This is a genomic window from Pseudomonas sp. I8001, assembly GCF_013385345.1.
Classification (GTDB): domain Bacteria; phylum Pseudomonadota; class Gammaproteobacteria; order Pseudomonadales; family Pseudomonadaceae; genus Aquipseudomonas.
Map to the genome: position 1 here is coordinate 114,666 of NZ_JACAQC010000033.1, position 114,781 is coordinate 229,446.

The 114,781-nt window shown below is 59.4% G+C and carries 102 protein-coding genes and 1 pseudogene (2 of these 103 only partly in view); 66 read left to right on the top strand and 37 right to left on the bottom strand.

Going from position 1 to position 114,781, the window contains the following annotated elements:
• Window positions 1-301 carry the 3' portion of a plastocyanin/azurin family copper-binding protein gene (locus HX839_RS22290; RefSeq protein WP_177036327.1) on the top strand. 224 nt of this gene lie to the left of the window's left edge, so 301 of the gene's 525 nt are visible here — the last part of the coding sequence; its start codon lies beyond the left edge, outside the window; its stop codon occupies window positions 299-301.
• 57 nt (window positions 302-358) lie between these two features.
• Window positions 359-1,189, top strand: coding sequence for an NADPH-dependent 7-cyano-7-deazaguanine reductase QueF (gene queF, locus HX839_RS22295; RefSeq protein ID WP_076017252.1), 831 nt, complete (start codon window positions 359-361; stop codon window positions 1,187-1,189).
• Window positions 1,190-1,315: 126 nt separating this feature from the next.
• Here queF and HX839_RS22300 read toward each other — a convergent pair whose 3' ends face one another.
• Window positions 1,316-1,582, bottom strand: a complete 267-nt coding sequence (locus HX839_RS22300; protein ID WP_008437612.1) for a DUF4404 family protein — start codon at window positions 1,580-1,582, stop codon at window positions 1,316-1,318.
• 110 nt (window positions 1,583-1,692) lie between these two features.
• On the bottom strand, window positions 1,693-2,304 hold the full coding sequence (locus HX839_RS22305; RefSeq protein WP_177067694.1) for an HAD family phosphatase: 612 nt from the start codon (window positions 2,302-2,304) through the stop codon (window positions 1,693-1,695).
• A 195-nt stretch (window positions 2,305-2,499) separates the two neighbouring features.
• On the opposite strand from HX839_RS22305, the gene HX839_RS22310 reads away from it, so the two are divergent.
• The 3 genes from HX839_RS22310 to rssC all read left to right on the top strand — a co-directional run bounded on the left by HX839_RS22310 (window position 2,500) and on the right by rssC (window position 5,199).
• Window positions 2,500-3,189 (top strand): VacJ family lipoprotein, encoded by a 690-nt coding sequence (locus HX839_RS22310; RefSeq protein ID WP_008437615.1) that lies wholly within the window; start codon window positions 2,500-2,502, stop codon window positions 3,187-3,189.
• A gap of 346 nt (window positions 3,190-3,535) precedes the next feature.
• Window positions 3,536-4,717 (top strand): two-component system response regulator RssB, encoded by a 1,182-nt coding sequence (gene rssB, locus HX839_RS22315; protein WP_003218921.1) that lies wholly within the window; start codon window positions 3,536-3,538, stop codon window positions 4,715-4,717.
• A complete protein-coding gene (gene rssC, locus HX839_RS22320; protein WP_003218919.1) occupies window positions 4,717-5,199 on the top strand; it encodes an anti-sigma factor antagonist RssC in 483 nt (160 codons plus the stop codon). Before rssB ends, rssC begins: the two co-directional genes overlap by 1 nt.
• Before the next feature lie 199 nt (window positions 5,200-5,398).
• On the opposite strand, the gene tal is transcribed toward rssC, so the two are convergent.
• From tal to HX839_RS22335, 3 genes are all read right to left on the bottom strand, one after another.
• Window positions 5,399-6,325 carry a transaldolase gene (gene tal, locus HX839_RS22325; RefSeq protein ID WP_008437618.1) on the bottom strand — a complete coding sequence of 309 codons (927 nt, stop codon included), beginning with the start codon at window positions 6,323-6,325 and terminating at the stop codon, window positions 5,399-5,401.
• A gap of 302 nt (window positions 6,326-6,627) precedes the next feature.
• Complete coding sequence (gene dusA / locus HX839_RS22330; RefSeq protein ID WP_177067695.1) at window positions 6,628-7,623, bottom strand: tRNA dihydrouridine(20/20a) synthase DusA; 996 nt, start codon at window positions 7,621-7,623, stop codon at window positions 6,628-6,630.
• 106 nt (window positions 7,624-7,729) lie between these two features.
• Window positions 7,730-7,867 (bottom strand): hypothetical protein, encoded by a 138-nt coding sequence (locus tag HX839_RS22335; protein ID WP_166742147.1) that lies wholly within the window; start codon window positions 7,865-7,867, stop codon window positions 7,730-7,732.
• 227 nt (window positions 7,868-8,094) lie between these two features.
• On the opposite strand from HX839_RS22335, the gene HX839_RS22340 reads away from it, so the two are divergent.
• Window positions 8,095-8,328 carry a hypothetical protein gene (locus tag HX839_RS22340; protein ID WP_134325966.1) on the top strand — a complete coding sequence of 78 codons (234 nt, stop codon included), beginning with the start codon at window positions 8,095-8,097 and terminating at the stop codon, window positions 8,326-8,328.
• Between the two features lie 87 nt (window positions 8,329-8,415).
• On the opposite strand, the gene HX839_RS22345 is transcribed toward HX839_RS22340, so the two are convergent.
• Complete coding sequence (locus HX839_RS22345; protein WP_102368406.1) at window positions 8,416-9,603, bottom strand: MFS transporter; 1,188 nt, start codon at window positions 9,601-9,603, stop codon at window positions 8,416-8,418.
• Between the two features lie 170 nt (window positions 9,604-9,773).
• Here HX839_RS22345 and HX839_RS22350 point away from each other — a divergent pair, with 170 nt between their 5' ends.
• The 4 genes from HX839_RS22350 (at window position 9,774) to HX839_RS22365 (ending at window position 17,475) form a co-directional block, all read left to right on the top strand.
• Entirely contained in the window at window positions 9,774-12,581 is a 2,808-nt protein-coding gene (locus HX839_RS22350; RefSeq protein ID WP_008437634.1) for an ATP-binding protein, read from the top strand.
• On the top strand, window positions 12,578-13,777 hold the full coding sequence (locus HX839_RS22355) for an EAL domain-containing protein (protein ID WP_102368407.1): 1,200 nt from the start codon (window positions 12,578-12,580) through the stop codon (window positions 13,775-13,777). The genes HX839_RS22350 and HX839_RS22355 overlap by 4 nt, the downstream gene beginning before the upstream one ends.
• Window positions 13,778-13,901: 124 nt before the next feature.
• A complete protein-coding gene (locus tag HX839_RS22360; RefSeq protein ID WP_087693699.1) occupies window positions 13,902-16,799 on the top strand; it encodes an ATP-binding protein in 2,898 nt (965 codons plus the stop codon).
• A 28-nt stretch (window positions 16,800-16,827) separates the two neighbouring features.
• On the top strand, window positions 16,828-17,475 hold the full coding sequence (locus HX839_RS22365; RefSeq protein ID WP_017477281.1) for a response regulator: 648 nt from the start codon (window positions 16,828-16,830) through the stop codon (window positions 17,473-17,475).
• Here HX839_RS22365 and HX839_RS22370 read toward each other — a convergent pair whose 3' ends face one another.
• From HX839_RS22370 to HX839_RS22395, 6 genes are all read right to left on the bottom strand, one after another.
• Window positions 17,476-17,970 (bottom strand): fimbrial protein, encoded by a 495-nt coding sequence (locus tag HX839_RS22370; protein WP_003218900.1) that lies wholly within the window; start codon window positions 17,968-17,970, stop codon window positions 17,476-17,478.
• On the bottom strand, window positions 17,967-18,434 hold the full coding sequence (locus HX839_RS22375) for a fimbrial protein (RefSeq protein ID WP_003218898.1): 468 nt from the start codon (window positions 18,432-18,434) through the stop codon (window positions 17,967-17,969). The genes HX839_RS22370 and HX839_RS22375 overlap by 4 nt, the downstream gene beginning before the upstream one ends.
• 10 nt (window positions 18,435-18,444) lie before the next feature.
• On the bottom strand, window positions 18,445-19,356 hold the full coding sequence (locus HX839_RS22380; protein ID WP_236260813.1) for a fimbrial protein: 912 nt from the start codon (window positions 19,354-19,356) through the stop codon (window positions 18,445-18,447).
• 1 nt (window position 19,357) lies between these two features.
• Window positions 19,358-21,934 carry a fimbria/pilus outer membrane usher protein gene (locus HX839_RS22385; protein WP_177067696.1) on the bottom strand — a complete coding sequence of 859 codons (2,577 nt, stop codon included), beginning with the start codon at window positions 21,932-21,934 and terminating at the stop codon, window positions 19,358-19,360.
• A gap of 41 nt (window positions 21,935-21,975) precedes the next feature.
• Complete coding sequence (locus HX839_RS22390; protein WP_003218892.1) at window positions 21,976-22,671, bottom strand: molecular chaperone; 696 nt, start codon at window positions 22,669-22,671, stop codon at window positions 21,976-21,978.
• Between the two features lie 67 nt (window positions 22,672-22,738).
• The gene (locus tag HX839_RS22395; protein WP_003218890.1) at window positions 22,739-23,317 is read right to left on the bottom strand and encodes a fimbrial protein; all 579 of its coding nucleotides are present in this window, start codon (window positions 23,315-23,317) and stop codon (window positions 22,739-22,741) included.
• Between the two features lie 437 nt (window positions 23,318-23,754).
• Between HX839_RS22395 and mqo the strand changes: the two genes are divergently transcribed.
• Window positions 23,755-25,401: a malate dehydrogenase (quinone) gene (gene mqo / locus HX839_RS22400; RefSeq protein ID WP_177036279.1), complete on the top strand. Its 1,647-nt coding sequence runs from the start codon at window positions 23,755-23,757 to the stop codon at window positions 25,399-25,401.
• An 85-nt stretch (window positions 25,402-25,486) separates the two neighbouring features.
• Here mqo and HX839_RS22405 read toward each other — a convergent pair whose 3' ends face one another.
• Entirely contained in the window at window positions 25,487-26,140 is a 654-nt protein-coding gene (locus HX839_RS22405; RefSeq protein ID WP_008437644.1) for an NADPH-dependent F420 reductase, read from the bottom strand.
• A 97-nt stretch (window positions 26,141-26,237) separates the two neighbouring features.
• On the opposite strand from HX839_RS22405, the gene HX839_RS22410 reads away from it, so the two are divergent.
• Window positions 26,238-27,134, top strand: a complete 897-nt coding sequence (locus tag HX839_RS22410; RefSeq protein ID WP_173883044.1) for a LysR family transcriptional regulator — start codon at window positions 26,238-26,240, stop codon at window positions 27,132-27,134.
• Here the strand turns inward: HX839_RS22410 and HX839_RS22415 are convergent.
• A complete protein-coding gene (locus HX839_RS22415; RefSeq protein WP_177067697.1) occupies window positions 27,131-27,979 on the bottom strand; it encodes a LysR substrate-binding domain-containing protein in 849 nt (282 codons plus the stop codon). The two genes, HX839_RS22410 and HX839_RS22415, sit on opposite strands and share 4 nt — an antisense overlap.
• Before the next feature lie 97 nt (window positions 27,980-28,076).
• On the opposite strand from HX839_RS22415, the gene HX839_RS22420 reads away from it, so the two are divergent.
• Both HX839_RS22420 and HX839_RS22425 read left to right on the top strand, forming a co-directional pair.
• Window positions 28,077-28,976, top strand: a complete 900-nt coding sequence (locus tag HX839_RS22420; protein ID WP_177067698.1) for a DMT family transporter — start codon at window positions 28,077-28,079, stop codon at window positions 28,974-28,976.
• A gap of 160 nt (window positions 28,977-29,136) precedes the next feature.
• On the top strand, window positions 29,137-29,466 hold the full coding sequence (locus HX839_RS22425) for a YXWGXW repeat-containing protein (protein ID WP_023659079.1): 330 nt from the start codon (window positions 29,137-29,139) through the stop codon (window positions 29,464-29,466).
• Between the two features lie 15 nt (window positions 29,467-29,481).
• On the opposite strand, the gene HX839_RS22430 is transcribed toward HX839_RS22425, so the two are convergent.
• From HX839_RS22430 to HX839_RS22440, 3 genes are all read right to left on the bottom strand, one after another.
• Window positions 29,482-29,856: a hypothetical protein gene (locus HX839_RS22430; RefSeq protein ID WP_032899669.1), complete on the bottom strand. Its 375-nt coding sequence runs from the start codon at window positions 29,854-29,856 to the stop codon at window positions 29,482-29,484.
• A 74-nt stretch (window positions 29,857-29,930) separates the two neighbouring features.
• Window positions 29,931-30,326 (bottom strand): PIN domain-containing protein, encoded by a 396-nt coding sequence (locus tag HX839_RS22435; RefSeq protein ID WP_003218874.1) that lies wholly within the window; start codon window positions 30,324-30,326, stop codon window positions 29,931-29,933.
• Window positions 30,323-30,637 carry an AbrB/MazE/SpoVT family DNA-binding domain-containing protein gene (locus HX839_RS22440; RefSeq protein WP_003218872.1) on the bottom strand — a complete coding sequence of 105 codons (315 nt, stop codon included), beginning with the start codon at window positions 30,635-30,637 and terminating at the stop codon, window positions 30,323-30,325. Before HX839_RS22440 ends, HX839_RS22435 begins: the two co-directional genes overlap by 4 nt.
• 98 nt (window positions 30,638-30,735) lie before the next feature.
• On the opposite strand from HX839_RS22440, the gene HX839_RS22445 reads away from it, so the two are divergent.
• Window positions 30,736-31,128: a RidA family protein gene (locus tag HX839_RS22445; protein WP_003218870.1), complete on the top strand. Its 393-nt coding sequence runs from the start codon at window positions 30,736-30,738 to the stop codon at window positions 31,126-31,128.
• Window position 31,129: 1 nt separating this feature from the next.
• Here the strand turns inward: HX839_RS22445 and ppnN are convergent, their stop codons facing one another.
• A complete protein-coding gene (ppnN, locus tag HX839_RS22450) occupies window positions 31,130-32,503 on the bottom strand; it encodes a nucleotide 5'-monophosphate nucleosidase PpnN (RefSeq protein ID WP_003218868.1) in 1,374 nt (457 codons plus the stop codon).
• A gap of 147 nt (window positions 32,504-32,650) precedes the next feature.
• Window positions 32,651-33,475: an aspartyl/asparaginyl beta-hydroxylase domain-containing protein gene (locus HX839_RS22455; protein WP_008437659.1), complete on the bottom strand. Its 825-nt coding sequence runs from the start codon at window positions 33,473-33,475 to the stop codon at window positions 32,651-32,653.
• 384 nt (window positions 33,476-33,859) lie between these two features.
• On the opposite strand from HX839_RS22455, the gene fabV reads away from it, so the two are divergent.
• Window positions 33,860-35,053: an enoyl-ACP reductase FabV gene (fabV, locus tag HX839_RS22460; RefSeq protein WP_003218863.1), complete on the top strand. Its 1,194-nt coding sequence runs from the start codon at window positions 33,860-33,862 to the stop codon at window positions 35,051-35,053.
• A gap of 100 nt (window positions 35,054-35,153) precedes the next feature.
• The gene (locus HX839_RS22465; protein ID WP_177019500.1) at window positions 35,154-35,777 is read left to right on the top strand and encodes an HAD family phosphatase; all 624 of its coding nucleotides are present in this window, start codon (window positions 35,154-35,156) and stop codon (window positions 35,775-35,777) included.
• On the opposite strand, the gene HX839_RS22470 is transcribed toward HX839_RS22465, so the two are convergent.
• The gene (locus HX839_RS22470; RefSeq protein WP_003218860.1) at window positions 35,774-36,679 is read right to left on the bottom strand and encodes a LysR family transcriptional regulator; all 906 of its coding nucleotides are present in this window, start codon (window positions 36,677-36,679) and stop codon (window positions 35,774-35,776) included. The two genes, HX839_RS22465 and HX839_RS22470, sit on opposite strands and share 4 nt — an antisense overlap.
• A 103-nt stretch (window positions 36,680-36,782) precedes the next feature.
• Between HX839_RS22470 and HX839_RS22475 the strand changes: the two genes are divergently transcribed.
• Window positions 36,783-37,952: an aspartate aminotransferase family protein gene (locus HX839_RS22475; protein ID WP_102368414.1), complete on the top strand. Its 1,170-nt coding sequence runs from the start codon at window positions 36,783-36,785 to the stop codon at window positions 37,950-37,952.
• Window positions 37,953-38,017: 65 nt separating this feature from the next.
• Here HX839_RS22475 and punR read toward each other — a convergent pair whose 3' ends face one another.
• The gene (gene punR, locus HX839_RS22480; RefSeq protein WP_003218855.1) at window positions 38,018-38,950 is read right to left on the bottom strand and encodes a DNA-binding transcriptional activator PunR; all 933 of its coding nucleotides are present in this window, start codon (window positions 38,948-38,950) and stop codon (window positions 38,018-38,020) included.
• Window positions 38,951-39,072: 122 nt separating this feature from the next.
• On the opposite strand from punR, the gene punC reads away from it, so the two are divergent.
• Entirely contained in the window at window positions 39,073-40,266 is a 1,194-nt protein-coding gene (gene punC, locus HX839_RS22485) for a purine nucleoside transporter PunC (protein ID WP_102368415.1), read from the top strand.
• On the opposite strand, the gene HX839_RS22490 is transcribed toward punC, so the two are convergent.
• Both HX839_RS22490 and HX839_RS22495 read right to left on the bottom strand, forming a co-directional pair.
• Window positions 40,263-41,096, bottom strand: coding sequence for a nucleoside-binding protein (locus HX839_RS22490; RefSeq protein ID WP_177067699.1), 834 nt, complete (start codon window positions 41,094-41,096; stop codon window positions 40,263-40,265). The two genes, punC and HX839_RS22490, sit on opposite strands and share 4 nt — an antisense overlap.
• Window positions 41,097-41,240: 144 nt before the next feature.
• The gene (locus HX839_RS22495; protein ID WP_177067700.1) at window positions 41,241-42,191 is read right to left on the bottom strand and encodes a LysR family transcriptional regulator; all 951 of its coding nucleotides are present in this window, start codon (window positions 42,189-42,191) and stop codon (window positions 41,241-41,243) included.
• 172 nt (window positions 42,192-42,363) lie between these two features.
• Here HX839_RS22495 and HX839_RS22500 point away from each other — a divergent pair, with 172 nt between their 5' ends.
• A complete protein-coding gene (locus tag HX839_RS22500) occupies window positions 42,364-43,875 on the top strand; it encodes a nucleobase:cation symporter-2 family protein (protein WP_010176247.1) in 1,512 nt (503 codons plus the stop codon).
• Between the two features lie 116 nt (window positions 43,876-43,991).
• Here HX839_RS22500 and HX839_RS22505 read toward each other — a convergent pair whose 3' ends face one another.
• Window positions 43,992-44,924 carry a proline iminopeptidase-family hydrolase gene (locus HX839_RS22505; RefSeq protein WP_003218843.1) on the bottom strand — a complete coding sequence of 311 codons (933 nt, stop codon included), beginning with the start codon at window positions 44,922-44,924 and terminating at the stop codon, window positions 43,992-43,994.
• Between the two features lie 94 nt (window positions 44,925-45,018).
• Window positions 45,019-45,783, bottom strand: coding sequence for a LuxR family transcriptional regulator (locus tag HX839_RS22510; RefSeq protein ID WP_008437673.1), 765 nt, complete (start codon window positions 45,781-45,783; stop codon window positions 45,019-45,021).
• A gap of 182 nt (window positions 45,784-45,965) precedes the next feature.
• On the opposite strand from HX839_RS22510, the gene HX839_RS22515 reads away from it, so the two are divergent.
• Genes HX839_RS22515 through HX839_RS22540 form a run of 6 tightly spaced genes read left to right on the top strand, consistent with a single transcriptional unit; the run spans window position 45,966 to window position 52,145 of the window.
• Complete coding sequence (locus tag HX839_RS22515) at window positions 45,966-46,853, top strand: proline iminopeptidase-family hydrolase (protein ID WP_003218840.1); 888 nt, start codon at window positions 45,966-45,968, stop codon at window positions 46,851-46,853.
• A 3-nt stretch (window positions 46,854-46,856) separates the two neighbouring features.
• Window positions 46,857-47,804: an ABC transporter permease gene (locus tag HX839_RS22520; RefSeq protein ID WP_003218838.1), complete on the top strand. Its 948-nt coding sequence runs from the start codon at window positions 46,857-46,859 to the stop codon at window positions 47,802-47,804.
• Window positions 47,801-48,658, top strand: coding sequence for an ABC transporter permease (locus tag HX839_RS22525; RefSeq protein WP_003218837.1), 858 nt, complete (start codon window positions 47,801-47,803; stop codon window positions 48,656-48,658). Before HX839_RS22520 ends, HX839_RS22525 begins: the two co-directional genes overlap by 4 nt.
• Window positions 48,655-49,611 (top strand): ABC transporter ATP-binding protein, encoded by a 957-nt coding sequence (locus HX839_RS22530; protein ID WP_177067701.1) that lies wholly within the window; start codon window positions 48,655-48,657, stop codon window positions 49,609-49,611. Before HX839_RS22525 ends, HX839_RS22530 begins: the two co-directional genes overlap by 4 nt.
• Window positions 49,608-50,579 carry an ABC transporter ATP-binding protein gene (locus HX839_RS22535; RefSeq protein WP_177067702.1) on the top strand — a complete coding sequence of 324 codons (972 nt, stop codon included), beginning with the start codon at window positions 49,608-49,610 and terminating at the stop codon, window positions 50,577-50,579. Before HX839_RS22530 ends, HX839_RS22535 begins: the two co-directional genes overlap by 4 nt.
• Before the next feature lie 51 nt (window positions 50,580-50,630).
• Complete coding sequence (locus HX839_RS22540; protein WP_008437683.1) at window positions 50,631-52,145, top strand: ABC transporter substrate-binding protein; 1,515 nt, start codon at window positions 50,631-50,633, stop codon at window positions 52,143-52,145.
• Between the two features lie 140 nt (window positions 52,146-52,285).
• Here HX839_RS22540 and HX839_RS22545 read toward each other — a convergent pair whose 3' ends face one another.
• The 4 genes from HX839_RS22545 to HX839_RS22560 all read right to left on the bottom strand — a co-directional run bounded on the left by HX839_RS22545 (window position 52,286) and on the right by HX839_RS22560 (window position 55,985).
• Complete coding sequence (locus tag HX839_RS22545; RefSeq protein ID WP_003218829.1) at window positions 52,286-53,026, bottom strand: YciK family oxidoreductase; 741 nt, start codon at window positions 53,024-53,026, stop codon at window positions 52,286-52,288.
• A gap of 189 nt (window positions 53,027-53,215) precedes the next feature.
• Window positions 53,216-53,887: an N-acetylmuramic acid 6-phosphate phosphatase MupP gene (gene mupP / locus HX839_RS22550; protein ID WP_003218827.1), complete on the bottom strand. Its 672-nt coding sequence runs from the start codon at window positions 53,885-53,887 to the stop codon at window positions 53,216-53,218.
• A gap of 4 nt (window positions 53,888-53,891) precedes the next feature.
• The gene (gene ubiG, locus HX839_RS22555; protein WP_003218825.1) at window positions 53,892-54,590 is read right to left on the bottom strand and encodes a bifunctional 2-polyprenyl-6-hydroxyphenol methylase/3-demethylubiquinol 3-O-methyltransferase UbiG; all 699 of its coding nucleotides are present in this window, start codon (window positions 54,588-54,590) and stop codon (window positions 53,892-53,894) included.
• 63 nt (window positions 54,591-54,653) lie between these two features.
• Window positions 54,654-55,985: a TRZ/ATZ family hydrolase gene (locus HX839_RS22560; RefSeq protein ID WP_003218823.1), complete on the bottom strand. Its 1,332-nt coding sequence runs from the start codon at window positions 55,983-55,985 to the stop codon at window positions 54,654-54,656.
• A gap of 108 nt (window positions 55,986-56,093) precedes the next feature.
• Here HX839_RS22560 and mtnA point away from each other — a divergent pair, with 108 nt between their 5' ends.
• The 28 genes from mtnA to HX839_RS22700 all read left to right on the top strand — a co-directional run bounded on the left by mtnA (window position 56,094) and on the right by HX839_RS22700 (window position 93,673).
• Window positions 56,094-57,170 (top strand): S-methyl-5-thioribose-1-phosphate isomerase, encoded by a 1,077-nt coding sequence (gene mtnA / locus HX839_RS22565; RefSeq protein WP_177067703.1) that lies wholly within the window; start codon window positions 56,094-56,096, stop codon window positions 57,168-57,170.
• A 302-nt stretch (window positions 57,171-57,472) separates the two neighbouring features.
• Complete coding sequence (gene gyrA, locus HX839_RS22570) at window positions 57,473-60,136, top strand: DNA gyrase subunit A (RefSeq protein WP_003218817.1); 2,664 nt, start codon at window positions 57,473-57,475, stop codon at window positions 60,134-60,136.
• Between the two features lie 218 nt (window positions 60,137-60,354).
• The gene (gene serC / locus HX839_RS22575; protein ID WP_003218814.1) at window positions 60,355-61,440 is read left to right on the top strand and encodes a 3-phosphoserine/phosphohydroxythreonine transaminase; all 1,086 of its coding nucleotides are present in this window, start codon (window positions 60,355-60,357) and stop codon (window positions 61,438-61,440) included.
• Window positions 61,440-62,534 (top strand): prephenate dehydratase, encoded by a 1,095-nt coding sequence (gene pheA / locus HX839_RS22580; protein ID WP_003218812.1) that lies wholly within the window; start codon window positions 61,440-61,442, stop codon window positions 62,532-62,534. The genes serC and pheA overlap by 1 nt, the downstream gene beginning before the upstream one ends.
• 9 nt (window positions 62,535-62,543) lie before the next feature.
• Window positions 62,544-63,656, top strand: coding sequence for a histidinol-phosphate transaminase (gene hisC, locus HX839_RS22585; protein ID WP_102368423.1), 1,113 nt, complete (start codon window positions 62,544-62,546; stop codon window positions 63,654-63,656).
• A gap of 28 nt (window positions 63,657-63,684) precedes the next feature.
• Window positions 63,685-65,895: a bifunctional prephenate dehydrogenase/3-phosphoshikimate 1-carboxyvinyltransferase gene (locus tag HX839_RS22590; protein WP_256344428.1), complete on the top strand. Its 2,211-nt coding sequence runs from the start codon at window positions 63,685-63,687 to the stop codon at window positions 65,893-65,895.
• Entirely contained in the window at window positions 65,892-66,581 is a 690-nt protein-coding gene (gene cmk, locus HX839_RS22595; protein ID WP_003172653.1) for a (d)CMP kinase, read from the top strand. Before HX839_RS22590 ends, cmk begins: the two co-directional genes overlap by 4 nt.
• Window positions 66,582-66,700: 119 nt before the next feature.
• Window positions 66,701-68,395 (top strand): 30S ribosomal protein S1, encoded by a 1,695-nt coding sequence (gene rpsA / locus HX839_RS22600; protein ID WP_003218806.1) that lies wholly within the window; start codon window positions 66,701-66,703, stop codon window positions 68,393-68,395.
• A 339-nt stretch (window positions 68,396-68,734) separates the two neighbouring features.
• A complete protein-coding gene (gene ihfB / locus HX839_RS22605) occupies window positions 68,735-69,031 on the top strand; it encodes an integration host factor subunit beta (protein ID WP_008437689.1) in 297 nt (98 codons plus the stop codon).
• Between the two features lie 24 nt (window positions 69,032-69,055).
• A complete protein-coding gene (locus tag HX839_RS22610) occupies window positions 69,056-69,301 on the top strand; it encodes a lipopolysaccharide assembly protein LapA domain-containing protein (protein ID WP_008437692.1) in 246 nt (81 codons plus the stop codon).
• Window positions 69,302-69,688: 387 nt separating this feature from the next.
• The gene (locus tag HX839_RS22615) at window positions 69,689-71,059 is read left to right on the top strand and encodes a Wzz/FepE/Etk N-terminal domain-containing protein (protein ID WP_177008095.1); all 1,371 of its coding nucleotides are present in this window, start codon (window positions 69,689-69,691) and stop codon (window positions 71,057-71,059) included.
• A gap of 787 nt (window positions 71,060-71,846) precedes the next feature.
• On the top strand, window positions 71,847-72,977 hold the full coding sequence (wecB, locus tag HX839_RS22620) for a non-hydrolyzing UDP-N-acetylglucosamine 2-epimerase (RefSeq protein ID WP_008437695.1): 1,131 nt from the start codon (window positions 71,847-71,849) through the stop codon (window positions 72,975-72,977).
• 9 nt (window positions 72,978-72,986) lie between these two features.
• The gene (gene wecC / locus HX839_RS22625) at window positions 72,987-74,252 is read left to right on the top strand and encodes a UDP-N-acetyl-D-mannosamine dehydrogenase (RefSeq protein ID WP_177067704.1); all 1,266 of its coding nucleotides are present in this window, start codon (window positions 72,987-72,989) and stop codon (window positions 74,250-74,252) included.
• Entirely contained in the window at window positions 74,249-75,697 is a 1,449-nt protein-coding gene (locus HX839_RS22630) for a mannose-1-phosphate guanylyltransferase/mannose-6-phosphate isomerase (RefSeq protein WP_008437697.1), read from the top strand. The genes wecC and HX839_RS22630 overlap by 4 nt, the downstream gene beginning before the upstream one ends.
• Window positions 75,698-75,723: 26 nt before the next feature.
• Window positions 75,724-76,761, top strand: a complete 1,038-nt coding sequence (gene gmd / locus HX839_RS22635; RefSeq protein WP_008437698.1) for a GDP-mannose 4,6-dehydratase — start codon at window positions 75,724-75,726, stop codon at window positions 76,759-76,761.
• On the top strand, window positions 76,745-77,659 hold the full coding sequence (locus HX839_RS22640; protein WP_177019489.1) for a GDP-mannose 4,6-dehydratase: 915 nt from the start codon (window positions 76,745-76,747) through the stop codon (window positions 77,657-77,659). Before gmd ends, HX839_RS22640 begins: the two co-directional genes overlap by 17 nt.
• Before the next feature lie 81 nt (window positions 77,660-77,740).
• Window positions 77,741-78,721 (top strand): glycosyltransferase, encoded by a 981-nt coding sequence (locus HX839_RS31670; protein WP_250884715.1) that lies wholly within the window; start codon window positions 77,741-77,743, stop codon window positions 78,719-78,721.
• Window positions 78,722-78,768: 47 nt separating this feature from the next.
• Window positions 78,769-80,016, top strand: coding sequence for a hypothetical protein (locus tag HX839_RS22650; RefSeq protein ID WP_177019488.1), 1,248 nt, complete (start codon window positions 78,769-78,771; stop codon window positions 80,014-80,016).
• Window positions 80,013-81,344, top strand: coding sequence for an O-antigen polymerase (locus tag HX839_RS22655; protein ID WP_177028743.1), 1,332 nt, complete (start codon window positions 80,013-80,015; stop codon window positions 81,342-81,344). Before HX839_RS22650 ends, HX839_RS22655 begins: the two co-directional genes overlap by 4 nt.
• Before the next feature lie 10 nt (window positions 81,345-81,354).
• Complete coding sequence (asnB, locus tag HX839_RS22660; RefSeq protein ID WP_177008091.1) at window positions 81,355-83,283, top strand: asparagine synthase (glutamine-hydrolyzing); 1,929 nt, start codon at window positions 81,355-81,357, stop codon at window positions 83,281-83,283.
• Window positions 83,284-83,382: 99 nt separating this feature from the next.
• Window positions 83,383-85,527 (top strand): bi-domain-containing oxidoreductase, encoded by a 2,145-nt coding sequence (locus HX839_RS22665; protein ID WP_032899671.1) that lies wholly within the window; start codon window positions 83,383-83,385, stop codon window positions 85,525-85,527.
• Window positions 85,524-87,356, top strand: a complete 1,833-nt coding sequence (locus HX839_RS22670) for a heparinase II/III-family protein (protein ID WP_177067705.1) — start codon at window positions 85,524-85,526, stop codon at window positions 87,354-87,356. The genes HX839_RS22665 and HX839_RS22670 overlap by 4 nt, the downstream gene beginning before the upstream one ends.
• A 2-nt stretch (window positions 87,357-87,358) precedes the next feature.
• Window positions 87,359-88,576: a glycosyltransferase family 4 protein gene (locus HX839_RS22675; RefSeq protein WP_177008088.1), complete on the top strand. Its 1,218-nt coding sequence runs from the start codon at window positions 87,359-87,361 to the stop codon at window positions 88,574-88,576.
• Window positions 88,573-89,169 carry a sugar transferase gene (locus HX839_RS22680; protein WP_177008087.1) on the top strand — a complete coding sequence of 199 codons (597 nt, stop codon included), beginning with the start codon at window positions 88,573-88,575 and terminating at the stop codon, window positions 89,167-89,169. Before HX839_RS22675 ends, HX839_RS22680 begins: the two co-directional genes overlap by 4 nt.
• Window positions 89,166-89,792, top strand: a complete 627-nt coding sequence (locus tag HX839_RS22685; protein WP_177008086.1) for an acetyltransferase — start codon at window positions 89,166-89,168, stop codon at window positions 89,790-89,792. Before HX839_RS22680 ends, HX839_RS22685 begins: the two co-directional genes overlap by 4 nt.
• Window positions 89,793-89,891: 99 nt before the next feature.
• Entirely contained in the window at window positions 89,892-91,070 is a 1,179-nt protein-coding gene (locus HX839_RS22690; protein ID WP_177008085.1) for a DegT/DnrJ/EryC1/StrS aminotransferase family protein, read from the top strand.
• Between the two features lie 164 nt (window positions 91,071-91,234).
• Entirely contained in the window at window positions 91,235-93,229 is a 1,995-nt protein-coding gene (locus HX839_RS22695; protein ID WP_177040071.1) for a nucleoside-diphosphate sugar epimerase/dehydratase, read from the top strand.
• 111 nt (window positions 93,230-93,340) lie between these two features.
• On the top strand, window positions 93,341-93,673 hold the full coding sequence (locus tag HX839_RS22700) for a ComEA family DNA-binding protein (RefSeq protein ID WP_008437725.1): 333 nt from the start codon (window positions 93,341-93,343) through the stop codon (window positions 93,671-93,673).
• Window positions 93,674-93,701: 28 nt separating this feature from the next.
• On the opposite strand, the gene HX839_RS22705 is transcribed toward HX839_RS22700, so the two are convergent.
• From HX839_RS22705 to eat, 3 genes are all read right to left on the bottom strand, one after another.
• On the bottom strand, window positions 93,702-94,280 hold the full coding sequence (locus tag HX839_RS22705) for a TetR/AcrR family transcriptional regulator (protein ID WP_177036265.1): 579 nt from the start codon (window positions 94,278-94,280) through the stop codon (window positions 93,702-93,704).
• Between the two features lie 99 nt (window positions 94,281-94,379).
• Complete coding sequence (locus HX839_RS22710; protein WP_008437727.1) at window positions 94,380-94,547, bottom strand: DUF2897 family protein; 168 nt, start codon at window positions 94,545-94,547, stop codon at window positions 94,380-94,382.
• Window positions 94,548-94,657: 110 nt separating this feature from the next.
• Window positions 94,658-96,022 (bottom strand): ethanolamine permease, encoded by a 1,365-nt coding sequence (gene eat / locus HX839_RS22715; protein ID WP_003218757.1) that lies wholly within the window; start codon window positions 96,020-96,022, stop codon window positions 94,658-94,660.
• Window positions 96,023-96,366: 344 nt separating this feature from the next.
• Here eat and kdpF point away from each other — a divergent pair, with 344 nt between their 5' ends.
• The 6 genes from kdpF to HX839_RS22745 all read left to right on the top strand — a co-directional run bounded on the left by kdpF (window position 96,367) and on the right by HX839_RS22745 (window position 104,371).
• Entirely contained in the window at window positions 96,367-96,456 is a 90-nt protein-coding gene (kdpF, locus tag HX839_RS22720; RefSeq protein WP_003218754.1) for a K(+)-transporting ATPase subunit F, read from the top strand.
• A gap of 9 nt (window positions 96,457-96,465) precedes the next feature.
• Window positions 96,466-98,160 carry a potassium-transporting ATPase subunit KdpA gene (kdpA, locus tag HX839_RS22725; protein WP_177019482.1) on the top strand — a complete coding sequence of 565 codons (1,695 nt, stop codon included), beginning with the start codon at window positions 96,466-96,468 and terminating at the stop codon, window positions 98,158-98,160.
• Window positions 98,161-98,172: 12 nt separating this feature from the next.
• A complete protein-coding gene (gene kdpB, locus HX839_RS22730) occupies window positions 98,173-100,230 on the top strand; it encodes a potassium-transporting ATPase subunit KdpB (RefSeq protein WP_177019481.1) in 2,058 nt (685 codons plus the stop codon).
• Window positions 100,231-100,297: 67 nt separating this feature from the next.
• A complete protein-coding gene (gene kdpC / locus HX839_RS22735; RefSeq protein ID WP_087693688.1) occupies window positions 100,298-100,843 on the top strand; it encodes a potassium-transporting ATPase subunit KdpC in 546 nt (181 codons plus the stop codon).
• Between the two features lie 143 nt (window positions 100,844-100,986).
• Window positions 100,987-103,638: a sensor histidine kinase KdpD gene (locus HX839_RS22740; protein ID WP_008437729.1), complete on the top strand. Its 2,652-nt coding sequence runs from the start codon at window positions 100,987-100,989 to the stop codon at window positions 103,636-103,638.
• Between the two features lie 37 nt (window positions 103,639-103,675).
• Window positions 103,676-104,371 carry a response regulator gene (locus HX839_RS22745; RefSeq protein WP_003218747.1) on the top strand — a complete coding sequence of 232 codons (696 nt, stop codon included), beginning with the start codon at window positions 103,676-103,678 and terminating at the stop codon, window positions 104,369-104,371.
• Between the two features lie 128 nt (window positions 104,372-104,499).
• On the opposite strand, the gene HX839_RS22750 is transcribed toward HX839_RS22745, so the two are convergent.
• Window positions 104,500-105,537, bottom strand: a complete 1,038-nt coding sequence (locus tag HX839_RS22750; RefSeq protein WP_008437733.1) for a patatin-like phospholipase family protein — start codon at window positions 105,535-105,537, stop codon at window positions 104,500-104,502.
• A gap of 217 nt (window positions 105,538-105,754) precedes the next feature.
• Here HX839_RS22750 and HX839_RS22755 point away from each other — a divergent pair, with 217 nt between their 5' ends.
• From HX839_RS22755 to HX839_RS22765, 3 genes are all read left to right on the top strand, one after another.
• Window positions 105,755-106,033 carry a hypothetical protein gene (locus HX839_RS22755; RefSeq protein ID WP_003218744.1) on the top strand — a complete coding sequence of 93 codons (279 nt, stop codon included), beginning with the start codon at window positions 105,755-105,757 and terminating at the stop codon, window positions 106,031-106,033.
• An 80-nt stretch (window positions 106,034-106,113) separates the two neighbouring features.
• Entirely contained in the window at window positions 106,114-106,878 is a 765-nt protein-coding gene (locus tag HX839_RS22760) for a CHAD domain-containing protein (protein WP_102368434.1), read from the top strand.
• 101 nt (window positions 106,879-106,979) lie between these two features.
• A complete protein-coding gene (locus tag HX839_RS22765) occupies window positions 106,980-107,777 on the top strand; it encodes an acyl-CoA thioesterase II (RefSeq protein WP_008437738.1) in 798 nt (265 codons plus the stop codon).
• 19 nt (window positions 107,778-107,796) lie between these two features.
• On the opposite strand, the pseudogene HX839_RS22770 reads toward HX839_RS22765, so the two are convergent.
• From HX839_RS22770 to HX839_RS22780, 3 genes and pseudogenes are all read right to left on the bottom strand, one after another.
• A pseudogene (locus HX839_RS22770) lies at window positions 107,797-108,054 on the bottom strand (terminase); the annotation flags it as partial.
• Window positions 108,055-108,162: 108 nt separating this feature from the next.
• On the bottom strand, window positions 108,163-109,644 hold the full coding sequence (locus HX839_RS22775; RefSeq protein WP_003218740.1) for a methyl-accepting chemotaxis protein: 1,482 nt from the start codon (window positions 109,642-109,644) through the stop codon (window positions 108,163-108,165).
• Between the two features lie 96 nt (window positions 109,645-109,740).
• Entirely contained in the window at window positions 109,741-110,547 is an 807-nt protein-coding gene (locus HX839_RS22780; RefSeq protein WP_177067706.1) for a TatD family hydrolase, read from the bottom strand.
• A gap of 238 nt (window positions 110,548-110,785) precedes the next feature.
• On the opposite strand from HX839_RS22780, the gene HX839_RS22785 reads away from it, so the two are divergent.
• The 3 genes from HX839_RS22785 to HX839_RS22795 all read left to right on the top strand — a co-directional run bounded on the left by HX839_RS22785 (window position 110,786) and on the right by HX839_RS22795 (window position 113,310).
• Entirely contained in the window at window positions 110,786-112,207 is a 1,422-nt protein-coding gene (locus HX839_RS22785) for a transglycosylase SLT domain-containing protein (protein ID WP_177067707.1), read from the top strand.
• 104 nt (window positions 112,208-112,311) lie between these two features.
• The gene (locus HX839_RS22790) at window positions 112,312-112,746 is read left to right on the top strand and encodes a DoxX family protein (RefSeq protein WP_003218737.1); all 435 of its coding nucleotides are present in this window, start codon (window positions 112,312-112,314) and stop codon (window positions 112,744-112,746) included.
• Window positions 112,747-113,001: 255 nt separating this feature from the next.
• Window positions 113,002-113,310: a hypothetical protein gene (locus HX839_RS22795; protein ID WP_003218736.1), complete on the top strand. Its 309-nt coding sequence runs from the start codon at window positions 113,002-113,004 to the stop codon at window positions 113,308-113,310.
• A gap of 4 nt (window positions 113,311-113,314) precedes the next feature.
• Here HX839_RS22795 and HX839_RS22800 read toward each other — a convergent pair whose 3' ends face one another.
• Window positions 113,315-114,781: the 3' portion of a Gldg family protein gene (locus HX839_RS22800; RefSeq protein ID WP_177067708.1), read on the bottom strand. It continues 339 nt past the right edge of the window; 1,467 of the gene's 1,806 nt are visible here — the last part of the coding sequence; its start codon lies beyond the right edge, outside the window — the gene reads right to left on this strand; its stop codon occupies window positions 113,315-113,317.

Below are 114,781 nucleotides of genomic sequence, written 5' to 3' on the forward strand. Positions count from 1 at the left end.
GCTTCATGAATTCAACCTTGGCGATGCCGCCATGCACGCAGCGCATCAGAAAGAGATGCTGCAGATGCAGGCCAGCGGCATGCTGACGGCGACCGGCATGGGCAAAATGGACCACAGTGCGATGGGGCATGGTGATATGGCAGGCATGAAGCACGACGACCCCAACAGCGTGTTGGTAGAGCCAGGCAAGACCGCCGAGCTGACCTGGACCTTCACCAAGGCCACCGGCTTGGAGTTTGCCTGCAACATTCCGGGGCATTACCAGGCGGGCATGGTCGGCAAGCTGACCGTCAGCCAGTAAGCCATTGACGGGCAAAGGCGGGTAGAATGGCGGCGTTTATTTAGCCAGGTTTCCGCCATGCATCCCGCAGCCGAACATTCGCCGCTGGGCAAGTCCAGTGAATACATCTCCACCTACACCCCGTCGTTGCTGTTCCCGATTCCTCGCGCCGCCAAGTGGGCCGAGCTGGGCCTGAGTGCCGAGACCCTGCCGTATAAAGGCGTGGATTTCTGGAACTGCTTCGAACTGTCCTGGCTGCTGCCATCCGGCAAACCCGTGGTGGCCATCGGTGAATTCAGTATCCCGGCCGACTCGCCGAACATCATCGAGTCGAAGTCGTTCAAGTTGTACCTCAACTCGCTGAACCAAACCGCGTTTGCCGATGTGCAAAGCCTTGAAGCGACGTTGCGCACCGACCTGAGTGCAGCGGCCGGCAAGCCGGTTGGCGTGCGCATCCGCAGCCTGGGCGAGGTTGAAGCCGAAGGCGTGGTCGCGTTGCCGGGTGTGTGCATTGATGACCTGGACATTACCGTCAGCAACTACGAGCACCCGCGCCCGGAACTGTTGCGTTGCGACGATTCGCGCGTGGTGGAGGAGAGCGTCCACAGTCATCTGCTCAAGTCCAACTGCCCGGTGACCAGCCAGCCTGACTGGGGCAGTGTGGCGGTGGAGTACCGCGGCGCGGCGCTGGATCATGCCAGCCTGCTGGAATACCTGGTGAGCTTCCGCCAGCACTCGGACTTCCATGAACAGTGCGTGGAGCGGATCTTTCTCGATCTGCAGCGCTTGCTCAAGCCGGAGAAACTGACGGTGTATGCGCGCTATGTGCGGCGTGGCGGGCTCGATATCAACCCGTACCGCAGTACGGAAGATCTGCAGTTCCAGAACCTGCGCCTGGCTCGACAGTAGCCTTCACCCAAAATAAATGTGGGAGCGGGCTTGCTCGCGAAAGCGGTGTATCAGCCAGCATATGTATCAGCTGACGGACCGCATTCGCGAGCAAGCCCGCTCCCACATTTGATAGGTGTCCGACTATTAGATCCCGATGTTACCCAGGGTCACCACAATATTGCGCAAGGTCCCGGCAATGCCCGGGTGCTCCAGTTCGAAGCGTTCTACGGCCAGGTTCACACCGTCGGCGATGCTTGGATCCTGAATGGCACCTTCCAGTGGCTCCTGAACTTCCAGTTCAGCAATCAAATCTCGCAGCTCTTCGCGCTGTTCGAGGGGCATTTCTGGATTCTGATCCAATTGCTCGCGCAAAATTTTGACCTGTTCTTGCAGTTGTTCGCGGGCAGGCATGGCGTTCTTCCTTTTATCGATAGGCACTGACATAGACCGCGGCACGCCGGGAAAGGTCTATGGGCTGACCTGTAGATTAATCCACTGGCGCCTACTGTGCATGATCTCGATCAGGGCTTCTCGCCTTTGAGCTGGCGCAGGCTGATGTCGGCCAGGCAGGTCTGCAGTTCGCCCAGGTGGTCAATCACCGAATGCACGCCCAGGCCATAGAGCGCGACAGTGGCTTTGGCGCGCTTATGCTCGCGTTCCTTCTCGGTGAGTGCTTGCCATTGCTGCGGCGAAAGCCCGCACAGTGAGCCACAGGACGCCAGGCCGATGGTCCACAGCCCGGCATTGAGCCCCGATTGCAGCAGGCGTGGCTCGCCGCTGACCAGGACGCAGCCTTCCAGGCGTTCGATATTCAGTTCCATCAGGGCCTGCCAGCAGGCGTGAGGCGCCGGCCAGCGGGTGGAGGAGGGCTTGGCAGCCTTGATCCAGCGGGGTAGCCCGGCGGCCAGCGGTGTGGAAACCGACGCCGGCAACTCGTCCAGCCATGCACAAGGGACGCGCTGTTCTTCGAGGCTGCGCAGGATCTTCAGAGCGCCGACAGTGACATGGGTATCGCTGGAAGGCGCGGAATCGGCGCGGGCCTGGGAACCAAAGTCCACCAGGCAGCCACTAAGCCCGAACAGTACGGCCGTCAAGGACGGGGTGCTGGCACTAACAATCTCGGCGTGTGGCATTTCGACGTCCCTGAAATAGCAGTGACGCTACCGGACTTGGGTGACAAGCAAGTTACACCCGCAGCAATTGTAGGAATTTTGTGCATTTGCTGAATGACATTTCTGCAAGGCTGCCTAATCTGACACTTCCGTCATATACTGACGGCCTCATTCAGGGCATAGCGCCCATGACAGACCATTCAAGGAGTTCAAGCTATGCGCTGGAGCCAATGTCTAGCTCAGCTGTCCGTATGTGCGAGTATTTTGCTGGTTCCTTTCGTAGCCCAGGCGGCCTCGGAAGATGATCCATGGGAAAGCGTCAACCGCCCGATCTTCACCTTCAACGATACCGTTGATACCTATGCCCTCAAGCCATTGGCTCAAGGCTATCAGTTCGTGACCCCGCAGTTCGTGCAGGACGGGATCCACAACTTCTTCCGCAACATCGGCGACGTCGGCAACTTTGCCAACGACGTGCTGCAACTCAAGCCCCACGCTGCAGGCGTCGACACTGCCCGCTTGCTGATGAACACCACGTTCGGCGTGCTGGGTTTCGTTGATGTCGGCACCAAAATGGGGCTGCAACGCAACGACGAAGACTTCGGCCAGACTCTCGGCTACTGGGGCGTCGACAGCGGTCCTTACGTGATGCTGCCACTGCTGGGCCCAAGCACCCTGCGTGACGCGCCGTCCAAATACGTGGACAGCTACACCCAGCCATACCGCTACATGAACGATATCGGCTGGCGCAACAGCACCTTCGGCCTGAATATCGTCGACACGCGTGCCAGCCTGCTGTCCTCCGAGAAGCTGATCAGCGGCGACAAATACACCTTCATCCGCAACGCCTACTTGCAGAATCGCGAGTTTAAGGTCAAGGATGGCAAGGTTGTAGACGACTTTTAAGCCCCAGGCTTGAAAGAAGAAGGCGGCCCTCGGGTCGCCTTTTTTGTGGGCGGCATTCGAGGTTTATCCGTGGGTTACGTGCTTACTTTAAGTCGCGGTTTTATGCGTTCTTATAACTACTGGTGATTTGCGATGTAAAGACGCCCGGCGACCATCGCCGTGAGCTTGAAACCCCTGGCGGATGGGAGTACCGTCTGCGCCTTAGAAGGGCACCTCTGCTTTACCTTTGTGCGTCGGCAATAACTCGGCGTTTTGTAGGACAGAGAGGCTAGAAAGCGAATCCAGTAGTAAGCCCGGCCATTGTCGAGCTGCCTACGCCAACCTAATTCTGGCGCCGTTTGCCCACATGCAGAAAACCAGTGCCACGCTGCTGATAATCGATGACGACGAAGTAGTGCGCGCGAGTCTTGCGGCCTATTTGGAAGACAGTGGCTTCAGCGTCCTGCAGGCCAGCAACGGCCTCCAGGGTCTCCAGGTATTCGAGCGCGACAAGCCCGACCTTGTGATCTGCGACCTGCGCATGCCCCAGGTGGGCGGCCTTGAGCTGATCCGCCAGGTAACCGACATCGCCCCGCAGACGCCGGTGATTGTCGTGTCCGGTGCCGGCGTGATGAACGATGCCGTCGAGGCCTTGCGCCTCGGCGCTGCCGACTACCTGATCAAGCCCCTGGAAGACCTGGCTGTGCTGGAGCACTCGGTGCGTCGTGCCCTGGATCGTGCACGGCTGCTGCTGGAAAACCAGCGTTACCGTGAAAAGCTCGAAACCGCCAACCGCGAACTCGAAGCCAGCCTGAACCTGCTCCAGGAAGACCAGAACGCCGGTCGCCAGGTGCAGATGAACATGCTGCCGGTGAGCCCGTGGAGCATCGACGAGTTCAAGTTTGCCCACCAGATCATCCCGTCGCTGTACCTGTCGGGTGATTTCGTCGACTACTTCCGCGTTGATGAGCGGCGTGTCGCGTTCTACCTGGCCGACGTTTCCGGCCACGGCGCCTCCTCCGCATTCGTGACCGTGTTGTTGAAGTTCATGACTACACGGCTGTTGTTCGAATCCAAGCGCAATGGCACCTTGCCGGAGTTCACCCCTTCGCAAGTGCTGGGCCACATCAACCGGGGCCTGATCAGCTGCAAGCTGGGCAAGCACGTGACGATGGTCGGCGGCGTGATTGATGAAGAAACAGGTCTTTTGACCTACAGCATTGGCGGTCACCTGCCATTGCCGGTTTTATACACTCCAGACAGTGTGCGCTACCTGGAAGGGCGTGGTTTGCCGGTTGGCTTGTTCAATGAAGCCACCTACGAAGACCACATCCTGGAATTGCCGCCGACGTTCAGCCTGACGCTGATGTCCGACGGTATCCTGGACCTTTTGCCAGAGCCTACACTCAAAGAGAAAGAAGCCGCCTTGCCCCAACGGGTCAGGTCGGCGGGCGGCAGCCTGGATGGCCTGCGGCAGGTTTTTGGATTGGCCACGCTAGGGGAGATGCCGGATGATATCGCCCTATTGGTGTTGAGCAGGAATCTTTGATGAGTACCGGAAGAATCCAATTCGCCGAGCAAGACGGGACTTTTGTCCTGAAGTTTGTCGGTGAAGTGCGCCTGACCTTGTGTTCGGCGCTGGATGCGACGATTGAGCGGATCTTCACAGCCTTGAATTTCTCGGCGATCGTGATCGATCTGACCGAAACCCGCAGCATCGATAGCACCACCCTTGGGCTGTTGGCCAAGTTGTCCATTCTGTCTCGGCAGAAGGTCGGACTGCTGCCGACCGTCGTCACCACCCACGAAGACATCACCCGTCTGTTGCAGTCCATGGGCTTCGATCAAGTGTTCAACATCGTTGACCGCCCGATCCCGTGCCCGGAATGCCTGACCGACCTGCCGTCCCAGGACCAGTCCGAGGAAGTGGTACGGGTCAAGGTACTGGAAGCCCACAAGATCCTGATGGGCTTGAACGACTCCAACCGCGAGGCGTTCCACGACCTGGTGAATGCGCTGGAGCGGCACTAATTTCCAGCTGAAACACTGTCAAAGTGTGGGAGGGGGCTTGCTCCCGAAAGCGGCGGGTCAGTAGTGAATGTAGCGACTGACGCCCTGTATTCGGGAGCAAGCCCCCTCCCACATTTTTAACTGAGTTCGGCTCGAAATCGGCTAATACAAAAAAAGGGCGGCACCCTCACAGGTGCCGCCCTTTTTGTCGCCGCCGTTTTTAGAGCTTGGCGGTCAACAGCGCTTCGAGTTTTTCCTGGTCGCGGGCGAACTGACGAATGCCCTCGGCCAGTTTCTCGGTGGCCATTGCATCTTCGTTGGATTCCCAACGGAACTGCGCTTCGGTCAAGTGCACCCGAGCTTCGCCCGCATGGCCTGGCGACAATTTGCGTTCCAGCTTGCCGTTGTCGGCTGCGAGTTTTTCCAGCAGGTCCGGGCTGATGGTCAGGCGGTCGCAACCGGCCAACTCTTCGATCTGGCTCAGGTTACGGAAGCTCGCACCCATCACCACGGTCTTGTAGCCATTGGCCTTGTAGTAGTTGTAGATGCGCGTCACCGACTGCACGCCCGGATCTTCGGAGCCGGTGTAGTCGTTGCCGTTGGCCTTCTTGTACCAGTCGTAGATACGGCCCACGAACGGCGAAATCAGAAACACGCCTGCTTCGGCGCAAGCCACGGCCTGGGCGAAGGAGAACAGCAGCGTCAGGTTGGTCTGGATGCCTTCCTTTTCCAGCTGCTCGGCGGCGCGGATGCCTTCCCAGGTGGAAGCGATCTTGATCAGCACGCGGTCACGGCCAATGCCGGCCTTGTCGTACAGGTCGATCAGGCGATGGGCGCGCTTGAGGACGGCGTCAGTGTCGAACGACAGACGGGCATCCACCTCGGTGGAAATGCGGCCGGGCACCACTTTCAGGATTTCCTGGCCGACGGCTACCGCAAAACGGTCGCTGGCCAGGCCTACATCGCCGTTGCAGTCGGCAACAGCCTCATCCAGCAGCTTGGCATAGCCTGGGATCGACGCGGCCTTGAGCAGCAGGGAAGGGTTGGTAGTGGCGTCTTGTGGCTTGAGCTTGGCGAGGGTAGAAAAATCGCCGGTATCGGCTACTACAGTGGTGAATTGCTTGAGTTGTTCCAGCTTGGAAGTCATGGGCGTGCTCTGTCCTGTGGGTCTGATGACATTACCCGAGCGCTGACAGCCGCTCAAGGGCGCAAATGCATTCGATCGTTTGCGAGGGCAACAACCTGAAAACAGCCGTTTGAATCACCGGCCAATGCTCAATAGGAGGCCAAAACAGCCAGCAGGTTCAACCCAACTGCCCGATGACCACCCGATCAAACGGTGGGAGCAGTCTTGCCCCATCTTCCTGACATCCCCCCATCCAAATGTGGGAGCGGGCTTGCTCGCGAAGGCGTCGTGTCAGCCACCCAATAAACCCACTGACACCCAAATCACCGCCCCTCCAACAACTCCCCGGCCATATCCAGCAACGCCAGCGGATCACTGGCCTTATGAATATCCACCGACAACAACTGCCGAAACTTCCGCGCCCCCGGGAAACCCGTCCCCAGCCCCAGCGCGTGGCGCGTGATGTGATGCATCGAGCCACCTGTCGCCAGGTGTTCGGCAATATAAGGACGCAACTGCGCCAACGCCTCGGCACGGGTGATCACAGGTGCCGTGCTGCCAAACAGCTGCTGATCCACCTCGGCCAGCAAATACGGATTGTGATAAGCCTCGCGACCCAGCATCACGCCATCGAACGTCTGCAAATGCTCCTGGCACTGTTCGAGGGTCTTGATGCCGCCGTTGAGGATGATCTCCAGTTCAGGGAAATCCTGCTTCAACTGGGCGGCGACGTCGTAGCGCAAGGGAGGGATGTCCCGATTTTCCTTCGGTGAGAGCCCTTCCAGAATGGCGATTCGCGCATGCACGGTGAAACTGGTGCAGCCCGCGTCCTTCACCTGGCCGACGAAATCGCACAGCTCGGCATAACTGTCCCGGCCGTTGATGCCGATGCGGTGCTTAACCGTTACCGGGATCGAGACCGCGTCCTGCATTGCCTTCACACAATCCGCCACCAACGCAGGGTGGGCCATCAGGATCGCGCCGATCATGTTGTTTTGCACCCGGTCGCTGGGGCAGCCGACGTTGAGGTTCACTTCGTCGTAACCGGCGTCCTGGGCCATGCGGGCGCAGGCTGCCAGGTCCGCAGGGACGCTACCGCCCAACTGCAAGGCAAGCGGGTGCTCGGCCTCGTTGTGGCGCAGGAAGCGTTCGTGGTCGCCATGGAGGATTGCGCCGGTGGTGACCATCTCGGTATAGAGGAGGGCGTTTTTGGAGAGTAGGCGCAGGAAGTATCTGCAGTGCCTGTCAGTCCAATCCATCATCGGAGCAACGGAGAAGCGACGGGAGAACGATGGCGTTGGTGCTATAGGTGAGGACATTAGGGTCTGAGATGGATAAGGCGAAGGGCGGACAGTTTAACAGGAATGGGCGTGGTGCCGTGGTGGCCAGTGCCAGAGCTCCAGCCACCCTGGCACGGTTTTCAGCTTATTTCTTCTTTTTGTCGGGCGCCTGAGTCAGCGCCGAAGCCGCCACAGATTTCACATCCGGCGGAGTGGTGGGATCCGCCAGCAGCTTGGCTGCTTTTGAAGCGATGCTTTCACTGGTTTTTTCGTCTTTAGCCATTACTTGAGCTTCCCTCTACGTAGGCCGCAGGTTCATCTGAATTGATGCCTGGTCGGCTTTAATATGTAGGGGCTAACTGTTGATATCGCCAATCAGAATATGTGCCTGGATAATTCGTCGCCAAAACGACATCAACCTGAACCGATCCTGTCCTACGGCAAAGTTTCATAATTCTCACCGGCATTGAGGCCTACGCTCAGCCCATAAGCCCAAAGGGAACTGAAAAAATGATCTCCAACCTCGTCAAAGTCGTGATGGTCGCAGGCATGTTGCTCTTGGCCGCTTGTTCTTCGGGTTCATCTGGCATGAGTAGCGACCTGAGCAGCGACCCTTGTTATTCAGGGGGATGCCAAGCCTTTGGCGACCACAGCCCCAGCAAGGCCGCCAAGATGAATTTTGGCGGCAACGCGCTGGGGAGCAGTTACGGGGAGTATGGTTCGGGGTTGATGCATGATGACTGACTGAGCGGGTGGGGCAGTCATTTACTCAGTGACTGACCCACCGCTTTCGCGAGCAAGCCCGCTCCCACATTGGATCGTGGGAGGGCTTTAGTGACCGCCTTTCATACGTCGGGCGATCAGGTAGATGCCCAAGCCTACCAGCGCCGTAGCCGCGCCAATGTAGCCCGTGCTGGTCCACCCATACCCCGCCGTAATCGCCATCCCACCGAACCACGGCCCCAGCGCATTCGCCAGGTTGAACGCCGCGTGGTTGGACGCCGCCGCCAGGCTCGGTGCTTCATGCGCAATGTCCATCAAGCGGATTTGCAGCGGCGCGGCCATGGCGATCATGGTGCCGACCAGGCCGATGCCCAGCAGTACGCTCCACAGCGAACTCGCGGCGAAGGTGAAGAAGATCAGCACGGCCATCGACCACACCATAATCCAGCCCACTGCGCGAAATTGCAGGCGATCAAACAGCTTGCCGCCGGCGATGTTGCCGATGATGCCGCCTACGCCAAACGCGGCCAGACCGAATGGGATCCACTGCGGCGAGACTTTGGTCACTTCGAGCATGGTCGGCGCCAGGTAGCTGAACACGCAAAACATCCCGGCAAAACCAATAGCGCCAATGGACAGCGCCATCCACACCTGCGGTTTGGTGAAGGCGCGCAGTTCTTTGCGCGGGTCGCTGCGGGGTTCGTCGTGGCGATCCGGTACGAATTGCCAGACCAGCGCGATGGTGCACAGGGCGATAGCACTGACCAGTGCAAACGCCGAGCGCCAGCCAAAATGTTGACCGAGGAAGGTGGCGATGGGGTTGCCGAGCAGCATGGCCAGGGTCAGGCCCATCATCACGCGGGCGACGGCGCCAGCGCGTTTGTCGTTGGGCACCATGCTGGAGGCGACCACGGCGGCGATGCCGAAGTAGGCGCCGTGGGGCAGGCCGCTGATAAAGCGGAAGGCCACCAGCGAACCGAAGGTCGGGGTAAACGCCGTGGCCAGGTTGCCCAGGGCATAAAGGCCCATCAGCAATAGCAGCATGTGTTTACGCAGCAACTTGGCGCCGAGGATCGCCAGCAGCGGGGCGCCGACCATCACGCCCAGCGCATAGGCGCTGATGGCGTGGCCCACTTGCGGTTCGCTGAGATTGAGGTTGTGGGCGATGTCGGGCATCAGCCCCATGATGGCGAATTCGCCGGTGCCGATCGCAAAGGCGCCCACGGCCATGGCCGCTTCCATTTTGGCGGCGCTGCGCGCGGGCAGCACGTGCCCGGGTGTTTGCTGGATAGTCATGGGTAACTCTGTTTGATGAAGTGCACGAAGGACAGCCGTCGATGCTACGCAAGCAGCGGCGAAGGTGTCTAGAACAGCGTGTTGCGCGAGAGTTCCATCGGCGTAAGCAGTGCGGGGCTTTGAGATCCGTCTTATTCAACTACCCTCTCGCCACGCTTACTCTTTTGGCGATGAAGCTCAAACATTTCCTGCAACCACTCGACTCTTCTTTTTCGACGCCCAAGGCCGCGCGCAAGTTGTTGCGGCTGTTTGCCCTGGCATTGGTGCTCGGCGTGTATGTGGGTGCCTACAGCTACTTGCGTGCGGCGTTGAATGAGGAAATTTCGCTACGGCGCAGTTATATGAATGAGGCGATTTCCGATGCGCAGAGTTTTTTTGTCAGCCGCCAGACGCTGCTCAAAAGCCTCGGCCTGTCGACGGTTCGTCATGTCACGCCACCCGTGGGCAACCTCAATAATGTGCCGGCCGAAGAGTTGCACATCACCTTGGGCGAGGCGGGCAATATCTGGAGCCTTTGGCTGACTAGGCGCCTGCTTGATTACCTGCAGGTCAACCAGGTCAACCTGATCTACGTCGCGCAGCGCGCCGAGCCGGTGGTGGAGCGCCTGTTTACCGTTGGGGCGGCCCCGGAGAATGTGCCGCAGCCGGTATTGCAGCGGTTGATGGCGGTGGACACCGGCAAGGTCTCGGTCAGCGATGAGTTGTGGCTGACTGAGCAGAGCCGCCTGGATTCACCGCTATACATCTTCACCCGCCTCGACGACCGTAGCCCCACGTCGGGTTGGCTCGGGCTGGAGGTGGACGGCCCGGACCTGATCAACGCCCTGCAGCATGAAAAAGCCGGGGACTTCATGTTGCTTGACGGCGCCGGGCAGCTGATTTTCAGCAGCACGCCTCATCAACCGTCGGCTGCGCAGGTGCTGCGCCAGTATCACGCCACGGCCAGCTTTGGTTGGGAAGGCAGCCGCTGGCTGCCGGATCGCTTGGCCATTCGCAAGCACCTGGGTTACTCCCAGTGGCAGATCGTCTACAGCCTGGAGCTGAGTTCACTGTTGCCCAGCCTGGCCATGCCGTTGTTGCTGTGCCTGCTGTTGTGCGCAGCGGCCAGCTTGTTGATGGTGCGGTTGGTGCGGCGCATCGATCAGCGTTTGATTATCCCGGCAGCCAATCGCATCGAAGCGCTGGTGGAGAGTGAGGCATTCAGCAGTGCGGTGATTCGCATCGCGCCAGTGGCCTTGTGCGTGCTGCGCCGCAGCGACGGCGAGGTAGTGCTGGAAAACCCCCTGTCCCGGCAATGGCTGGGCAACGGCCACGAGCGCCAGCAACTGTGTCACGGCTGGATTCGCCGCGCGTTCGATGAGTCGGAACAAAGCAGCACCGACGAGCTGCAAATGGCCGACGGTCGTCACCTGTACCTGAGTTTCGCGCCAACCCGTTACCAGCGTGAGGAGGTGCTGATCTGCGCCTTCAGCGACATCACCGAACGCAAGCAGGTGGAGTTGGCCCTGCAGCAGGCGCGCACGCTGGCGGACGCGGCGAATGAGGCCAAGACCCTGTTCCTGGCAACCATGAGCCATGAAATCCGCACGCCATTGTATGGCGTGCTGGGCACCCTGGAATTGCTTGCGCGCACCGACCTTAACAGCCAGCAGCGTGGCTACCTGAATGCCATCGAGGGCTCGTCGGCGAACTTGCTGCAAATGATCTGCGATGTGCTGGACGTGTCGAAAATCGAAGCGGGACAACTGTCCCTAGAGTTCAGCACGTTCTCACCGATCGAGTTGGTGCAGGAAGTGATCCAGGGCTACGCAGGCGCCGCCCAAAGCAAGGGCCTGCAGTTGTTCGCCTGCCTCGACCCGCAGTTGCCCGACCACGTGAGCGGGGATGTCACACGCATCCGCCAGATCCTGAATAACCTGCTGAACAACGCGCTGAAATTCACCGAAAGCGGCCGGATTGTCTTGCGTCTGCGCCTGGAAAGCCGTGAAGGCGAGCGCACGATGTTGCAGTGGCAGATAGTCGACACCGGCAAGGGCATCGCCGAGGAAGACCAGCGGTACCTGTTCGAGCCGTTCTTCCAGGTCAGCGGCAATGCGAATGTGGTCGCCGGCAGCGGCCTGGGCTTGTCGATCTGCAAGCGCCTGATGCACTTGATGAACGGCACCTTGCGGGTGGTCAGCGAACCGGGCCTGGGCAGCAGCTTTTCCTTCACCTTGCCGCTGGAGCAAGTCAACGACGACGACCAGGCTCCCTGGGCGCAGCCGCTGCTCGGCGAGCGGGTGTATGTGGTGTCGCCGGTGCGTGAGCTGGCGGAAAGTGTTGGCGGCTGGTTGCGTCGCTGGGGCGCGCGCGCGCAACTCGGTGCGCCGGAGTCCGCCGAGGCCGACCCCGGCGCGGTATTGGTCGAGCTGTATCCCGGCCCGACCGAGCCCGACCAGTTGCTGCATTGGTCCGGGCCGCGGGTGATGGCCGCGGTCGACGAGCATGGCGCTTATCCCTGGCAGATCGGCCTGAACAACCTGCAGGCGCTCAACCGCGCGGTCAGCCGCGCCCAGGGCAGCGAAGAGTTGTTGTCGCCGAGGATCAGCGAGAAGCCCACCGAGTTCAGCCTCAACCTGCGCCTGCTGGTGGCCGAAGACAACCTGATCAACCAGTTGATCCTGCGCGACCAGTTGGAAGAGCTCGGCTGCAGCGTGGTGCTGGCCGGCGACGGCATTGAAGCGCTGTCATTGTGGGGTGATACCGCGTTCGACATGATTCTCACCGACGTCAACATGCCACGCATGAACGGCTATGAACTCACCGAACAACTGCGTCGCCTGGGTTGCTCACTGCCGATCATCGGGGCCACCGCCAACGCGATGCTCGACGAAGCCGAGCGCTGCCTGAACGCTGGCATGGATCATTGCCTGGTCAAGCCGTTCACCCTGCGCGCCCTCTACCAGTGCCTGCATCGCTATCAGAGGAGGGTGCTTTGAGCGCCTATCGCGTACTCATCGTGGAAGACCATCCTTTCCAGCATGAGTACTTGATCAACGTCTTCCAGGCCATCGGCGGGTTTGACGTCGATGTGGTCTGGGATGGCGCCACCGCGCTGCAACGCCTGGCCCGACAGCGCTACGATCTGCTGCTCAGCGACTTGATGATGCCGGGGATGGACGGTGTGCAACTGATCCAGCACTTGGCCCGCATGCACGCGCCGCCTGCGCTGGCGCTGATGAGCGTGGCGTCGCGGCGCATGCTGGTGGGCGCCGGGCAGGTGGCCGGGAACCTCGGCCTGACCGTCGCCGGGCTAATCTCCAAGCCGGTGCGCGAACGCGAGGTGCGCACCCTGCGCGATTGCCTCGACAAACTCGCCGAGCAGGCGCGCACGCCGTGTTGCCACCGGGGTGTCAGCCATGCCCGGGAGAACCTTGAGCGCGCCTTGGCCAATGGTGAAATCCAGGCGTGGTTCCAGCCGAAAAAATCCCTGCATGACGGGCGCATCGTGGGCGCCGAAGCCCTGGCACGCTGGGTGCACCCGGTGGAAGGGTTATTGATGCCCGGCGCGTTTCTTGACGACATCGAGCGCCTTGACCTGGAAACCCGCTTGCTCACCTGCATTCTCGGCCAAACCCTCATCGCCCAGGCCCAGTGGGCGCAACTCGGTTACCGGCTGCCGGTGTCGATCAACCTGCCCACGCATTTGCTCGACCAGAGCGACCTGGTCGACCGCCTGCTTGCCCAGGTGCAAAGCCGCGACGCCGAACCCCGGCAAATTACCTTCGAATTGATGGAAAGCTCCACCACACGGCTGCCCAGTAACTACTACGCTGGAGCATGTCGCTTGCGCATGATGGGCTTTGGGTTGGCGCAGGATGACTTCGGCAAGGGGTTCAGTTCCTACTTCAACCTGGTGTCGACGCCGTTCAACGAGGTCAAGATCGACCGGTCACTGGTGCATGGCTGTGCCGAGAACGAAAGCCTGGCGTCGGCCTTGCAAAGCATTGTCGAGCTGGGCCGCAAACTCGGGCTGACCACCATCGCCGAGGGCGCCGAGACCCAGGCGGAGCTGGCGATGTTGCGGCGTATCCGCTGCGATCAGGTGCAGGGTTTCCTGATCTCCCATGCCGTGGCGGCGGAAAAATTCAGCGCCCTGTTAATCGAGGATGGCCCTGCGCCAGCACTTATGTGAGTGGCCAGGGTCACACAGTCAAGAAGCCCGAAGGAAGGGTCGCCCGGTCAGCCGGGCGTTATTGGCCAATGCCGGGATCAAGCATAGGCCCCATATCCTGATTCAGGCTTCTGCGGTACTGACGATGAAACATGCAAGTCTGCGCCTGGACAAGCTGGCGCAAAGCTCTCAACGCTTGAACAAAGCCCTGTTATTGCTCACGGGGCTCGCCTTGTTGCTGTCCAGCAGTTGCTATTGGGCGGTGTCGCGGTTGCTCGACGCTGAACAGGAAAAGGTCGAGTTCCACTTCGCCCGCGTGGTGGAGATCATCCATGAGCACGAGGCGTTCCTGCGCAACGTGGCCAGTGGCTACAGCCGCAGCAACGCGCCGCCGCTGCCGGCCGTGCAGTCGACCTCGGTGGTGGAGTTGCAGCACGAAGGCGGGCAGGTGGTGTTGCAGGCCAAGGGGTTTGCGATGTCGCTACCCTTCACCTTGTCCCACGCCGAGACGTTCTCGGCGGATGACACGCGCCGGGCACTGGCGTTTGGCGTGCAACTGACTGACTACTACGGCGGCTACTGGGCCAGCTCGTTTTACGCCTCGCCGCAGCTGTTCGTGTTCACCCCCAATGCCGTCGCCAGCCTGGCCGTGCCCGGCGTGGGCGGCTTGCGCCAGCACCAGCCATTGTTGCGCGAGCAGTACCGCGACGTGGTGAGCCGCTTGCAGCAACTGCAACAGAGCCAAAGCCTCCTGCTGACCGACAGCCGCGTGCGCTGGATGCGTGCGCCGCCGCAGTTGTACCAGAACAGCCGCAGCGTGGTCGCGATGATCGGCCTCGACGCGCCTGCCGCCGTATTGCCGGCCAATCAGCCTCAGGGCCTGCTCACGCTGGCGGCGGTGGTGGACACCTCGCAGGTCGACGAAATCGAGCGAGTACTGCAACTGTCGGTCTACAACCAGTTCACCCTGATCTCGCCCCAGGGCGACGTGTTGCTCGGCAGCCTCGGCGATGAACACATGGCGCCCCTGGGCCTGAGCTTCAACAGCCAGGGTTTGCGCTTCAAGATGCTCAGCGAGGGTGGCGAGCACTGGACCGGCCTGTACGCCATCAGCTATCAGGATTTCCTGCGCTACGCCAAATGGCCGCTGCTGGGCCTTGGCCTGACGTTTCTGGCGGCCGTGCTGCTGGGCTGGTGGATCAACCATTGGTACAAGACCCGCATCGTCAGCCCGGCGCAACGCGCGCAGGAGCGTCTGTTCGAGAGCGAGGCATTCAACCGCATCATGCTGCACAACGCCCCGGTGGGATTGTGCGTAGTGCGCCGCAGCGATCACCAGTTACTCCTGGAAAACCAGCGCGCGCTGCAATTGCAGGGCACCGCACCGCTGCTCGACGTGCTCAAGGCCAACGATGGCCCGGATACCCCCGGCGAGATGTGCCTGGCGGTGGAGGGGCGGTACTTGCAGGTCGTGGTGGTGGCGGCGCGGTACGAAGGTGAGGACGTGTTCCTCTGCGGCTGCAACGACATCACCCGACACGTGGACGAGGCCCAGTTGCTGACCCAGGCGCGCCAGGAAGCCACCGAAGCCAACGAGGCCAAAACCGTGTTCCTGGCAACCATGAGCCATGAAATCCGCACCCCGCTGTACGGCGTGCTCGGCAATCTGGAACTGATGGCCCTGACCGACATGAGCGAGCGCCAGCGCCACTACCTGGAAATTATCCAGGGTTCGTCCACTGTGCTGTTCCAGTTGATCAGCAACGTACTGGATGTATCGAAAATCGAATCCGGGCAAATGGCCGTGGAAGCGGCGCCGTTCAGCCCGGGCCAGTTGGTGGCGGAATCGGTGTTGGCGTTCAGCGCGACCGCGCGCAATAAAGGCTTGCAGATCGATGCCGAGATCGACCCGCTGCTACCGCCGCAACTGCTTGGCGATGCTGGCCGCATCCGGCAGGTCCTGCATAACCTGCTGGGCAACGCGATCAAGTTCACCGACTCCGGGCGCGTGCGTTTGCGCCTGATGGTGCAGCAACTACTTGACGATAAAGTGACCCTGCAATGGCAGGTCACTGACACCGGCGTGGGCATTCCGGAAAAGGCGCTGGACCAGTTGTTCAAGCCGTTTTATCAGGTAGCGGGCGACCAGGACGGCAATGGCGCCGGCCTGGGCCTGTCTATCTGCTCGCGCTTGAGTGAGTTGATGGGCGGCAGCATGCGCGTGGTCAGCGAGCCAGGGTTGGGCAGCAGTTTTTCGCTGTTCATCACCTTGCCGGTGCTTCAGGAAACCCTGCCCTCTGCGGAACAACCGCCGATGCCGCCGTGCCTGGACGCACCGTGCCTGAACGTGCGCGTGCTGGTCGCCGAAGACAACCCGGTCAGCCAGGCCGTGCTGCAAGAACAGCTCGAGGCCCTTGGCGCCCACCCCACCGTAGCGCGTGACGGCGAGCATGCGCTGCAAATCTGGGGTTCGCAGCCGTTCGACCTGGTGATCACCGACATCAATATGCCGCGCCTCAACGGCTACGACCTGGCCCGCGCGTTGCGTGAACAAGGCGTCCAGGTGCCGATCATCGGCGTCACCGCCAATGCCCTGCGCGAGGAGGGCGAGCGTTGCCTGGCGGTGGGCATGAACGCGTGGGTGGTCAAACCGCTGAGCCTGAGCATGCTGCGCCAGGCGTTAATGGCGCACTGCCGGCGAGCCACGGCCTTGCCGGTGGTGCAGGTGGACCGGGACCGCGAAGGCTGGATCGAGCTTTCCCCGGCCATGCGCCAACTGATGGCCGACACGTTGCTGGTGGATGTGCAGCAGATCGAACAAGGCCTGACGGCCGGCGATGCCACCCTCGTACGTGAGCGTTTGCACAGCCTCAACGGCGCGCTGGCCAGTGTGCGTGCCGGGGAACTGTCCAGCGCTTGTCAGGCATGGGAGAACACCCTGTACGACGCACCGCTGGATACATACGCCACCACGCAGATTCGAGGCGTGTGCGCACGGCTTACAGCGGTTGCGCAGTGCTTGCTGGCAGAGTCGCAAACTTGATGAAAGCCCATTACAAGGAAGATAAAGAATGCGAGAAATGAACGTTGTGATCGCCGATGACCACCCGATCGTACTGGTGGGCGTGCGCGAAATTGTGCAGCGTGATTCACGCTACAGCCTGGTGGGCGAGGCGGTCAGTTCCAGTCAACTGATCGAGCAGTTGCGCAAGCACCGGCCGCAAGTCCTGATCACCGATTTCAACATGCCGGGTGACGACACCTATGGCGATGGGTTGAAGCTGATCGAGTACATCCTGCGTCACTTTCCCGCGACCCAGGTGCTGGTGCTGACCATGATTTCCAACAGCCTGATTCTCACCCGCTTGCAGGAATTGGGTGTGGCCGGGGTGATCCAGAAGAACCACCTGCACGGCGAGATCGAAAAGGCCCTCGGCGCGATCAGTGCCCAGCGCAGTTACCGCGCACCGGAGCCCGCCGCGACTTCGGTCTTGGCCAATGTGACCCAGGTGCAGGCGCGCTTCCAGAGCCTGTCGCCACGGGAGATGGAAGTGCTGCGTTTATTCGTGACGGGCATGAGCGTGAGCGATATCGCGCGGCAGTTGAGCCGCAGCAACAAGACCGTCAGCGCGCAGAAGATTTCGGCCATGCGCAAGCTGGAGGTGGACAGTGACCAGGCGCTGCTGACCTATTGCATCGAAGCCCGGCAGTTTCAGTAATCAGCGGTACGTCATCTGCATCAACAGGGTGGCTTTGTAGCTACCCGCCTCGGGCAGCTCGCCCAGGGACACGGGCTTGACGCGCAGGGTCAGCGCCAACGGTTCGTCTTCTACCGGCCAGGTGCCGGTTTGGCCCAGGCCGATCCCCGGCTTGTCGGTCTTGTCACGCAATTGCACCTGCAACCCCAGGGATGGGAGATTGGTGAGCAGCACCGGGCTGACGGTGAGGGCCCGGGCCATGCCCGCCGACAAACTCAGCTCGACCTGAGCGCCCGCCTGACAGTCGAAGACCAGCGGCACATCGGTGGCGACGGTGCTGCCGTCGGCCAACTGGTTGAGGTTGACCTTGCCCAGGTCCACCTGTTGCGTACTCGGAAACCTTGCGGTGCACGGCGGTGCGGTCAGCTTGCCGCTGACGTCGATCTGCGCTTCTTCCGCCGCTTGCGCAAGGGCGGTGCTGGCTACGGCCAGCAGCATCCAGGCGAGCGCTTTCATAGGTAATTGAGGGTCATGACCATCGACGAGGTGAACGCGCCCGGCGCCAGCGTGCCGCGTTCGACCAGTTGCGCCTTGAGGCTGATATCCACGTCGCCGCTGAGGTTGGTGTATTTCTTGACGGTGCCATTGAGGTTTGCCGCCGTGTTGTCCGCCCACAGCAACGACACACCGAGGTTATCCGCCGTGGTCTTGGCCACGGTGGAGGTGTAGGTGCCGTTATTGGACGTGAAGCTGACATTTAGCGAAGAACCCGACGAGCACTTCAAGCGCACCGGCACTTCCACAGTGCCGGTGGTCGCCACCTGGTCAGTACGCACGTCGCCAAATGCGGCGGTCAGGGTTGTGCCGGTACTCAATACGCACGGTGGGCGGGTGAGGGTGCCGCTGACGGTGATATTCACCACGTCGGCAGCGTGAGCGGTGCTGCTGAGCAGCATCAGGGCGAGCAGTGGAGTTTTCATGGCAAGGCCCTCATTGATAGTCGATGTTCAGCGTGTATTGGCTCTGAAACGCACCCGTCGGTGATTGCCCGGCCGCCAGTTGTGGCTTGAAGCTCAGGTTTACGTCATTGCTGCCCACGCGTAACTGCATAAAGCGCGGGGTAGTGAAGTTCACCGGGTTCAGGGTGTCGGTCCACAGCGCCTGCATGTTCAGACCTGCCAGCGAGGTGCGCGTCACACCGGTAGTAGGGCTGACTACCGTCTGGTTTGGAAGCAGGTAGACGTTGGCTCGCATCTGCGCCGAGCATTTAATTGACACTGTGGTCGACTGCATCTGGTTATTGAGGTCGCTGTTGCTGATAGAGCCGAAGCGCAGGTTGACGCTGCCGGGTGAACTCAGGCTGCAGGCAGGCGGGACTACGGTGTATGAAAACCCTGTGTTAAGAAACCACTCGCCATAACCCAGCCAGTTTTCCGAGGTAACGCCCAGCAACACCCCTATCCAACGTGTGCCTGCAGTTTGGGGTGCTGTGCCCACCAGAATGTAGCGGTAAGGCACCACAGTATTAAGGGGTAGAGGCCGGCAGTAGCCGCCCAGGCAATTGCGGCTGTATTGGCCGATATTCAGATCGTATAAATAGATGTTGTTATACGGGTCGGACCATCTCAACGGGGCTTGATTCGGGCCGCTCATGTAGTTGATTCGCGTATTTAAACCGGCTGAATAGGGGAATGCGCGGCGAACGGTGCACGTGCCCTCGAAGACGATCCTGATCGCCTGGCCCGGTGTAAACGTGTAGCCGCCGCTCGGAACGCCTGGCACTGTGCAGTTGAGATTCCCTTCGACCAACGCTTGCGCCTGTTGTGAAAGGCAGCTCAATACTGCGCACAACAGCGCAAGCATCAGCCGTCCACGCACCTTATGTGTTGCTTTAACGATCATGTCAGGAATCCTTGGCACCCGACCCACCGGCCGCGCGCTCACATTGAATATTCATTTGGGTGATGCCGCCGTCGGCAGGCGCTGTTTCGTCCAGCTTCAATTCACGGCTGCACCACGGCTGGCCGTCGACGCTGACCAACAACCGCGCCTCGGGCGGCACGCCGGTCAGGAACGCGCGGCCTTTGTCGGCCACCAGGGTGTTGCCGAGGGCGCGGCCATCCGGGGCAAACAATTCGGCGCGGGCGGCAAACGGCGCTGCTTCGCCAAGGGTGTCGCTGATGCGAAACAGGATGCGTTGGCCGCGCCGGGTGTCGAAGTCGGCCAGTACAAACGCGCCGCGGTTTGGCGTGACTTCCTGCACCGGCTCGGCGATGTCGACGTCAGACGGCATCGACTGGGTGTCCAGCGACACGCGGTTTTTGCGATAGGGCAGGGCCTGCGGCACCACGGTGTAGCCATTGCTGTTGGTGCGCACACCGCGCTTGTTGCTGATGCCCACGTCGGCGGCGCCCGGTGTGGCGACGATCACATTGGTTTCGCCCAATGGCTGGCTGAACATCAGGTTGCTGCCATACGCCACCACCGAACCTTCGACGCCCATGTCCAGTTGGCGGCTGCCGGTGGTCTCGTTATAGGCACCGCGCACAATCGCGTTGGGCGCGTCGTATTGCGCGGCGAAGGTGCCGCCGGTCTGGCGTTGCGCGCCGCTGACTTGCTGCGACACACCCGCGCTGTAGGCCAGCGTATCGTCCTCGAACGCGTTGCCGCTCAGGGTCGCGGTGCGTGATGCCGAGCCCCGCGCGCTCTGGTTCATGTTGGCCGTAACGCGCTGGCTGCGCGTGCCGCCCAGGGGCATGCTGATGCTCAGGGACAGGCTGCGGTCGTCGCTGTTGGCGCCTTTGTTCAGGCCCAGCCCAAGGGAGTAGGAAATGTCCCCGACGCTCGCGCTGTATCCCAATTGGATCGAGGTGTCGGCCTTGCTCTTGTCCCAGTAGGCGGTTTTCGACACGTTGGCATAGACCCCGCCGTAGCCGCCCAATTGCTGCGACACGTTGGCGGTGAAGTTGCTTTTCATGTGGCCGCTGCGGTACGTGTCCAGGGTTTGCTCGGTGCTGCGGCTGTTCAGCGCTTCGTTGAACGAGTAGTAGCCGCCGGTGGAGTAGCGGTAGCCGATCAGGCTGAAGTTGGTGTCGGTGGCCGCCAGGGACTTGGAATAGCGAAAGCGAAACGACTGGCCGCTGGACGTGGTTTTCTCCCGGCCCACGGCGTCGCTGCGGGCGTGGGTCACGTCCACCGAGATCGCGCCAAAGCCGGCAAAGTCGTGGGCAAAACCCAGCAGGCCGGCGTTGTATTGATTACTCAGCAGGCTGCCGCCAAACAGCGTGGTGCTGCCGCTCAAACCGCGTCGTAGGGAGGCCTGGATAAATGTTGGGGTTTGCTGCACAAAGGACGATTGCGCCGGGCGGTATTGGCCGGCGAATACCGAATAGCTTTGCTGGCCTTCGCGCAGCATGTAGGGCACCGACGAGAACGACTGGGTGTAGATCTGGCGCTGGCCGTCCGGGCCTTCCACGGTGACTTCGATGTCGCCATTGCTGGCGGTGGGGTACAGGTCGGTCAAGGCGAACGGCCCCGACGGCACCCATTGCTCATGGATCACATAGCCGCGCTGGCGGATGATCACCCGCGAGCGGCCATTGGCAATGCCGCGAATCACCGGGGCGAATTCGCGGGCCTGGTCGGGCAGCATGTCCAGATCAGAGGCGATGCCCAGCCCGCGATAGGGGATCGCGTCAAACAGGTCGCCTTCGGTGGTGGAATCGCCCAGGGTGGCGATCGCCATCATATTGCCCATGTCGCGCTGGGCGTAGGTTTCCAGCGACTCCCAGCGCCCGGGCGTGGTGCTGCCTTTTTGCCAGGTCGAAAAATTGCGCAGGCGCCAGGCCCCGGCATTCACGCCGCTCCTCAGGCTGCCGAACTGGTCCTGGCGGCGGCCGGTATCGGACTCCACGGTGCTGCCGGTGAAGCTGTAGTTGGTGAAGGCCACCTGTTCGCCGTTACTCCATTGCCGACGGCGCACTTCAAAAGGGACGCTGCCCAGGTAGGCCTGTGGGATTTCAATCGACAGGATCTGGCGGTTGAAGTCGTAGTCGTAGCTCACGCCGGCCAGGCCCTGATCGAACGCAATGCAGGTGGGGTCGGCGTCGGTGCGGTTTTGCAGGGCCGTGTCGGCCACGCCCTGGGCGCGGAAGAACTCGACATCCAGGCAGGGGAACAGGCCGGTGCTCGAGCGTTCCTGGGTGCCGGTGGCGCGGATGAAACGCACATCACGCTGTTCGATCGAGCGCTGGTTGAGCTGGATATCCACCCGGTAAATCCCCGGCAACTGGCCGTCGCTCATGGCGCTGACCTGTTGTTTCACAGCGGCCGAACTCTGCCCGCCGCCGATTTCGAGAAACGACGCATCGAACTCGTAGCCGGCGTGTGCGGGGGCCAGGTGCAAGGCGGCGGCGGCCACGAGCGGGCAGCCGAAAGCCTTCACGGCGCAACGGCGCATGACTGGGAATGAACGGAGCATGGTCGTTCCTGAAAAGGCGTTCCGGGGTTGTCGCGTGGGTATCAGTGAATGCGGATGACGGGGGCGGTCACGATGCTGCCGTAGTCATCGATGTAGCTCAGTTGCACTTCATCGCCGGCCTTTGCCTGGATCGGCAGCTCACGCGCTTCGCCTGGGCGCAGCACATCCGGCGCCTGGGTGATCGGCAGGCCGTTGAGCTTCAGTTCGCTGACCACCACGTGCAGCTTGGAGGCGTTATTGACGGCCAATGCACCCGCTTGGGCCTTCCAGTTCACTTGCGCCACCGCGTCCTTGAGCGAACCTTTGAGGCCGGCCGGGCGGTAGAACAGTTTGATCGTGGTCTTGAGCGCGATCTGCAGCACGTTCTTGCCTTTTTGATCGTCGCTCATGGCCGGGATTGCCTTGACGTTCATCAGGAACAGGCTTTCGCGGTCCTGGGGCACTTCTGGGCCACCGGTAAAAATGATGCGCAGGATATTTTCCTTGTCGGCATCCAGCCGGAACAGCGGCGGCGTGACGATAAAGTTATCGACGCTTTCCTCGTTGCCACTGCCGAAGTGGCTGACCCAGGACTGCACGAGGTAAGGCGAGGTGTCGTCGCGGTTGCTGACGCTCAGGTTGGCTTCGTTGGAAGCGCCGTCGTAGATCAGTCGCGTGGCGCCGACGGTGACGGCGGCGTTGGCGGCGCTGTGCCAGAGCGGCAGCAGGGCGAGCAGAAGATAGACTTTCAAACGCATGACAGGGGGACCTCCGGAAGCCCGCGGGCCGGCGCGCGAACGCCTGGCCCACGGTGTTGACGAGCAATTACTTGTAGGTAACGTCGAAGCTGGCCAGCGCGTGCACCTGACCGGTGCTGATGCCGGAGGTGGTCACCGCGTCGTCGCCTTCACCGGTGGTGGTGTCGGCGACGGTGCGCACGTAGGCAGCGGTAAAGTCGAAGGTATTGGACTGTGCACGCAGGTCGTAATCGGCGGTCGGCGTGTTCAGTGGCAGTTTGTTGCCGTTACGGGAGTCGGTGATCTGGATCGCGATGCCGCGCACCTGGTTTTCACCGGTCAGGCCCAGTAATGTCGGGTCGCTGGCGTCTTGCTGGCCGCTGAAGGTGATCGCGACGTTTTTACGGGTCGCGGTGCTGCAGTTGTCCAGGCTGATGGAAAACGGCTTAGCTTTATCGGTGAGCACCGAACCCACGGTGGGCGCGAAGTCAGCGATGCGCACCGGGTCCAGAGTCACCGACTTGTTCACGTCGCCGGTGGTGATGGTGCAGGCGTTATCGGTGACGGAACCGGTGAATTCGATCTGCCCGTCCGCCGCCTGAGCGGTGCCGGCCAGCAACCAGCAAGCGCCGCAGGCGAGGGTGAGTTGGCTCAGTTTGTTCAGCATTGCAGTGCCTCTTTTAAGAGAAGGAAGGTTGTCTGCCTACCCGTCAGGTAAGCCAATCCATAGTGCAATGCTGTGATTTAGAGGCACATGAGACGGATCTTAAAAACTGGCGAACTGATGGCCGCCCGACCGCTGAGTCCATATAAGGCGCCGAGCGTGATATTCTGCGCGCCATCTTGGTCTAGCCTCTATCGAGTACGTACACCCGTATACGTCCCGGTGGTTAGCTGGCGCCCAGGTAGCTGAAGCCAATAATGATAAGAAGTCAGCGCAGAAGGGACATAAAAGTGAGGTCGATACGTCGGCCTTGTGTGCCCACCCTGCGGTCCCCGAATGAATGTGCACACCCCGCGGTGCGTTGCCTGGCGCAGCGTGATTGAGGGTTGCCCATGATCAGGGGCAGTGGGGCGGATGGCGTTTTATCATAGGTGCTACTGATGTTTAAAAAAGTAAACACTGCCCTGCTGGGGCTGGCTTTGTCGATGGGGATCACTTCCGTTCACGCGGAAGAGGCAAAGAAAGTCGATGTGCTGCTGATCGGCGGCGGCATCATGAGTGCAACCCTGGGTGTGTGGCTCAATGAGCTGCAACCGGACTGGTCGATGGAGATGGTCGAGCGCCTCGATGGCGTGGCCGAAGAAAGCTCCAACGGCTGGAACAACGCCGGTACCGGTCACTCGGCTTTGGCTGAGCTGAACTACACCCCGGAAGACAAGAACGGCAACGTTGAGATCCCGAAAGCGGTCGAGATCAACGAAGCGTTCCAGATCTCCCGTCAGTTCTGGTCCTGGCAGGTTCAGCAGGGCGTCCTGAAGAACCCGCGTTCGTTCATCAACTCCACTCCGCACATGAGCTTCGTGTGGGGCGATGACAACATCAAGTTCCTGAAGAAGCGTTACGAAGCGCTGCAGGCGAGCCCGCTGTTCGCCGGCATGCAGTACTCCGAGGACCCGGCGCAAATCGCCAAATGGGTTCCGCTGATGATGGAAGGGCGTGACCCGAACCAGAAAATCGCGGCCACCTGGACCCCGATCGGTACGGACGTGAACTTCGGCGAGATCACGCGCCAGTTCGTCGCTCACCTGCAAACTACGCCGAAGTTCGACCTGAAACTGTCGAGCGAAGTGCAGGACATCACCAAGAACGCCGATGGCACCTGGCGTGTCAGCTACAAGAACCTGAAAGACGGCACCAAGACGGAAACCGACGCCAAGTTCGTGTTCATCGGCGCGGGCGGCGGTGCACTGCACCTGCTGCAGAAGTCGGGCATTCCTGAAGCCAAGGAATACGCGGGCTTCCCTGTTGGCGGTTCGTTCCTGGTCACCGATAACCCAACGATTGCCGAGCAGCACCTGGCCAAGGCCTACGGTAAAGCTTCCGTTGGCGCACCGCCGATGTCGGTTCCGCACCTGGATACCCGCGTGCTGGATGGCAAGCGCGTGATTCTGTTTGGCCCATTCGCTACCTTCTCGACCAAGTTCCTGAAAGAAGGCTCGTACCTGGACCTGCTGACCAGCACCACCACCCACAACATCTGGCCAATGACCAAAGTCGGTATCCGCGAATACCCACTGGTCGAGTACCTCGCCGGCCAACTGATGCTGTCGGATGACGACCGCTTCAAGGCGCTGCAAGAGTACTTCCCGAACGCCAAGAAAGAAGACTGGCGCCTGTGGCAGGCCGGTCAGCGTGTGCAGATCATCAAGCGTGACGAAGAGCAGGGCGGCGTCCTGAAACTCGGTACCGAAGTGGTCAGCTCCGCCGACAACACCATCGCCGGCCTGTTGGGTGCATCGCCAGGCGCGTCCACCGCGGCTCCGATCATGCTGACCGTGCTGCAGAAAGTGTTCAAGGAACAGGTTGCTTCCCCGGCCTGGCAGGAAAAGCTGCACCAGATCGTGCCTAGCTACGGCACCAAGCTGAACGACAGCCCTGAAGCTGTGGCTAAAGAATGGGCCTACACCGCCAACATTCTGCAGCTGACGCCTCCACCTGCGATTCCGCAGCTGACTGCTCCGAAAGCCACCGAGGCTGCAAAGCCTGCGGCTGAGCCGAGCAAGCCAGCTTCTGACATCGCGCTGTAAGACGTTGGTGAGGTCCTGATTCAGGGCCTGCGCAACGTAAAAAGCCCGCTGAACCGGTGACGGTCAGCGGGCTTTTTTGCAGGTGTCACCAATGAGCGGGTACTTCGACCTGCCGCTCTGCAGCTGCCAACGCTGCCTTCAGTCCCTCTTTATCCAGAGGTATGCAGTACGCCGGCTTGGCGCGTTCAAACCGCCAGCTCTCATCCAGCCCACCGGCATCTACTGCGTCGAAGCCGATCTCGTCCAGCAGGGCGATGACTTGCGCCTTGGCTGCCGGGTCATCCGCCGCGACCGGGAGCGCGCGCCGGTCGGGTGCGCCGCGGCTGCGAGCATCCTGGGTCAGGTCCGGCGCCAGGATAGCGTTGAACACTTTCACCACATTTGATTGCGACAGGTGCTCGGCCACCAACCGGCTGGTGGTGGTTTCAAAGCGGTCGAGCACGGGAATATGGCCGTCGCGGTTAGGGTAGTAGTTGTTGGCATCCATCACGGTTTTGCCTTCCAGCCACTGCGCCGGCACGCTGCGGTAATGTTCGAACGGAATCGCCAGCAGGACCAGTTCGCCAAATTGCGCGGCGTCTTGCGCAGTACCCACTTGAACCCCACGAATGCCACTCAGCACGCTGCTCATCGACTGCGGGCCGCGGGAGTTGCTCAACATCACTTCATGGCCGGCCGCCAACGCCAACTGCGCAACGGCGCGTCCGATAAAGCCTGCTCCGATAATGCCAATTTTCATGTCGGTGCTCCTGAGTTGAGAGAGACGTTATGATGATTGGCTACTGGATGAGGATAAATGGCCGTTCTGGTCTTGGTGTTGTTACTGGGAGTGGTGAATGATGGACCGCCTTTCAAGCATGAGTGCCTTTGTGATGGCTGCCGAACTGGGGTCCTACGCCCGTGCTGCCGAACGCCTGGGAATGTCGCCGCAGATGGTAGCCAAGCATGTGGCGGCGCTGGAGCGGCGGCTGGGCGCACGCCTGCTCAACCGCACCACACGCCGGCAAAGCCTGACGGAGTTGGGAAGCGCGTACTACGAGCGCTGCAAACATATCCTGACAGAGGCAGAGGCCGCAGACTCCCTCGCCCAGATCATGAATGACACACCACGGGGCAAGCTCAAGATCAGCGCCCCAGTGACTTTTGGCTCCTACAGCCTGATGCCACTGGTGACCGAATTTTTACGCGACAACCCCGAGGTGGAAATCGACCTGCACCTGACCGACCGGTTTGTCGACCTGGTGGAGGAGGGCTACGAAGTGGCGTTCCGTATCGGCCCGCTGGCGAACAGCAGCCTCACCGCCCGGCCGCTGCAGCCCTACCGCCTGGTGGTCTGTGCGGCACCCAAATACCTGGCCGAGCGCGGCACGCCGCTGACGCCCGCTGACCTTGAACACCACGAGTGCCTGGGATACGCCTACTGGTCACGTCCGGCTGATCGCGAATGGTCGTTCTACCAAGGCGCCGTCCTGCACAAGGCCCAGGTCGCCAGCCGCCTGCACGTGAATGAAAGCCGGGCCTTGATGTCGGCCGCGCGGGATGGTTTCGGGATTGTGCTGGGGCCTGAGGATTTCTTGCGCTCGGCGCTCAAGAGCGGTGAGTTGGTGCGAGTGCTGCCGGACTATGAGGCGCCAAGTCGGCAGATGCATTTGCTCTACACCGCGAATCGCCAGCGCACCGCCAAGCTGCGGCGATTTGTCGATGCGGTGCTGTTGCGTTTCGGACCACCCTAGACGCTGAAGCCGGCCTTGACCTGCTCATACAGATGCAATGCCAACAGGTTGCTGCTGTCGCCAAGCAGGTACAGGTGATGCAGCGGCAGCGGCGGCAGTTCAGCTCCAGCAATCTGGCGCGTCAATCCCTTACCCATGCGGCTTTCTTCCACCAACCCCACCGCCATGCCACTGCGGATACACGCTTCAACAGCGGGCGAACTCGCGCTTTCCAGCAGCACCCGATAGTAAGTGCCGTGCTCCTTCAGCGCTCGAATCGCTGCAGCGCGATAAGGGCAACCTGTCAGTTGCACGGCAATCGGCAGCGGCGCCTGCGGAGGGCAGCTGAAGTGTTCGGCGGCCACCCATAGCGGCTGGATTTCTCCCAGGCGCTCGCCTTGTTCCAACGGCTGGGCGCTGACAATCAGGGCCAGGTCCAACTGCCTGCTGGCGAACAGCGTGAGCAGTTCGCCACTGGAGCGCGCCTCTACCTCCAGTTCCAGCAGTGGGTTGTCGGCGACCAGGCGGGGCAGGAACTCCCGCATGAAGTCTGGCGCGTAGGAATCAGGCAAACCCAGGCGAATCTTGCCCTGCATGCGTTGCGGCTTGAGGGAGGCCAGCAAGCGGTCGTGGCTCTTGAGGAATTCGGTGGTTTCGCCCAGGAGTTTCTTGCCGTACATCGTCAGTTCAACCCCCTGGTTGCTGCGGCTGAACAGGCGTTGGCCGACCTGGTCTTCGAGCTTCTGGATCTGCGTGGTCACCGTCGAGGCACTGCGATGCACATGATTGGCCGCTTCGTTGAATCGCTGGAAGCGGGCTACCGCGTGGAAAGTGCGCAACAGATCAATATTCAGTTGTTTGCTCATGATTCCACTTTTAAGGATTAGTGGTACAGATTATTCAAATATACAGAATCATGCGCGGCACTTAGCCTTTTGGTCAATCAAGCGAACCGGAGGCTCAATGAAGCGATCAACCGTGGGGCTGTTGCTGTTACAGGCGGTGTTCGTGCTGTCGTGGAGTTCGGGGTTTATCGGCGCGAAACTGGCGACCCGGAGTGATGGCGTGTTCAACGTGCTGTTCTGGCGTTTCTTGCTGGTGTCGTTGTGCCTGGCGCTGTTTTTGAACGTGCGGCTGCTGAAGGTTTCCTGGGCACAGATCCGCCATCACGCGGTGGTGGGTTTCCTCTCGCAGTTTCTCTATTTGACCTGTGTCTACGTGGCGATCCAGAACGGTTTGCCGCCGGGGATTGCGGCGATCATCGCGGCCCTGCAGCCGTTGATGACGGCGGCGCTGTCATCGGGTAACCACGCTGAACGCAGCGGCGGCTGGCAGTGGCTGGGGTTGATGATCGGTTTTGCCGGCGTGTCGATCGTCATCTTCGGGCAATACCGCAACAGCGGGGCCGAAGTCGGGTGGGTCATGTATGCATTGCCCCTGGTGTCGGCACTCGGTCTGACCGTGGCCACGCTGTACGAACGGCGGGCGGCCCGCACTGACTCCGGCGGCCTGAGCCTGGCGTTGTTTATCCAGTCGTTGCTGACCTTGATCGGCTTTGCTGCAGCGGTGCTGTACACCGATACGCTGAGCATTCCGCGGACCCCCGACGTATTGATCTCCATCGTTTGGCTGACGGTGTTCTCTACCTTCGTGGCTTACCTGAGCCTGTGGATGTTGTTGCGCGTAATGACGGCTACCCATGTGGCGACATTGGTGTACCTGGAGCCTCCCGTGACACTGGTGTGGGCGGCACTGATGTTTGGCGATGAGATTCATGCGTCGACGTATGCAGGGATCTCCGTGGTGGTGGCCGGGCTGATTCTGGTGCGACTGAAACAGCCGGTCGCAGTCTGTGCCTCTTGAAAAGGTCAGTTTTTCTTTACCTGCTGTCTGCCCGTGGGTTCAGCAAGCTGACAGTTGGTACCTGTTAAAAAGTCTTATGGCCAAGCAGGAGCGCGGCTGGAACAAGGGGGCATTTTTTTTACCGGTATAAACGCTGGGCGGTTACGCCCGAGGATTCTGTATGTTGTTACGTTATGCGGCATTGGCGGCTTTGGTCGTCGCGGCTTCCGGGTGTGTAGAGGAGCGGGTCGTGCATGATCGACGACCGGTGCAGCGTGAATATGTAGAAGTCGTCGCGCCGCAACCGCCGCCGGTGCAGGTCATCGAGGTCGAGCCCGAAGGGCGGCCAGGTTACCTGTGGTCGCGTGGCTACTGGCGTTGGGAAGGCGGGCGCTATGTGGCGGTTCACGGCCACTGGGAGCCTGTACGGCCAGGTTATCGTTATGTTCACCCGCATTGGGAACAGCGTAACGACGGCTATCACTGGCAGGGCGGCGGTTGGGTTCGCTGACCGTTTTCCGATGGCTTAAATCGGCTTCTTCGTACCCAGAAGCCGAACTTCCCTGAGCAGCGCCGCGCCCAACTGACCGGTGCCAAGCTCCTTGTAACCTACCGCTTTAACATCGCCATTCTCTTCCGCCTGGATGAGGATCACCGGTGTTTCCTTGCCGGTGCCTTCGTCGACATGCATGGCGTACTGCGGGATATCCAGCTTGATCGGCGTGCCTGCCGCCTTGCCCTTCACATTGATCAGAAACGCCGCACAACCGGTATCCACATCCTGACTGGTAGCGGAGCGACCGCTGACGAAGCAGGTGTCGGGCAGGTCGGGCCAGGCGATGGCTTCGGCGAGGGTCAATGGGGACGTTAATGCCAGGCCGGCGAGAAAAAGCGTGCGCACGTTGGTCTTGTCTCTGGATAAAGTCAGTAAGGGCATTTTCTACCAAAGCCTTGACGCTTCTGCAACGCGACGCCTCAGGTCAGCCGCCGCATGCCGGTAGCCTTGGCCGCGCTGACATCAAATGTCGCCGTATATTCACAGCCTGCTGCGTGGGCGCAGCGTTCAATCAGGCAGTCGGCGAAATCGGCCCTGGTGCTTGTAAATCGCCGGAGTGCCTGCCAGATAACGTCGGCGTGCTCTACGGTCAGTTCGCGGGTACGCAGCAGCGTCTCCAGGACCGCAACCACTTCACTCTTGGCTGACTGGTAACTGGACTGCAGGACCCACACCAATTCCACTACTGAAACCAGGCTGACAAAACCCGGCGAGGCAGTGGTGAGCGACTCGATCAGTCTGGATGCCTTTGGCGATTGGACGGGATCATCCTGGGTGACGTAACGCACCAGCACATTGGTATCCAGTCCAATCATCGTGCTTTGGCTCCCTGTGCAGCGATGGCCAGGTTCATTTCTTCGATGCTGACGGGCTTGGCGGGTTTGCGGATCAGCCCTTTGAGGTCCAACACAGTCTTGCTGGCCGCGATGATCGCAAACTTGCCCTCTTCCATTTCGACGAATTCGACCCGGTCGCCAGTGTTCAGCCCAAGTGCGGCCCTGACTTGAACGGGAATGGTTATTTGGCCTTTTGAAGTGAGTGTGGCGGTAGCCATGTTGAAAGCCTCTCTCGTGATACTCCTTACCTTAGGGTAAGGAATAGTGGAGGGCAAGATCCATTGGTCCATAGGTTACTCATCTGGCGTGGGTGGGTCGGAACAGGTAAAACGATAGTCCGAACGTTTCCCGTCGACACGCCTGAAACCAGCCTTAAGAGATACAACATATGACCGACCGCCACCTCATCATCCCTACCTCCATGCACCCCATCGTCGAACGCGCCGGCTACGTCCCGGCGGTAAAAGTCGGCAAGACCCTGTACTGCGCAGGGCAGGTCGGCCGCACGGAACACCTGGAAGTCATCACCGACCCCGAGGCACAGTTCGTCGCCGCCTGGGAGAGCCTGCGCCTGGTATTGGAGGAGGGGGGCTGTACGTTTGAAGACGTGGTCGACATGACCACCTACCACGTGAACATGAGCGAGCACATGGCGGTTTTCCGTGAAGTGAAAAACCGCCTGTTCCCTCGCGGGTTGTGCGCCTGGACGGTCATTGGCGTATCAGAACTGGCCAACCCAGGCTTGCTGCTGGAGATCAAGTGCGTAGCGGTTCAGCGCTGACTCACTGCACCACGCGGTAGCACGGCACGTAGGCGGCGCCGCCTGGCAGTTTCATCCGGTGCTGCTCTACGAACGCCTTCAGCAACTCATCCAGCGGTTTCATGATCGCCGGGTCGCCATGAATCTCATACGGCCCGTTCTGCTCGATCAGGCGGATGCCCTTGTCCTTGACGTTGCCCGCCACAATCCCCGAGAACGCCCGGCGCAGGTTGGCCGCCAGTTCATGGGGCGGCAGCGCGTGGCTCAGTTGCAGGCTGGCCATGTTGGCGTGGGTCGGGTCGAACGGGCGCTGGAAGCCCTCGTCGATCTTCAGCAGCCAGTTGAAGTGGAACGCGTCGTTGCGCTCGCGGCGGAACTGTTTGACCGCTTTCAAGCCGACGGTCATCTGCCGTGCCACCTCAGCCGGGTCATCAATGATGATCTGGTAATGAGCCTGCGCCGCTTCGCCCAGGGTCGCGCCGACAAACGCGTGCAGCTGTTGCAGGTACGGCGCGGCGTGTTTCGGCCCGGTGAGGATCACCGGGAACGGCACGTCGCGGTTGTCCGGGTGCATCAGGATGCCCAGCAGGTACAGGAACTCTTCGGCGGTGCCGGCGCCGCCCGGGAAGATGATGATGCCGTGGCCGACGCGCACGAAGGCTTCCAGGCGCTTTTCGATGTCCGGCAAAATCACCAGCTCATTGACGATCGGGTTCGGCGCCTCGGCGGCGATTATCCCCGGCTCGGTCAGGCCCAGGTAGCGCCCGCCGGTAATGCGTTGCTTGGCGTGGGAAATGGTTGCGCCCTTCATCGGGCCTTTCATCACGCCGGGGCCGCAGCCGGTGCATACGTCGAGGCTGCGCAGGCCGAGCTCGTGGCCGACTTTCTTGGTGTATTTGTATTCTTCGGTATTGATCGAGTGCCCGCCCCAGCACACCACGATCTTCGGCTCGACGCCCGGGCGCAGGGTGCGGGCGTTGCGCAGCAGGTGGAACACGTAGTCGGTGATGCCCTGGGAGCTGCTCAGGTCGATGCGCTGGCTGTCCAGTTCGTTTTCGGTGTAGACGATGTCACGCAGGGCGCTGAACAGCATCTCCCGGGTACTGGCGATCATTTCACCATCGACGAACGCGTCAGCCGGTGCATTCAACAGTTCCAGGCGCACGCCACGGTCCTGCTGGTGGATGCGCACTTCGAAATCTTTATAGGCGTCGAGGATGGTCTTGGCGTTGTCGATGTGCGCGCCGGTGTTGAGGATGGCCAGGGCGCATTGACGGAAGAGGGTGTAGATGCTGCCGGTACCGGCTTCGCTCAGTTGCTGGACTTCACGTTGCGACAGCGTTTCAAGGCTGCCTTTAGGGCTTACGGAGGCATTGATGACTTGTCTTTGGGGCATTCTGATTCCCTGAAAGCACAGCCACCGGACCAGGCATGGCCAGTGGCTTGAGGATAGTGCGCGCCGTTTTCGGTCGCATTGGACTGGCATTTTCCCCGGCACTGGAGCCGAGCGCAAACACCGTCGCGCACCATCATGCCGCAGAAGTTACTGAATCAGCTTCCAGTTTTTGTAGAAAAACCGACGCAGGGTAAAGACTGCTCCGGCAAAGGCCGCGATCAGGCCGTTGAGCACCGACGGCACCAGGGTTGGCCGCACGATGTCGATGAACAGGCAGTAGCGCTTGGCGTCGTTCTTGTTGAAGGAGGCGTGCATCAGCGTGTCATCGAAGATAAACAGCGGATCATCGTGCCAGTAGTGTTTGTGCTTGCCGACCTGGATGTAGACGCCGTCGTGATGGGGCGCCGGTGCCATGTTGTAGAGCACGCGGAACATCATGCGCAGCGGGCCGAAGTGAAACGAGGTGGAACGGTTTTCGTTGAATACCGACACGCCGATGGTTTTCACGTAGGGCAGTTTTTCCCGCAGTTGCGGGATATCCAGGGTGGTCTCGATCGGGCGGCCGTACCATTGGAAAAACAGCATGCCGCGTTTTTTCTCGGCCATGCGCTCATCCAGGTACTGGATGATCTCGTCTTTGTTGGCCATGGCGTCGTCGATCACCTTTTGCAGGTCTTCGCGCCAGGCCGGCGGCAAGTCGTTCATTTTATAAACGTGGCGATTACGCTGGCTCAACAAATCGAACAGCGTGTTGAACGGTGCCAGCAGCCAGGTATTGCGCCCGTTGCCGATGAAATACTTCTTGATGGTCGCGCTGTCGTACAGGCCATTGCGTAGGAAGTCATACAGTCCACAGAACACCACCAGCAGCAGAAACACCAGGGTGGTCTTGGGGAAGCAATAAATGAACAGCAATACGCCAAGGACCCAAGCGGCGGATGCCAGGCGTTTGCGGATGACACTCTTACTCATGAAACTGGGCTCCATCGGACGGTTTTCGATTGCTTCAAAACCGTCCGCGATTGACTGGCAGGCCAGGCAAAGGAGTCAGTCAACCCGTGGGCATCATGCCCGAGCCGAAACATATCGAAATAATATGGTCATGATAGGGTGTTATCGCCCTCACGTGGCGTTTTAAATGCTGGAAATTTGTGAAGTCGCAGCACAGATTTTTACCGTTGTCCCCCTAAAATGCCTCGGCGGATGGTCAGGTCGGCGGTGTTGCGGATAGCATTTTGTGAACAGAAGATTTGCGACTATCGTGACGCTTCGGTTTTCCGGGCGTCATAGACCGGTACGATTGACGCTGTAATGGCCACCATTGGCCTTCGGCACCTTGGAAGAGGCAGAAATTTTATGATCATCAAACCGCGGGTTCGTGGCTTTATCTGTGTGACCGCTCACCCGGTTGGCTGTGAAGCGAATGTCAAAGAGCAGATCGACTACGTGACCGAACACGGTGCCATTGAAGGCGGCCCGAAAAAGGTGCTGGTCCTCGGGGCTTCCACCGGCTACGGCCTGGCCGCGCGCATCAGCGCTGCCTTTGGCTGCGGCGCCGACACCCTGGGCGTGTTTTTTGAGAAAGAAGGCGAAGAAGGCAAGCTCAGCTCTGCCGGCTGGTACAACAGCGCCGCCTTCGAGAAGTTTGCGCTGGAAAAAGGCCTGTACGCCAAGAGCATCAACGGCGATGCGTTCTCTGACGAGATCAAGCGCCTGACCATCGAAACCATCAAGAAAGACCTCGGCAAGATCGACCTGGTGGTCTACAGCCTGGCCGCGCCACGCCGTACCGACCCGCAAGGCGTGGTGCACAACTCCACCCTGAAGCCGATCGGCAAGGCTGTGACCCTGCGCGGCATCAACACCGACAAGGGCGTCGTGGTCGACACCACCCTCGAACCGGCCACCCAGGAAGAAATCGACGGCACCGTGAAAGTCATGGGCGGCGAAGACTGGCAGCTGTGGATCGACGCCCTGCGTGACGCCGACGTGTTGGCCGAAGGCGCCAAGACCACTGCGTTCACCTACCTCGGCGAGAAGCTGACCCAGGATATCTACTGGAACGGCTCCATCGGCGAAGCCAAGAAGGACCTGGACAAGAAAGTCCTGACCCTGCGCGAAAACCTCGCGGCGCTGAAAGGCGACGCCCGTGTGTCGGTACTCAAGGCAGTAGTGACCCAGGCCAGCTCGGCGATCCCGATCATGCCGCTGTACCTGTCGTTGCTGTTTAAAGTGATGAAAGAGCAGGGCACCCACGAAGGTTGCATCGAGCAGGTCTACGGCCTGTTCAAGGACAGCCTGTATGGCAAAGAGCCCAAGCTCGACGCCGACGGCCGCCTGCGCGCCGACCTCGCGGAACTTGAGCCTAAGGTTCAGGACGCGGTAGCGGCCCTGTGGAATCAGGTCTCCGATGACAACGTCAACGAGATCAGCGATTTTGCCGGCTACAAGGCGGAATTCCTGCGCCTGTTCGGTTTCGAGATCGACGGCGTGGACTACGACGCTGACGTGAATCCGACCGTGAAGATCAAGGGCCTGATTCAGGCTTAAGCGCTTGCGGTAACGAAGAAGCGGCCTCCAGGGGCCGCTTTTTTGTGCGCGTCATGCCAGACTGCGGTCGTTATCACACCCACGCTAACGGAGGATCTACATGACGATTCGTGCAGTCGTTTTTGATTTCGGCGGTGTCCTGTTCGACTGGAACCCGCACCATCTCTACCGCCAGCTGATTACCGACGACCGGGAGCGGCAACGGTTCCTGGACACCGTCTGCACCCAGGCCTGGAACACCGAGCAGGACGCCGGGCGCAGTCTGGCTGAGGGCACCCGCGCGCTGATCGCCGAACATCCGCAGCACGAGCCTTTGATTCAGGCGTACTACGACCGCTGGCACGAGATGCTGCGTGGTTCATTGCCGGAGGGCGTGGCGATACTCGAAGCGTTGCATGAGGCGAAGATGCCGCTGTTCGGCCTGACCAACTGGTCCGCCGAGACCTTTCCCTATGCCCGCGCCCACTATCCCTTCCTGCAGTATTTTCGCGACATCGTGGTGTCCGGCGAAATCAAGCTGATCAAGCCCGATCCTGCGATTTACCACGCCAGCCTGGCGCAGGTGCGCGCCCATTTGCCGGATATCCAGCCGGGTGAAGTGGTGTTTATTGACGACGTAGCCGGCAATATCGAGGCGGCCACTGCGCTGGGTTGGCAGGGGATTCACCACGTGTCTGCCGCGCAGACCCGTGAGCGCTTGATCGAGCTGGGGGCGAGCCTCTAGCGCGCCCATTTCTCCATGACGAAGTCCACGAACGCCCGCAGCTTGGGCAGGCGATAGCGGTCCTGGGCGTACAGCAAATGCATGGGCCGGCTGGGCAGTTGGTAGTCCGTCAGTAATGCCACCAGTTTACCGGCCCGCAGGTCTGGCTCGACCAGGGCGTCAGGCAGCATCACGATGCCCATGCCTTCCAGGGCAGCCTGGCGCAAGGCCTGCGAACTGTTGATGGTCAATGAGCCGGAAACCGGAATTTCCACGTCGCCCTCTGCGCCGCGCATTCGCCACAACTTGTCGGCGTTGCGCCAATCGTCGGTCGCCGGGTAAGCGAACGCCAGGCAGTCATGTTGCTGCAGATCATCGGGGCGTTGAGGTGTGCCACGGCGCGCCAGGTACTCCGCAGAGGCGCAGAGGGTGATGGTGTAATCCTGCATGGGGCGGGCAATCAGGCTTGGCGCGTCCAGGTCGCCCAAGCGGATGGCCACGTCGAACCCGCTGTCGACCATGTCCATCCGCTGGTTGCTCAGCACCACGTACAGCTTGATCTGTGGGTAGCGCTGGGAAAATTCGCTGAGCGCCGGTGCCAGGCGTTCGGTGCCAAAGGCCGGTGGTGCGGTGATCCGCAGCAGGCCCTTGGGCACGTCACTGTTGGCTTGTTCGGCCATCTGCTCGGAGTCGGCCACCAGGCCCAGCACCTCCAGGCAACGCTGGTAATAAATCCCGCCAAACTCGGTCAGGCTTTGCTTGCGCGTGGTGCGCTTGAGCAGGCTGACGCCCAGGCGTTGTTCCAGCGCGCGCAGGTGATTGCCGACCATGGTGGTGGACATGCCGCACGCCTGCGCTGCCGCCGTCATGCTGCCGGCTTCCACCACTTTTACGTACACCGTCATCGCCTGGAACAGATCCATTATCAAGCCCTGGTTTAAAGTGATCGCAGTGTTGTGCAGTTTATCCAGCTCGGGTGGCTAACGATACTGGTGCCATCACTACGATGCACTGGAGCCTGATGCCATGACCGCCGCCTGCCTGATGACCACTTATCAACCGTCGCCCCTGAGCTTTACCCGAGGCCTTGGCACGCGCCTGTGGGACCAGCAGGGCCGTGAATACCTGGATGCGGTGGCAGGTGTGGCGGTGACCAACGTCGGTCATTCCCATCCGCGGCTGGTAGCGGCCATCAGTGAGCAGGCCGGTTTGCTGCTGCACACCTCCAACCTCTACAGCATCGACTGGCAGCAGCGCCTGGCCCAGCGCCTCACCCGGCTCTCCGGGCTGGACCAGGCGTTCTTCAACAACTCCGGTGCCGAAGCCAACGAAACGGCGCTGAAGCTGGCCCGGCTGCATGGCTGGAAAAAGGGTATCGAACAGCCGCTGGTGGTGGTGATGGAGAATGCCTTTCACGGGCGCACCCTGGGCACCCTGTCCGCCAGCGACGGGCCTTCCGTGCGGTTGGGATTTCAAAAACTGCCGGGGGACTTTATCAAGGTCGGCTTCGGTGACTTGAAGGCACTGGAGGCCGTGACCCGGGAGTTTGGCCCGCGCATTGTTGCGGTGCTGCTTGAGCCGATCCAGGGCGAAAGCGGCGTGCAAGTCGCGCCGCCGGGCTATCTGAAAGCCTTGCGCGAGCACTGCACCCGGCAAGGCTGGTTGTTGATGCTCGATGAGATCCAGACCGGGATCGGCCGTACAGGTCGCTGGTTTGCCTTCCAGCATGAAGGCATCGTGCCGGACGTGATGACTTTGGCCAAAGGCCTCGGCAACGGTGTGCCGATTGGCGCGTGCCTGGCCCGGGCCGCTGTTGCGCAACTGTTTACCCCCGGCAGCCACGGCAGCACCTTCGGCGGCAACCCGCTGGCCTGCCGTGTCGGTTGTACGGTGCTGGAGATCATCGAAGAACAAGGCCTGCTGGACAACGCGGCGCAACAGGGTGAGCGGCTGCTGGCGCGCCTGCGGGTGGAATTGAACGAGCATCCCCAGGTGCTGGCGATTCGCGGGCAAGGGCTGATGATCGGCATCGAACTGGCAACGCCTCAGCGCGACCTGGCCCACCGTGCGGCGCAAGAGCATGGCCTGCTGATCAACGTCACGCGGGGCAAGATCATCCGCCTGCTGCCGCCGCTGACCATCGATGCCAAGGAAGTGGAGATGATCGTGCGCGCACTTTCCCGGCTTCTGGACTAAACACGGATGAGGCTGACGCGGAGCGTCACTGGCTGCATTCCCACGCAGAGCGTGGGAACGATCAGTCAAACGGGGTAGCCGGAGCCCACCTGCACCCCGTTCAGCCATTCCTGATTCAGGGTCTCGGTATCCCCCAGGTAATCCAGCAACCAGGCCATGGCCGGCGACAGTTTGTTCTGTGCCCAGGCCACGCACGACGGGCTGGCAGGGAAGGGCCGGGACAGTTGCAGGGCGCTCAGCTCGCCGCGCTCGATCCACGGCTGCACCAGGTGCGCCGGTGCCATGCCGACGCACAGGCCATCCCGCAGGCAATCAATCGCCGAAGCCCAGTGCGGCACCACCAAACGACGCTGGTTATCCAGGGTCCAGGTGTCGCGCTTGGGCAGGTTGCGCGAGGTGTCGGTCATGCACAGGGAGGCGAAGGGCCGCAGTTGGTCATCGCTGAGCAGGCCTTCGACCGCTGCCAGCGGATGCCGGCTGCTGACCACGCACAGCCAGTTCAGCAGGCCCATGTCACGAAATGTGAATTGACTGGCCACCGGCACCGCGCTGGTGGCGCCGATCACGATATCGGTGCGGTCATCGGCCAGGGCATCCCACACCCCGTTGTACACCTCGTAATCCAACAGCAATTCCACCTCCGGGAACTGCCGATAGAAATCCAGTACCAACTGCCGGCAGCGCTGCTGTTTAACGATGGAGTCCACCGCGACTTTCAACTGGCCACTCCAGCCATTTGCCACTTGCTGGCACAGCCGGCGGGTGCCGAGCATTTTTTTCATGACGCCGCGGGCTTCGTCGATGAACAATTTACCCGCGGGTGTCAGCTCCACATCCCGATGCCGTCGGACGAACAGCGGCACCGCCAGCCATTCTTCGAGTTGCCGCACGGTGTAGCTGATGGCTGACGGCACGCGGTGCAGTTCCTGGGCGGCGGCGCTGAAGCTGCCGTGGCGGGCCACTGCATCCACCACATCCAGGGAATATTCAGACCACATGGGGTTTGCCTTCAAAATTATTGATAAGAGTGTCCAATTATTATCGCTTCACAGGGATTTGCTCAGCTTCATAATAGGCGCCAGTCAGCAAATAGTTTGATGGCAGGTTATACAAGGCTTCAATGAAAAATTCTTTTGGATTCACCTGGTACCTGGCGGGGCTGAGCATGCTCGGCTATCTGGCCATGGATATGTACTTGCCGGCGTTTGGCGCCATGGGCGAGCAACTGCAGATTTCCCCCGGCGCGGTGGGCGCGAGCCTGAGCATTTTCCTCGCCGGCTTTGCCGTCGGGCAGTTGCTGTGGGGGCCGCTATCCGACCGGTTGGGACGCAAGCCGGTGCTGCTTACGGGCCTTTCCCTGTTTGTGCTCGGCTGCCTGGGGATGTTCTGGGTCGAGACCGCACCGCAGCTGTTGGCCTTGCGTTTTGTCCAGGCGATTGGCGTGTGTTCCGCCGCCGTCAGTTGGCAGGCGCTGGTGATCGACCGCTACCCGGCGGACAAGGCCCATCGGGTGTTCGCCGGCATTATGCCGCTGATGTCACTGTCTCCGGCCCTGGCGCCATTGCTGGGAGCGCTGATGCTGAATCACTGGGGCTGGCAGGCGATTTTCGGTGTGTTGTTGGTGGTTTCGCTGCTCCTGCTGCTGCCTACGTTGTTTCTCAGGCCGCTGCCGAAACGCCTGACAACCGACGGCGAACCGTCCCGAATCGGCTATGGGCAATTGCTCAAGTCGCGGGTGTTCACCGGCAACGTGATGATCTTTGCCGCATGCTCGGCCAGTTTCTTCGCCTGGCTTACCGCCTCGCCGTTCATCCTTGGCGGGATGGGCTACAGCCCGAATGACATCGGCTTGAGCTACGTATTGCCAACGCTGTCGTTCCTGATCGGTGGCTACAGTTGCCGCAGTGCGTTGCAGCGGTTCCAGGGCAAGACTTTGTTGCCGTGGCTGCTGCTGGCGTACTGCATCAGCATGGTCGCGCTGTACCTCGTCGCGACCTTGACCGTGCCGACGCTCGCCACCTTGCTGATTCCGTTCTGCCTGATGGCCCTGGTCAATGGCGCCAGCTACCCGATCGTGGTGGCGAATGCACTGATGCCGTTTGCGGAAAATTCCGGCAAGGCGGCGGCATTGCAGAACACCTTGCAGTTGGGGTTGTGCTTCCTGGCGAGCCTGATCGTGTCGTCGATGATCGACCAGCCGCTGTTGATCACTGCGATCGTGATGCTGGCGACCGCGCCATTGGCCGTGTTGGGGTACTGGCTGGCGCGACCGAAGGTCGACGATGGCGATGCCGACCTGGTGCGCGCCCGCTAGAACGTCACTTCCATGTTCACCGTCGGCGTTGACGTGCGGCTACCCCGGCCGCCGTCCACGCCGAACTTGTTATGCCAATACTCATAGCCGACGCCCAGGTAGAGATTGGGCTTGACGCCTTTGCCCGGACGCACCGCCACCATCAGCGCGGCGCGCATCAGGGTTTCCGGCGCCGTATCGCGACCATGGAAGTCCTCGCCCTTTTCCCCGACGTGATTGATAAACCCCTGAAACTTCGCCCCGTGGTTGCCGATCTCGAAAGGCCGCATCCAGGACAGGTTAAGCATGTAGGTATCGTCGAAGGTGTGGTCGGGTTCTTTCGCACCGGGGATGCCGGAATGGTTCCTTTCCTTGTAGTACATCAGGCTCAGGTCCAGCACGCCGACGGTGTTGAACTTCAAGGTCGGGCCAATCACCAGCGCGCGTTTTTTCGCCGACGCCAGGTTGTTGTTGCGGTTGGCATCAAAGCCGAAGGTCAGTGCGTAATCCTTGATCACCCCGGTGCCCAGCGGCACATCGAATACCCGTGAGGCGTACAGCTGGTGCCGGTACACCGCATACACTTCGCTGCCGCCGTGGTCGGTGCCCTTGCGTGGGTCGCGGCTGTCGGACAGGAACACATCGAGGTTCAGGTAGTTGCTGCCGTACTGGTAGCCGCTGGCGTGGGTGAAGCTGTAGATGCGCTTGCTGAATTCATCCGGGTTGTTCGGGTTGGTGAACTGCTGGCCGTAGCGAAATCCCAGGCTGTTGTTCATCCATTCCAGCGCGACAGCCTCCCCGCCGCCGAACAGGGTGAGTAATACGGTTGCGCCGTGCAGTGCCTTTTTCATTGTTTTAATTCCTTTGGCGTTTTGGCTCATGGCGACCGCGCAAGGGTCGCCGGGCGCAGTATCGGCACATCCGTTGTGGGTTCCAAAGAACAGAATCTCGCCTGGGCCGATGCCGAAACGGCAGCACTGAAGCTGGCCTGAGAGTCAGGAAATACGCGGCGCCCAGGGTGTTTCCTGATGTTCGCGCAAACTGATTTCTTCACTGAGCAGATGGGCCATGGCTTGCACCGCCATCGGCAAGTCCCGGTCTTTGCGGGCGTATAAGCCGAGGTCGCTGAAGATCCCGCCCTGGTCGCTGAGCGGAATGTGCAGCAGTTCGCCGCGGGCTAAATCTACCTCCACGCCAATGCGCGTCTGGAACGCGATGCCCAGTTGCTGGCGCGCCAGTTGCCGGGCCAGCTCCATCGAGTTGCTGTGCAGCAATGGCTTGTTCGTCGCCGCCGAACGCTTGTGCAGCGGTGCGATCAGGTGGTGAACCGAGAGCTCGCTCTTGGCCTGGATCACCCCGTGTTCACAGCAGCGCGCGTAACTCACGCTGCTTTCACCGGCCAACGGATGCCCCGGTGCCATCAACGCCCCCAGGCGGAAATGGCCGACACACACCTGGATGGTTTCGCTGCTGCACGGTAAGGCAAAGGCCAACCCCAGGTCAGCCTGGCCGTTGACCACCGCACCGGGAATCGATTGCGAACCTTGTACCGTGACGCCAATGGTCACTTTCGGATAACGCTCACGCATGCGCTTGAGGGCGGCGGGCAGCAGTTCCACAGTGGCGCCTTCCACCGTGGCGATTTCCACGTGGCCGGTCTGCACACCGTTCAAGCCATCCAGTTCACCGCGCACGCGCTCCACGTCCTGCAACAGGAAACTCACGTGGCGGGTCAGGATTTCCCCGGCCGCCGTCAGGCGCAGGCCGCCGGGCAGGCGCTCGAACAGCGCCGCGCCCACCTCGTCTTCCAGCTTGAGGATCTGCCGGTTCACCGCCGAAGACGCCACGTTCAGGCGGCGCGCGGCTTCGCGGATCGAGTGGCAGCGGCGAACCATGTCGAAGTAGTAAATCGCCGGGGCGTGGATGCGCAGCTTGCGGTTGAGCATTTTTTTCAAGTCCTTGTGCGCAGCGCTTCGAGCCACGGGGCAGGGCGGCTGAATGGATTTTTGTAACGGCGTTCAGGGTGTTCTTGTGAAAATGATTGTATACAACTCTATGGACATCCAATCTTTCTATTGCATACAGTGAGTGCACAACAAAAACAGAGAACCCCTCACCATGACTATCCCGAAGGCGTCACCGCAGCGGCCAGAAGATGAGAATCTCGGCGTCGCGGCCAACATGGCTTACGGCCTGCAGCATGTGCTCACCATGTACGGCGGCATCGTGGCTGTACCGTTGATCGTCGGCCAGGCGGCCGGGTTGTCGCCGGCCGATATTGGCCTGCTGATCGCTGCCTCGCTGTTTGCCGGAGGCTTGGCTACGCTGTTGCAAACCCTGGGCCTGCCGTTTTTCGGCTGCCAGTTGCCGCTGGTGCAAGGGGTGTCCTTTGCCGGGGTGGCGACCATGGTGGCGATTGTTGGCAGCGACGGTGCGGGTGGCATCCCGGCGATTCTCGGGGCGGTGATGGCCGCCTCCCTGATAGGCCTGCTGATCACCCCGGTGTTCTCGCGAATCACCAAATTCTTCCCGCCGTTGGTTACCGGGATTGTGATCACTACCATCGGCCTGACATTGATGCCCGTCGCCGCCCGCTGGGCCATGGGCGGCAACAGCCGCGCCGCAGATTTCGGCAGCATGCCGAACATCGGCCTGGCGGCGCTGACCCTGGTGCTGGTATTGCTGCTGAGCAAGATCGGCAGCGCGACCATCTCGCGACTGTCGATCCTGCTGGCGATGGTGATCGGCACGGTCATCGCGGTGTTCCTCGGCATGGCTGACTTCTCCAGCGTGACCCAGGGCCCGATGTTCGGCTTTCCCACACCCTTCCATTTCGGCATGCCAACCTTCCATCTCGCGGCGATCATTTCCATGTGCATCGTGGTCATGGTGACCCTGGTGGAAACCTCGGCGGACATTCTGGCGGTGGGTGAAATCATCGACACCAAGGTCGACTCCAAGCGCCTCGGCAATGGCCTGCGTGCGGATATGCTGTCGAGCATGTTTGCGCCGATCTTCGGCTCGTTCACCCAGAGCGCGTTTGCACAAAACGTCGGACTGGTGGCGGTTACCGGGGTCAAGAGCCGTTATGTGGTCGCCACCGGTGGGATATTCCTGGTGATCCTCGGCCTGCTGCCGTTCATGGGGCGGGTGATTGCGGCAGTGCCGACTTCGGTGCTGGGCGGGGCTGGGATCGTGCTGTTCGGCACCGTGGCTGCCAGTGGTATCCGGACCTTGTCCAAGGTCGATTACCGCAACAACATGAACCTGATCATTGTCGCCACTTCCATCGGTTTTGGCATGATCCCGATTGCGGCCCCGAGTTTCTACGATCACTTCCCGAGCTGGTTCGCGACCATTTTCCATTCGGGGATCAGTTCGTCGGCGATCATGGCGATCCTGTTGAACCTGGCGTTCAACCACTTCACCGCGGGCAACTCGGACCAGCAGTCGGTATTCGTTGCCGGGACGGAACGCAGCCTGTGCTTCCAGGACGTGGCGGCGTTGCGGGACGGGGATTACTTCAGCGGCGGCAAGCTGTTTGATGCCGAGGGCAAGGAAATTCCGTTGCTGGAGGAAGTGCCGAAGAAAGCGGCCGTGCACGGCAGGGCACAGACCAGCGAGGTGTAACAGCCACAAAGAGTCCAATGTGGGAGCGGGCTTGCTCGCGAAGGCGGTGTGTCAGTCGCTAAATATGCTGACTGATCCACCGCCTTCGCGAGCAAGCCCGCTCCCACATTTTGATCTCAGCCAGTCTTGAGCGTTCTGTGGGGCACCGAACAAGCCTCATCCAAAAACTGCACCACCGTCCCCATGCACGCCTGTCGCTCTTCAACATGCGGCATGTGGCTGGAGTCTTCGAACAGCGCCCAGCGCACATCGGCAATCTCATCCAGGAACGGCTTGACCACCAGCGGCGTGGCCTCGTCATGGCGACCGGAAATCACCAGGGTCGGCACATTGACCTTCGACAGCCGGCCGATCACGTTCCAGTCTTTCAAGCTGCCAATTACATGGAATTCCGTCGGGCCGCTCATGGCGTGATACACCGTCGGGTCCGAATCCACCTGGGCGAATGTGCGGGCGACTTCTTCCGGCCACGGATTGACCCGGCACACGTGCTGGTCATAGAAAATCCGCGAGGCGGCCAGGTACTCAGGGTCCTGGTAGGTGCCGGCCTGTTCATGCTTGAGCAAGGTCTCGTGCACGCCTTCAGGCAGTAGCTTGCGCAGGCGGTTGGCCTCGGCAACCCAGGTACGCATGCAGGTCGGCGAGTTGGCCGGAATAAATGCACGCAGGCCCTTGGGTTGCAGGATGGCGTGTTCGCTGCCGAGCATGCCGCCCCAGGATTGACCCAGGATCGCGTAGTTGTTGCTGATCTGCAGATGGTCCAGCAGGTTGTCCAGTTCTTCGAGGAACAAGCCGACGGTCCAGAATGAAGGGTCTTTGTCAGGCAGGTGGGTGGAGCGGCCGTTGCCCAGTTGGTCGTAGTGAATGACCGCGTGGCCACTGGCGGCTACGTCCTTGTAGGCATCGACATAATCATGGGTACAACCCGGGCCACCATGGAGGATGACCAGCGGCGTGAGGCCGCTGTCCAGGTCGCCGGTTACCCGATACCAGGTCTGGTAGTCGCGAAAGGCCGCATAGCCTTCGCGGATTGTTTCGATGAATTCCATTTCGTGCCCTGCCCTGAGAAAAAGTGATCAGGTACACGATAGTCGGCACAGAAAGTTTAAGTAACTAGCAAAACAGCTAGGTTTTTCCTTCGGATCAGTCTTCCAGCAGCCGGTAATGAGTGGCCCGTACCACCGCTTGCACCCGGTTCTTGGCCCCCAGTTTGTGCATGGCCGACGCCAGGTGCAGGGTAACCACTGCCAGGGAGCGGCTCAATTGCGTGGCGATTTCGGCGGCGGTCAGGCCGTCGGCGGCCCATTTCAGGCATTCGCGCTCACGCTTGGTCAGGCGGATATGCGGGTAGGAGCGCAGTTCCTTGCTGAAAAGCGGGTAGGCCGCTTCCTGCAAGGCGTGGGTAATCAGGCTGAATTCCGACAGCGTCTGGCGGGCGTCCTGCAACACGGCGCTGGCCTTGCCGGTGCGCAGGCCGGTCAGCGAGGCGAAGCCGCCACGGGGCAAATGGATCGGCACGCTGACGCCGCAGGTCATCTGGCGGTCGTGCAAGTAGCTGGAAACCGGGGCGTGGCAGGGGTCGATGATTTTTTGCAGCGCGGTATCGGCCTTGGCCTCGTAGGACCACACAAATGGTGAAACCGTCGACAGTGCGAGGTGTTGCACCGGATCGATCTGATAAAAGCCGGAACTGCACCACAGGTTGTACCAGTCGGGCGGGGTATTGCGCAGTTGCAGCACAGAAGGGGTGATCAGTGCACCATTATGGTCAATGGGCACGGGGGTGTAGTCGTAGACCAACGCATCAAAACCCAGGTCCTGGGCCAATACGAGGGTGTTGTCCATCTGTTCATCCAGGCTCCTGCCGGGGATGAGACGGTCATTAAACGCAGTTAGCCTGGCCAGCATCCGTTCTGCTCCCGATTTCATTTGAATCTCGTCTTGCTGCAAGTAGAATGCCACGCCCCGGCGAAGGACTGCCAGACCAAACCTATAAGAATTACCAGGTTATGGACACGCGGCATCCTCGGTAGTGTTGGCCTCTAAACGGCCACTCTCCACAGGGCCGACACACAACAAGGAATGTATGCATGTGGCGTGAAATTGCCCCCGACCAGCGGTACAACGTGCAGGTCGATGGCCACAACCTCGTGGCCTATAGCTTTGGCGAAGGCGATGAGGTGTTGCTGTGCCTCAATGGCGGCCCCGGGCTGCCTTGCGACTACTTGCGCGACGCCCATGGCTGGCTCAAGGACAACGGCCTGCGAGTGGTTGCATTCGACCAGCTTGGCACGGGCGCTTCAGCCAGACCGACCGATGTTTCGCTGTGGGAAATCAGCCGTTATGTCGAAGAAGTCGAAACCGTGCGCCAGGCCCTTGGCCTTGGCCGCGTGCACTTGCTGGGGCATTCCTGGGGCGGATGGTTGGGCATCGAGTACGCCATTCACTACCCCGATGCGCTGAAAAGCCTGATCCTGGAAAACACCGTCGGCGACATTCCGCACCTGTCCCTCGAGCTGGAACGCCTGCGCGGCGCCCTGGGCAGCGAAACCGTGGCGATGATGCAACGCCATGAAGCCATGGGAACCCTCGATCACCCGCAGTACCAGGCCGCCATCACCTTGCTCAACTACCGCCACGTCTGCCGCCTGGACGAATGGCCGGCGCCGGTCCAGCGTTCCCTCGGCGACTGGAACATGGGCCCCTACGAAACCATGCAGGGTCCCAACGAATTTCTCTACATCGGCAACCTCAAGGACTGGAACCGCATCCCCGAGATGGCCGATTTCAAGATGCCGATACTGATCACCACCGGCCAGCACGACGAACTGACCCCGGCCTGCGCCATGCGCATGAAAAGCGCGGCCCGGCACGCCGAGCTGCACGTGTTCCCCAACAGCAGCCATATGCCGTTTTACGAAGAGCCCCAGGCATACTTCCCGGTGCTGCTGGACTTCCTCGCTCGTCATCGAGGCTGACGGATGAACCTGGCGCGTTACCGTTTTGTGCTGTCCCGGCCGCTGCAATTGCTGCCGGTGCTGTTTGGCATCAGCCTGATCACCTTTGTGCTGGTGCGCTCGATTCCCGGCGACCCGGCGCGGGCCCTGCTGGGTTCGCGCAGCACCCCGGACGCGTTGCTGAAGATCCGCGCCCAGTACGGCCTCGACCAGCCGCTGTGGCTGCAATATTTCTACTTCCTGAAAAACCTGCTCAAGGGCGACCTCGGCCAGTCACTGCTGTACAAGGTCGACGCGCTGAAACTGATCGTCACCCGCATCGAGCCGACCCTGTTCCTGGTGCTCGGCAGTGTGCTGCTGGCGTTGTTGATCGCCGTGCCGCTGGCCACCGTGGCCGCGCGTAATAAAGGTGGCTGGGCGGATAACCTGATCCGGCTGTTCACTACAGTGGGCCTGGGCATGCCGGCGTTCTGGCTGGGGTTGATGCTGATCCTGTTGCTCAGCGTGCAATGGGGCCTGTTCCCGGTCTCCGGGTATGGGCGCACCTGGCTGGACAAGGCGCACCACATGGTTCTGCCGTGCCTGACGATCGCCCTGGCGCTGTCGGCGGTGCTGGTGCGCAACCTGCGGGCGAGCATGTTGATGGAGTTGCAGGCTGACCACGTTACCGCCGCCCGGGCGCGCGGGTTGTCGGAGGCGGCGGTGTTTCGTCGTCATGTGCTGCCCAATTCCCTGGTGCCGGCGGTGAACCTGCTGGCGGTGAACATTGGCTGGCTGATCAGTGGCACGGTGGTGATCGAAAGCCTGTTTGCGATTCCCGGCATCGGCCAATTGCTGGTGCGCGGCATCTTCACCCGCGACTACATGGTGGTGCAGGGCGTGGCGATGGTGCTGGCTTGTGCCACCGTGCTGGTCAACTTTGTTGCCGATGTGGTGACGGTCACGCTGGACCCGCGAGTGAAGATGCAATGAGCAGCCGCCCATTGATCGCCCCATGGCGCCTGCGCCTGCGCTTTGGTTTTCGCAATGGCCGGCTGACGGCGGCCTGGGGCCTGTTGATTCTGCTGACATGGCTGGCGCTGGCCGTGTTCGCCCCCTGGATCGCACCCTTTGACCCGATTGCGCAAAACACCGACATCAGTTTGCTGGGTCCCAGCCAGGCCCATCCATTTGGCACGGACAACTACGGGCGAGACATCCTTTCGAGGGTGATCTGGGGCGCACGCATCGACCTGCAACTGGCGGTGGTCGGGGTGATCTTTCCGTTCCTGATCGGCACCTTCGTCGGTGCGGTGTCTGGCTACATCGGCGGGCGTTTCGACAGCTTCTGCATGCGGGTGATCGATGTGATCCTCGCGTTCCCGTTCCTAGTGCTGATGCTGGCGATCATGGCCATTCTCGGCCCGGGTTTGAAAAGCTTTTACATCGCCATGGCGCTGGTGGGCTGGGTGTCCTACGCGCGGCTGATCCGCTCGCAGATCCTGGTGCTCAAGGAAAGCGACTTCGCCCTGGCCGCCAAAAGCCTGGGCTTTGGCCATGGGCGCATTCTGTTCCGGCATTTGTTGCCCAACGCGATGTTCGGTTCGATTGTGTTCTCGATGTCTGACGCAGTGCTGGTGCTGCTCAACGGCGCAGCGGTCAGCTACCTCGGCCTGGGCGTACAACCGCCGACCGCCGAGTGGGGCACCATGGTTGCCGAAGGCCAGGCGTTCATCACCACCGCCTGGTGGATTTGCACTTTCCCGGGCCTGGCCATCGTGACCCTGGCCATGGGCTTCAGCCTGCTGGCCGATGGTGTGGCGCAAGTGCTGGGGGATCGCTCATGAGCCTGTTGCAGGTGCAGGACCTGAGCGTCATCGCCAATAACACCGGGCGCGACGTAACGTTGGTGGACCGGGTGTCGTTCGACCTGGCCGAAGGTGAAATCCTCGGCCTGGTGGGCGAAAGCGGTTCGGGCAAGACCATGGCCTGTCGCGGGCTGATGCGCTTGCTGCAGTCCCCGAGCCTGCGGGTGCAGGGCGGTTCGGTGCGCCTGGCGGGCCAGGACCTTCTGCAGCTGGATGACGCCGGCATGCGCGCGGTACGCGGTGGGCAACTTGGGATGATTTTCCAGAACCCCAGTAGCCACCTCGACCCGTTGATGCGCATCGGCGAGCAGATCGCCGAAGGCATCCGACTGCACCAGGGCGCGTCGAAAAAGGAGGCGCGCTTGCAGGCTATCGAAGTGCTGCGCCAGGTCGGCATTCCCGATCCCCAGGCGCGGATCGACAATTACCCCCACGAGTTTTCCGGCGGCATGCGCCAGCGGGCAATGATCGCGGTGGCCCTTGGCTGCAATCCCAAGGTGCTGATTGCCGACGAACCGACCACCGCCCTCGACGTGACCGTGCAAGCCCAGATTCTGCGGCTGTTGCTGGACCTGCGGGACCAGCGTGGCCTGTCGATCATCATGATCACTCACGACCTGGGCGTGGTGGCGCAAACCTGCGACTCCATCGCCGTGATGTACGCCGGGCGCCTGTGCGAACACGGCAGCAAATACGAGCTGCTGGCACACCCGCAACACCCTTACACCGCCGGCCTGATCGAGTGCCAGCCCGCCACCAGCAGCGGCCACGCCCTGTTGCGCACCATCGCCGGCCAACCGCCATTGCTCGACGCATTGCCCAAGGGCTGCCGGTTCAACCCGCGCTGCCCGCAAGTCGGCAGCTTGTGCACCGAGCTGCTGCCGGAAGGCGCGCGGGTGGCCTGTCACTATCCCCTGGGAGTTCGCCCATGACGTTGTTGCAGGTGAATGACCTTGAGGTGCGTTTTGCCGCCGCCGGCAGCGGCCTGTTCGGCCTGAATAAACAGTGGGTGAGGGCGGTCAACGGGGTGTCGTTGACCCTGGCCGCCGGTGAAACACTGGGTTTGGTGGGCGAGTCCGGCAGCGGCAAAAGCACATTGGGGAGGGCGATCCTGCACCTCAACCCCATCAGCGCCGGGCAGGTGGTGTTTGACGGCATCGACATGGCCCACGCCGGGCCGGTCGATATCGCCCGTTTGCGGCACGAGACGGCGATGATCTTCCAGGATCCCTACGCGGCCCTGAACCCGCGTCTTACCGTCGGCGAAACCATCGCCGAAGTCCTGCGGGTGCAGCGCAAGGTGGCGTCGGAAAACATTCCACGCCGGGTCGACGAATTACTCGACCTCGTAGGCCTGCGCCCCGAACTCGCCAGCCGCAAGCCCGGCTCTCTCAGCGGCGGCCAGTGCCAGCGCGTCGGCATCGCCCGGGCACTGGCAGTGGAGCCACGGCTGATCATCGCCGACGAATGCGTGGCCGCCCTGGATGTGTCGATCCAGGGCCAGATCATCAACCTGCTGCTGGAACTGCAACAGCGCATGAACCTGGCGATCCTGTTTATCGCCCACGACCTGGCCATCGTCCGCCGCCTGTGTGATCGGGTGGCGGTGATGTACCTGGGGAAAATCGTCGAGGAAGGCCCGGTGGAGGCAGTGTTCACCACGCCCCGTCACCCCTACACGGCGGCGTTGATCCAGGCGATCCCGGAGATTGATCCGTGCCGCCCGCTGCCCAGCGAACCGTTGCCGGGCGAGCCGCCGAGCCCGCTGAAGCTGCCTAATGGTTGCGCCTTTCACCCGCGTTGCCGACATGCACGAGCCGTGTGTGCCGAGGTATTGCCGCCGACTCACGTTGTGCAAACGCATCGGTACAGTTGCGTGCTTGAAGAACCTTTGCTTTGAACCCTTCCTGCCGATCATGAACAACCGCCGTTATAGACAAGGAGTTATGACATGCAATCCCGTCACTTGAAGTTGCTCGCCGCCGCCACACTCACCGCCTGGTCGCTGACCGCCGGTATTGCCCACGCCGCAGGTGTGCTGACCATCGGCTGCCGCGAAGACAGCACCACGTTTGACCCGATCAAAAGCGCGCAGAACCGCGATACCTGGGTGTTCGCCAACGTCTACGACACCCTGGTACGCGTGGACAACCTGGGCACCAAGATGGAACCGGGGCTGGCAGAAAGCTGGGACATTTCCAAGGACGGCCTGACGTACACCTTCAAGCTGCGTGCCGCGAAGTTCTCGGATGGCTCGCCGATCACCGCCGACGACGCTGCCTTCAGCCTGTTGCGCATCCGCGACAACAAGGCCTCGCTGTGGAGCGACCCGTTCAGCCTGATCAACACCGCCAAGGCAGCTGATCCGCAGACGCTGGTCGTGACCTTGAAAACCCCGGCGGTGGCCTTCCTCTCGCAACTGGCTTCGCCGACGGTGTCGATCCTGTCGGAAAAAGCCATGACCAAGATGGGCGAAGACGCCTACTCGGAAAACCCGGTGACCTCCGGCGCGTTTACCGTGGACGAGTGGCGCAAGGGCGATCGGGTGATCCTGAAGAAGAACCCGAACTTCTGGCAGGCCAGCAACGTCAGCCTGGATGGTGTGGAATGGGTCTCCGTCACCGACGACAACACGCGCATGCGCATGGTGCAGAACAACGAGCTGGACACGGCGATCTTCGTCCCGTTTTCCCGGGTTGAAGAGCTGAAAAAAGACAAGAACGTGGTGGTGCACTCCGACCCGTCTACCCGTGAAGATCACTTGTTGATCAACCACGCCCACGGCCTGCTGGCCAAGCCGGAAGTGCGCCAGGCGCTGGACATGGCCATCGATAAACAATCGCTGGTGAAAACCGCCACCTTCGGCCAGGGCACCGTGGCCTATTCCTACATCCCAAAAGGCTCGCTGTACCACTACGCCAACAACCTGCAACGCCCGTATGACCCGACCGAAGCCAAGAAGCTGCTGGCGGCTGCCGGCGCCCAGGACTTGAAGCTCAACTACGTGGTCAACGCCGGCAACGAAGCCGACGAGCAGATTGCGGTGATGATCAAGGATCAACTGGCCAAGGTCGGTGTGACGGCCAACCTGCAAAAGGTTGACCCGACCCAAAGCTGGCAGATGCTGGTGGACGGTGATTACGATATTTCGGTGATGTACTGGACCAACGACATCCTCGACCCGGACCAGAAGACCACCTTCGTGCTGGGCCACGACACCAACCAGAACTACATGACCCGCTACAAGAACGACAAAGTGAAGGACCTGGTGGCGGCCGCGCGGATCGAGGCGGATCCGGTCAAGCGTGAGCAGATGTATGTGGACCTGCAGAAAATGGCGAAACAGGATGTGAACTGGATCGACCTGTACTACAGCCCGTACATCAACATCTCACGCAAGAACGTGAGCAACTTCCTGCAAAACCCGTTGGGGCGCTTCACGCTTGAGGAAGTGGTGAAGAACTAAGTTCTAGAGATCACCGCAATACCAATGTGGGAGCGGGCTTGCTCGCGAAGGCGGTGGATCAGTCGATATCTCTGTTGACTGACACTCCGCCTTCGCGAGCAAGCCCGCTCCCACATTAGGTTGTACTGTGTTCCAGATACTTATTGCGCGTCAAACGCCTGCCCATTGATGCCGGTACTGTCCGGCCCCATCAGGTACAGGTACACCGGCATGATTTCCTCCGGTGTCGGGTTATCGGTCGGGTTCTCCCCTGGATACGCCTGGGCCCGCATGCTGGTGCGGGTGGCGCCCGGGTTGATGCTGTTGGCGCGCACCGGTGCGACATTATCCAGCTCGTCCGCCAGGGTTTGCATCAGGCCTTCGGTGGCAAACTTCGACACCCCGTACGCCCCCCAATAAGCCCGGCCCTTGCGGCCCACGCTGCTGGAAGTGAACACCACCGACGCATCCTGGGACAGCTTGAGCAGCGGCAACAGCGTGCTGGTCAGCATGAACATCGCGTTGACGTTCACATGCATCACCCGCATGAAGTTCTCGCCGGACAACTGCTCGATCGGTGTGCGCGGGCCGATGATCGAGGCGTTGTGCAGCAAACCGTCGAGGTGGCCGAACTCCTTTTCGATCATCGCTGCCAGCTCATCGTATTGATGGGGCAGGGCGGTCTCCAGGTTGAACGGGATCACCACCGGCTGCGGTTGGCCGGCGGCTTCGATTTCGTCGTAGACCTGGGCCAGGTTGGCTTCGGTCTTGCCCAGCAGCAGCACGGTGGCGCCGTGGGCCGCATAGGTTTTGGCCGCCGCTGCGCCAATCCCGCGACCGGCGCCGGTGACCAGGATGACCCGGCCCTTGAGCAGTTCTGGACGTGCGGAGTAATCAAACATAAACAACCTCGACAAAGTTCACAGAAAATCCATGTGATTGATTGCGGCTAAGGCTGGCCAAGGCTTCTGTGGCGAGGGAGCTTGCTCCCGTTGGGTTGCGAAGCAGCCCCAGCTTTTCGCGACTGCTGCGCAGTCGAACGGGAGCAAGCTCCCTCTCCACAAAATTGCAGCAACCTCAGGCAGTCCCGATCAGCAGCTGCACAGCGCGCTGTCCAGCACTTTGCGCAATTCCAGCGGGTGATCCACCACCACATCGGCACCCCAGTTGCGCGGGTTGTCGTCCGGGTGGATATAGCCGTAGGTGACCGCCGCGGTGCGAGTGCCGGCGTCGCGGCCCGACTCGATGTCCCGCAGGTCATCCCCCACGAACAGCACGCTGGCCGGGTCCAGGTCGAGCATCTTGCACGCCAGGATCAACGGTTCCGGGTCCGGCTTGCTGTTCTTCACGTGGTCCGGGCAGATCAGCAGCGCGGAGCGCTCGGCCAGGCCCAGCTGCTGCATGATCGGTTCGGCAAAGCGCAGTGGCTTGTTGGTGACCACGCCCCAGATCAGCCTGGATTTCTCGATATCCACCAGCAGCTCTTCCATGCCCTCGAACAGCTTGCTGTGGATCGCGCAGCCCTTGAGGTAACGCTCGAGGAATTCCTGGCGCAGCTCTTCAAAGCCCGGGGACTCGGGGTCCATGGAAAAGGTCACGGCGACCATCGCCCGGGCGCCGCCGGAGATTTCATCGCGGATGTGCTGGTCGTTGATCGGTGCCAGGCCGCGGTCAGCGCGCATGGCCTGGCAGATGGCGATAAAGTCTGGCGCGGTGTCCAGCAGGGTACCGTCCATGTCGAAAAGAACCGCTCGCAACTTCACAGGCTTACTCCTCGCGCAGGGTCTGGATCATGTAGTTGACGTCAACGTCGCTGGCCAGCTTGTAGTGCTTGGTCAGCGGGTTGTAGGTCAAGCCGATGATGTCCTTGACGGTCAGCCCGGCCTGACGGCTCCAGGCGCCCAGCTCGGAAGGGCGGATGAATTTCTTGAAGTCATGGGTGCCGCGGGGTAGCAGCTTCATGATGTATTCGGCACCGATGATCGCGAACAGGTACGCCTTCGGATTGCGGTTGATGGTGGAGAAGAACACCTGGCCACCGGGCTTGACCATGCGGAAGCAGGCGCGGATCACCGAGGACGGGTCCGGCACGTGCTCGAGCATTTCCAGGCAAGTGACCACGTCGAACTGCCCGGGCATCTCTTCGGCCAGCTCTTCGGCGGTGATCTGCCGGTATTCGACGTTCACGCCGGACTCCAGTTGGTGCAACTGGGCCACGGCCAATGGCGCTTCGCCCATGTCGATACCCATCACGGTGGCGCCGCGCTGGGCCATGGATTCACTGAGGATCCCGCCGCCGCAACCCACATCCAGTACCTTCTTGCCGGCCAGGTTGACGCGCTCGTCAATCCAGTTGACCCGCAGCGGGTTGATGTCGTGCAGGGGTTTGAACTCGCTTTCGCGGTCCCACCAGCGATGGGCGAGGGCTTCGAATTTGGCGATTTCAGCGTGGTCGACATTGCTCATGGGGAATCCTCTAAATCTGATAAAACGTTTTGCCGGCCCTGGCATGCGTTGCCAGGGCGGGTGTTATTCGCTGTGTCCGCTGATGCGCTGGCCCCAGGCGATGGCCGTGGCGCACAACTGTTGTTCATCCAGGCGGGTCAGTTGCCGGTCGTCGAGCAATTGCTTGCCGCCGACCCAAAGGTGTTTCACACAATCGCGTCCGGTGGCATATATAAGCTGTGAGACCGGATCGTAGATCGGTTGTTGCGCCAGGCCCGACAGGTCGAAGGCCACGATGTCAGCGGCCTTGCCGACTTCCAGCGAGCCGATTTGACTTTCCAGGCCCATGGCCCGGGCGCCGTTGAGGGTGGCCATGCGCAGGGCGCGGTGGGCATCCAGGGCGGTGGCCGAGCCGGCAACGGCCTTGGCCAGCAGCGCGGCGGTGCGGGTTTCGCCCAGCAGGTCGAGGTCATTGTTGCTGGCCGCGCCGTCGGTGCCTACTGCCACATTGACGCCGGCTTGCCACAGGCGTTCCACCGGGCAGAAGCCGCTGGCCAGTTTCAGGTTGGATTCCGGGCAATGGATCACGCTGGTGTTGCTTTCTACCAGCAAAGTCAGGTCGTCATCGCTGATTTGGGTCATGTGAACGGCCTGGAAGCGCGGCCCCAGCAAACCCAGGCGGCCAAGCCGTGCCAGCGGGCGTTCACCACGCTGTTCAACGGACTGCTGCACTTCGAAGGCGGTTTCATGCACGTGCATGTGGATCGAGGCGTCCAGTTCCTCGGCGATCACCCGGATTTTTTCCAGGTTTTCATCGCAGACGGTGTACGGCGCGTGCGGGCCGAAGGTGATTTTGATCCGTGGGTGATGCTTGAGGTCGCCGAACAGCTCGACGCCCTGGCGAATCGCCTCGTCGGCGTCAGCAGCGCCGGGAATCGGGAAATCCAGGATCGGGATGGCGATTTGCGCACGCATGCCGCTGTTGTGCACCCGTTCGCTGGCGACTTTCGGGAAGAAGTACATGTCCGAGAAACACGTGATGCCGCCCTTGATCTGCTCGGCGATGGCCAGGTCAGTGCCGTCGCGGACGAAGGCTTCGTCGACCCACTTGGCCTCGGCGGGCCAGATGTGGTTTTCCAGCCAGGTCATCAGCGGCAGGTCGTCGGCCAGGCCGCGAAACAGCGTCATGGCCGCGTGGCCGTGGGCGTTGATCAGGCCGGGGCTGAGCAGCATGCCCGGCAGTTCACGCACTTCGCTCGCTGCGAGCTTCAAGGCCGCGGCGCGTGGGCCGATAAACGCAATGCACCCGTCACGAATGCCCAGGGCGTGCTCCTTGAGCACTACGCCGGCAGGCTCGACAGGTACCAGCCAGGTGGGCAGCAGCAATAAGTCGAGCGGGGCGGCAGTCGGTGTCATCGAGGGCAGTTTCCCAGGCATCTATAAAGAACGGCGAAGTATACCCGAGCGTCCTGGCTGGCGGATCGCTATAATCGGCGGCTTTTGTTCATGAGTGCGGGGTGAGGGATGCGCGATCGACTGTTGGCTGCGGAGAAAGTGAAGGCCATCGACTGGCGTGATGGCGCACTGTACCTGCTCGATCAGCGTATTTTGCCGTCTGCAGAAACCTGGGTCGCCTGCACCAGTGCTGCCGAGGTGGCCGAGGCCATTCGCACAATGGTGGTGCGCGGTGCGCCGGCCATTGGCATCAGTGCGGCGTATGGCCTGGTGCTGGCCGCTCGTGCCCACATCGCCGAGGGCGATGACTGGCAGGCCGCCTGGGAAGAGGACTACGCGCTGCTGGCGGATACCCGCCCGACCGCGTCGAATCTTTTCTGGGCCATGAAGCGCATGCGCGATTGCCTCGATCGCCTCAAGAAACACGCCGATCCGTTGAAGGTGCTGGAGGCCGAGGCGGTGGCGATTCACCAAAGTGATCGTGAAGCCAACCTGACCATGGCGCAGCTGGGTGTAGAGCTGATCCGCAAGCACCAGGGCAATGTCCAGGCGCTCCTGACCCATGGCAATGCGGGTGCGCTGGCTACCGGCGGCGTCGGTACCGCGCTCGGGGTGATTCGCGGTGCGTTCCTGGAAGGCATGGTGGAACGGGTCTACGCCAACGAAACCCGGCCCTGGCTGCAAGGCTCGCGGCTGACGGCCTGGGAATTGGCCAATGAAGGCATTCCGGTCACCGTGAATGCCGATTCGGCTGGCGCGCATATTCTCAAGACCAAGGGCGTGACCTGGGTGATCGTCGGTGCCGACTGCATTGCGGCCAACGGTGACGTGGTCAGCAAGATCGGCACCTATCAGCTGGCGGTGTGCGCCATGCATCACGGCGTGCGTTTCATGGTGGTAGCGCCCAGCTCCACCATCGACCTGATGGCGACCAGCGGTGATGACGTGCCGCTTGAAGAGCGCGACGCCCGTCAACTGCTGGAAGTCGGCGGCACCCGCGTAGCCGCTGATGTAGACGCCTTCAACCCGGTGTTCGACGTGACGCCGGCGGACCTGATTGATGTGATCGTCACTGAAAAAGGCATCGTCGAACGCCCCGACACGGCGAAGTTGGCGCAACTGATGTGTCGTAAACGCCTGCATTGAGGCAATTTGCCCGCAAAAATCCCCTTGGATCCAGCTCTAAGGCCCTCTCGTCGCCGTCAAGCCTGTCATCCGTCAACTTACTATGCTCCATGCGCATCAGGGGGATAGGTGCGTGGCGGCGATTGTGATAACATCCGGCGGTTTCCAGGGTCACCCCAAGGGGTAACCTTTAATGCGCAGATCCGTGTCATAACTCGTTGATTTGTCGTAAGTCGTTGCCAGGCATCATGCCGGCAGCGGCGAGCTTCGTTCGTCCCATAGGATGTGACGAGGTTTCACCCGAAAAAGGAATCAGGCTTCTCATGGGCGAACTGGCCAAAGAAATCCTCCCGGTCAATATCGAAGACGAGCTGAAACAGTCCTACCTCGACTACGCGATGAGCGTAATTGTCGGTCGGGCACTGCCTGATGCGCGCGATGGCTTGAAGCCCGTGCACAGGCGTGTGCTGTTCGCGATGAGCGAGCTGGGTAACGACTGGAACAAGCCGTACAAGAAATCTGCCCGTGTTGTCGGTGACGTGATCGGTAAGTATCACCCTCACGGCGACACTGCGGTGTACGACACCATCGTTCGGATGGCCCAGCCGTTTTCCCTGCGCTACCTGCTGGTAGACGGCCAGGGCAACTTCGGTTCGGTCGACGGCGACAACGCTGCGGCCATGCGATACACCGAAGTGCGCATGACCAAGCTGGCGCACGAGCTGCTGGCTGACCTGCACAAGGAAACCGTGGACTGGGTGCCGAACTACGACGGCACCGAAATGATCCCGGCGGTCATGCCGACCCGTATTCCCAACCTGTTGGTCAACGGCTCCAGCGGTATCGCCGTGGGCATGGCCACCAACATCCCGCCACACAACCTCGGTGAAGTCATCGACGGTTGCCTGGCCCTCATCGACAACCCCGAGCTGACCGTCGATGAGCTGATGCAGTACATCCCGGGTCCGGACTTCCCGACCGCCGCGATCATCAACGGTCGCGCCGGCATCATCGAAGCCTACCGTACCGGTCGCGGCCGCATTTACATGCGTGCCCGCTCGATCATCGAAGACATCGACAAGGTCGGTGGCCGTCAGCAGATCGTCATCACCGAACTCCCTTACCAGTTGAACAAGGCGCGTCTGATCGAGAAGATCGCCGAGCTGGTTAAAGAGAAGAAGCTGGAAGGCATCACCGAGCTGCGCGACGAGTCTGACAAGGACGGTATGCGCGTGGTGATCGAGCTGCGTCGTGGCGAAGTGCCTGAGGTTATCCTCAACAACCTCTACGCCCAGACCCAGCTGCAAAGCGTATTCGGTATCAACGTGGTAGCGCTGATCGACGGCCGCCCGCGCATCCTGAACCTCAAGGATCTGCTGGAAGCCTTCGTGCGTCACCGCCGCGAAGTGGTAACCCGCCGTACCGTATTCGAACTGCGCAAGGCCCGTGAACGCGGCCACATCCTGGAAGGCCAGGCTGTTGCGCTGTCGAACATCGACCCGGTCATCGCCCTGATCAAGGCTTCGCCGACGCCGTCGGAAGCCAAGGAAGCGCTGATAAAGATGCCGTGGGAATCCAGCGCTGTAGTGGCGATGGTGGAACGTGCCGGTGCCGATTCGTGCCGTCCGGAGACCCTGGACCCACAATACGGCCTGCGCGACGGCAAGTATTTCCTGTCCCCGGAACAGGCCCAGGCCATTCTGGAACTGCGTCTGCACCGTCTGACCGGCCTGGAACACGAGAAACTGCTGGCCGAGTACCAGGAGATCCTCAACCAGATCGGCGAGCTGATCCGCATCCTCAACAGCGCGGTGCGCCTGATGGAAGTGATCCGCGAAGAACTGGAAGTGATCCGCGCCGAATACGGCGATGTGCGCCGCACCGAGATTCTCGACGCCCGTCTCGACCTGACCCTGGGTGACATGATCCCGGAAGAAGATCGCGTCGTGACCATTTCCCACGGTGGCTATGCCAAGACCCAGCCTCTGGCGGCGTACCAGGCCCAGCGTCGTGGCGGTAAAGGCAAATCGGCTACCGGCGTCAAGGATGAGGACTACATCGCTCACCTGCTGGTTGCCAACAGCCACACCACGCTGCTGCTGTTCTCCAGCAAGGGCAAGGTGTACTGGCTGAAAACCTACGAAATCCCGGAAGCGTCCCGCGCTGCCCGTGGTCGTCCGCTGGTCAACCTGCTGCCGCTGGACAGTGATGAATACATCACCACCATGCTGCCGGTAGACGAGTACACCGAAGGTCACTTCATCTTCATGGCCACTGCGAAAGGCACCGTGAAGAAGACCCCGCTGGAATCCTTCAGCCGTCAACGCAGCGTGGGCCTGATCGCCCTCGAACTGGACGAAGGCGACGTATTGATCAGCGCGGCCATCACCGACGGCGAGCGTGAAGTCATGCTGTTCTCCGACGGCGGCAAGGTCACGCGTTTCAAGGAATCCGACGTTCGTGCCATGGGCCGTACCGCCCGCGGTGTGCGCGGCATGCGCCTGCCGGAAGGGCAGAAGCTGATTTCGATGCTGATCCCGGAAGAAGGCAGCGAGATCCTCACGGCATCGGCCCGCGGCTACGGCAAGCGTACGGCCATCAGCGAGTTCCCCGAGTACAAGCGCGGCGGCCAGGGCGTTATCGCCATGGTCAGCAACGATCGCAACGGCCGTCTGGTCGGCGCGGTCCAGGTGCTGGATGGTGAGGAAATCATGCTGATTTCCGACCAGGGCACCCTGGTACGTACCCGGGTTGATGAAGTGTCGAGCCTGGGGCGTAACACCCAGGGCGTGACCTTGATCAAGCTGGCCAGCGACGAAACGTTGGTAGGCCTGGAGCGTGTCCAGGAGCCATCGGAAGTCGAAGGCGAGGAGCTGGAAGGTGAAGAGGGGATTGCACTCGAGGGGCAAGTGATCGGCGATGCCGATGACGGCGTCGACGAGCCAACACTCGACGCTGCCGCAGACGAAGAAGAACCGCAGGAATAAGCGGACACACAGGGGGCGGATGAAGATTCGCCCCCTTGTTGTTTGTCCCGTTTGAAATACGACGCCGCGCCGCTCTTGTAGGAGCCGGCTTGCCGGCGATGGCATCAACTCGATTCAAGTGAAGCACCGAGTCGTTTGCATCGCTGGCAAGCCAGCTCCTACAGGGTTCCGCGTTGCGGGATGTTGATTGCAGTCCCACCAGATCAGAGAGATTGGATGTGAGCAAGAGAGCCTATAACTTCTGTGCCGGTCCCGCGGCGCTTCCTGAAGCAGTCCTGCAGCGCGCGCAGGGTGAACTCCTCGACTGGCATGGAAAAGGCCTCTCCGTGATGGAAATGAGCCATCGCAGCGATGAGTTCGTGTCCATTGCCACCAAGGCCGAGCAGGATATGCGCGACTTGCTGGACATCCCGTCCGATTACAAAGTGCTGTTCCTGCAGGGTGGTGCGAGCCAGCAGTTCGCCCAGATCCCGCTGAACCTGCTGCCGGAAGACGGCACTGCGGACTATATCGACACCGGTATCTGGGGGCAGAAGGCCATTGAAGAGGCCTCCCGTTACGGTCACGTCAATGTGGCAGGCACGGCCAAGCCCTACGACTACTTCGCCATCCCCGGTCAGAACGAGTGGAAACTGTCGAAAGACGCGGCCTACGTTCACTACGTGGCGAACGAAACCATCGGCGGCCTGGAGTTCGATTGGGTGCCGGAAGTGGGTGATGTCCCGCTGGTCTGCGACATGTCCTCGGACATCCTCTCGCGCCCGATCGATGTGTCCAAGTACGGCATGATCTACGCCGGTGCACAGAAGAACATCGGCCCGAGCGGCATCCTGGTCAACATCGTCCGTGAAGACCTGTTGGGTCGTGCGCGTTCGCTGTGCCCGACCATGCTCAACTACAAGGTCGCGGCCGATAACGGCTCGATGTACAACACCCCGCCGGCCTTCGCCTGGTACCTGTCGGGCCTGGTGTTCGAATGGCTGAAAGAGCAGGGCGGCGTGGCTGCCATGGGCAAGCTCAACGAAGAGAAGAAACGTACCCTGTACGACTTCATTGACGCCAGCGGCCTGTACAGCAACCCGATCAACCTGACCGACCGTTCGTGGATGAACGTGCCGTTCCGCCTGGCGGATGATCGCCTGGACAAGCCTTTCCTCGCCGGCGCCGACGAGCGCGGCCTGTTGAACCTCAAGGGCCACCGTTCGGTAGGTGGCATGCGCGCCTCCATCTATAACGCTGTCGATATCCACGCCGTCAAGGCGCTGGTGGCTTACATGGCAGAGTTCGAAAAGGAACACGGCTAATGTCTGAGCAAGAACTCAAGGCCCTGCGCGTACGCATTGACAGCCTGGACGAGAAAGTCCTGGAACTGATCAGTGAGCGCGCGCGGTGCGCCCAGGAAGTTGCACGGGTGAAGATGGCTTCCCTGGCTGAAGGCGAAGTGCCGGTATTCTACCGTCCGGAGCGTGAAGCCCAGGTGCTCAAGCGCGTGATGGAACGCAACAAGGGCCCGTTGGGCAACGAAGAGATGGCGCGGTTGTTCCGTGAAATCATGTCTTCGTGCCTGGCACTGGAGCAGCCGCTGAAAGTGGCTTACCTGGGCCCGGAAGGCACCTTCACTCAAGCCGCGGCCATGAAGCACTTCGGTCACGCGGTGATCAGTAAGCCAATGGCTGCGATCGACGAAGTGTTCCGTGAAGTGGCCGCCGGGGCGGTGAATTTTGGCGTGGTGCCGGTGGAAAACTCCACCGAAGGTGCCGTCAACCACACCCTCGACAGCTTCCTTGAGCACGACATGGTGATCTGCGGCGAAGTCGAGTTGCGTATTCACCACCACTTGCTGGTGGGCGAAAACACCAAGACCGACAGCATCAGCCGCATCTACTCCCACGCCCAGTCCCTGGCCCAGTGCCGCAAGTGGCTGGACGCGCACTACCCGAATGTGGAGCGCGTGGCGGTGTCCAGCAACGCCGAAGCGGCGAAGCGGGTCAAGGGTGAGTGGAACTCGGCGGCGATTGCCGGCGACATGGCTGCCGGCTTGTATGGCCTGACACGCCTGGCCGAGAAAATCGAGGATCGCCCGGATAACTCCACGCGCTTCCTGATGATCGGCAGCCAGGAAGTGCCGCCGACCGGCGACGACAAGACATCGATCATCGTCTCCATGAGCAACAAGCCCGGCGCGCTGCATGAGCTGCTGGTGCCGTTCCACGACAACGGGATTGACCTGACGCGAATCGAGACTCGTCCTTCGCGCAGCGGTAAATGGACTTATGTGTTCTTTATCGACTTCGTCGGCCATCACCGCGACCCACTGGTCAAGGGTGTGCTCGAGAAAATCAGTCAGGAAGCCGTGGCACTCAAGGTGCTGGGCTCTTACCCGAAAGCGGTTTTGTGAGGCTTTAACATGAGTGGCAACTTCCTCGCCCTGGCGCAGCCGGGCGTGCAACAACTGTCGCCTTACGTTCCGGGCAAGCCTGTGGACGAGTTGGCGCGCGAGTTGAATCTGGATCCGTCGAAGATCGTAAAGCTGGCCAGTAACGAAAACCCGATGGGCCCAAGCCCCAAGGTACTGGCTGCGATTCGTGAGGCGCTGGCCGAACTGACCCGTTATCCCGATGGTAACGGCTTTGAACTCAAGTCCCTGCTGGCGAAAAACTGCCGCGTTGATATCAACCAGGTGACCCTGGGTAACGGCTCCAACGATATTCTGGAGCTGGTCGGCCGTGCCTATCTGGCGCCGGGCTTGAACGCGGTATTCAGCGAGCACGCGTTTGCGGTCTATCCGATCGTCACTCAGGCCGTTGGCGCCGAGGCGCGTGTGATTCCTGCGAAAGACTGGGGTCATGACCTGCCAGCCATGCTGGCGGCCATCGATGACAATACTCGTGTTGTGTTTATCGCCAACCCGAACAACCCGACCGGCACCTGGTTCAGCGCCGAGGTGCTGGATAACTTCCTGCAGGACGTGCCGGAGCATGTACTGGTGGTGCTGGACGAGGCGTACATCGAGTACGCCGAAGGCAGCGACTTGCCGGACGGCCTGGACTTCCTCGCGGCTTATCCGAACCTGCTGGTCTCGCGCACCTTCTCCAAGGCTTATGGCCTGGCGTCGCTGCGGGTCGGTTACGGCTTGTCCACTGCGGTGGTGGCCGATGTGTTGAACCGTGTGCGCCAGCCATTCAACGTCAACAGCCTCGCGCTGGCGGCGGCTTGCGCTGCGGTGCAGGACACCGAGTACTTGGAAGAAGGCCGTCGCCTCAACGAAAGCGGCATGCTGCAATTGCAGGAAGGCTTCCGTGAGCTGGGCCTGGGCTGGATTCCGTCCAAGGGCAACTTCATCTGCGTCGACCTCGGCCAAGTGGCGGCTCCTGTGTTCCAGGGCTTGCTGCGCGAGGGTGTGATCGTGCGTCCGGTGGCCAACTACGGCATGCCGAACCACCTGCGCATCACCATCGGTCTGCCTGCTGAAAACAGCCGCTTCCTCGAAGCGCTGGCCAAGGTTCTGGCTCGTGGTTGATGTCACTGCATTGCAACCTGCTGTACCTATGATCGGTCGCCTGGTGGTGGTCGGTCTGGGATTGATCGGCGGCTCCTTTGCGAAGGGCCTGCGGGAAAGCGGCCTGTGTGGCGAAGTGGTCGGTGTGGACCTGGACCCGCAATCGCGCAAGTTGGCGGTGGAGTTGGGTGTGGTGGACCGTTGCGAGGCTGATCTCGCTGTAGCCTGCCAGGGCGCGGATGTCATTCAGCTGGCGGTGCCGATCCTGGCCATGGAGAAGTTGCTGGCGCTGTTGGCCGGCATGGATCTGGGCCAGGCAATCCTGACCGATGTCGGCAGTGCCAAGGGCAATGTGGTGCGTGCGGCGCGGCTGGCCTTTGGTGGCATGCCTGCGCGGTTTGTGCCCGGGCATCCGATTGCCGGGTCCGAGCAGAGCGGGGTGGAGGCGTCCAATGCGCAGCTGTTCCGTCGCCATAAAGTGATTCTGACACCACTGGATGAAACCGATCCTGCGGCACTGGCCGTGGTGGATCGGCTCTGGCGCGAGCTGGGGGCGGATGTCGAGCATATGCAGGTCGAGCGCCACGATGAAGTGCTGGCAGCGACCAGCCATCTGCCGCATTTGCTCGCATTTGGCCTGGTGGATTCGCTGGCCAAGCGCAACGAGAACCTCGAGATTTTCCGCTACGCCGCCGGTGGTTTCCGCGACTTTACCCGGATCGCCGGTAGTGATCCGGTGATGTGGCACGACATCTTCCTTGCCAACCGCGATGCGGTGTTGCGCACCCTGGACACGTTTCGCAGCGACCTCGACGCCTTGCGCGACGCGGTCGATGCTGGCGACGGGCACCAGTTGTTGGGCGTGTTCACCCGTGCGCGGGTGGCGCGGGAGCATTTCAGCAAGATTCTGGCGCGTCGGGCTTATATGGATGCTGCAGTAAATGCGGATGACCTGGTGTTTCTCGCCAGTCCCGGTGGCCGCTTGAGCGGGCAGATCCGCGTGCCTGGGGATAAGTCGATCTCCCATCGCTCGATCATGCTCGGTTCTCTGGCGGACGGTGTCACTGAAGTCGAAGGTTTTCTGGAGGGTGAGGACGCCCTGGCGACCTTGCAGGCGTTCCGCGACATGGGCGTGGTGATTGAAGGCCCGCACCATGGGCGCGTCACCATCCACGGGGTTGGCCTGCATGGCTTGAAGCCGGCGCCAGGTCCGATCTATCTGGGTAATTCCGGCACCTCCATGCGGTTGTTGTCCGGTTTGCTGGCGGCCCAGCGCTTCGACAGTGTGTTGACGGGTGACGCCTCGCTGTCCAAGCGCCCGATGAATCGCGTGGCCAAGCCATTGCGCGCAATGGGTGCGGTGATCGAGACCGGGCCGGAAGGGCGTCCGCCGCTGACCATTCGCGGTGGCCAGGCACTCAAGGGGCTGACCTACGCATTGCCGATGGCCAGCGCTCAGGTCAAGTCCTGCCTGTTGTTGGCCGGGTTGTATGCCGAGGGTAAAACCTCGATTACCGAACCGGCACCGACCCGCGACCATACCGAGCGGATGTTGCGTGGTTTTGGGTATCCGGTGGACGTGGCGGGCGCTACGGCGTCGGTTGAGTCAGGTCACTCACTGACCGCGACGTATATTGAGGTCCCGGGGGATATTTCCTCCTCGGCGTTCTTTCTGGTGGCGGCTTCAATCGCCGAAGGCTCCGAGCTGTTGCTTGAGCATGTGGGTATCAATCCGACCCGTACCGGCGTGATCGATATCCTGCGACTGATGGGCGCGGACATCACCCTGGAAAACCAACGGGAAGTGGGTGGTGAGCCGGTCGCTGATTTGCGTGTTCGTGCGGCGCCGTTGAAGGGGATCGAGATTCCTGAAGCCCTGGTCCCGCTGGCTATCGATGAGTTCCCGGTGTTGTTCGTGGCTGCGGCGTGCGCCGAAGGCCGGACGGTATTGCGTGGGGCAGAGGAGCTGCGGGTCAAGGAGTCCGACCGGATCCAGGTCATGGCCGACGGTCTGCTTGCGCTGGGCGTGAAGTGTGAACCGACACCTGATGGGATTATTATCGATGGTGGCGTGATCGGCGGTGGTGAAGTCCACGCCCATGGCGATCACCGGATTGCCATGGCCTTCAGCGTGGCTTCCCTGCGAGCGGCTGCGCCGATTCGTATCCATGACTGTGCCAACGTGGCTACGTCTTTTCCGAATTTTCTTACACTGTGTGCCCACGTCGGCATCCGTGTTGCCCAAGAGGCTCAATTGTGAATATCAAAGCACCGGTGATTACCATCGACGGGCCAAGTGGCTCGGGCAAGGGCACGATCGCCGGCATCCTGGCCAAGCGCCTGGGCTGGTGCCTGCTGGATTCCGGGGCGCTGTACCGCTTGCTGGCCTTTGCCGCCCGCAACCATGGCGTCGACCTGACCAACGAAGAATCGCTGAAGCTGCTGGCTGCGCATCTTGACGTGCAGTTCGTCGGGGCGACCGAAGGTCATCCCCAGCGCATCATCCTGGAAGGGGACGATGTGACCGACGACCTGCGCAACGAGCAGGTTGGCTCCTGGGCTTCCCAGGTCGCCGCATTGCCGGCGGTGCGCGATGCTTTGCTGCAGCGCCAGCGGGCTTTCCAGGAACCGCCGGGTCTGGTGGCCGATGGCCGCGACATGGGCACGGTGGTCTTCCCCGAGGCGCCGCTGAAGATTTTCCTCACGGCCAGCGCCGAGGAGCGGGCCCGTCGCCGTTACTTGCAGTTGAAGGGCAAAGTCGATGGTGTTAGTCTGTCGAGTCTGCTAGATGAGATCCGTGCACGCGATGAGCGTGATACCCAGCGTGCGGTAGCCCCGCTCAAGCCGGCGGCTGACGCCATACAGCTGGATTCCACGGAGTTGTCCATCGAGCAGGTGCTGGAACGCATCTTGAGTGAGATCGCCATTCGCGATATCGCCGGGTGACCAAGAAGGCCGCAGGGGACCAGTCATAGTCCTGTGGTGCTTCTTTTAATTGAAACTGACCCACACCGTCTGGGGTGTGGAGATGGGCGTATTCTTCGCCCTTATCAACAGGAATTAAAATGAGCGAAAGCTTTGCGGAACTCTTTGAAGAAAGCCTAAAAACCCTGAACCTTCAGGCAGGCTCCATCATCACCGGTGTTATCGTTGATATCGATTACCAAGCTCGCTGGGTAACCGTTCACGCTGGTCTGAAGTCTGAAGCTCTGATCCCGCTGGAACAGTTCTACAACGATGCTGGTGACCTGACTATCAATGTCGGTGACGAAGTTCACGTTGCTCTGGACTCGGTTGAAGACGGTTTCGGTGAAACCAAGCTGTCCCGTGAAAAAGCCAAGCGCGCTGAATGCTGGATTGTTCTCGAAGCAGCCTTCGCAGCTGAAGAAGTGGTCAAGGGCGTTATCAACGGTAAGGTTAAAGGCGGCTTCACTGTCGACGTTAACGGCATCCGTGCGTTCCTGCCAGGTTCTTTGGTCGACGTTCGTCCTGTGCGCGACACCACGCACCTGGAAGGCAAGGAACTCGAATTCAAGGTCATCAAGCTCGACCAGAAGCGCAACAACGTTGTCGTTTCCCGTCGCAGCGTCCTGGAAGCAGAGAACTCCGCCGAGCGTGAAGCTCTGCTGGAATCCCTGCAGGAAGGCCAACAAGTCAAAGGTATCGTCAAAAACCTCACCGATTACGGCGCATTCGTCGATCTGGGTGGCGTCGATGGCCTGCTGCACATTACCGACATGGCTTGGAAGCGTATCAAGCATCCATCGGAAATCGTCAACGTTGGCGACGAGATCGATGTCAAGGTTCTGAAGTACGATCGTGAGCGCAACCGTGTCTCCCTGGGCTTGAAGCAGCTGGGCGAAGATCCATGGGTCGCTATCAAGGCTCGTTACCCAGAAAGCACTCGCGTCACCGCGCGTGTTACCAACCTGACCGACTACGGCTGCTTCGCAGAGCTGGAAGAAGGCGTGGAAGGCCTGGTACACGTTTCCGAAATGGACTGGACCAACAAGAACATCCACCCTTCGAAAGTCGTACAAGTCGGCGACGAAGTGGAAGTTATGGTTCTGGACATCGACGAAGAGCGTCGTCGTATCTCCCTCGGCATCAAGCAGTGCAAATCTAACCCATGGGAAGATTTCTCTGGCCAGTTCAACAAGGGCGATAAAATCTCCGGCACCATCAAGTCGATCACCGATTTCGGTATCTTCATTGGTCTGGACGGCGGCATCGACGGTCTGGTTCACCTGTCCGACATCTCCTGGAACGAAGTTGGCGAAGAAGCTGTTCGTCGTTTCAAGAAGGGCGACGAGCTGGACACCGTTATCCTGTCGGTTGACCCAGAGCGCGAGCGCATCTCCCTGGGTATCAAGCAACTGGAAAGCGATCCGTTCTCCGAGTACGTTCAAGAGAACGACAAAGGCGCAATCGTTAAAGGCATCGTGAAGGAAGTTGACGCTAAAGGCGCCATCATCACTCTGGCCGACGATATCGAAGCGACTCTGAAAGCCTCCGAAATCAGCCGTGACCGCGTTGAAGACGCGCGCAACGTTCTGAAAGAAGGCGAAGAAGTAGAAGCCAAGATCATCAGCGTTGACCGCAAGAGCCGCGTAATCCAGCTCTCCATCAAGTCGAAAGACGATGCTGAAGAGAAAGAAGCCATCCAGAGCCTGCGCGACAAGCCAGCTACCTCTGAGCCTTCTGCTGGTCCTACCACTCTGGGCGACCTGCTGCGTGCACAAATGGAAAAGCAGAACTAAGTTCTGTCAGACCATAGAAAAAGGGCGACTTCGGTCGCCCTTTTTTGTGCCTGGGATTTAGTGTTGTGTGCAGCGTCGCCTTGGCGTTCTGTGGCTGGAGCGCCGTCGTCGCGCTGGCAGCGCGTTCGCGCTTATAGGCTCTATCTGGCAGCGATCGCGCTGGAGTGCCTCCAGTGAGACTGAGCGATAGCTGGCTGTCGTGGTGCGCAATGCCAACTCTCTTCTAGTTGCACCCCAAGTCTTTGAATATAAGTCAATACATGGGCTGTTCAAATTCCTCCGGTCATGCTAAAACCTTCGAAGCGCTTTTCCTAGCTGCTTGAAAAAGAAGGGAAAAATATGACGAAGTCGGAGTTGATCGAACGAATTGTCACCCATCAAGGGCTGCTCTCATCCAAGGATGTGGAGCTGGCCATCAAGACCATGCTTGAGCAGATGTCCCAATGTCTGGCTACCGGCGATCGGATTGAAATTCGTGGGTTTGGTAGCTTCTCGCTGCACTATCGTGCGCCTCGTGTGGGTCGCAACCCAAAAACCGGGCAGTCCGTCAGCCTTGACGGCAAGTTCGTGCCTCATTTCAAGCCGGGCAAGGAATTGCGCGATCGGGTGAACGAAGACGAAGAAGAAAGCGTCTGAGTGTTTTTGGGGTAGGAGAAGGTTATGCGTGGGGTTAAGCGCGTTGTTCTGGTGCTGGCTATGCTAATTGTCGTGCTGGCAGTGTTGGGGTTCGTGCTGGAAAACCAGCAGGGCGCGTCTCTTTCATTCCTGGGCTGGGTGACCGGGCAGATGCCGGTGTCGGTGTTTGTGGTCGTGGCCTTGATAATTGGAATGCTGCTGGGACCGCTGTTTAGTGTCATCGTTGGGTGGGGCCGACGTCAAAAGTCCATGCCCGCAAGGCGTGGGTAGAGCTTCCATGGTTATTGTGTCACTCGCGAGCCGTTCGTCGGATTTTTCTGGTGCGGTGCGCATCAGTTACGTCGAGTGAACGGCATGTGGTAAGTCCGGCGATACCACTGACTATTGTCTCGCGGCTACGAAATTTGCTTTTCTGTCCTTCTCGGGCGGCCTATATAAGGGTTGCCCCTATCTGTGTAGGAAGGCTCCTACAGATATGTCAAGACTTGTAATATGTCAGTGAGATGGCAAAATGGAATCTGTTCTCGATAACAGGCATTTTGTGCGCTAAAGTCCGGCAGCGACGCTGGGTTTTTTCGGCCATATAACTAAAATAAAAATACACAATCTTGTCTGCATAACGAGCCCGCAGTTTCTCTTTGAAGGCAGGTTTTTGTTGTGAGTAGTAGCTTCCGTGCTCCCCCGGTTCGATCGTCCGACGAAATTGATTTTGTGCGACTTTTCGCGTCTGTCTGGCAACAAAAAAAACTTCTGCTTTTCGTCACTCTCGGGGCGGGATTGATTGCGGCGTCCTACGCATTTTTAGCTTCCCCTGTATATAAGGTCAGCACGGTTTTGCGGCCTGCGGCGATTAATGATTTGGATGCGCTAAATCGATCAGAGATATATCAGCTTCCTCCAGCTGACGCGCTCCTCAAAGTGGGCGCAGCGCTCGACTCTTATGATACGCGCCTGAGCTATTTCAAGAAAAACCAGAAGCTTTTCGAGAAATTTGTTCGTCCTGGGCAGACTCTGGAGCAGAGTTTTCAGGAGTTCAATCATGACTCTATTCGTTTGATTCTTCCTGATGCAGATAAGAAAAATTCGCTGAGTTCCTACATCAAGCTCGAGATGATGTATCCGAAAGGCGTCGACGGCGTCTCTATTCTTAATGGCTTTGTCGACTACGCTATCGAAAGTGAGCGCGAACGCGTCACGGCTGATTTGAATGTGATCGTTAAAAACCGTTTGAGGGAGCTTAAAGGCAAGCTCGATTCGGCTCGTTCAAACTACGATATTGAAAAAGAAGCCAAAATAGCGTCATTGCGAGAAGCTGACTCGTTGAAACGCGCGCAATTGCAGGATGAGTTGAAGGCGCTGCGTTCGCAGTTGAAAACCTTGCGTAGCGACCGTATTGCTCAGCTGAATGAGGCTATAGGGATTGCCCGTTCCCTGGGCATTCAAAAGCCGGCTACGCCTTCTTCACTTGGTGAATCGGCCGTGACGAACGCTGGTAGCGTGATGCGTACTGAGGTGAACAACCAGCAGATCCCACTTTATTTTATGGGGGTAGATGCGCTTAAGGCTGAGCTTGCTGCATTGCAGTCACGCAAGTCGGATGATTTTACCGAGTCGCGCATCGCTCAAATCGCCAGGGAGCTTCAGTTGCTCGCATCCAACCGAGAGATTGAGGTCCTCGATGCTCGAAAAAATGAAGATATCTTTCTTGCGGGCGTTCAACCGTTGAGAACAGAGATTTTCCGTTTGAGTAGCCTGAATATCGACCTGGCGAAGCTGCGGCTGGTGAGTATTGACCAGCAGGCCCTTGAGCCGTTGGTTCCGTCGAGCCCGAATCGTCCATTGATCATTTTTCTTGGCCTGCTCCTGGGGGCGATTGTCGCGATTGGTATTGCGTTGGTCAGGCAGGCGTTACGTGCTGCTCGCGACAATGCAGAGCGCGATGGGCACGAGCCGGCAGGCTCACTTCTCCATTCGGTCGCTCAGTTGGATCGGCAACAAGAGCCTGGCAATAAGTTAAACCGAAAATAACTCCAAGGCCGTGAAGCTTTTGGCTTCACGCGTTTTCCCCTCGGGCCCGTATTTCTTGCTTTCATACGGAACCTGCATTACGTGCTTGCGCAACTGTGAACCGCCGAGGGGCATTCCTGGGTGGTTTCTCGGCTATCAAAAGTTACTAAGACTTTGCGTCGAGTCTTCATGGCGTTTCGGCATTTGATCTTTGTTTACTTGTGCGGGCGTCAAGCGTCCTGCACAGGTTTGTATTGTTGGTTTAATAGTTGATGGTGCACCGTCTAATACGGTTTGATGTGGATTTTTATGTGCGGTCTCCAGGTTAATGGCTTATGGCTAGTATTGGTTCGGAATTTGATAAGGGCGTACCGTTCGGCCAGGTCGGTCGTGCAGGGTGCGCCGGCGATTAGCAACGAGCTGCATGGCACAGTCGAGCGTGGGCCCAATTGCGATCTCGGATAGGTCGGGTTCCTGTGGGGCAATAACCAAAAGCCCAATTTCAATGAGAGGTTGCGACGCACCATTGCGGTGAAGCGGCTCACCGCAAATGTTGCGGTAAAACCTTGTCCTGTCCTGAACTGAGGGGGGGATGATGGGGTCTCATGGGGCGTGTGGTTGAGCCAGCCAGGCGTTATGTTGGCACGCTTGTTGATGATATGCTGCGCTGCAAAGCAGAGGCGGTTGCAGTTGGAGCGGCGAAAACTCGCTTGCGCGTAATCGGTAGGTCAGGCAGGGGCATGGCAGCGTTGCTGGTTTCCAGACTGATTCTCTGACTAAATAATGATATGGAATCGTTGGTAATCTAATGACTTTAAAGATCTTGAGTGTTTTCGGTACGCGACCGGAAGCTATAAAAATGGCTCCATTAGCTTTAGCGTTGAATGCAGATGAGCGTTTTGAGGCCAAAATCTGCGTCACGGGTCAACACCGTGAAATGCTGGATCAAGTGTTAGAGTTATTTAAACTTGAACCTGACTTTGATCTTAATATCATGAAGTCGGGTCAAGACCTTACCGACGTGACAACTGGTATTCTTCAGGGAATGAAAGAGGTCTTCCGGACTTATCGGCCGGATATCGTCTTGGTGCATGGTGATACCGCTACGACCTTTGCAACTACATTGGCGGCGTACTATCAGCAAATTCCTGTGGCTCATATCGAAGCTGGGCTTCGCACCGGAAATTTATATTCTCCCTGGCCGGAAGAGGCCAATCGAAAGTTGACGGGAGCACTCGCGCTTCTTCACTTCGCTCCTACTGAACGATCGCAACAGAATTTACTGCGTGAAGGGGTGTCACCTGACGCGATTCATGTGACTGGGAATACTGTAATCGACGCTCTGCTTGAGGTCGTACAGAAGCTCGAGACCAATGACCAGTTAAAACAGAAGTTCTCCGAGCAGTTCGCATTTTTACCTGCTCAACGCCGCGTCATCCTTGTGACAGGGCATCGGCGTGAAAGCTTCGGCGATGGATTCGAAAGGATCTGCAGTTCGTTGGCTTCGATTGCCCATGAGTTTGATGATGTGGAGATCGTGTACCCCGTTCATTTGAATCCAAATGTCCGTGAACCGGTCAACCGTTTGTTGGCTGGTATAAAAAATATTCACCTCATCGAACCATTGGATTATCTACCTTTTGTCTATTTGATGAATCGGTCGTACTTGATTCTGACGGACTCCGGTGGTGTGCAGGAAGAGGCACCTTCTTTGGGCAAGCCCGTGCTGGTCATGCGGGACACTACCGAGCGGCCTGAGGCGATTGAGGCGGGTACCGTCAGATTGGTCGGTACAGAGAAGGACAAGATAGTTCACCACTTGCGTGAGCTTTTACTTGATCAAAAGGCTTACGAGGAGATGAGCGTTGCTCATAATCCTTATGGTGACGGTCACGCCTGCATGCGTATTGTTAATGCTCTAGCCACTTTCAAAAATTAAGGTTTGGTCATGGATTTTTCCACTATTTCTGTAATTGGTTTGGGCTATATCGGTTTGCCAACCGCAGCCGTTTTTGCTGCGCGAAAGTTAAAGGTCATTGGTGTCGACGTTAATCAAAAGGCCGTCGATACGATCAACGGCGGACAGATTCATATCGTTGAGCCTGATTTGGACATAGTCGTGCACGCGGCCGTGACCGAGGGGTATCTGCGCGCCAGTACACGACCTGAGCCGGCGGACGCCTTCTTGATTGCGGTGCCCACTCCTTTCAAGGACGGTCATGCTCCGGACCTTTCTTACATTGAGTCCGCAAGCAAATCCATTGCGCCAGTATTGAAAAAGGGTGATCTGGTCATCCTCGAGTCCACTTCTCCCGTGGGTGCGACTGAGAAGATGTCGGCATGGCTGGCTGAAGCACGCCCTGACCTGACGTTCCCGCAGACCCATGGCGAGGCGTCGGACATTCGCGTGGCTCACTGCCCTGAGCGCGTGCTTCCCGGCCACGTGTTGCGTGAGTTGGTACAGAATGATCGCGTCATCGGCGGGATGACACCCAAGTGCTCAGAAGCCGCCACACGTCTGTATAAATTGTTTGTAGAGGGCGAGTGCATTATCACCAACGCCCGAACAGCAGAAATGTGCAAGTTGACCGAGAACAGCTTTCGCGATGTGAATATTGCCTTCGCGAACGAATTGTCGATGATATGCGATAAGTTCGATGTCGATGTGTGGGAGCTTATCAAGCTCGCCAACCGGCACCCTCGCGTCAATATCCTCCAACCAGGACCTGGCGTGGGTGGGCATTGCATCGCCGTCGACCCTTGGTTCATCGTGAGTCAGGCTGAAGGCCAGGCGAAACTGATCCAAACTGCACGTGAAGTCAATGACTCAAAACCGTCGTGGGTTATGGAGAAAGTTGATGCTGCTGTGGCCGATCATCTGTCGAGTCACCCCGAGAAGTCGGAAAAAGACATTGTTATCGCGTGCTTCGGCCTGGCATTCAAACCTGATATTGACGACCTGCGGGAAAGTCCATCTCTGGAAATTACGAAAAATATCTCAAGCCGGCACGCCGGGAAGGTTATTGTCGTAGAACCTAATATTGATTCTCTGCCTGCGACGTTGCCGAACGCTGAGTTGTGCACAATAGAAGAAGCGTTTGAGCGCGCGGATGTCTTGTTGTTACTGGTGGATCACAAGCCATTCAAAAGTGTTCCTTCTTCACTTCTCGAGGGTCGCCGGATTGTTGATACCCGGGGAATCTGGCTTGTATGAAAATTCTTCCGGTTATTATGTCTGGAGGCTCGGGAACGAGACTCTGGCCGCTTAGCAGAACTCTTTACCCGAAGCAGTTTCTGGCAATTTCGGGGCGGGAGACGTTGTTTCAGCAGGCGATTGCCCGACTGTTGAAGATTGACGGTCAAGGCTCGGATTTATTGGCTCCATGCATCGTTGCCAACGATGAGCATCGTTTCCTGTGTCTCGACCAGATCCGGGAAATGAACGTTTCTAAAGCTGTTGTCATTCTTGAACCGGTAGGACGCAATACGGCCCCTGCGCTTACGTTGGCGGCGCTTTATGCGCGCGATGAGGTGGGAGAGGAGATTGACCCGGTTCTGGTCGTTGTCCCGGCCGACCAGATGATTCTCGATATTCAAGCTTTTACTGACACGGTCAGTAAAGCGGTCGACGTTGCGAAAGACGGCAGCATTGTGATCTTGGGGATTACGCCTGATCGCCCTGAGACGGGTTATGGTTATATCCACTCGGCAGATCCCTCTACCGTCAAGAGGGTGGATGCGTTTGTTGAAAAGCCTGAGCGGACAACCGCAGAAAAATACCTGGAAGATGGAAGCTATTTCTGGAATAGCGGTATTTTTGTGCTGCGCGCGTCAGTCTGGTTGAAAGCACTGGGCGCGTTCAGAAGTGACATCTTCGATGCCACTGAGGCCGCGTGGAAGGGCCGAGTTGAAGATAATGGGTTTATTCGACCACAACTTGACGCGTTTTCCCTGATACCGCCTGAGTCGATTGACTATGCCGTGATCGAGCATTGCGCGAAAACGCCTTCAGCTGGCCTGACGTTGAAAATGCTCACGATGGATGCCGGTTGGTCTGACCTGGGAGCATGGGATGCTGTTTGGCGTTCGAGTGAAAAGGACGAAAAACAAAACGCTACCCATGGCGACGTAATAATAGACTCCAGCTCCAATACATTGGTTTACGCCTCTCACCGTTTGGTAACGGCCGTGGGGCTTGAAAATATTGTTATCGTCGAAACGCCTGATGCCGTATTGGTTGCGGATAAAGATCGTAGCCAGGGTGTGAAGGCTATTGTCGAAGCGTTGAATATCAAGGCCAGGCCAGAATCAAAGCTTCATCGTCGTGTTCATCGCCCGTGGGGCTGGTACGACAGCATAGATTCGGGCTCACGCTTTCAGGTGAAGCGGATATTGGTGAAGCCGAAAGCAACCTTGAGTTTGCAGAAGCATTACCATCGGGCGGAGCATTGGATTGTTGTGTCTGGCACCGCTGAAGTCACCTGTGAAGATCGTGTTTTCCAGCTGAACGAAAACCAGAGTACATATATCCCTATTGGCCATGTTCATCGCCTTTCCAATCCTGGCACCATTCCTCTTGAGATCATAGAGGTGCAGTCGGGAACGTACTTGGGTGAGGATGATATTGTTCGATTTGACGATACCTATGGACGTGTTTAAGGCTTAAATTTTTAGGAGTTGTACAGATGCAGAAGCATGCGCTGGTTACTGGTGTTACAGGTCAGGATGGGGCTTACCTTGTCGAACTGCTGCTGTCCAAGGGTTATAAGGTCTATGGCGCCTATCGCCGCACAAGTTCTGTAAGTTTCTGGCGATTAGAGGAACTTGGTGTTTTTGGGCATGATGATCTTCATCTTGTCGAATTTGATTTGACTGATCTCTCCGGAACTATTCGTTTAATTCAGAATTGCGCCCCGGACGAGGTTTATAACCTGGCGGCTCAAAGCTTCGTAGGCGTTTCCTTCGATCAGCCAATTACAACCGCGCAGATTACCGGAGTCGGTGCGCTTAATTTGCTCGAAGCGATCCGAATAGTAAATCCGAAGATTCGTTTCTATCAAGCTTCGACATCTGAAATGTTCGGGCTGGTACAGGCTGTTCCTCAATCTGAAAGCACGCCTTTCTACCCACGCAGCCCTTACGGTGTTGCGAAGTTGTTTGCGCATTGGACAACCATCAACTATCGCGAATCATATGATATTTTTGCCACCAGCGGCATTCTGTTCAATCATGAGTCTCCGCTGCGAGGAAAAGAGTTCGTTACTCGTAAAATTACCGATGCTGTAGCCAGTATCGAAATGGGCGAGCAGCAAGTGCTCGAACTCGGAAACATGGATGCCAAGCGAGACTGGGGTTTCGCTAAAGAGTATGTAGATGGCATGCACCGAATGTTGCAGATCGACACACCGGAAACATTTGTGCTTGCTACCAACCGCACTGAAACCGTTCGTGATTTTGTTGCCATGAGCTTCAAGGCCGTAGGGGTTGATATCGATTGGTCTGGAAGTGGCGAGAACGAATTCGGCGTTGACCGTCGTACCGGCATCACCCGGGTGAAAGTTAACCCACGCTTCTATCGACCCGCGGAAGTCGAGTTGTTGATTGGCGACGCTTCGTTTGCAAAAGAGCGGTTAGGCTGGAAACCAGAAACGACGCTGGAGCAACTGTGCCAGCTGATGGTTGAAGCTGACTTGAGAAGGGTTCGCAATGGCACTTCAAAGTAAAGATCGGACAGTACTGATTACAGGGCTCTCGGGTTTTACTGGAAAGCATTTGGCGCAAAGCCTCACCAAGGCCGGCTGGCGGGTTGCCGGCCTTGGTGGGGAGCGCCTGGCCTGTGAGTTTGACCACTTGGATGCGGACCTGAATGACACGGCGCGACTCAGTGGTTGGATAAAGCAGGTTCAGCCCACCCATGTTATTCACTTGGCCGCGCTGGCGCATGTCACCAGCAGCGATGCCTTGTCATATTACCGAGTCAATGTATTGGGTACAGAAAGCCTTCTTAATGCGATTAAGGAGGCTGAGGTGGTCGTTGAAAAAATCATCATTGCGAGCAGTGCAAACATTTACGGGAACGCTATTTCATCGCCCATTTCAGAAAGCAGTGAACCGCAGCCCGTTAATCATTACGCACTGAGCAAGCTGACGATGGAGGCCCTTGTCCGCAAGTGGTTTTCTCGTATGCCTATATTGGTGGTACGGCCATTCAATTACACTGGACCCGGCCAGTCGGAGTCATTCGTTTTCTCCAAGATCGTGGGCGCATTTGCCCGTGGAGAAAAGGAGCTCAGATTGGGCAATCTGGATGTATCCCGCGACTTGTCTGATATCGGTTTTGTGGTGGAGGCCTATTCAAGGCTGTTGACGTCCAATCAACGTGGTGAGTTTATAAATATCTGCTCGGGGCGCAGCATTTCCTTACTGAGCGTGATTGATGAAATGGAACAGATTGCAGGTTATCGGCCAACGATAACAGTTGATCCTGCCTTTGTCAGGGAAGATGAAGTTAAAGAGCTTTATGGTAGTCCGGCCAAGCTCTTTGATGTGGTAGGTGAAATTAATGTGCCTAGTTTGCACGATACATTGCTGTCAATGTATCAGCAGAAGGCGCGTGTTTAATACGGTTGGCAAGTAACGGGTTGGTGCACTGTGCGTATATGTTTTTTTGCTAATATGTCCGCTCACGCTAATTGGCGCGAGATGTTTGATAAAGTTGAGTTTTATCGGGTTGATATTCGAATTCTCAAGGAGCTCGGACACGAAGTCGTTCTGTCCGGGACGCCGGGCACATTAGATTGGAAAGCGGATCTCTATTTTTGTTGGTGGTGGGGGCATTCGCCGCTTCCGTTGCTCGCCGGAAAACTCCGTCGTCGGCCGGTAATTGTAACTGGGGCCTTTGACTACTCCACCTGCCGGAAAGAAATCCCGGGTCTGTGTTATCTGGACCGTCCGCTATGGCAGAAGGCAGTGCTGCGTACCTCGCTGTTATTAGCCGATCGAAACCTGTTCATCTCAAGATCGGAGTGTGAGGAAGTCACAACCAACCTGCCGGTGAGAAACCCCGTGTACGCAACGCTGGCGATTGATACAGATTACTATTCTCCTGGCGAGCTTCCGGCGGTTGGATCGAATTACTTTTTTACGGTGACCTGGACCAGTCGTACGAACGCCATTCGTAAAGGGCTGATTCCGACGATTGAGGCGTTTGCAAAGGTTTCGGCTAACGCAAGTCATCTTCGCCTGGTTGTTGCTGGCAAACATGGTGACTACCTGCAGGAACTAAAAGACCTGGCGCAGCGCCTGGGTGTGGCAGACAAGGTGGAGTTTGTCGGGATGATTTCCGATGAAGAAAAGCTGCACCACTACCGCAATTGCCTGGCCTATGTTCAACCAACGCTCTATGAAGGTTTCGGGCATGCGATCGGCGAAGCGCTGGCGTGTGGCGCGCGAGTGATCACGTCGCCTCGGGGCGCGGTGCCTGAGGTCGCGGGTAACTTCGCTTACTGGGTTCAACCAGATAGCCAGGAAGAAATTGCTGCAGCCATGGAGACGGTTGTCGCCACGCCGACTTGCGCTGAAGATGCCAAAGCCAGGCATCAGTGGATTTCTTCCAATTATTCCATCGCAGCTCGTCGTGTGGCGCTTAAAAATGTCCTGGATTCCTTGTCGCTGGTGAAATAAAGGAGAGCTTCGTTGATAGTGTTTATAAAGATTCATGGTGGTAGCGTGTGTTGAATCGTCTGATCAGCATGTTTGAAAGTTCGAAGCTGTTACAGCTGATTGTTATTACTGCCTGTATTCAAGGTGGGGTAATAATAAGTCAGTTTTTGATCACGCCTTGGGTTGATCCGTCGGTCGTCGGTGTGGTGCGCTCGCTGGAAACAATTATTGCTCTTGTCGTACTGGCAGGAAGTTTGGGCATGCAAAGCATCGCGATTCGCGATACGGCGGCGAGTCATGGTACTTCTCGTCAAAGTGAAGTGCTTCGGCAAGTGTTTTTGTTGGTCGGGATCGCTTCAGGTGTCGTGATTGCTGGTATATACGTCGCGCATGAGTTTGTGCTGACCTCTGCGATTAGTTCTTATGTTTTTACAACCTGTGGCTTGGTGCTGTTGACTAATTTGCTTCGTGTAACGACTGGCTTTGCTCAGGGGGCGAAGGCGATACGCGAGATCTACTTCGTTCTGATGCTGGTTACCGGGGCGGGCGTTATTCTGCATGTTGTATTGACGAAGTTGTATGGTATCCAGGGCTGGATGGCCGCTCGTTATCTTGGTGAGTTCTTTTGTCTCGCTGCCGTTTGGTGGAAACTGCGAGCGCATATCTTTCTGGCGCTTGATTTTCGCCAGGTGAACGGGCGCGAATTAATGACAACGGCCAAGTCCGGTGTCATTGTCAATGCCAGCCTGTTTGTTCGTCTGTTGGTGGATAGTCTGCCTGTCCTGATGTTGACTGCTTATCATGTGAAAACCGACGAGATCGGTTTTTTTGGTATTGCTATATTGAGCCTTATTCTTGGCTTGCTGCCATTGGCAATCATTGCACAAAGGGCCCTTCCTGAGTTGGTCGAGGTCATCCATGATAAAAGCGAGTTGCGCGAAAGGTATCATGCATTCTCAAAAAGCATGTTAAAGATCTCATCCACGGTTGCTTTGCTGTTGATCCTTTGCTCTTGTATATGGTTGGTGTGTGTGGGCGGTGTTTATAAGCAGACGGCCATGTATATCATTGTGTTGGCGTTGACTTTGCCCCTGAAGGCTATGGCTCTTGCTTGCGGTACAATACTGGTCGCATTGCGTGTTTTTAGTTTAAGCCTTAAAACCAATATTGTAGAGGGCTTGCTTGTTCTTTTAATTCTATACGTCGGTATCCCTGTTTTGGATGCTTGGGCTGGCGTTTTGGGGTATGTGGTTGGTGCTGTTTTGTCCGCCGTGCTGCTTCTGATTGCGGTGAGAGTCCGCCTCGCTGATTTATGACCCAAGAGGTTGATACCTTGGAAGAAAAATATTTAGGGCCTGAGCACTTGCGAGTCCCGCTTGAAAAAAAAGCGTTTGATTGTTTTGGCGTTGGCTTTTTCTTTTTGGTGATCTGGTTTGCAGGCGTTATTGTCCCATTATATCCCTTTATCATGGGGTTTGATGGGTTTAGTCAGTTTTGGGAGTTTGCCTTTTTCGATAAGCAGAGTTCTATTGACTATGCCATTTTGCTGTATGCCGGGGCTTTGATTTTTGTTTTGATGGGGTGTTGGTTAGGACGGAAAACGCATTTTAATTTTCCCGTCGGGATACGCTACATAGTAAGTCCACGGATTTTTTCGCAACGGGCCTTAGGTTTTTCGTTAGTGGCGCTGCTGGCGTTTACAACTATTCTTGTAATCCTAGGCGGGGTCTCGGGGTTGCTTCAAGGTGCCAGTGACAGGATAAGGGCGTTTGCAGGTTTGAACGGCTTGTTCCTCTTGGAGAACTTGCTGCTCTCTGTCTCGCTGGCCTGGTATATACGGTTGACCCGTGCCGGGAAGAAGTCACTTTCCGAGCGGTTTTGCTTCTGGTTATATTTTTTGGGCGGTTTGTTTATTTGCGCTCTCCAGGGTCAGAAATCGACAATTTTTATTATCGTATTGTCGCTGATTATAGTTCGGCATTACCGCGTTAAGCGTGTCAGTCTTGTAAAAGGAGCGGTGCTTGGGGTGGTGATGTTTGTTTCGCTGATGACCTATCACCTGTTTAAGCAGGAGTTTCTCGCGACAGGTAGATTCTTTTTCATTAACGAAGATCAAGGTGTTTTCCTGTCGTTCATTCATTTTTTGGCGACTCAGTTTACGGGTAATCTAATGCAGTTGCAGACCATGACTGTGCTCATAGATGCTATGCCCGAGAGGCTGGAATGGCAGAATGGCACGACGCTGCTGATGGTTGTATTGATTTTAATACCTTCGGGTCTTTTCCCGAATAAGCCACTTACCGCAGCCGGGGTGTTTACAGGTGCCTTTTGGCCAGACAAATGGCTCATGGAAGGTACGACATTGCCGCCAGGTATTTTTGGTGAGCTTTATATGAACTTTGGCACGCTGGGCGTACTATTCGGCGGTTTTCTTCTTGGCGTTATAGGTGGGCGGCTTTATGGCGCAGTTGTCTATAACCCTCAAAGCGACCGAGCGTTAGGTCTTTATGCATTGGCGATCGCCTCCCTGCTTCACCTTTTTCGAGGGGAATTGGCGTCGGTCGCTCTTCTCATAGCGTCTATATGGCTTCCTTTTTTATTCTTGAGCTCAAAGCGCGAAGAGCCAGTCAATAACCCAATCTAGAGAAACTGATATGTGCGGAATTTTGGGCTACATTCACAACGGAACGCGGGAATCTATTGACTTCTCTTCAGCGCTTTCGTTTATTCGACGTCGTGGGCCTGATGATCAAGGCGTCTGGGCCGATACCGACGTTGGTGTATGGTTGGGCCAGGTGCGCCTTTCCATTCTCGATACCACTTCCGCCGGTCACCAACCCATGGTCTCTGCCGATGGGCGAGTGGTCATGGTGTTTAACGGTGAAATCTATAACTTTCGGGAGTTAAGGGCTCATCTCGAAGCGGCGGGGGATCATTTTTCCAGCCAGTCCGACTCCGAAGTATTGCTCGCACTGTTCTGTCGTTATGGGATTGAGTGTTTAAACCGCTTGAACGGGATTTTCGCGGTCGTATTCTGGGAACGCGACACTGAAACGCTTTGGGTGGCTCGAGATCAGATGGGCGTCAAACCGCTCTATATCCATTCCAGTGATGGTTGTTTTGCATTTTCAAGTGAAATGAAGGGCTTGATCCGAGGCGGCTTCAGTAAAACTGAAATCGACCCGCAAGCCGTACTCGCGCACCTTGGTTTTCTCTGGTCGCCGGGTGATCGGACGATCGTGCGGGATATCAAAAAGGTTTTACCTGGCCAAGCGTTATGCGTCCGTAATGGGCATATCGAGAAGAGCTGGTTTTACTACGAACTGCCGATTTCCGAGAAACCCCTGACAAAAACGGTTGCTGATGTCGCTGTTGATGTCGCCGATGCCGTCAGGACTGCCGTCCAGCGTCAGTTGGTGTCCGACGTACCCTTGGGCTCATTCTTGTCAGGCGGCTTGGACTCCAGTGCCATCGTCGCGTTTGCAGCGCAGGAAATGCGTGATAAGGGGCGGTTGCAGTGCTTCAGTATCCGTGTAGACAACGGCTCCACTGCGAACGAGGGGTTCGCCGATGACCTTCCGTACGCACAGCGCGTTGCCAAGCATCTGGATGTCGACCTGCATGTCGTAGGTGTCGGCGATGAGATGATGGATCGTCTGCCTGAAATGGTTTATCTGCTCGATGAACCTACGCCGGATCCGGCGGCGCTGAATGCGTTGTTCATCTCGGAACTGGCAAGCCAGAACGGCATCAAGGTTCTGCTGTCGGGTGCCGGGGGAGATGATATTTTCACGGGCTATCGTCGTCATTTCGCGTTGGCGCAAGAGCGTTGGTGGGGCGGAATGCCTCGACCGCTGCGTTCGGTTTTGGCCAGCAGTTCAAACCTGCTTCCTGCATCCTCTCCGCTGTCTCGTCGTCTCGGGAAGGCTTTTCGCTATGCGGACTTGCCTGCTGATGATCGCTTGATCAGTTATTTCCTCTGGCTTGAACCTGAACAGGCGTATGGCCTGTTGGCGCCAGACTTGCGACGCCAGCTGGCGGCCGATGATCTGTTTGCGCCGATGCGAGAAACACTTTCGCGGCTGCCTTCGGATGCCACGCCCCTTGATAAAATGCTCACCCTGGAGTGCAAGCATTTTCTCACCGATCACAATCTCAACTACACCGACAAGATGGGTATGGCGACGGGCGTTGAAGTGCGTGTGCCGCTGCTGGATCTTGACCTAGTCCGCCTGGCTGGCTCACTGCCATCGGATATCAAGCAAAAAGGCCGGGAAGGGAAATGGATTTTCAAGAAGGCCATGGAACCCTATCTGCCTCACGACGTCATCTACCGGCCCAAGACGGGCTTCGGTGTACCGCTTCGCAACTGGTTGCAAGGACGCCTGAAGCCTTTGGTCGATGAGGTGCTTTCTCCTGCATCCCTGCTGAAAAGGGGGATATTCGATCCCAAGGCGGTGGCGCATCTGATCGAAGCAGATCGTTCAGGCCGGATAGACGCTGCTTATACGTTGTTCGGCATCGTTTGCATGGAACTCTGGTGCAAACAGTATCTGGACGGCGATTTCGCCCTCGACGGTTGAGTGGGCGGCGACGCCACGGCCTTATCCGATGGTAGGATACATAGCTCTATACAAGTTTCTCAGTGATGAGTGAATTTTTAACTTTATTGGTGTGAATGCATGAAGCAGGTTGTTCAGAACATGGCTAGCGGTGAGACGTCATTGGTTAATGCACCCGCTCCCGCCGTTCGTAGTGGCACGCTAAAGATCCATACAACCAATACGCTGATTTCTGCCGGCACGGAACGCATGCTGGTAGGGTTTGGCCGTGCCAACTGGTTGGAAAAAGCTCGCCAGCAACCTGACAAGGTCCGCATGGTTCTGCAAAAGGTCCAGACCGATGGCTTGGCGACAACGGTGGAAGCCGTTCGCTCGAAGCTTGCGCAGCCGTTGCCGCTTGGATACTGCAACGTGGGTGTTGTGGGTGCCGTGGGCAATGATGTGTCCGGGTTCAAGCCGGGCGACCGTGTGGTTTCCAATGGTCCTCATGCCGATATCGTTGTTGTTCCCAAGAATCTGTGTGCCTTGATTCCGGACTCGGTCAGCGACGAAGCCGCTTCGTTTACCGTGCTTGCCAGCATCGGCTTGCAGGGCATTCGTCTGGCTCAGCCGACATTGGGGGAAACCTTTGTAGTCACCGGCGTAGGCCTGATCGGACTGATGACGGTCCAGCTCCTGCGGGCCCAAGGCTGCCGGGTACTTGCCGTTGACTTCGATGAGCAAAAACTGGCATTGGCTCGCAGTTATGGCGCCGAAACCTGCAACCCCGGCAAGGGCGAAGATGTTGTTTCGGCGGGAATGACATTCAGCCGCGGAAGAGGGGTGGATGGCGTCATCATTACGGCGTCGACCAAGTCGTCCGACCCGGTCACCCAGGCGGCACACATGTGCCGTAAGCGTGGGCGCATTGTTCTGGTAGGGGTAACCGGGCTTGAGTTGAGTCGAGCCGACTTCTATGAGAAGGAACTGACATTCCAGGTTTCATGTTCTTACGGGCCCGGGCGCTACGATCCGAGTTACGAAGATCAAGGCAACGACTTCCCGATTGGTTTCGTTCGCTGGACTGAGCAGCGCAACTTCGAAGCCGTCCTGGACATGCTCGCCAGCGGCCAATTGGAGGTCAACTCGTTGATCTCCCATCGGGTTGCATTCGAAGACGCCGCGGATGCCTATCAGACGCTTACGACGGATAATTCGGCGCTGGGCATCATTCTTCAGTACACCTCGGAAGAGACCGAGCGAAACATCAAGGAAGTGGTGCTGGCACCTGGTGCGGTAGCCAGTTTCGACCCGGTCAAACCCGTGGTGGGCTTCATCGGTGCAGGAAACTATGCATCAAGAATGCTGATACCGGCATTCAAGGCCGCAGGGGCTCAGTTCCATACGATTGTGACTGCCGGTGGCATCAACGGTGTAATACACGGCAGCAAGGCCGGATTTGCACAAGCCTCGACTGATATCAGTGCGATGCTTGGCGAGAGCACGATCAACACTGTTGCAATTGTCACCCGGCACGACAGCCATGCCCGTTTTGTCGCGCAAGCGCTGGAGGCGGGTAAACATGTGTTCGTCGAAAAGCCATTGGCAATTGAAGCCCAGGATCTGGCAACGGTTGAAGAGGCCTATCGAAAGGCTGTCGAACAAGGGCTCAAGCCACATTTGATGGTGGGGTTCAATCGACGCTTTTCGCCGCAGGTGCAAAAGATGAAGGCGTTGCTCTCGGCTGTAAAAGAGCCCAAGTCTTTCATCATGACGATGAATGCCGGAGCGATTCCCGCAAATCACTGGACCCAGGACCCGTCAGTCGGCGGTGGGCGCATTATTGGCGAAGCGTGTCATTTCATCGACCTGATGCGTTTTCTCGCGGGCAGCAAAATTGTTTCGATCCAGGCCCGCAGAATGGGCGATACGCCTGCTGTTGCCATTACGGAAGATAAAGCGGCGATCACCCTGGGGTTTGAGGATGGCTCTTTCGGCACCATCCTCTATCTGGCCAATGGCGCTTCAAGCTTTCCAAAAGAGCGAGTTGAAGTTTTCGCTGCCGGACGCGTCCTGCAACTGGATAACTTCCGCAAGTTGAAGGGTTTCGGCTGGCCGGGCTTCAGCAAGCTGAATCTCTGGAAACAGAACAAGGGGCAAAGCGAGTGCGCTGCAGCTTTCCTGGCAGCGGTGCAAAACGGGGCGGTCACGCCGATCACTTCCGATGAGATTTTCGAAGTGGCGCGCGTGAGCATTGAAGTTGCCCGGATTCTGCGCGAGCAATGAGCCTTCTTCTTGTTAAAGCCAAAACTGCGATAGCTCTCGGTTTTGGCAATCTGGCGCGTGCATTGACGTATCGGCTCGGGGTCAAGACTGGCTTGAACCCGGTCCGACGCCTTCGGGCTGAAATTCCTCAAGGCCCGTTTTTTGCGGAAAGTGCGAGGCAGGCCGGCTCGTTGCAATGTGCGTCCCAATGGGATTCCCAGGTCCGGTATTTCGGGTTCTGGGAGTGCCCGGTATCGGACGCACCCCCTGACTGGCATTTGAATCCGCTGAATGGAGTTCGAGTGCCTGATCCCGGCCGGGAATGGTGGCGGATTCCTGATTTTGATGCCGCTGTCGGTGATATCAAGAATATCTGGGAAGCTTCGCGATTTGACTGGACGTTGGTCTTTGCCCAGAAGTCCTGTGTTGGCGGGTCTTCAGGGACGGCGCAGTTAAACGGTTGGTTGACGGATTGGTGTGTCAACAATCCTCCCTATTGCGGTCCGAACTGGAAGTGCGGTCAGGAGGCGTCCATTCGTGTCCTGCACCTGGCGATGAGTTCGGTCATTGTCGAACAGTTTGCCAACCCGTTGCCGGGGCTTGTGGATCTGGTCCGACTGCACCTCAAGCGTATTGAGCCGACGCTGAGCTATGCGATGGCTCAGGACAATAACCACGGGACTTCCGAGGCGGCTGCACTTTTTGTCGGCGGCAGTTGGTTGACCTCAAGCGGTTGCCCCGAGGGCGAACGCTGGCAGCGATTGGGACGCAAATGGCTCGAAAACCGGGCCGCTCGGCTGATCGAGCAAGATGGCAGTTTCAGCCAGTACTCCGTCAATTATCATCGGGTGATGCTCGACACATTTTCCATGGTTGAAATCTGGAGAAACAAGCTGGGGCTCCCGGCGTTCTCCGCCACGTTCCAACTCAGGGCTCGCACAGCCGCGCATTGGTTATTTTCGTTGGTCGACGAGCACACTGGAGATGCTCCGAACATTGGCGCAAATGATGGTGCCCGGCTGCTGCCACTGACGGATACGGACTATCGCGACTTCAGGCCTTCGGTCCAGTTGTCCATGGCGTTGTTTGCCGGAAAGAGAGCCTATGAGGCGGCAGGTGAATGGGATTTGCCACTGCAATGGCTGCTGCTGCTGCCCGGCCCATCGGCGGTAGCGGAGCGTCCAGGTAGCCAGCTGTTTGATCAGGGTGGTTATGCATTGTTGCGGCGTGAACAAACCTTCGCTGTATTGCGCTACCCGCGCTTCCGGTTTCGCCCCAGCCAGGCCGATGCCCTGCATGTGGATCTATGGCGTGCAGGCATTAACCTGCTCCGGGATGCCGGTACCTTCAGCTACAACACCTCTGCCCAGTGGCTGAGTTATTTTCCGGGTACCGCCAGCCACAACACCCTTCAATTTGATGGGCGAGACCAGATGCCGAGGCTCAGCCGGTTTCTGTTCGGGGAGTGGTTGCGTACGCGCCAGGTCGAAGGCCTGGTTGAGCAGGCTGGAACAAGCGCCTGCGGCGCCACGTATATCGACGGTAACGGCGTCCGTCATAAGCGGCATGTGAGCCTGAGCGACACCGGCATGCTGGTCAGGGATGAATTTAGCGGATTCAAGGATCGTGCAGTTCTACGCTGGCGTTTGCAGCCGGGGGACTGGCGGCTTGAGGGCGACGTCCTGACCAACGGCTCCCATCGATTGTCGGTTGCAGGCAGCATGCCTATCGTGCGACGAGCGCTCGTCCAGGGTTGGGAGTCTCGTTACTACTTACAAAAAACTGAAGTGCCGGTGCTTGAGGTTGAGGTGACTTCGGCGGGCGTTTTGACTACGGAGTATCACTGGTAGACATGAAAGTCCTTTATTTTCATCAGCATTTTTCTACTCCGAAAGGAGCGACCGGTATCCGGTCCTATGAAATGGCCCGCCGCCTGGTTGCCAGGGGGCATCAGGTGACGATGGTCTGCGGCAGCTACGGTGGTGGCCAAACGGGGCTGGAAAGCCCTTTCGTTGGTGGAAAACGCAAAGGTACCGTCGACGGTATCGAGATCATCGAATTTGACCTGGCGTACTCCAACAGCGATGGCCTGTTCGTTCGAGCGCTCAGCTTTTTAAAGTTTGCAGTGCGCAGTATCGGTATTGCGCTAACCGAGCGTTACGACCTGGTCTTTGCGACCACCACGCCATTGACAGCCGGTATACCGGGGATATTCGCCCGGTGGTTTCGTAATAAGCCGTTTGTATTTGAGGTCCGGGATCTCTGGCCCGAGCTGCCGAAAGCGATGGGCGTCATTCGTAATCCGGTCATCCTTGCCGCCATGTCTTTTCTTGAGTGGGCAAGTTATCGCTCGGCTCACCGGGTCATTGGATTGTCTCCAGGTATTGTGGATGGCATTGCGCACCGCGGTGTGGCGCGTGATCGAATCGAAATGATCCCAAACGGTTGTGACCTTGATATTTTCAACACGCCTGCTGAGCCATGGTTGCCGGCTGGAGTGGATAAAAGCCATCTGGTAGCGGTCTTCGCGGGTACTCATGGAGTGGCCAACAAGCTGGACGCGGTGCTCGATGCGGCTCGAGAGCTTAAACTGCGAAAGCGCGATGATATCCGGCTGGTTTTGATCGGGCAGGGCAAGCTCAAGCCCGCGCTTCAGAAGCGTGCAGCGGAAGAACAGCTGGACAATGTGATATTTCATGACCCGGTGAACAAGGCCCGGTTGTCCGGTTTGATGGCCAGCGCGGACCTGGGGCTGCAGATATTGGCAAACGTACCGGCCTTTTACTACGGAACGTCGCCTAACAAGTTTTTCGACTATATCGCGTCAGGGTTGCCTGTTTTGAATAACTACCCGGGCTGGCTCGCCGAGATGATTTCCACCGAGAACTGCGGTTTTGTCGTACCTCCAGATGATGCTGCGCTTTTCGCAGATGCGTTGATACAGGCAGCAGATGATCGTGACGAGCTGCGGGCGAAGGGCGCACGAGGCAGAGAATTGGCGGTCAGAGAGTTTGACCGACGTAAATTGGCTGACCGGTTTGTGGATTGGCTGGAGGGTGTTGCCAGATGATCAAGCGTGGTTTTGATTTATTTGCGTCGTTGCTTGGACTAATTCTGCTTTCTCCGGTCATAGCAGTAATTGCCTGGAACATTCGCAAGAAATTGGGATCTCCCGTTCTGTTTCGTCAGGTTCGGCCAGGTCGGAATGGCAAACCGTTCGAAATGATCAAGTTCCGTACGATGCGTGATGCTCATGACGCAAACGGTGAGCCTTTGCCAGACTCCCAGCGCATGACAGCCTTTGGCAGTTTTCTGCGATCCAGCAGCCTGGATGAATTGCCCGAGTTGTGGAATGTGGTCAAGGGCGATATGAGCCTGGTGGGCCCGCGACCGTTGCTGATGGAATACCTGCCTCTCTACAGCGCCGAACAATATCGTCGCCATGAGGTTCGCCCTGGCGTCAGCGGCTGGGCACAGGTCAACGGGCGCAACGCAATAGGCTGGGAAGAAAAGTTCAAGCTGGACACCTGGTATGTCGATAATCAGTCTTTTTGGCTGGATATGAAGGTGATTTTCCTGACGATCAAGAAAGTTCTGGTGCGTGACGGTATCAGTGCCGAAGGCGAAGCTACAGCATCGAAGTTCACAGGCTCCAAGCCATGAGCCGCCTTGCGGTGCTGGGTGCAAGCGGCCATGGCAAAGTCGTCGCGGATACGGCCGAATGCTGCGGTTGGGACACGATTGAATTCTTTGATGACGCCTGGCCCGGTTTGCTTCGAAATGGTGCCTGGAGCGTCGTAGGCAACACCGAGAGACTGTTGGCGGCTGTGCATGAATATGACGGTGTGTTGGTGGCGATCGGCAATAATCGGGTTCGCCAGGCAAAACTGGACCAGCTGAAGGCGGCAGGCGCTACGCTGGTAACGCTGCGCCATCCGGATTCAACCGTCAGCCGGTATGCCACGCTTGGTGAGGGGTCGGTGGTGTTTGCTGGCGCGGTGGTAAACGCCGATGCCAAAGTTGGCAGGGGCGCTATTCTCAATACGGGCAGCAGTGTCGACCACGATTGTCTATTGGGATCGTGTGTGCACATCAGCCCTGGCGCCCGGCTTGCAGGGGGCGTCTGCGTACAGGATCTGAGCTGGATTGGCATAGGTGCCTGCATACGACAACTTGTGAGCATCGGTTCACAGGTCATGGTTGGTGCGGGTGCCGTAGTTGTCAGAGACGTGCCAGACAAGGTTACGGTCGCCGGCGTGCCGGCCAGGTTATTGGACGGCTCTTGAAAAGTCGTCGCCGCGCGAACAGCGGATTGAGCGAATTGCAACGGGGCTCGTAGTGACGAGTCTTTCATATTTTCGAATGAAAACTGACGGGTACTGGTTGTGTTGAATTCACCATTTTCTCCTTGGCCTTCTTTTACTGAAGAGGAAGCTGACGCCGTACGTGATGTGATTCTGTCCAATAAGGTCAACTACTGGACCGGTACACAGGGGCGTGAGTTTGAGAAGGAGTTCGCTGCATGGGCGGGCACCGAATACGCCATCGGCCTGGCTAACGGAACGGTTGCCCTGGACCTTGCCTTGAAGGCGTTGGGTATCGGTGCTGGCGATGAAGTGATTGTCACCTCACGCACGTTTCTTGCTTCCGTCTCGAGCATTGTGAATGCCGGGGCTGTTCCGGTTTTCGCCGATGTGGATCGCGATTCGCAAAACTTCAGCGCGCAGACTATCCGCGCTGTACTGACTCCTCGCACCCGGGCCGTAATCTGTGTGCATTTGGCTGGCTGGCCTTGCGATATGGATCCGATCATGGCCCTGGCCGAGGAATTCGACCTTAAAGTGATCGAAGATTGTGCCCAGGCCCATGGCGCCCGTTACAAGGGGCGCCCGGTGGGGTCAATTGGCCATATCTCTGCCTGGTCCTTTTGTCAGGACAAGATCATGACCACAGGTGGCGAGGGCGGAATGGTCACAACCAACGATCGTAAGTTGTGGTCGGACATGTGGTCGTTCAAGGATCATGGCAAAAGCTGGGAAGCTGTCTACGAACGTAACCATCCTCCTGGTTTTCGCTGGTTGCATGAAAGCTTCGGTACGAACTGGAGAATGCTCGAGGTTCAGGCCGTCATCGGTCGGATTCAGCTCAAGCGCATGACCGATTGGCAGGCCAGCCGGCTGGCGAATGCCGGGCAGATATGGGAGTGCGCCAGCCAACTCAAAGGCTTGCGTGTGCCAATCATGCCTGAGGGCAGTGTTCACGCGGCGTATAAGTGCTACGTGTTTGTCGAGCCTCAGGCTCTCAAGGCCGGATGGGATCGTGATCGTATTCTGGCGGAGATTTCGGCACGAGACGTTCCGGTATTTTCCGGCTCCTGCTCCGAGGTCTATCTGGAGAAGGCGTTTGACAATACTGGCTGGCGTCCGGCGAGCCGGTTGCCGGTAGCACGGGAGCTCGGCGAGACAAGTGTAATGTTTCTCGTGCACCCGACGTTGACGCAGCATGAGATCGACAAGACATGCTCGGTGCTCAAGACCGTTATGCAGTTGGCTACCGAAGAGTAATCAGTTAGACAGTCAGGAATGCCCGTCTTTGTTTGCAACGCAGAAGGATTTGAGCTGCGGGCCAGTCAAATGGAATTTTCCATCATCATGGTATGAAGTCCCTTGGAATCATCCATGGTGGTGGCGGATGTACTTTAGGAGTAACAGAGGTGTTTCAAGGCGTTATGGATAAGTTGAGAACCTTATTACTGGGTTTAACGCGGCGGCAGAAACGTGCCTTCCAGGTAGTGACCGACGTTTTTCTTGTCTGGTTTGCCCTTTGGATGGCCTTTGTCGTTCGTTTGGGGATTGATGAGCTGATCAATCCTTTCACTGAATACCTATGGCTATTCCTGAGCGCCACGGTCATCGCTATTCCGCTGTTTGTACGGTTTGGTATGTACCGTGCAGTCATGCGCTATTTTGGAAACGATGCGCTGATCGCAATTATCAAGGCCGTCAGCCTGTCATCGTTGATTCTCGCGCTGGTTGTTTACTGGAGCGGCAACCATCAGTTGTTTGTTCCACGCTCGGTCATCTTCAATTACTGGTGGTTGAGCATGGTCATGATCGGGGGGCTACGCCTCGCGATGCGCCAGTATTTCCTGGGAGATTGGTTCGCGGCTGCGCAACATGTTCCTTTTACCAATCGAGATGATGGACTGCCGAAGGTGGCCATCTATGGTGCGGGGGCAGCCGGTAATCAATTGGTTGCTGCATTGCGCATGGGGAGGCTGTTGCGTCCTGTCGCCTTTATTGATGATGACAGCAGCATTGCCGATCGTGTGATTTCAGGCTTGCATGTCTATAAGCCAAAGCATATCCAGCAGATGGTTGACGTCACCGGTGCCCAGCAGATTCTTCTCGCCATTCCGTCTGCCAATCGTGGGCGCCGCCGGGAGATATTGACCTTCCTGGAGGGGTTCGCACTCCATGTGCAAAGCGTGCCCGGTTTTATGGATTTGGCCAGCGGGCGAGTGAAAGTCGATGATATCCAGGAAGTTGATATTGCTGACTTGTTGGGCCGTGACTCTGTCCCTCCTCAGGACGAGCTGCTTGAACATTGCATCAAGGAGCAGTCGGTTCTTATAACCGGGGCGGGCGGTTCAATCGGGTCTGAGCTTTGCCGGCAGATTCTCACGCTGCAACCCACGACACTGCTGTTGTATGAGCATAGCGAGTTCAATCTCTACAGCATCCTGCAAGAGCTTGAGCAGCGAATCGTGCGTGAGTCGCTTTCAGTTAAGTTATTGCCAATCCTGGGTTCTGTGCGCAATCAGGAAAAGCTCTTTGACGTCATGAAAACCTGGCGCGTGAACACGGTCTACCATGCGGCGGCTTACAAGCATGTACCGATGGTCGAGCATAATATTGCTGAAGGCGTGCTGAATAATGTGATGGGCACACTGAGCGCCGCGCAAGCCTCTTTACGCGCCAATGTGGCGAACTTCGTGCTGATTTCTACTGATAAGGCGGTGCGTCCCACCAATGTAATGGGAAGCACCAAGCGTCTCGCAGAAATGACACTGCAGGCGCTCAGCAGTGAAATTGCTCCGGTGCTATTCGGTGAGACTTCGAATGTTTCCCGTGTGAACAAGACCCGCTTTACCATGGTGCGGTTCGGCAATGTGCTGGGCTCATCAGGATCAGTGATCCCGTTGTTCCACAAGCAAATCAAATCCGGTGGCCCGCTGACGGTTACGCACCCCAAGATTACCCGGTATTTCATGAGCATCCCTGAAGCCGCCCAATTGGTTATCCAGGCGGGCTCCATGGGGCTGGGCGGTGACGTATTTGTTCTGGATATGGGCGAGCCGGTGAAAATCGTCGAGCTGGCCGAGAAGATGGTGCACCTTTCCGGCTTGAGTATTCGCTCTGATAAAAATCTTCAAGGTGACATCTCCATTGAGTTTACGGGGCTGCGTCCCGGCGAAAAACTTTATGAGGAGCTGTTGATCGGCGACAACGTAGTCACGACGCCGCACCCGATGATTATGAGTGCCAATGAAGACTACTTGCCCTGGGAGGTGTTGAAGGCCCGTTTAACGGAGCTGCTCAGCGCCGTTGAACAGGATGACTACACGCGTGTGCGTCAGCTGCTGCGCGAAACGGTCAGCGGCTATTCCCCGGACGGTGAAATCGTCGACTGGATCTACCAGCAGCGTCGTCTTGAGCCCTGAGCTCACACCCTGTAACTCACCCATTTTTGACTCTCCCCAAACATCGCCTAAGTTTGAAAAGCAGCTTCGGAAAAGCTGCTTTTCCCTTATCGATGTCATGGAGTGTCACCTATGCGTAAAGCTTATTTCTCATCCTTTGTCTTTGCCTTTCTTGCCAGCCTCTCCCTAGCCACTACTGCCGCACCTTCCACCAAACCCGAAACGCCAACCTCCATTTCCACACAAATGACCAAGGTCGACCACACCACCAAGGTCAGCCTCAACTCCGCAGACGCCGAAACCCTGCGCCGGGACCTCTTCGGCATTGGCGCAGCCAAAGCCAAGGCCATCGTCGCTTACCGCGAAACCAACGGGCCCTTCACTGCGATAGATGAGTTGCTGGAAGTAAAAGGTATCGGCAAGGCATTGCTGGAGAAGAACCGCGACAGGCTTGAGGTCAATTGAACATCTGAAAAGCAGGCGAGGAGGCCGGTCATTGACCGGCTTTCTTCTGGCCGCAGAACCCCGCTTTCAAGCTCCCCCGCACCACATCAAGAATCCGCGTGGCCAATTCGGCGCTCTCCACACTTCTTGCCAACACCAACGCTCCCACCAGCGTCGACATCAGCACAAGGCCCTGTTCGCGGGCATTCGGGCTCTCGAGGGCGGCTTCGACCTGCTTGAGCCGGGCGTTAAGCACCTCATCCGTCGTCCTGCTGTTCTGCCCGCGCAACCCCAGCTCGGAAGACATCGTGGGCAGCGGGCACCCCTCATGGGGTGATGTCTGATGCCATTGCGACAGGTAACTATCAATGAACGCCTCCAACGGTCGCTGTTGGCTGAACAGCTTTTTGCAATGTTCATCCAGTTGAGCTGCGGCCTCTTGCAACGCCTTTTCCACCAACTCGTCCTTTGACCTGAAGTGCGCGTAAAACCCGCCATGCGTCAGGTTCAGCGACTTCATCAGCGGCTGCAGGCCGGTCGCACCAATGCCGTCACGGCGAAAGCGTACCGAGGCCTCCTTGATGATGCGCCGGTGGGTTTGGGCTTTGTGGTCTTGTGAATAGCGCATGGGAAGGCCTCCGAAACATCAGGCCATATTAACCAAGCTTGGCGGGGCATACGCGGGTGTTTACAAAATTGTGCGGCTCAACGGGGAGCCGCTTCAGCCTCAACGATCCTGCGCATCCTTGGCGTCCGCCTGGGCATTGCGTTCTGCCACGCGCTTACGTTGTTCATCAGTCAATTCAACCTTGTTGGCGCTGTCTCGCAGCATCAACAAACCACCGACGATCGAACCGATCGCGACCACTAAAATCAACCAGGCATACCACGGCATAGGGCTCTCCTTGAGGCAGCAAACCGTGGGGAAATTTCCCACGGTAATGACTGCTTTGAGTAACGGGCTTTCTTAGTAGTTCATTGTAGGCCCGTTCTGCCCCGGTAGCCTTACAGCCCGGTCAACATAGCGTCCGCCGGTGCATCGGCGCGGTCTTGCGCGGTCAGTTGGAAGTACACAAAACCCACCACCATGAAGCCCAGGAAGATCAGCCCGATCAGCGCGTTGAACCACGCCATGGCCACCAGGCAGACCACGGCCAGTACCAGCGCAATCCCCGGCACGATTGGATAGCCCGGGGCGCGGAAGGTCCGCTCCAGCAGTGGCTCGGTCTTGCGCAGTTTGAACAGGCTGAGCATGCTCATGATGTACATGACGATGGCACCGAACACCGCCATGGTGATCATCGCGGCGGTCAGGGTCATGCCGCCCAGGTTGATCAGCCCGTCGCTGTAGATGGCGGCGATGCCGACGATGCCGCCGGCGATGATTGCCCGGTGCGGCGTCTGGAAGCGCGACAGTTTGGCGAGGAAGGAGGGCAGGTAGCCCGCGCGCGCCAGGGCGAAGAATTGGCGGGAGTAACCCAGGATGATCCCGTGGAAGCTGGCCACCAGGCCGAACAGGCCGATCCACACCAGCATGTGCAGCCAGCCCGAGCTGTCGCCGACCACGGTTTTCATCGCCTGGGGCAGCGGGTCGTTGATGTTCGACAGGGTGCGCCAGTCACCCACGCCACCGGCAAAGAACATCACGCCCATGGCCAGAATCACCAGGGTGAGGATGCCGCTGATGTAGGCCTTTGGAATAGTGCGCTTGGGATCTTTCGCCTCTTCGGCCGCCATGGCGGCGCCTTCGATGGCGAGGAAGAACCAGATGGCAAAGGGTATGGCCGCAAACATTCCGGCGATCGCCGGTGCGCCGAAGGTGTCGGAGCCGGCCCAGCCGTTGAGGGCGAAGTTGCTGAAGCTGAAGGCGGGAGCGACCACGCCCATGAACACCAGCAACTCGGCCACGGCAAGCACGCAGACCACCAATTCAAAGGTGGCGGCGAGCTTCACCCCGAGGATGTTCAGGCCCATGAACACAATGTAGGCGCCGACGGCCGCATGTTTCGGATCGAGGGCCGGAAACTGCACGTTCAGGTACGCGCCGATGGCCAGGGCGATCGCGGGCGGGGCGAAGACGAACTCGATCAGCGTCGCCAGCCCGGCAATCAAGCCACCTTTCTCGCCAAACGCCCGGCGGCTGTAGGCAAACGGGCCGCCAGCGTGAGGAATCGCGGTGGTCAGCTCGGTGAAACTGAATATAAAGCAGGTGTACATGGCGGCGACCATTAACGAGGTCACCAGGAAGCCCAATGTTCCCGCCACGCCCCAGCCATAACTCCAGCCGAAATACTCTCCGGAAATCACCAGCCCGACTGCGATGCCCCACAAATGCAGAGTGCCCAAGGTGGGTTTGAGTTGTGTGTTCATCGTGTAGCGCTCCCTGAACGGTTTGGAATGTTTCAGGGCATTGCAGCGGACATGCCATTAACCAAAGCCGTGTCGTAAAGGCGCCGAACTGTCGCCGAGGGAACGGTTTGGCGTTTGAATCATTTCAAGCGCTGCACCAGATAAGGGCGTTGGTGTCTGGTCTGACGCTATCGCGGGCAAGCCCGGCTCCCACATTTGAAGTGCATACCCCCCGTAAACCCCGCATAAACCCACTCTTTACGCCGTCTTTACGCCCCACCCATACCGTCGCTCTCGTTCCTTTACGCCACTCCTGCGGACAATCCTCCTACACGCGGCAGTCGCCGCACGACGGAGAAACTTCCATGAGCGTTCTGGACGGGGTGTCACTGCTGTTGGCTGTGGCGCTGTTCATTTATCTGCTGGTTGCGCTGTTACGCGCGGATCGGAACTAGGAGCAGGCTATGCACAGTTATGACTATTGGCTGATCATCGCCTTCTTTGCCTTGGTGCTGATTCCGGCACCGGCCCTGGGGCGGTTTTACTACAAGGTAATGGAAGGGCAGCGAACCTGGCTCACGCCGGTGTTCGGCCCGGTCGAGCGCGTGTGCTATCGCCTTTCGGGTGTCGATGCGGACCAGGAACAGAGCTGGCAGAAATACGCGCTGGCGTTGCTGGCGTTCAACCTTGCCGGTTTCGTGCTGCTGTTCGCGATCCTGCTGTTCCAGGAATACCTGCCGCTGAACCCGCAGAAATTGCCGGGTCAGGAATGGACCCTGGCGTTCAACACCGCCATCAGTTTCATGACCAACACCAACTGGCAGAACTACAGCGGTGAAGCGTCCCTGAGCTACCTCAGTCAGATGGTCGGCCTCACCGTGCAGAACTTCGTCAGTGCCGCCACCGGCCTCGCCGTACTGGTCGCGTTGTGCCGTGGCATCGGTCGCAAGTCCACCAAGACCCTGGGCAATTTCTGGGTCGACATGACCCGCGCCACTCTCTACGGCCTGTTGCCGATGTGCCTGGTGTTCGCGTTGTTCCTGGTCTGGCAGGGCGTGCCACAAACTTTCGCTCACTATGTGAACGCGGTCACCATGCAGGGCGTTGACCAGGTCATCCCACTGGGCCCGGCTGCCAGCCAGATTGCGATCAAGCAACTGGGCACCAACGGTGGTGGCTTCTTCGGCGTCAACTCGGCGCATCCGTTCGAAGACCCGACTGCCTGGGCCAACCTGTTTGAACTGGGCGCGATCATCCTGATTCCGGTGGCGCTGGTGTTCACCTTTGGCCACTACGTGAAAGACCTGCGTCAGAGCCGGGCGATCCTCGGTTGCATGCTGGCCTTGTTCATCATCGGCGGCGCAACCGCCATGTGGGCCGAATACCAGCCCAACCCGGCGCTGAACAACCCGGCGGTTGAACAGGCCGCGCCGCAGGAAGGTAAAGAAGCGCGCTTCGGCACCACTGGCACCGTGTTGTGGTCGGTGGCGACCACCGCCGCGTCCAACGGTTCGGTCAACGGTATGCAAGACAGCCTCAACCCCCTGAGCGGGATGGTGTCGCTGGTCAACATGATGGTCGGCGAAGTGATCTTCGGCGGCGTCGGCGCCGGCATGTACGGCATGTTGCTCAACGTGTTGATTGCGGTGTTCCTCGCCGGTTTGATGATTGGCCGTACACCGGAATACCTCGGCAAGAAACTCCAGGCCAAGGAAGTGCAGTTGCTGGTCGTGACCTTGCTGGTGATGCCGGTCGGCACCCTCGTACTGGGCGCCATCGCTGCCAGTTTGCCTGGCCCGGCCGGCGCCATCAGTAACCCTGGCCCCCACGGTTTCAGCCAGTTGCTGTACGCCTACACCTCGGCCAGTGCCAACAACGGTTCGGCGTTCGGCGGCTTCAGTGCCAACACCGCGTTCCACAACCTGATGTTGAGCCTGTCGATGTTGCTCGGTCGCTTCGGTTACATCCTCCCGGTACTGGCCCTGGCCGGCAGCCTGGCGATGAAGAAGACCGCACCGATTGGCCAGAACAGCTTCCCGACCCACGGCCCGCTGTTCGTGACCCTGTTGACCGTGACCATTTTGCTGGTGGGCGGCCTGACCTTCCTGCCGACGCTGGCACTTGGGCCTATCGCTGAACATCTGAGCATGGGCTTCTAAGGGGATATGAAAATGAATATGCCTGCAAAAAACGCGGCTCCGGTGAAAACCCAGGAGCCGGCCAAAACCGCAATGTCGGCCCTGTGGCGCCCGGCGCTGGTCCAGGCGTTCGTCAAGCTGGACCCGCGCCAGCTGCAACGCTCGCCGGTGATGCTGGTGGTCGAGCTGACCGCGATCCTCACCACCATCCTGTGCTTCGTGCCGGATGTTGCCGTACCGACCTACGTCGCCGTGCAAATCGCCGTTTGGCTGTGGTTCACCGTGCTGTTTGCCAACTTCGCCGAAGCCTTGGCTGAAGGCCGCGGCAAGGCCCGCGCCGACAGCCTCAAGGCCGGCAGCGAGGGCCTCAGCGCCCGCCGCAAGGAAGCCGACGGCAGCTTCAAGGTCGTGCCGGCCACCAGCCTGCGCAAAGGTGATGTGGTACGCGTGGTCGCCGGGGAAATGATCCCGGGTGACGGCGAAGTCATCGAAGGGATTGCCGCGGTCAACGAAGCGGCCATCACCGGTGAATCGGCCCCGGTTATCCGTGAATCCGGCGGCGACCGCTCGGCCGTCACCGGCAACACCCGCCTGGTCTCGGACTGGTTGATGATTCGCATCACCGCCAACCCGGGCGAGTCGACCCTGGACCGCATGATCGCCCTGGTGGAAGGCGCCAAGCGCCAGAAAACCCCCAACGAAATCGCGCTGGACATCCTGCTGATCGGACTGACGCTGATCTTCCTGCTGGTGGTGGTGACCCTGCAGCCGTTCGCCCACTTCGCCAATGGCAACCTGCCGCTGGTGTTTCTGGTGGCGCTGCTGGTGACGCTGATTCCGACCACCATCGGCGGCCTGTTGTCGGCCATCGGTATTGCCGGCATGGACCGCCTGGTGCGCCTCAACGTGATCGCCAAGTCCGGTCGCGCAGTGGAAGCGGCGGGGGACGTGCACGTGCTGTTGCTGGACAAGACCGGCACCATCACCTTCGGTAACCGTCGTTGCACCAACGTGATCGCCGCGCCGGGTGTCAGCGGCAAGGAACTGGCCGAGGGCGCGCTGCTGGCATCCCTGGCGGACGACACGGCCGAAGGTAAGTCCATCGTCGAATACCTGCGCGGCCAGCACCCGCAAGCCGAGCCGTCGACGGATGAGCTGACCTCGGTACCGTTCAGCGCGGAAACCCGCCTGTCCGGCGTCGACTACCAGGGCCGTGTGTTCCGTAAGGGTGCCGTGGATTCGCTGCTGGCGTTCATTGGCCTGCAACGCCGCGACCTGCAACCGGCGCTGTCGCGGGAAATCGACAAGATCGCCCAGAGCGGCGGCACGCCATTGCTGGTGTGTGCCGACGGCAAGTTGCTCGGCGCGATTCACCTCAAGGACGTGGTCAAGCCCGGCATCCGCGAACGGTTTGCCGAGCTGCGCAAGCTGGGGATTCGCACCGTGATGGTGACTGGCGACAACCCGCTGACCGCCGCCGCGATTGCTGCTGAAGCCGGTGTGGATGACGTGCTCGCCGAAGCCACCCCAGAGAAAAAACTCGCGCGCATTCGTCACGAACAGAACGATGGTCGCCTGGTTGCGATGTGCGGCGATGGCGCCAACGACGCCCCGGCGCTGGCCCAGGCTGACGTCGGCATGGCAATGAACGACGGCACGCAAGCCGCCCGTGAAGCGGCCAACATGGTCGACCTCGACAGCGACCCGACCAAGCTGCTGGACGTGGTGCAGATCGGCAAGGAATTGCTGGTGACCCGTGGTGCGCTGACCACCTTTTCCATCGCCAACGACGTGGCCAAGTACTTCGCGATCCTGCCGGCGCTGTTCGCCTCGATCTACCCGCAACTGGGTGTGCTCAACGTGATGCACCTGCAAAGCCCGCAGAGCGCGATCCTCTCGGCCATCGTGTTCAACGCGCTGATCATCGTGGTGCTGATCCCCCTGGCGCTGCGCGGTGTGCGCGTACAGGCGGCGAGTGCGGCGGCATTGCTGCGTCGCAACCTGCTGATCTACGGCCTGGGCGGGATCGTGGTGCCGTTCGTGGGCATCAAGGCGATCGACATGCTGTTGACCGCGCTGCACCTGGTTTGACTCGATGCCCGCAGGTACCGGCAAACCGGTGCCTGCAGGTTGCAATAACCGAATTGAGGAATTTGAAATGTCCAACATTATCCGCCCGGCCCTGAGCCTGCTGGTGTTGATGAGCCTGATCACCGGCGTGGCCTATCCCCTGGTTGTCACCGGTGTGGCGCAAGTCGCGTTCCCTGACCAGGCCAACGGCAGCCTGGTGCACGATGCCAGCGGCAAGGTTCGCGGTTCGAGCCTGATTGCCCAGGATTTCACCGGTGACGGCTGGTTCCACCCACGGCCATCTGCCGGTGCGTTTGCTACGGTTTCCAGCAGCGCCAGCAACCTCGGCCCAAGCAACCCCGCACTGGCCACTCGTGTATTTGACGATGCCAGGAAAATGCTGGTGCCAGACCAGGGACCGGTGCCGATGGCATTGCTGACTACCTCCGGCAGCGGTCTTGATCCACACTTGCCACCGCAGGCAATTGCCTATCAACTGGCCCGGGTAGCGGCCGCACGTAATCTGCCGGTGGCGACCCTGCAGCGCTTGATGGACGAGCACATCGAAAGCCCGCTGGTGGGGCCGCCGGTGGTGAACGTGCTGGCGTTGAACATGGCCTTGGAAAAACTGTAAGCCGTGGTGCCGCTTTCGCGAGCAAGCCCGCTCCCACATTCGACTGAGTTTCACCTTTGGAATGCGGTCAAATGTGGGAGCGGGCTTGCTCGCGAAGGCGGACTCAAGAAACCCACATCAACACCTGAAGGAAGACCGCCCGCATGAGCGACTCCGGCCGCGCCGATGCCCTGTTAGCCGATCTGCCCCGGGACGGCCGTGGCCGGCTCAAAGTCTTCCTCGGCGCCGCCCCGGGCGTGGGCAAGACCTACGCCATGCTCCAGGCTGCCCACACCCAACTGCGCCAGGGTGTGCGGCTGATCGCCGGCGTAGTGGAAACCCACGGTCGCGCCGAGACCGAAGCCTTGCTCAGCGGCTTGCCACAACAGCCGCTGCTGCGTTCCGAATACCGCGGCGTGATGCTGGAGGAAATGGACCTCGACGGCCTGCTCGCCGCCAAGCCCAAACTGGTGCTGGTGGACGAACTGGCCCACAGCAACGCCCCCGGCAGCCGCCACGAAAAACGCTGGCAAGACATTCAGGAATTGCTCTCGGCGGGCATCAACGTCTTCACCACGGTCAACGTCCAGCACCTGGAAAGCCTCAACGACCAGGTGCGCGGCATTACCGGCGTGCAAGTGCGCGAGACCTTGCCCGACTGGGTCTTGCAGGAAGCCGATGAACTGCTGCTGATCGACCTGCCATCCCGGGAACTGCTGGAGCGCCTGCGGGACGGCAAGGTGTACGTGCCGGAACAGGCCCGTGCTGCCATCGATGCCTTCTTCACCCAGACCAACCTCATGGCCCTGCGCGAGCTGGCGATGCAAACCGCGGCGGCCCATGTCGACGATGACCTGGCCCAGGGTTATCGCCAATTGGGCCAGGCCGCACCGGCTGTGCGTGGCCGCTTGCTGGTGGGCGTGGACGGCGATGCCCAGGCCGAACGCCTGGTGCGTCATGCCAGCCGCGTAGCCCAGCGTCGGCATTTGCCGTGGAGCCTGGTGCATGTGGATAACGGCCGGGTGCGCGATGAACAATCGCGCCTGCGTCTGCAAAACGCCCAGCAACTGGCCGAGCGTCTTGGCGGTGAAGTGGTGTTGCTGCGAGCGGGGGAGGTGGCCAAGACCCTGATCCAGCACGCCGCCGAGCGTCGCGCCAGCTTGATTCTGGTGGGGCAGTCCCGGCCGCGCTGGCGGCGCAATCTGTTTGGTGGCGGCTTGGCGGCACGCCTGCTGCGCAATGCACGGGGCCTGGAAATCAACGTCCTCGACAGCGACGAAGTGCCGGCCCCTCCGCGCCTGCCGGATGTGCGTGGGCTGGTGTGGTTTGACTATGCCCTGGCGGTGGTGGCGACCGTGATCGCGGCCGCAGTCGCATGGGGTGTCGCCAGTGCCTTGCCGTTGCCGAATATCTCGCTGGTGTTCCTCGCCGCCGTATTGCTGGTGGCGGTGCGCAGTAGCCTGGGGCCGGCGTTGGCGTGTGCGGCGCTGTCATTCCTGAGCTACGACTTCCTGTTCATCCCGCCGAATTTCTCGTTCGCGATCCAGCGTGAAGAAGACGTGCTGACGCTGTTGTTCTTCCTGCTGATGGCGGCGCTCACCGGTAATCTCGCTGCACGCCAGCGCCGGCAGTTGCAGGCGCTGCGCGATACCCAGGAAGAAACCACCGAGCTGCTCGACCTGTCCCGCAAACTCACCGCCGCCACCGATCGCCAGGCAGTGATCAGTGCCGCCGCGCATCATCTGGAAGGCTGGAGCGACCTGCAATTGTGCCTGCTCAACCGCGACGGGCAGGGCGACTGGAAGGTCGAGACCGGTGGCCCGATCACCTTTACCGAAGCCGAACGCGCCGCCGCCGACTGGGCCTGGCAGCACGATCAGCCGGCCGGCATGGGCACCGGCACCTTGCCGTTCGGGCGCTGGTGGTGGTGGCCGTTGTCCAGCGAAGAAGGCCCGTTGGGTCTGCTGGGGGTCAGCCCGAAGGCCGGGCTTGAACTGAGCGGCCAGCGCCGTCGCCTGCTCACGGCCTTGAGCCAGCCATTGGCTCAAGCCCTGGCCCGTGCACAACTCGGCCAGGAGCTGGAAGCCGCGCGCCTGCACGGCGAAACCGAGCAATTGCGCAGCGCCTTGCTGGCTTCGGTGTCTCACGATTTGCGCACACCGCTGACCTCCATGCGTGGCAGCATCGACAGCCTGCTGGCCCTCGGCGAGGCGATTCCCCTGGAAGATCGCCGGGAGCTGCTGGAAGGCACTCGCGATGAGGCTGAGCGCCTGGATCGCTACATCCAGAACCTGCTGGACATGACTCGTCTGGGCCACGGCGCGCTGAAGCTGGCGCGGGACTGGGTGTCACCCGGCGATATCGTCGGCAGCTCCCTGGGCCGCTTGCGTGCGGTATTGGCGCCGCTGCAGGTGATCACCGACGTGCCGCCCGAGCTGCCGCTGCTCTACGTGCATGCCGCGTTGATCGAGCAGGCACTGGTCAACGTACTGGAAAATGCCGCACGCTTCTCGCCGCCACAAGGCCGGCTGAAACTCAGCGCGGGCGTGCAGGATAACCAGTTGTTTTTTGCTGTTGCCGATGAGGGACCGGGGATTCCCGAGGAGGAGCGGGCGAAAATTTTCGATATGTTCTACACCGCCGCCAGGGGGGATCGCGGCGGGCAGGGCACCGGGCTCGGCCTGGCGATCTGCCAGGGCATGGTCGGCGCCCACGGCGGGCATATCAGCGTGGCCGACGGCATTGACGGCCGGGGCACCTGCATCACGTTATTCTTGCCATTGCAGGCCCAGCCTGGCCTGGAAAGCGAACCTTGAGCTACCCTCTTTTCTTCACGGATTTTGATTGGACACCATGAGCCAGACTGCGACGATTTTGGTCATTGACGACGAACCGCAGATCCGCAAGTTCTTGCGTATCAGCCTGGCCTCCCAGGGCTACAAAGTGATCGAGGCCGGCACCGGCAACGAAGGCCTGGCGCAGGCCGCCTTGAGTAAACCGGACCTGCTGGTGCTTGACCTCGGCCTGCCGGACATGGACGGCCAGCAGGTGCTGCGCGAGTTTCGTGAGTGGTCCACGGTACCGGTACTGGTGTTGTCGGTGCGAGCCAGTGAAGTGCAAAAAGTCGAGGCGCTGGACAACGGCGCGAATGACTATGTGACCAAGCCATTTGGCATCCAGGAGTTTCTTGCACGGGTGCGGGCGTTGTTGCGCCAGGCGCCGGCGGGGGAGGCCCAGGAAGCGGCACTACGTTTTGGCCCGCTGACGGTAGACCTGGCTTATCGGCGGGTGCTGCTGGACGGTGTCGAAGTGGCGCTGACCCGCAAGGAATACGCGGTGCTGGCGCAACTGGCGCGGCATCCCGGGCGGGTGATCACCCAGCAGCAACTGCTCAAGGATATCTGGGGCCCGACCCATACCGAAGACAGCCATTACCTGCGGATTGTGGTGGGGCATCTGCGCCAGAAACTGGCGGATGATCCGACCCAACCACGGTTTATCGTGACTGAGGCCGGTGTTGGGTATCGGCTATTGAACACCGAAGCCTGAAGCGTTAGCTCACCTGTGGCGAGGGAGCTTGCTCCCGCTGGGCTGCGCAGCAGCCCCAGAATCCTGGGAGCGCTTCGCACTCCAGCGGGAGCAAGCTCCCTCGCCACACAAGCCCTGCTTATCAAACCTCAGTGTTGCTCGCTCTCGTAACGATCCAGCGTATCGCTCGCGATCTCCCGCCCCAGCGCGATCAACTCCGGCGCTTTGTAAAACTCGAAAAACCGGCACACGCGCTTCGGCACGTTGATCAGAATATCCGGCGGATACCCGGCGATCTTGTACTGCGCCAATGACGTCTGCATCACCTCAAAGCTCTGGTTGATCAAATCCAGCAGCGATGCAGGCCCCACGTTATCGATGATGAACGAGCCGGTCGCCGACTTTGGCGCCCCGGCCTTTTCCGGTGCCGCCGCCGGTTGTTGCGCCTCGGGTTCGGCAGAGTCCAGCCACGGGTTGATATCGGCAGCCTGGGCCAGCAGCGCTTCCTGTTCCAGCATCAATAACTGCTCGGCCTGCTTGCGCCGAAACGGCAAGTGCGAACCCAGTGAACGCACCAGGTTGTCGAAGCGGCTCCTGAACGCCGGCGGACGCTGGATCACCGGAAGCTTGTAGTGCTTCTGGTTGGTGGAGTTGAGGTTGACCGCAATGATCAGGTCGCAGTGGCTCGACACCACCGGCACGATCGGCAGAGGGTTCAGCAAGCCGCCGTCCACCAGCATGCGATTGCCCTGCATCACCGGGGTGAACAGGCTGGGAATCGCCGCCGAGGCCCGCATGGCCTGGTGCAGGCAGCCTTCCTGGAACCAGATTTCCTGCTGGTTGGTCAGGTCCGTGGCCACGGCGGTGTAGGGAATGCGCAGGTCTTCGATATTGATCTCGCCGACGATCTTGCGGATCTGCCCGAACACCTTCTCGCCACGAATCGCCCCCAGGCGAAAGCTCACGTCTACCAGGCGCAGTACGTCCAGGTAGTCGAGGCTTTCGATCCAGTTTCGGTACTCGTCCAGCTTACCCGCAGCATAGATCCCACCCACCACCGCACCCATGGAACAGCCGGCGATGCAGGCGATGTCATAGCCGCGTTTTTCGATTTCCTCGATCACGCCGATATGGGCGTAGCCCCGGGCGCCGCCGGAGCCCAGCACCAATGCAACACGTTTCTTCATGACCTGATCCTTCGCAAAACAGGTGACCACAATGCACCCATCGAGGGGCGCGCTTCAATCATCACTGTCACAACCGATTATTTTCGCGAGCGGGCCACCACGCTCGGGTATGCTCTGGCAATCGGGACTGCGGATTCAGGCAGTCGGATAAGGCACTTTTCGGTGTAGGCAACGTCTACACCTGTGACTGTTTTTTCTTTTCTTGAGGTGTCATTTGATGAAAGCCTGGATGTGTGTGCCTGTGATCGTGTTGGCCCTGGCCGGTTGTGCCGGGAAAACCGCTTATCGCGACAGCTGCGGCACGCAACTGGATGCTGCGTGGCACGAGCTGGACCTGGCCAAGGCCGAAGGTTTCGCCGGCACCGTGAGTTACTCCAAGGCTCTGTCGTTGTTGACTGGCGCCAAGACCCAGCAGCAGTTCGAAGCCTTCGAAGGCTGCTCGACCAAGGCCGAGAAAGCCCGCTTCTATATTCGTGAGTCGCGCGCAGGGCGCTAACCCCGCGTAGCAGTTGTCGAGTGCAACGAGGTTGCGTCGGCGGCCTCAAGCCCGAAGGTTTAATCATTGAGGAGGAAAGGATGTCAGCCTTGGTCGATCAGCTAGTCGCTCAGGTCATCGGCCTGGAAGTTGGGTTACTGAGCTGCCAGGCGCGCCTCGCCGCCGTCACGGACGACGAGGCCCTGCATGATCTGCGCACCACGGTGCGGCGCTTGCGCAGCCTGTTGCGGCCATTGCGCGGGTTGCCCGGTGTCGAGCAGCTCGAGGCGGCCGCCAGTGCCGTCGGCCAACTGACCACGCCATTTCGCGACCGCGAAGTGCTGGCGGCGTACCTCCACCAACACGGCCATCATGAGGCGGCCGAGCGGCGTATCCGGCAGCAGCCGGCCACCTACCGCTCGGTTGCACAAGGGCCTGATCTGGCGCAACTGCTGTTGATCCTCGAAGCATTCCCCCGCTTTATCCGCGCCTCCCAACGGCAGAAATTGCTCAAGGGCCTGCGCACGCGCATTGAAAAACGCCTGGCCAAGCAATGGAAGAAGCTCGGCGAAGCGCTGCACGACCCCAACCACGACCGTCATCGCCTGCGCCTGTTGATCAAGCGCGTGCGTTATGCGGCCGAGGCTTATCCCGAGCTGAACAAGCTACCGCCCAAAGCCATATCGCGTCTCAAGGCGGCCCAGGGCGCCCTGGGTGATTGGCACGATTGCTGGCAATGGCTGGCGCAAGCCGGGCACGAGCCCGATTTGCAGCCGTGCGTGCCTGGTTGGCACCGCACCATGGCCGAGGCGGAAGGGCAGGCGGATCGGGTTTTGGATAAGTTGAACGCCGACTGCTTCGCTTGACCCTGCGACCTATCTGTCCGGGATTTTGGCCGGAATAGGCGCTGCGTGGTGTAGGCCGGCTGGTTAAGATCCCTCAACTCCTTTTTCAAGTTGAGACCGCCATGCGCTTTAGTGATTTGCTCGACGCTGCCCGCAGCCACCCGTTGGACGTTTCGATCCCGGCCGAATGGGCCCAGGGCCGCGCCAGCTTTGGCGGGCTGGTTGCGGCGTTGGAGTACGAGGCCTTGCGGGCGAAAGTCCCGGCGGATCGCCCGTTGCGCTCACTGGCGATCACCTTTGTGGGGCCGGTGGCGCCGGATGTGCCGGCCCGCTACGAGGTCGAAGTGTTGCGCGAAGGCAAGGCCGTCAGCCAAGTGCTGGGACGTGTGGTGCAGAACGGTGAAACGATGACCCTAGTGCAGGCCAGTTTTGGCGCATCACGGCCTTCGCAGATTGACGTCGCCGCCGAACCGGCGCCCACCTTCAAGCATTGGGATGAATGCCAGGAGTTGCCCTACATCAAAGGCGTGACGCCGGAGTTCATGCGCCACCTGGCGATGCGCTGGAGCGTCGGTGGCCTGCCGTTCACCGGCAATACATCCCGGGAGATGGGCGGCTGGGTGCGCTTGCGTGGCGATGTAAAGGAAGAGCCGCTGACCGAAGCGCACATCCTCGCGCTGGTGGATGCGTGGCCACCGTCGGTGTTGCCGCACCTGAAACAACCGGCGGCCGGCAGCACCCTGACCTGGACCATCGAGTTTGTCCAACCGCTGCAAAACCTGAGCACCCTGGACTGGTGCCAATACCTGGTCCACATCGAGCACGCCCGCGATGGCTATGGCCATGCGGCTGCGCAGTTGTGGAGCCCCGACGGCCAGTTGATCGCTATCAGCCGCCAGTCGGTGGTGGTGTTCGCCTGAGTCCTCAGACCAGCAAGTGTTGATCGCCGGAGGCGTCGCTGCCGCGTGCCTCCAGGCGGCGACCGTGATGCTGCAATCCAAGGGCTGCCAGAATGCCGACGATACCGATGGCGGCACTCGCCAGGTTCTCGCTGAACACGCCCGATGCCATCAACAGAAAACCGATGACCAGGAGTGGCAGCGCAATCAGCTGCAACACTTGATTGGTCCCGTGCTGGTGATTTTGCGGGTGGGTGCGCCATTGCCAGGCGGGGATATTCGGATGACGTTTGCCCATGATCGTGATTCCTCTGTCCGTTGAAACATCTTGAGCAGAGTTTAGGTCGGGCAGGGTGGGGCCGCGAATCAAGGATGGCTATGGGGGCCATAGCCATCCCTTCAGGGGTTAAAGCCGCAACTGGCCGATGGCCTTGCTCAGTTCCCCGGCCAGGGTTGCCAGCTCATTGCTGGTGGTCGCCGAGTCTACTGTCTGCTGCACGGTGTTTTCGGTGACGTCCCGAATGCTCACCACCGCTCGGTTCATTTCCTCGGCCACATGGCTTTGCTGCTCGGCAGCCACGGCAATCTGCGTGTTGCTCTCGCGCATCTGCGCCACCGCGCCGGTGATCTCGGCGAGGGCAATCCCGGCTTCTTGAGCCTGTTGCACACAGTCGTCGGCCTTGAACGAGCTTTCCTGCATGAAATCCACCGCGTCCCGGGTGCCGGCTTGCAGGGCGGACACCATGCGGGTGATTTCATCGGTGGAGCTTTGCACCCGCTTGGCCAGGTTGCGCACTTCGTCGGCGACCACGGCAAAACCCCGGCCCATTTCGCCGGCGCGGGCGGCTTCGATGGCGGCGTTGAGGGCCAGCAGGTTGGTCTGTTCGGCGATGCTGTGAATCACCCCGACCACGCCATTGATTTTCTGGCTGTCCTCGGCCAGCTTCTGGATCATTTCGGCGGTCTGCTGCACGCCGGTGGACAGCCCGGCAATCGAGCGCTGTACCCGGCTGACCACTTCCTGACCGCTGCCGGCGAGAGTGTCGGCCGTCTGGGACAGGTCGCGGGTGGCGCCGGCGTGCTGGGCGATGTGGTAGACGGTGGCGGTCATCTCGTTGATCGCCGTGGCGGCCTGGTCGGTTTCGCTTTGCTGGCCGAGCATGCCGTGCTGCACCTCGTTCATGCTGCTGGCCAGGCGTGCGGCGCCGTCGTCCAGTTGCCTGGCGGTGCGCGCAACCGTGTTGACCACCCGTTGATAACCCGCCTGCATCGCGTTGAACGCGCTGGCCATCTGCCCGACTTCATCCTTGCAGGCCAGGGGGACGCGGGCCGAGAGGTCGCCGGTTTTCTCGACGTGCAGCATCACGTCTTTCAAGGTGTTGAGCTGGCTGAGGAGAAAGCGGATCAGCAGCTGTGAGGCGCCGAGCATGGCCAGCATCAGAATCATCACCGCTACGGCGTAGTTGGCGAAGCGTTCTTCGAACACTTGGCTCAAGCTGGGCCCGTAGGCCAGCACGGCGACCTGCTGACCGTCGGCACGGCTGATTACTTCGGCGCCCATCAGCGGGTTTTCGCCGAGCAGTGGCATGTGATTGAAATCCACCCAGCCACTGGCGTTGGCCAGGGCTGACAGATCTTCGTCGCCCAGTTGTGGGACTTTGCCCCTGGCAAACGTCAGCCAGTGCTCGCCCTTGGGCAGTGGCTGGCCGGCGGGCCAGGCACCGAGCAAGCGCCCCTGGGCTTGCGCCGACGCCTGCGCGGCCTGGCTGCGGGCCTGTTGTTCGAGCTGCACGGCGTACAACACCAGCAGCAGGGTGGTGATGAAGGCGACCGCGTTCACGGCCCAGAATTTGTACTTCAGCGAGATGTTGCTAAGCCAGGCACCCATGGAAGGTTTTCTCTGATAGCGGAAACAGCATTGGCAAGGTGCCATTATTGTGCCGCTATCGGGATGCCGGGTTTTGATATGGGTCAATGCGCCGCGTCAATCCGGCACAGGCAATCCAAAAAAGGCGCGGGCACAGGCGGTGCTGTGTTGCGCCAGGTCTTCCACGGTTTCTTCGCGGTGCAACGCGACCTCCCGTAGGACTTCCGGTAAATAGGCGGGTTCGTTGCGACCGTTTTTCGGCTTGGGCCGCAGGGTGCGAGGCAGCAGGTAGGGCGCGTCGCTTTCCAGCATCAGGCGGCCCCGGGGGATTTCCCTGACCAGCGGATGCAGGTGCGTCCCACGGCGCTCGTCACAGATCCAGCCGGTGATACCGATATGCAGGTCCAGGTCGAGGTAGCTGAACAGCGCCCGCTGCTCGCCGGTGAAGCAGTGCACCACGGCGGCCGACAGGTGATCGCGGTAGTCCCGCAGGATTTCCAGCAGGCGCTGGTTGGCGTCACGTTCGTGGAGGAATACCGGGAGCTTCAACTCCACGGCCAGGGCCAGGTGTTCTTCGAGGACTTTTTCCTGCTGGGGGCGCGGTGAGAAATCCCGGTTGAAATCCAGCCCGCACTCACCCACCGCACGCACGCGACTTTCCTTGAGCAGGCCGCGCAGGCGCCTGGCGCTTTCGGCGTTCCAGTCACTGGCAGAGTGGGGGTGAATGCCGGCGGTGGCGAACAGGCGTTGGCCACTTTCGTCCAGTTGCTGGCACAGCTCCAGGGCCTGTTCGCTGCCTTCGACACTGGTACCGGTGAGCACCAATTGGCTCACCCCGGCGGCGTAGGCACGGTCGAGAACGGCCTGGTGCTTTTCGTCGAAACTTGGGTTGGTCAGGTTGACGCCGATATCAATGAGTTGCATGGTGCTACCTCCGCCTGCGGTCGGAAAGCATATCAGAGCTGTAGATTTATAAGAAAAGCCAAGAACTACAACGAGTTAAAGCTGTCTTTGAAAGTCGCAAGTAACACCGTGTTTGGTTTGTCGCCATCTGCCGTGCCACCCTTGCGCCCAAAGCCTGCGCTCATGGCGCTCTGTTTCTGTCCCCCAACGCCTCGTTTTTCGCGAAGCAATGGGCAGTATTCTTTCTTCCGGAGAGCGGATGATCCGACCCTCGGCGTTGCTTGTGTTGTGCCTGACGTTACTGCTGCCCACGGCGGCGGTTGCGCGTCTGGACGGGCCGCTGGAAGTGACCCGGCCCGGCAAGGTCCGCGACCTTGCGGAAATCCGCAGCAGCCGCACCTTGCGGGTATTGGTCAACCAGAGCCGCAACAGTTCCGGCGAAGTCCAGGGCCAGGCCATCGGTGTTGAATACCATCGCCTGCGCGCTTTCGAGCAATACCTCAACGGTCACGCCCGTGACGGCGAGGAAATCAACCTCAAGATTATTCCCAAGGCCAAGGATCAGCTGATTGGCGCATTGGCCCGTGGCGAGGGCGACCTGGTGGCACCCGGCGAATTGCTGGATGTGAAGGCCGCCCACAAGATTGCCACCAGCGACCCGATCGCCAGCGACGTGCCGTTAAGGCTGGTGGGGCTGAAGGGCGAGCGGCGGTTTACCCGGCTGGAGCAACTGTCCGGGCGCACGCTGGCCTTGACCACGGGCAGTGCCGCGTCGGATGCGATCAGCCAGGTCAACCAGAAGCTGGCGCTGCACAAATTGCCGCCGGTGAAGGTGGAATGGGTGGATCCGAGCCTCGCGGTAGAGGACGTGCTGGAGATGGTACAGGCCGGGATTTTCCACCTGACCATTGTCGAGCGGCCGATTGCCGAACGCTGGGCGAAGATCCTGCCCAAGCTGCGTTTCGACCGGCAAGTGACCATCAGCGAGCCGGGCGAAGAGTATTGGTTTGTGCGCCAGGATGCCTCGATGCTGCGGGCCAGTATTGATCGCTTCCTCAAGACCTACCGCACGCCGTCCGATCAGGATGTGGCGTTCCAGCGCATCTACCGCCGCCTCTACCAGGTACGTTATCCACTGGCTCGCGTCGACCGCCAGCGCCTGGAAAAACTGCGCCCGGTGCTGCAAAAGCATGCCCGCGAGCAGGGCATGGACTGGCTGAACCTGGCCGCGCTGGCGTTCAAGGAGTCTGCCCTGGACCCTGGCGCTCGCAGCAGCGGCGGCCCCACCGGGCTGATGCAGATCACGCCATCGGCGGCGCAGCGGGTCGGGGTGAACAACATCGAAAGCCTGGACAGCAATGTGCAGGCGGGCGCGCGGTACCTGGCGATGATCCGGCGCAAGTTCTTCTCAAGCCCCAAGCTCAACGAGCGCGAGCGCATGGCGTTTGTGCTGGCGGCCTACAACATGGGGCCCGAGCGGGTCCAGGGAATGCGTGCCGAGGCGCGGCGGCGGGGGCTTAACCCAAACCAATGGTTTTTCCAGGTCGAGCGCATTGCCATGGAGCAGGTGGGAATGAGCGGCGTCAGCTATGTTAATAGCGTGAACAAGTATTACCTGGCGTTTGATCGTGAGCGGGAGTCGTTGGAGCCGGCAGCGCCACGGGTTGCCTCACGTAAATAATCTATTAATTCGATAATTATGAGCCGCTTTATCGGCTTTTATCATTGTTTAAACTGATTAATATAGCGGCCAACCCAACCCCTACCTTGAAAAGGATTATCAGCATGAGCCCATTGATCACCCGCATCCTCTCCACCCGCGCCGGCTACGGCCTGACTGTCCTGCGGATTTTTGTCGGGATCATCTTCGCCGCCCACGGTTCGCAAAAGCTCTTTGGCTGGTTTGGCGGCGGCGGCCTGGCGGGCACTGCCCAGTGGATGGAAAGTATCGGCCTGGCCCCAGGTACCCTGATGGCGGTGTTGTCCGGTGGTACCGAGTTCTTCGCCGGGCTGGCGCTGATCATTGGCTTGCTGGCGCGGCCGGCGGCACTCGGCCTGTCGATCATTTCCCTGGTGGCGATTTTCTCGGTGCATATCCATAACGGTTTGTTCATGGCCAACAACGGCTACGAGTTCGCCCTGGCGCTGCTGGGCGGTACGCTGGCCGTGTTGTTGGAAGGTGCGGGCAAATTGTCCGCAGACCGCGCCATCACTCACTGATACCGCGAACCCCCCTTAAAAGGCCCGCCCAGTGCGGGCCTTTTCGTTGCTCGGGATTCTTGACACCGCCCTACAGGCTTCTCTAGGATGTTGCCCATGCGCCGATTTAAACAGCTAATTGCGGGGCGCCACCGGTGACTGATCACAGTCCCGACAGAAGCCAGAGCCATGGGCCAGCTTCGAAATTCCGCTAAAGCGCTGGTTCGGTGTTGCCTCTCACCTGCCCGCAGACTTTTGAGGCAGAGACACGACACAATGAATGCACTACGCCCCCTCATACGCCTGGCCCCGATCACCGCGGACCTGACCCAACGCAATCCTAAAATCCTCTTGGGCGGCAAGCATCAGCCGACGTTGCTGCGCTATCTGGATGGCTGGCCGCGCCGCACGGGGCGGCCTTCGGCCTTTCTGATCCAGTTTGTCGAAGACGGCGACTCCCTTGCGCGCTTTGCGTCCAACAGCTTCGACCTGGCCGTCATTCAGGCGCCCAGTGCCAGCGACGCGGGCGAAGTGATACGCCAACTGACCCGCATTGCCCGGCAAGGGCTGATCGCCCGGCGTTGAGCCCTCAGTAGAATGCTGCTGAAGGCAGGTGCCGACGACGGCGACGCAGCAGGAAAATACCCCCCGCAATCAGGCACAGTATCAGCGGTACAGGCACGATATTGAGCAGCTTCACTTTGCGTTCCAGGGCGTGAACCTCGGCGTATGACTGGACCTTCAGCGCGTGAATTTCCATGGGGATTCGCAACCGCTCCTTGTTGAGCGCTTGCAGCAGTGTGTTGGAGGTTGCAGCCTGAGGGCCCGGGGAAATTGTCGGGGGGTTGAGCAGTTGCCATTCCTTTTCCGTTTGTTCCAGGCGTTGCGCCAGTTCGGCGGACTTCTCACCGTAGGCCAGTGCCGCGTCTTCGCGCATTGCCTGCAGCACCTGCAGTGATCGAGCACCGCCTGCACGGGGGCGAATGTTCATCAGTGCATCGGGCGCCGCCAGGTTGTCCAGGGTGTTCAATACAAACATCGCGTTATCTGACAACGGGCTACCCGCCGCGCGATGCTTCTGGAGCATTCCAGACACACGATCGCTGAGCAGGTCAGTGTCGGCGACCACGACCACATGGATGTTCGCAGCCTTTTGCAAGCCGGTATTACGCCCACTGATGCCTTCAGGAAAGGCGGAATAGGCGGGCCCTTCGACGCGGGCGGCGATCACCTGTTGTTGAGCGCGAGTGGCTGTTTCATTGATCAGTGAATTGAGCTGCGCTGGCAGGGCGAAGCGCTCTGCCTCAAACAGCGCGGCGTGCGCGGAGCTTTGCAGCAACGGGGTGAAGGTCATGCGGCTTCTCTTGGCAGGGGCCAGGGCGCCGCTGCTCAGGACGTTGACGTTGTGAAGTTTCCAGGCGCTGATGTCATCCTGTGCCATCGCCTGGCGGGGCAAGGTCAGTGCCGCGGGATGGCGCACAGGCGGCTGGCCTGTGGTCAGGATCACCGAAGTGGCATAGTCGCGATCGGCAATCACCTTGTTCGCGGGCATCTGGATGCCCCAGGCGGACAGCAATGCCTCCAGCCTGGGGTTTTCCGGGGCCGTGACGCTGGTGTCCAGCCCGACAAGCGGGTCGATAAACATCATCAACTTGCCTGCGCCCAATACAAACTGGTCTATTGCGTAGAGGGTTTGGTCAGGCAGGTTGCCGGGATGAATCACCATCAGGGTTTTGACGTGTTCAGGAATTTGCGCGATACCCGGCTCCAGGCTCACCACGTTGAACTGGCGACGGATCTCCTGCAACACCTGCCAGGGAGGCGTATTAACGCCGTTGCGTTCATCTCGCTCACCGTTTATTGGCAGCCGGGAGATCACGCCCACAATGGGTTGCTCGGGGTGGATCACCTTATGAATCAAATGGCTGATTTCATACTCCAGCAGTGACTCCCGGTCCGGGCTGAATGACGGGATGCTATGGGGCGCATGGCCCGCGCTGGTACCCACCAGGCCGAAGAATCCGTGTTGTTCGTCAAGTCCCAGTAACCTGGCTTT

Bases quoted from the DNA above. Each gene is read 5' to 3' on its own strand.
- HX839_RS22490 (WP_177067699.1), bottom strand. From the start codon at position 41,096: ATGAAAAAGGCACTGCACGGCGCAACCGTATTACTCACCCTGTTCGGC.
- dusA (WP_177067695.1), bottom strand. From the start codon at position 7,623: ATGTCCTCACCTATAGCACCAACGCCATCGTTCTCCCGTCGCTTCTCC.
- wecC (WP_177067704.1), top strand. From the start codon at position 72,987: ATGGATTTTTCCACTATTTCTGTAATTGGTTTGGGCTATATCGGTTTG.
- kdpF (WP_003218754.1), top strand. From the start codon at position 96,367: ATGAGCGTTCTGGACGGGGTGTCACTGCTGTTGGCTGTGGCGCTGTTC.
- HX839_RS22525 (WP_003218837.1), top strand. From the start codon at position 47,801: ATGAGCAGCCGCCCATTGATCGCCCCATGGCGCCTGCGCCTGCGCTTT.
- HX839_RS22455 (WP_008437659.1), bottom strand. From the start codon at position 33,475: ATGAGTAAGAGTGTCATCCGCAAACGCCTGGCATCCGCCGCTTGGGTC.
- HX839_RS22775 (WP_003218740.1), bottom strand. From the start codon at position 109,644: ATGGGTGCCTGGCTTAGCAACATCTCGCTGAAGTACAAATTCTGGGCC.
- HX839_RS22665 (WP_032899671.1), top strand. From the start codon at position 83,383: ATGAAGCAGGTTGTTCAGAACATGGCTAGCGGTGAGACGTCATTGGTT.
- HX839_RS22380 (WP_236260813.1), bottom strand. From the start codon at position 19,356: ATGATCGTTAAAGCAACACATAAGGTGCGTGGACGGCTGATGCTTGCG.
- queF (WP_076017252.1), top strand. From the start codon at position 359: ATGCATCCCGCAGCCGAACATTCGCCGCTGGGCAAGTCCAGTGAATAC.
- ubiG (WP_003218825.1), bottom strand. From the start codon at position 54,590: ATGAGCAATGTCGACCACGCTGAAATCGCCAAATTCGAAGCCCTCGCC.
- asnB (WP_177008091.1), top strand. From the start codon at position 81,355: ATGTGCGGAATTTTGGGCTACATTCACAACGGAACGCGGGAATCTATT.
- HX839_RS22500 (WP_010176247.1), top strand. From the start codon at position 42,364: ATGACTATCCCGAAGGCGTCACCGCAGCGGCCAGAAGATGAGAATCTC.
- HX839_RS22435 (WP_003218874.1), bottom strand. From the start codon at position 30,326: ATGATTGGACTGGATACCAATGTGCTGGTGCGTTACGTCACCCAGGAT.
- HX839_RS22445 (WP_003218870.1), top strand. From the start codon at position 30,736: ATGACCGACCGCCACCTCATCATCCCTACCTCCATGCACCCCATCGTC.
- HX839_RS22710 (WP_008437727.1), bottom strand. From the start codon at position 94,547: ATGCCGTGGTATGCCTGGTTGATTTTAGTGGTCGCGATCGGTTCGATC.
- HX839_RS22535 (WP_177067702.1), top strand. From the start codon at position 49,608: ATGACGTTGTTGCAGGTGAATGACCTTGAGGTGCGTTTTGCCGCCGCC.
- HX839_RS22370 (WP_003218900.1), bottom strand. From the start codon at position 17,970: ATGAAAGCGCTCGCCTGGATGCTGCTGGCCGTAGCCAGCACCGCCCTT.
- HX839_RS22415 (WP_177067697.1), bottom strand. From the start codon at position 27,979: ATGAGCAAACAACTGAATATTGATCTGTTGCGCACTTTCCACGCGGTA.
- HX839_RS22780 (WP_177067706.1), bottom strand. From the start codon at position 110,547: ATGCAACTCATTGATATCGGCGTCAACCTGACCAACCCAAGTTTCGAC.
- HX839_RS22540 (WP_008437683.1), top strand. From the start codon at position 50,631: ATGCAATCCCGTCACTTGAAGTTGCTCGCCGCCGCCACACTCACCGCC.
- HX839_RS22760 (WP_102368434.1), top strand. From the start codon at position 106,114: ATGTCAGCCTTGGTCGATCAGCTAGTCGCTCAGGTCATCGGCCTGGAA.
- HX839_RS22685 (WP_177008086.1), top strand. From the start codon at position 89,166: ATGAGCCGCCTTGCGGTGCTGGGTGCAAGCGGCCATGGCAAAGTCGTC.
- HX839_RS22750 (WP_008437733.1), bottom strand. From the start codon at position 105,537: ATGAAGAAACGTGTTGCATTGGTGCTGGGCTCCGGCGGCGCCCGGGGC.
- HX839_RS22740 (WP_008437729.1), top strand. From the start codon at position 100,987: ATGAGCGACTCCGGCCGCGCCGATGCCCTGTTAGCCGATCTGCCCCGG.
- HX839_RS22470 (WP_003218860.1), bottom strand. From the start codon at position 36,679: ATGGATCTGTTCCAGGCGATGACGGTGTACGTAAAAGTGGTGGAAGCC.
- punR (WP_003218855.1), bottom strand. From the start codon at position 38,950: ATGTGGTCTGAATATTCCCTGGATGTGGTGGATGCAGTGGCCCGCCAC.
- HX839_RS22335 (WP_166742147.1), bottom strand. From the start codon at position 7,867: ATGGCTAAAGACGAAAAAACCAGTGAAAGCATCGCTTCAAAAGCAGCC.
- HX839_RS22305 (WP_177067694.1), bottom strand. From the start codon at position 2,304: ATGCCACACGCCGAGATTGTTAGTGCCAGCACCCCGTCCTTGACGGCC.
- rssC (WP_003218919.1), top strand. From the start codon at position 4,717: ATGAGTACCGGAAGAATCCAATTCGCCGAGCAAGACGGGACTTTTGTC.
- HX839_RS22795 (WP_003218736.1), top strand. From the start codon at position 113,002: ATGAATGCACTACGCCCCCTCATACGCCTGGCCCCGATCACCGCGGAC.
- HX839_RS22520 (WP_003218838.1), top strand. From the start codon at position 46,857: ATGAACCTGGCGCGTTACCGTTTTGTGCTGTCCCGGCCGCTGCAATTG.
- HX839_RS22495 (WP_177067700.1), bottom strand. From the start codon at position 42,191: ATGCTCAACCGCAAGCTGCGCATCCACGCCCCGGCGATTTACTACTTC.
- HX839_RS31670 (WP_250884715.1), top strand. From the start codon at position 77,741: ATGTTTGATAAAGTTGAGTTTTATCGGGTTGATATTCGAATTCTCAAG.
- HX839_RS22350 (WP_008437634.1), top strand. From the start codon at position 9,774: ATGAAGCTCAAACATTTCCTGCAACCACTCGACTCTTCTTTTTCGACG.
- HX839_RS22395 (WP_003218890.1), bottom strand. From the start codon at position 23,317: ATGCTGAACAAACTGAGCCAACTCACCCTCGCCTGCGGCGCTTGCTGG.
- ppnN (WP_003218868.1), bottom strand. From the start codon at position 32,503: ATGCCCCAAAGACAAGTCATCAATGCCTCCGTAAGCCCTAAAGGCAGC.
- HX839_RS22610 (WP_008437692.1), top strand. From the start codon at position 69,056: ATGCGTGGGGTTAAGCGCGTTGTTCTGGTGCTGGCTATGCTAATTGTC.
- HX839_RS22475 (WP_102368414.1), top strand. From the start codon at position 36,783: ATGACCGCCGCCTGCCTGATGACCACTTATCAACCGTCGCCCCTGAGC.
- kdpB (WP_177019481.1), top strand. From the start codon at position 98,173: ATGAATATGCCTGCAAAAAACGCGGCTCCGGTGAAAACCCAGGAGCCG.
- HX839_RS22680 (WP_177008087.1), top strand. From the start codon at position 88,573: ATGATCAAGCGTGGTTTTGATTTATTTGCGTCGTTGCTTGGACTAATT.
- HX839_RS22785 (WP_177067707.1), top strand. From the start codon at position 110,786: ATGATCCGACCCTCGGCGTTGCTTGTGTTGTGCCTGACGTTACTGCTG.
- fabV (WP_003218863.1), top strand. From the start codon at position 33,860: ATGATCATCAAACCGCGGGTTCGTGGCTTTATCTGTGTGACCGCTCAC.
- pheA (WP_003218812.1), top strand. From the start codon at position 61,440: ATGTCTGAGCAAGAACTCAAGGCCCTGCGCGTACGCATTGACAGCCTG.
- HX839_RS22420 (WP_177067698.1), top strand. From the start codon at position 28,077: ATGAAGCGATCAACCGTGGGGCTGTTGCTGTTACAGGCGGTGTTCGTG.
- HX839_RS22790 (WP_003218737.1), top strand. From the start codon at position 112,312: ATGAGCCCATTGATCACCCGCATCCTCTCCACCCGCGCCGGCTACGGC.
- kdpA (WP_177019482.1), top strand. From the start codon at position 96,466: ATGCACAGTTATGACTATTGGCTGATCATCGCCTTCTTTGCCTTGGTG.
- HX839_RS22390 (WP_003218892.1), bottom strand. From the start codon at position 22,671: ATGCGTTTGAAAGTCTATCTTCTGCTCGCCCTGCTGCCGCTCTGGCAC.
- HX839_RS22510 (WP_008437673.1), bottom strand. From the start codon at position 45,783: ATGCTGGCCAGGCTAACTGCGTTTAATGACCGTCTCATCCCCGGCAGG.
- HX839_RS22695 (WP_177040071.1), top strand. From the start codon at position 91,235: ATGGATAAGTTGAGAACCTTATTACTGGGTTTAACGCGGCGGCAGAAA.
- HX839_RS22590 (WP_256344428.1), top strand. From the start codon at position 63,685: ATGATCGGTCGCCTGGTGGTGGTCGGTCTGGGATTGATCGGCGGCTCC.
- HX839_RS22765 (WP_008437738.1), top strand. From the start codon at position 106,980: ATGCGCTTTAGTGATTTGCTCGACGCTGCCCGCAGCCACCCGTTGGAC.
- HX839_RS22405 (WP_008437644.1), bottom strand. From the start codon at position 26,140: ATGAAAATTGGCATTATCGGAGCAGGCTTTATCGGACGCGCCGTTGCG.
- mqo (WP_177036279.1), top strand. From the start codon at position 23,755: ATGTTTAAAAAAGTAAACACTGCCCTGCTGGGGCTGGCTTTGTCGATG.
- HX839_RS22465 (WP_177019500.1), top strand. From the start codon at position 35,154: ATGACGATTCGTGCAGTCGTTTTTGATTTCGGCGGTGTCCTGTTCGAC.
- rpsA (WP_003218806.1), top strand. From the start codon at position 66,701: ATGAGCGAAAGCTTTGCGGAACTCTTTGAAGAAAGCCTAAAAACCCTG.
- HX839_RS22345 (WP_102368406.1), bottom strand. From the start codon at position 9,603: ATGACTATCCAGCAAACACCCGGGCACGTGCTGCCCGCGCGCAGCGCC.
- HX839_RS22440 (WP_003218872.1), bottom strand. From the start codon at position 30,637: ATGGACCAATGGATCTTGCCCTCCACTATTCCTTACCCTAAGGTAAGG.
- eat (WP_003218757.1), bottom strand. From the start codon at position 96,022: ATGAACACACAACTCAAACCCACCTTGGGCACTCTGCATTTGTGGGGC.
- HX839_RS22410 (WP_173883044.1), top strand. From the start codon at position 26,238: ATGATGGACCGCCTTTCAAGCATGAGTGCCTTTGTGATGGCTGCCGAA.
- HX839_RS22515 (WP_003218840.1), top strand. From the start codon at position 45,966: ATGTGGCGTGAAATTGCCCCCGACCAGCGGTACAACGTGCAGGTCGAT.
- HX839_RS22340 (WP_134325966.1), top strand. From the start codon at position 8,095: ATGATCTCCAACCTCGTCAAAGTCGTGATGGTCGCAGGCATGTTGCTC.
- HX839_RS22505 (WP_003218843.1), bottom strand. From the start codon at position 44,924: ATGGAATTCATCGAAACAATCCGCGAAGGCTATGCGGCCTTTCGCGAC.
- hisC (WP_102368423.1), top strand. From the start codon at position 62,544: ATGAGTGGCAACTTCCTCGCCCTGGCGCAGCCGGGCGTGCAACAACTG.
- HX839_RS22375 (WP_003218898.1), bottom strand. From the start codon at position 18,434: ATGAAAACTCCACTGCTCGCCCTGATGCTGCTCAGCAGCACCGCTCAC.
- kdpC (WP_087693688.1), top strand. From the start codon at position 100,298: ATGTCCAACATTATCCGCCCGGCCCTGAGCCTGCTGGTGTTGATGAGC.
- HX839_RS22630 (WP_008437697.1), top strand. From the start codon at position 74,249: ATGAAAATTCTTCCGGTTATTATGTCTGGAGGCTCGGGAACGAGACTC.
- HX839_RS22655 (WP_177028743.1), top strand. From the start codon at position 80,013: ATGACCCAAGAGGTTGATACCTTGGAAGAAAAATATTTAGGGCCTGAG.
- HX839_RS22675 (WP_177008088.1), top strand. From the start codon at position 87,359: ATGAAAGTCCTTTATTTTCATCAGCATTTTTCTACTCCGAAAGGAGCG.
- HX839_RS22360 (WP_087693699.1), top strand. From the start codon at position 13,902: ATGAAACATGCAAGTCTGCGCCTGGACAAGCTGGCGCAAAGCTCTCAA.
- HX839_RS22300 (WP_008437612.1), bottom strand. From the start codon at position 1,582: ATGCCTGCCCGCGAACAACTGCAAGAACAGGTCAAAATTTTGCGCGAG.
- gyrA (WP_003218817.1), top strand. From the start codon at position 57,473: ATGGGCGAACTGGCCAAAGAAATCCTCCCGGTCAATATCGAAGACGAG.
- HX839_RS22310 (WP_008437615.1), top strand. From the start codon at position 2,500: ATGCGCTGGAGCCAATGTCTAGCTCAGCTGTCCGTATGTGCGAGTATT.
- HX839_RS22700 (WP_008437725.1), top strand. From the start codon at position 93,341: ATGCGTAAAGCTTATTTCTCATCCTTTGTCTTTGCCTTTCTTGCCAGC.
- rssB (WP_003218921.1), top strand. From the start codon at position 3,536: ATGCAGAAAACCAGTGCCACGCTGCTGATAATCGATGACGACGAAGTA.
- ihfB (WP_008437689.1), top strand. From the start codon at position 68,735: ATGACGAAGTCGGAGTTGATCGAACGAATTGTCACCCATCAAGGGCTG.
- HX839_RS22425 (WP_023659079.1), top strand. From the start codon at position 29,137: ATGTTGTTACGTTATGCGGCATTGGCGGCTTTGGTCGTCGCGGCTTCC.
- tal (WP_008437618.1), bottom strand. From the start codon at position 6,325: ATGACTTCCAAGCTGGAACAACTCAAGCAATTCACCACTGTAGTAGCC.
- HX839_RS22385 (WP_177067696.1), bottom strand. From the start codon at position 21,934: ATGCTCCGTTCATTCCCAGTCATGCGCCGTTGCGCCGTGAAGGCTTTC.
- HX839_RS22365 (WP_017477281.1), top strand. From the start codon at position 16,828: ATGCGAGAAATGAACGTTGTGATCGCCGATGACCACCCGATCGTACTG.
- HX839_RS22530 (WP_177067701.1), top strand. From the start codon at position 48,655: ATGAGCCTGTTGCAGGTGCAGGACCTGAGCGTCATCGCCAATAACACC.
- wecB (WP_008437695.1), top strand. From the start codon at position 71,847: ATGACTTTAAAGATCTTGAGTGTTTTCGGTACGCGACCGGAAGCTATA.
- HX839_RS22640 (WP_177019489.1), top strand. From the start codon at position 76,745: ATGGCACTTCAAAGTAAAGATCGGACAGTACTGATTACAGGGCTCTCG.
- HX839_RS22755 (WP_003218744.1), top strand. From the start codon at position 105,755: ATGAAAGCCTGGATGTGTGTGCCTGTGATCGTGTTGGCCCTGGCCGGT.
- gmd (WP_008437698.1), top strand. From the start codon at position 75,724: ATGCAGAAGCATGCGCTGGTTACTGGTGTTACAGGTCAGGATGGGGCT.
- HX839_RS22545 (WP_003218829.1), bottom strand. From the start codon at position 53,026: ATGTTTGATTACTCCGCACGTCCAGAACTGCTCAAGGGCCGGGTCATC.
- HX839_RS22705 (WP_177036265.1), bottom strand. From the start codon at position 94,280: ATGCGCTATTCACAAGACCACAAAGCCCAAACCCACCGGCGCATCATC.
- HX839_RS22670 (WP_177067705.1), top strand. From the start codon at position 85,524: ATGAGCCTTCTTCTTGTTAAAGCCAAAACTGCGATAGCTCTCGGTTTT.
- punC (WP_102368415.1), top strand. From the start codon at position 39,073: ATGAAAAATTCTTTTGGATTCACCTGGTACCTGGCGGGGCTGAGCATG.
- mtnA (WP_177067703.1), top strand. From the start codon at position 56,094: ATGCGCGATCGACTGTTGGCTGCGGAGAAAGTGAAGGCCATCGACTGG.
- HX839_RS22745 (WP_003218747.1), top strand. From the start codon at position 103,676: ATGAGCCAGACTGCGACGATTTTGGTCATTGACGACGAACCGCAGATC.
- HX839_RS22560 (WP_003218823.1), bottom strand. From the start codon at position 55,985: ATGACACCGACTGCCGCCCCGCTCGACTTATTGCTGCTGCCCACCTGG.